The 115343-nt window shown below is 68.9% G+C and carries 113 protein-coding genes, 5 tRNA genes and 3 pseudogenes (1 of these 121 running past the window's edge); 41 read left to right on the top strand and 80 right to left on the bottom strand.

The window, feature by feature from the left end; genetic code table 11:
- The 14 genes and pseudogenes from rplL to HC028_RS09515 form a co-directional block, all read right to left on the bottom strand.
- Positions 1-148 carry the 5' end (the start) of a 50S ribosomal protein L7/L12 gene (gene rplL / locus HC028_RS09580; RefSeq protein ID WP_168075397.1) on the bottom strand. 242 nt of this gene lie to the left of the window's left edge, so the window shows 148 of its 390 coding nt (coding positions 1-148); the start codon lies at positions 146-148; its stop codon lies beyond the left edge, outside the window.
- Between the two features lie 37 nt (positions 149-185).
- Positions 186-764 carry a 50S ribosomal protein L10 gene (gene rplJ / locus HC028_RS09575; protein WP_168075395.1) on the bottom strand — a complete coding sequence of 193 codons (579 nt, stop codon included), beginning with the start codon at positions 762-764 and terminating at the stop codon, positions 186-188.
- A 357-nt stretch (positions 765-1121) separates the two neighbouring features.
- Positions 1122-1838, bottom strand: a complete 717-nt coding sequence (rplA, locus tag HC028_RS09570; protein ID WP_168075393.1) for a 50S ribosomal protein L1 — start codon at positions 1836-1838, stop codon at positions 1122-1124.
- 64 nt (positions 1839-1902) lie between these two features.
- Positions 1903-2334, bottom strand: coding sequence for a 50S ribosomal protein L11 (gene rplK, locus HC028_RS09565; protein ID WP_168075391.1), 432 nt, complete (start codon positions 2332-2334; stop codon positions 1903-1905).
- Positions 2335-2470: 136 nt separating this feature from the next.
- Positions 2471-3061 (bottom strand): annotated as a pseudogene (nusG, locus tag HC028_RS09560) (transcription termination/antitermination protein NusG); the annotation flags it as partial.
- Between the two features lie 282 nt (positions 3062-3343).
- Complete coding sequence (secE, locus tag HC028_RS09555) at positions 3344-3733, bottom strand: preprotein translocase subunit SecE (RefSeq protein WP_168075389.1); 390 nt, start codon at positions 3731-3733, stop codon at positions 3344-3346.
- 171 nt (positions 3734-3904) lie between these two features.
- Positions 3905-3977 (bottom strand) — tRNA-Trp (locus HC028_RS09550).
- A gap of 104 nt (positions 3978-4081) precedes the next feature.
- Positions 4082-4483 carry a MaoC family dehydratase gene (locus tag HC028_RS09545; protein WP_168075387.1) on the bottom strand — a complete coding sequence of 134 codons (402 nt, stop codon included), beginning with the start codon at positions 4481-4483 and terminating at the stop codon, positions 4082-4084.
- Position 4484: 1 nt separating this feature from the next.
- Positions 4485-4931 (bottom strand): MaoC family dehydratase N-terminal domain-containing protein, encoded by a 447-nt coding sequence (locus HC028_RS09540; protein WP_168075385.1) that lies wholly within the window; start codon positions 4929-4931, stop codon positions 4485-4487.
- 105 nt (positions 4932-5036) lie between these two features.
- Positions 5037-5204: a 50S ribosomal protein L33 gene (gene rpmG, locus HC028_RS09535; RefSeq protein WP_167925014.1), complete on the bottom strand. Its 168-nt coding sequence runs from the start codon at positions 5202-5204 to the stop codon at positions 5037-5039.
- 102 nt (positions 5205-5306) lie between these two features.
- Positions 5307-5379 (bottom strand) — tRNA-Met (locus HC028_RS09530).
- A 29-nt stretch (positions 5380-5408) separates the two neighbouring features.
- A tRNA-Thr gene (locus HC028_RS09525) sits at positions 5409-5484 on the bottom strand.
- A 103-nt stretch (positions 5485-5587) separates the two neighbouring features.
- A complete protein-coding gene (locus HC028_RS09520; protein WP_373313925.1) occupies positions 5588-8116 on the bottom strand; it encodes a putative bifunctional diguanylate cyclase/phosphodiesterase in 2529 nt (842 codons plus the stop codon).
- A gap of 449 nt (positions 8117-8565) precedes the next feature.
- Entirely contained in the window at positions 8566-8787 is a 222-nt protein-coding gene (locus HC028_RS09515; protein ID WP_168075382.1) for a hypothetical protein, read from the bottom strand.
- A gap of 153 nt (positions 8788-8940) precedes the next feature.
- Between HC028_RS09515 and HC028_RS09510 the strand changes: the two genes are divergently transcribed.
- Positions 8941-9297, top strand: coding sequence for a DUF6401 family natural product biosynthesis protein (locus tag HC028_RS09510; protein WP_239075468.1), 357 nt, complete (start codon positions 8941-8943; stop codon positions 9295-9297).
- Here the strand turns inward: HC028_RS09510 and HC028_RS09505 are convergent.
- On the bottom strand, positions 9294-9950 hold the full coding sequence (locus tag HC028_RS09505; RefSeq protein ID WP_168075380.1) for an adenylate kinase family protein: 657 nt from the start codon (positions 9948-9950) through the stop codon (positions 9294-9296). The two genes, HC028_RS09510 and HC028_RS09505, sit on opposite strands and share 4 nt — an antisense overlap.
- 185 nt (positions 9951-10135) lie before the next feature.
- Between HC028_RS09505 and HC028_RS09500 the strand changes: the two genes are divergently transcribed.
- Positions 10136-10900 carry a hypothetical protein gene (locus HC028_RS09500; protein ID WP_168075378.1) on the top strand — a complete coding sequence of 255 codons (765 nt, stop codon included), beginning with the start codon at positions 10136-10138 and terminating at the stop codon, positions 10898-10900.
- A gap of 55 nt (positions 10901-10955) precedes the next feature.
- Here the strand turns inward: HC028_RS09500 and HC028_RS09495 are convergent.
- Positions 10956-11036, bottom strand: a tRNA-Tyr gene (locus HC028_RS09495).
- A 200-nt stretch (positions 11037-11236) separates the two neighbouring features.
- Here HC028_RS09495 and HC028_RS09490 point away from each other — a divergent pair.
- Positions 11237-11731, top strand: a complete 495-nt coding sequence (locus HC028_RS09490) for a YajQ family cyclic di-GMP-binding protein (RefSeq protein WP_168075376.1) — start codon at positions 11237-11239, stop codon at positions 11729-11731.
- Positions 11732-11830: 99 nt separating this feature from the next.
- On the opposite strand, the gene HC028_RS09485 is transcribed toward HC028_RS09490, so the two are convergent.
- From HC028_RS09485 to HC028_RS09450, 8 genes are all read right to left on the bottom strand, one after another.
- Positions 11831-13123 (bottom strand): MFS transporter, encoded by a 1293-nt coding sequence (locus HC028_RS09485; protein ID WP_168075374.1) that lies wholly within the window; start codon positions 13121-13123, stop codon positions 11831-11833.
- Between the two features lie 188 nt (positions 13124-13311).
- Positions 13312-14199, bottom strand: coding sequence for a zinc metalloprotease HtpX (gene htpX / locus HC028_RS09480; RefSeq protein ID WP_203981324.1), 888 nt, complete (start codon positions 14197-14199; stop codon positions 13312-13314).
- Between the two features lie 103 nt (positions 14200-14302).
- Positions 14303-15793, bottom strand: a complete 1491-nt coding sequence (locus HC028_RS09475; protein WP_168075372.1) for an NADH-quinone oxidoreductase subunit N — start codon at positions 15791-15793, stop codon at positions 14303-14305.
- Positions 15790-17277, bottom strand: a complete 1488-nt coding sequence (locus HC028_RS09470; protein ID WP_168075370.1) for a complex I subunit 4 family protein — start codon at positions 17275-17277, stop codon at positions 15790-15792. The genes HC028_RS09475 and HC028_RS09470 overlap by 4 nt, the downstream gene beginning before the upstream one ends.
- The gene (locus HC028_RS09465) at positions 17274-19139 is read right to left on the bottom strand and encodes an NADH-quinone oxidoreductase subunit 5 family protein (RefSeq protein WP_168075368.1); all 1866 of its coding nucleotides are present in this window, start codon (positions 19137-19139) and stop codon (positions 17274-17276) included. The genes HC028_RS09470 and HC028_RS09465 overlap by 4 nt, the downstream gene beginning before the upstream one ends.
- Entirely contained in the window at positions 19136-19519 is a 384-nt protein-coding gene (gene nuoK, locus HC028_RS09460; protein WP_168075366.1) for an NADH-quinone oxidoreductase subunit NuoK, read from the bottom strand. The genes HC028_RS09465 and nuoK overlap by 4 nt, the downstream gene beginning before the upstream one ends.
- Positions 19520-20071 carry an NADH-quinone oxidoreductase subunit J family protein gene (locus HC028_RS09455; RefSeq protein WP_373313927.1) on the bottom strand — a complete coding sequence of 184 codons (552 nt, stop codon included), beginning with the start codon at positions 20069-20071 and terminating at the stop codon, positions 19520-19522.
- A 79-nt stretch (positions 20072-20150) separates the two neighbouring features.
- On the bottom strand, positions 20151-20696 hold the full coding sequence (locus HC028_RS09450; protein ID WP_239075469.1) for a NuoI/complex I 23 kDa subunit family protein: 546 nt from the start codon (positions 20694-20696) through the stop codon (positions 20151-20153).
- A gap of 152 nt (positions 20697-20848) precedes the next feature.
- Here HC028_RS09450 and HC028_RS09445 point away from each other — a divergent pair, with 152 nt between their 5' ends.
- Positions 20849-21403 carry a Uma2 family endonuclease gene (locus tag HC028_RS09445; RefSeq protein ID WP_168075362.1) on the top strand — a complete coding sequence of 185 codons (555 nt, stop codon included), beginning with the start codon at positions 20849-20851 and terminating at the stop codon, positions 21401-21403.
- 17 nt (positions 21404-21420) lie between these two features.
- On the opposite strand, the gene nuoH is transcribed toward HC028_RS09445, so the two are convergent.
- The 3 genes and pseudogenes from nuoH to HC028_RS09430 all read right to left on the bottom strand — a co-directional run bounded on the left by nuoH (position 21421) and on the right by HC028_RS09430 (position 23751).
- Positions 21421-22383, bottom strand: a complete 963-nt coding sequence (gene nuoH, locus HC028_RS09440) for an NADH-quinone oxidoreductase subunit NuoH (RefSeq protein WP_168075360.1) — start codon at positions 22381-22383, stop codon at positions 21421-21423.
- A gap of 196 nt (positions 22384-22579) precedes the next feature.
- A pseudogene (locus HC028_RS09435) lies at positions 22580-23164 on the bottom strand (NADH-quinone oxidoreductase subunit C); the annotation flags it as partial.
- Positions 23165-23196: 32 nt separating this feature from the next.
- A complete protein-coding gene (locus tag HC028_RS09430; protein ID WP_168075919.1) occupies positions 23197-23751 on the bottom strand; it encodes an NADH-quinone oxidoreductase subunit B in 555 nt (184 codons plus the stop codon).
- 177 nt (positions 23752-23928) lie between these two features.
- On the opposite strand from HC028_RS09430, the gene HC028_RS09425 reads away from it, so the two are divergent.
- Positions 23929-25338 (top strand): gamma-glutamyltransferase, encoded by a 1410-nt coding sequence (locus tag HC028_RS09425; RefSeq protein ID WP_239075470.1) that lies wholly within the window; start codon positions 23929-23931, stop codon positions 25336-25338.
- 36 nt (positions 25339-25374) lie between these two features.
- On the opposite strand, the gene HC028_RS09420 is transcribed toward HC028_RS09425, so the two are convergent.
- Complete coding sequence (locus tag HC028_RS09420) at positions 25375-25638, bottom strand: MGMT family protein (RefSeq protein WP_239075482.1); 264 nt, start codon at positions 25636-25638, stop codon at positions 25375-25377.
- A 122-nt stretch (positions 25639-25760) separates the two neighbouring features.
- Between HC028_RS09420 and proB the strand changes: the two genes are divergently transcribed.
- The gene (gene proB, locus HC028_RS09415) at positions 25761-26861 is read left to right on the top strand and encodes a glutamate 5-kinase (RefSeq protein WP_203981325.1); all 1101 of its coding nucleotides are present in this window, start codon (positions 25761-25763) and stop codon (positions 26859-26861) included.
- Between the two features lie 31 nt (positions 26862-26892).
- Entirely contained in the window at positions 26893-28146 is a 1254-nt protein-coding gene (locus HC028_RS09410) for a glutamate-5-semialdehyde dehydrogenase (protein ID WP_205861255.1), read from the top strand.
- On the opposite strand, the gene HC028_RS09405 is transcribed toward HC028_RS09410, so the two are convergent.
- The 6 genes from HC028_RS09405 to HC028_RS09380 all read right to left on the bottom strand — a co-directional run bounded on the left by HC028_RS09405 (position 28134) and on the right by HC028_RS09380 (position 35687).
- Positions 28134-28349 carry a DUF397 domain-containing protein gene (locus HC028_RS09405; protein ID WP_168075348.1) on the bottom strand — a complete coding sequence of 72 codons (216 nt, stop codon included), beginning with the start codon at positions 28347-28349 and terminating at the stop codon, positions 28134-28136. The genes HC028_RS09410 and HC028_RS09405 overlap by 13 nt on opposite strands.
- Positions 28350-28361: 12 nt before the next feature.
- Positions 28362-29201 carry a helix-turn-helix domain-containing protein gene (locus tag HC028_RS09400; RefSeq protein ID WP_168075346.1) on the bottom strand — a complete coding sequence of 280 codons (840 nt, stop codon included), beginning with the start codon at positions 29199-29201 and terminating at the stop codon, positions 28362-28364.
- Positions 29202-29503: 302 nt separating this feature from the next.
- Positions 29504-30682 (bottom strand): adenylyltransferase/sulfurtransferase MoeZ, encoded by a 1179-nt coding sequence (moeZ, locus tag HC028_RS09395; RefSeq protein ID WP_168075344.1) that lies wholly within the window; start codon positions 30680-30682, stop codon positions 29504-29506.
- Positions 30683-30790: 108 nt separating this feature from the next.
- The gene (locus HC028_RS09390) at positions 30791-31540 is read right to left on the bottom strand and encodes a DUF3152 domain-containing protein (RefSeq protein ID WP_168075342.1); all 750 of its coding nucleotides are present in this window, start codon (positions 31538-31540) and stop codon (positions 30791-30793) included.
- Positions 31541-32105: 565 nt separating this feature from the next.
- Positions 32106-33173 carry an alpha/beta fold hydrolase gene (locus HC028_RS09385; RefSeq protein WP_168075917.1) on the bottom strand — a complete coding sequence of 356 codons (1068 nt, stop codon included), beginning with the start codon at positions 33171-33173 and terminating at the stop codon, positions 32106-32108.
- A gap of 111 nt (positions 33174-33284) precedes the next feature.
- Positions 33285-35687 carry a hypothetical protein gene (locus HC028_RS09380; protein ID WP_168075340.1) on the bottom strand — a complete coding sequence of 801 codons (2403 nt, stop codon included), beginning with the start codon at positions 35685-35687 and terminating at the stop codon, positions 33285-33287.
- 90 nt (positions 35688-35777) lie between these two features.
- Here HC028_RS09380 and HC028_RS09375 point away from each other — a divergent pair, with 90 nt between their 5' ends.
- Both HC028_RS09375 and HC028_RS09370 read left to right on the top strand, forming a co-directional pair.
- Positions 35778-36416 (top strand): TetR/AcrR family transcriptional regulator, encoded by a 639-nt coding sequence (locus tag HC028_RS09375; protein WP_168075338.1) that lies wholly within the window; start codon positions 35778-35780, stop codon positions 36414-36416.
- A gap of 52 nt (positions 36417-36468) precedes the next feature.
- Positions 36469-36696 carry a DUF3107 domain-containing protein gene (locus HC028_RS09370; protein WP_168075336.1) on the top strand — a complete coding sequence of 76 codons (228 nt, stop codon included), beginning with the start codon at positions 36469-36471 and terminating at the stop codon, positions 36694-36696.
- 75 nt (positions 36697-36771) lie between these two features.
- Here HC028_RS09370 and HC028_RS09365 read toward each other — a convergent pair whose 3' ends face one another.
- Positions 36772-37428 carry a ferritin-like fold-containing protein gene (locus HC028_RS09365; RefSeq protein WP_239075472.1) on the bottom strand — a complete coding sequence of 219 codons (657 nt, stop codon included), beginning with the start codon at positions 37426-37428 and terminating at the stop codon, positions 36772-36774.
- Positions 37429-37746: 318 nt separating this feature from the next.
- Here HC028_RS09365 and HC028_RS09360 point away from each other — a divergent pair, with 318 nt between their 5' ends.
- Complete coding sequence (locus HC028_RS09360; protein WP_168075334.1) at positions 37747-39375, top strand: DEAD/DEAH box helicase; 1629 nt, start codon at positions 37747-37749, stop codon at positions 39373-39375.
- Between the two features lie 179 nt (positions 39376-39554).
- Here the strand turns inward: HC028_RS09360 and HC028_RS09355 are convergent, their stop codons facing one another.
- Entirely contained in the window at positions 39555-40724 is a 1170-nt protein-coding gene (locus tag HC028_RS09355) for an SAM-dependent methyltransferase (RefSeq protein ID WP_168075332.1), read from the bottom strand.
- Positions 40725-40875: 151 nt separating this feature from the next.
- Here HC028_RS09355 and HC028_RS09350 point away from each other — a divergent pair, with 151 nt between their 5' ends.
- Positions 40876-41844 (top strand): C40 family peptidase, encoded by a 969-nt coding sequence (locus tag HC028_RS09350; RefSeq protein WP_168075330.1) that lies wholly within the window; start codon positions 40876-40878, stop codon positions 41842-41844.
- A gap of 89 nt (positions 41845-41933) precedes the next feature.
- On the opposite strand, the gene HC028_RS09345 is transcribed toward HC028_RS09350, so the two are convergent.
- The 5 genes from HC028_RS09345 to HC028_RS09325 form a co-directional block, all read right to left on the bottom strand.
- Complete coding sequence (locus HC028_RS09345) at positions 41934-44051, bottom strand: DEAD/DEAH box helicase (RefSeq protein ID WP_239075473.1); 2118 nt, start codon at positions 44049-44051, stop codon at positions 41934-41936.
- Positions 44052-44127: 76 nt separating this feature from the next.
- A complete protein-coding gene (locus HC028_RS09340) occupies positions 44128-44610 on the bottom strand; it encodes a hypothetical protein (protein ID WP_168075328.1) in 483 nt (160 codons plus the stop codon).
- Between the two features lies 1 nt (position 44611).
- On the bottom strand, positions 44612-45895 hold the full coding sequence (locus tag HC028_RS09335) for an FHA domain-containing protein (protein ID WP_168075326.1): 1284 nt from the start codon (positions 45893-45895) through the stop codon (positions 44612-44614).
- Between the two features lie 80 nt (positions 45896-45975).
- On the bottom strand, positions 45976-47892 hold the full coding sequence (locus HC028_RS09330) for a serine/threonine-protein kinase (RefSeq protein WP_168075324.1): 1917 nt from the start codon (positions 47890-47892) through the stop codon (positions 45976-45978).
- Positions 47893-48086: 194 nt separating this feature from the next.
- On the bottom strand, positions 48087-48302 hold the full coding sequence (locus HC028_RS09325; RefSeq protein WP_168075202.1) for a hypothetical protein: 216 nt from the start codon (positions 48300-48302) through the stop codon (positions 48087-48089).
- A gap of 182 nt (positions 48303-48484) precedes the next feature.
- On the opposite strand from HC028_RS09325, the gene HC028_RS09320 reads away from it, so the two are divergent.
- The 7 genes from HC028_RS09320 to HC028_RS09290 all read left to right on the top strand — a co-directional run bounded on the left by HC028_RS09320 (position 48485) and on the right by HC028_RS09290 (position 53951).
- A complete protein-coding gene (locus HC028_RS09320; protein WP_239075474.1) occupies positions 48485-49162 on the top strand; it encodes an RNA polymerase sigma factor in 678 nt (225 codons plus the stop codon).
- Positions 49163-49215: 53 nt separating this feature from the next.
- Positions 49216-50124 carry a hypothetical protein gene (locus HC028_RS09315; RefSeq protein ID WP_168075314.1) on the top strand — a complete coding sequence of 303 codons (909 nt, stop codon included), beginning with the start codon at positions 49216-49218 and terminating at the stop codon, positions 50122-50124.
- 133 nt (positions 50125-50257) lie between these two features.
- Entirely contained in the window at positions 50258-50779 is a 522-nt protein-coding gene (locus HC028_RS28425) for a PH domain-containing protein (protein WP_168075312.1), read from the top strand.
- A gap of 36 nt (positions 50780-50815) precedes the next feature.
- A complete protein-coding gene (locus HC028_RS09305; RefSeq protein WP_168075310.1) occupies positions 50816-51508 on the top strand; it encodes a FadR/GntR family transcriptional regulator in 693 nt (230 codons plus the stop codon).
- A gap of 37 nt (positions 51509-51545) precedes the next feature.
- Positions 51546-52562 (top strand): protein kinase family protein, encoded by a 1017-nt coding sequence (locus tag HC028_RS09300; RefSeq protein WP_168075308.1) that lies wholly within the window; start codon positions 51546-51548, stop codon positions 52560-52562.
- 42 nt (positions 52563-52604) lie between these two features.
- Positions 52605-53021: a PPOX class F420-dependent oxidoreductase gene (locus HC028_RS09295; protein WP_168075306.1), complete on the top strand. Its 417-nt coding sequence runs from the start codon at positions 52605-52607 to the stop codon at positions 53019-53021.
- An 81-nt stretch (positions 53022-53102) separates the two neighbouring features.
- A complete protein-coding gene (locus HC028_RS09290; protein WP_168075304.1) occupies positions 53103-53951 on the top strand; it encodes a helix-turn-helix domain-containing protein in 849 nt (282 codons plus the stop codon).
- Positions 53952-53970: 19 nt separating this feature from the next.
- On the opposite strand, the gene HC028_RS09285 is transcribed toward HC028_RS09290, so the two are convergent.
- A complete protein-coding gene (locus tag HC028_RS09285) occupies positions 53971-55140 on the bottom strand; it encodes a helix-turn-helix domain-containing protein (RefSeq protein ID WP_168075302.1) in 1170 nt (389 codons plus the stop codon).
- Positions 55141-55311: 171 nt separating this feature from the next.
- Here HC028_RS09285 and HC028_RS09280 point away from each other — a divergent pair, with 171 nt between their 5' ends.
- Together HC028_RS09280 and HC028_RS28110 are read left to right on the top strand one after the other, a co-directional pair.
- On the top strand, positions 55312-55485 hold the full coding sequence (locus HC028_RS09280; protein WP_168075300.1) for a hypothetical protein: 174 nt from the start codon (positions 55312-55314) through the stop codon (positions 55483-55485).
- 150 nt (positions 55486-55635) lie between these two features.
- Complete coding sequence (locus HC028_RS28110; RefSeq protein ID WP_275408251.1) at positions 55636-55764, top strand: hypothetical protein; 129 nt, start codon at positions 55636-55638, stop codon at positions 55762-55764.
- Positions 55765-55783: 19 nt separating this feature from the next.
- On the opposite strand, the gene HC028_RS09275 is transcribed toward HC028_RS28110, so the two are convergent.
- Entirely contained in the window at positions 55784-56473 is a 690-nt protein-coding gene (locus HC028_RS09275) for a DsbA family oxidoreductase (protein WP_168075298.1), read from the bottom strand.
- Between the two features lie 108 nt (positions 56474-56581).
- Here HC028_RS09275 and HC028_RS09270 point away from each other — a divergent pair, with 108 nt between their 5' ends.
- A complete protein-coding gene (locus HC028_RS09270) occupies positions 56582-57076 on the top strand; it encodes a universal stress protein (protein ID WP_168075296.1) in 495 nt (164 codons plus the stop codon).
- Positions 57077-57657: 581 nt separating this feature from the next.
- Here the strand turns inward: HC028_RS09270 and HC028_RS27480 are convergent.
- Positions 57658-58353 carry a class F sortase gene (locus HC028_RS27480; protein ID WP_168075294.1) on the bottom strand — a complete coding sequence of 232 codons (696 nt, stop codon included), beginning with the start codon at positions 58351-58353 and terminating at the stop codon, positions 57658-57660.
- Positions 58354-58394: 41 nt separating this feature from the next.
- Between HC028_RS27480 and HC028_RS09260 the strand changes: the two genes are divergently transcribed.
- Entirely contained in the window at positions 58395-58799 is a 405-nt protein-coding gene (locus HC028_RS09260; RefSeq protein ID WP_168075292.1) for a hypothetical protein, read from the top strand.
- A gap of 96 nt (positions 58800-58895) precedes the next feature.
- Here HC028_RS09260 and HC028_RS09255 read toward each other — a convergent pair whose 3' ends face one another.
- The 7 genes from HC028_RS09255 to HC028_RS09225 all read right to left on the bottom strand — a co-directional run bounded on the left by HC028_RS09255 (position 58896) and on the right by HC028_RS09225 (position 68701).
- Entirely contained in the window at positions 58896-59411 is a 516-nt protein-coding gene (locus tag HC028_RS09255) for a hypothetical protein (protein ID WP_168075290.1), read from the bottom strand.
- Between the two features lie 251 nt (positions 59412-59662).
- Positions 59663-59893, bottom strand: a complete 231-nt coding sequence (locus HC028_RS09250) for a hypothetical protein (RefSeq protein WP_168075288.1) — start codon at positions 59891-59893, stop codon at positions 59663-59665.
- A 226-nt stretch (positions 59894-60119) separates the two neighbouring features.
- Positions 60120-62036 carry a recombinase family protein gene (locus HC028_RS09245; RefSeq protein WP_168075286.1) on the bottom strand — a complete coding sequence of 639 codons (1917 nt, stop codon included), beginning with the start codon at positions 62034-62036 and terminating at the stop codon, positions 60120-60122.
- Positions 62037-62130: 94 nt separating this feature from the next.
- Positions 62131-62316, bottom strand: coding sequence for a hypothetical protein (locus tag HC028_RS09240; RefSeq protein WP_168075284.1), 186 nt, complete (start codon positions 62314-62316; stop codon positions 62131-62133).
- A gap of 371 nt (positions 62317-62687) precedes the next feature.
- Positions 62688-66425, bottom strand: a complete 3738-nt coding sequence (locus tag HC028_RS09235; protein ID WP_168075282.1) for an NACHT domain-containing protein — start codon at positions 66423-66425, stop codon at positions 62688-62690.
- 377 nt (positions 66426-66802) lie between these two features.
- Positions 66803-67525: a 5-formyltetrahydrofolate cyclo-ligase gene (locus HC028_RS09230; RefSeq protein ID WP_203981328.1), complete on the bottom strand. Its 723-nt coding sequence runs from the start codon at positions 67523-67525 to the stop codon at positions 66803-66805.
- 9 nt (positions 67526-67534) lie between these two features.
- Positions 67535-68701: a helix-turn-helix transcriptional regulator gene (locus tag HC028_RS09225; RefSeq protein WP_168075280.1), complete on the bottom strand. Its 1167-nt coding sequence runs from the start codon at positions 68699-68701 to the stop codon at positions 67535-67537.
- A gap of 273 nt (positions 68702-68974) precedes the next feature.
- Here HC028_RS09225 and HC028_RS09220 point away from each other — a divergent pair, with 273 nt between their 5' ends.
- Both HC028_RS09220 and HC028_RS09215 read left to right on the top strand, forming a co-directional pair.
- Positions 68975-69217: a hypothetical protein gene (locus HC028_RS09220; protein ID WP_168075278.1), complete on the top strand. Its 243-nt coding sequence runs from the start codon at positions 68975-68977 to the stop codon at positions 69215-69217.
- A gap of 119 nt (positions 69218-69336) precedes the next feature.
- Positions 69337-69681 carry a hypothetical protein gene (locus HC028_RS09215; RefSeq protein WP_203981329.1) on the top strand — a complete coding sequence of 115 codons (345 nt, stop codon included), beginning with the start codon at positions 69337-69339 and terminating at the stop codon, positions 69679-69681.
- Between the two features lie 213 nt (positions 69682-69894).
- Here the strand turns inward: HC028_RS09215 and HC028_RS09210 are convergent, their stop codons facing one another.
- From HC028_RS09210 to HC028_RS09185, 6 genes are all read right to left on the bottom strand, one after another.
- Entirely contained in the window at positions 69895-71991 is a 2097-nt protein-coding gene (locus tag HC028_RS09210) for a hypothetical protein (RefSeq protein WP_168075276.1), read from the bottom strand.
- A 41-nt stretch (positions 71992-72032) separates the two neighbouring features.
- A complete protein-coding gene (locus tag HC028_RS09205; protein ID WP_168075274.1) occupies positions 72033-74075 on the bottom strand; it encodes a hypothetical protein in 2043 nt (680 codons plus the stop codon).
- Positions 74072-74686, bottom strand: coding sequence for a hypothetical protein (locus HC028_RS09200; protein ID WP_239075476.1), 615 nt, complete (start codon positions 74684-74686; stop codon positions 74072-74074). Before HC028_RS09200 ends, HC028_RS09205 begins: the two co-directional genes overlap by 4 nt.
- 390 nt (positions 74687-75076) lie before the next feature.
- The gene (locus HC028_RS09195) at positions 75077-76753 is read right to left on the bottom strand and encodes a replication-relaxation family protein (protein ID WP_168075272.1); all 1677 of its coding nucleotides are present in this window, start codon (positions 76751-76753) and stop codon (positions 75077-75079) included.
- A 338-nt stretch (positions 76754-77091) separates the two neighbouring features.
- The gene (locus tag HC028_RS09190; RefSeq protein WP_168075270.1) at positions 77092-77928 is read right to left on the bottom strand and encodes a DUF2637 domain-containing protein; all 837 of its coding nucleotides are present in this window, start codon (positions 77926-77928) and stop codon (positions 77092-77094) included.
- Positions 77929-78035: 107 nt separating this feature from the next.
- Positions 78036-78111, bottom strand: a tRNA-Arg gene (locus tag HC028_RS09185).
- A 367-nt stretch (positions 78112-78478) separates the two neighbouring features.
- Between HC028_RS09185 and HC028_RS09180 the strand changes: the two are divergent.
- Positions 78479-79600: pseudogene (locus tag HC028_RS09180) on the top strand (IS630 family transposase).
- Positions 79601-79662: 62 nt separating this feature from the next.
- Here HC028_RS09180 and secD read toward each other — a convergent pair.
- Positions 79663-82218: a protein translocase subunit SecD gene (secD, locus tag HC028_RS09175; RefSeq protein WP_168075268.1), complete on the bottom strand. Its 2556-nt coding sequence runs from the start codon at positions 82216-82218 to the stop codon at positions 79663-79665.
- A gap of 62 nt (positions 82219-82280) precedes the next feature.
- The gene (locus HC028_RS09170; RefSeq protein WP_168075266.1) at positions 82281-82676 is read right to left on the bottom strand and encodes a hypothetical protein; all 396 of its coding nucleotides are present in this window, start codon (positions 82674-82676) and stop codon (positions 82281-82283) included.
- A gap of 173 nt (positions 82677-82849) precedes the next feature.
- Between HC028_RS09170 and HC028_RS09165 the strand changes: the two genes are divergently transcribed.
- Positions 82850-83221, top strand: a complete 372-nt coding sequence (locus tag HC028_RS09165) for a hypothetical protein (protein WP_168075264.1) — start codon at positions 82850-82852, stop codon at positions 83219-83221.
- Between the two features lie 188 nt (positions 83222-83409).
- Positions 83410-85011 (top strand): cation:proton antiporter, encoded by a 1602-nt coding sequence (locus HC028_RS09160; RefSeq protein WP_168075262.1) that lies wholly within the window; start codon positions 83410-83412, stop codon positions 85009-85011.
- Between the two features lie 105 nt (positions 85012-85116).
- On the opposite strand, the gene HC028_RS09155 is transcribed toward HC028_RS09160, so the two are convergent.
- The gene (locus tag HC028_RS09155) at positions 85117-86100 is read right to left on the bottom strand and encodes an integrase core domain-containing protein (RefSeq protein WP_239075477.1); all 984 of its coding nucleotides are present in this window, start codon (positions 86098-86100) and stop codon (positions 85117-85119) included.
- Positions 86101-86180: 80 nt separating this feature from the next.
- On the opposite strand from HC028_RS09155, the gene HC028_RS09150 reads away from it, so the two are divergent.
- Positions 86181-86696 (top strand): hypothetical protein, encoded by a 516-nt coding sequence (locus tag HC028_RS09150; protein WP_168075260.1) that lies wholly within the window; start codon positions 86181-86183, stop codon positions 86694-86696.
- Here the strand turns inward: HC028_RS09150 and HC028_RS09145 are convergent.
- From HC028_RS09145 to HC028_RS09120, 6 genes are all read right to left on the bottom strand, one after another.
- Positions 86684-87529, bottom strand: a complete 846-nt coding sequence (locus HC028_RS09145; protein WP_203981330.1) for a phosphate/phosphite/phosphonate ABC transporter substrate-binding protein — start codon at positions 87527-87529, stop codon at positions 86684-86686. The two genes, HC028_RS09150 and HC028_RS09145, sit on opposite strands and share 13 nt — an antisense overlap.
- Complete coding sequence (locus HC028_RS09140) at positions 87526-88659, bottom strand: acyl-CoA dehydrogenase family protein (RefSeq protein WP_239075478.1); 1134 nt, start codon at positions 88657-88659, stop codon at positions 87526-87528. Before HC028_RS09140 ends, HC028_RS09145 begins: the two co-directional genes overlap by 4 nt.
- Positions 88660-89973: 1314 nt before the next feature.
- A complete protein-coding gene (locus HC028_RS09135; protein ID WP_168075256.1) occupies positions 89974-90708 on the bottom strand; it encodes an SMI1/KNR4 family protein in 735 nt (244 codons plus the stop codon).
- Between the two features lie 203 nt (positions 90709-90911).
- Positions 90912-92906, bottom strand: a complete 1995-nt coding sequence (locus HC028_RS09130; RefSeq protein WP_168075254.1) for an aconitate hydratase — start codon at positions 92904-92906, stop codon at positions 90912-90914.
- Positions 92907-93085: 179 nt separating this feature from the next.
- The gene (locus HC028_RS09125) at positions 93086-93418 is read right to left on the bottom strand and encodes a cupin domain-containing protein (RefSeq protein WP_168075252.1); all 333 of its coding nucleotides are present in this window, start codon (positions 93416-93418) and stop codon (positions 93086-93088) included.
- Between the two features lie 703 nt (positions 93419-94121).
- The gene (locus HC028_RS09120) at positions 94122-94769 is read right to left on the bottom strand and encodes a YceI family protein (protein ID WP_168075250.1); all 648 of its coding nucleotides are present in this window, start codon (positions 94767-94769) and stop codon (positions 94122-94124) included.
- 14 nt (positions 94770-94783) lie between these two features.
- Between HC028_RS09120 and HC028_RS09115 the strand changes: the two genes are divergently transcribed.
- Complete coding sequence (locus HC028_RS09115) at positions 94784-95017, top strand: hypothetical protein (protein ID WP_168075248.1); 234 nt, start codon at positions 94784-94786, stop codon at positions 95015-95017.
- Between the two features lie 251 nt (positions 95018-95268).
- Here HC028_RS09115 and HC028_RS09110 read toward each other — a convergent pair whose 3' ends face one another.
- On the bottom strand, positions 95269-95637 hold the full coding sequence (locus HC028_RS09110) for a helix-turn-helix domain-containing protein (protein ID WP_239075479.1): 369 nt from the start codon (positions 95635-95637) through the stop codon (positions 95269-95271).
- Positions 95638-96761: 1124 nt separating this feature from the next.
- On the opposite strand from HC028_RS09110, the gene HC028_RS09105 reads away from it, so the two are divergent.
- Entirely contained in the window at positions 96762-96980 is a 219-nt protein-coding gene (locus HC028_RS09105; protein ID WP_168075246.1) for a hypothetical protein, read from the top strand.
- A gap of 9 nt (positions 96981-96989) precedes the next feature.
- Here the strand turns inward: HC028_RS09105 and HC028_RS09100 are convergent, their stop codons facing one another.
- The 4 genes from HC028_RS09100 to HC028_RS09085 all read right to left on the bottom strand — a co-directional run bounded on the left by HC028_RS09100 (position 96990) and on the right by HC028_RS09085 (position 99359).
- On the bottom strand, positions 96990-97292 hold the full coding sequence (locus HC028_RS09100; protein WP_168075244.1) for a DUF4193 domain-containing protein: 303 nt from the start codon (positions 97290-97292) through the stop codon (positions 96990-96992).
- Positions 97293-97674: 382 nt separating this feature from the next.
- Positions 97675-98391, bottom strand: coding sequence for a polyamine aminopropyltransferase (locus HC028_RS09095; protein WP_168075242.1), 717 nt, complete (start codon positions 98389-98391; stop codon positions 97675-97677).
- A 198-nt stretch (positions 98392-98589) separates the two neighbouring features.
- Positions 98590-98793, bottom strand: a complete 204-nt coding sequence (locus HC028_RS09090) for an Lsr2 family DNA-binding protein (RefSeq protein WP_168075240.1) — start codon at positions 98791-98793, stop codon at positions 98590-98592.
- Between the two features lie 362 nt (positions 98794-99155).
- Positions 99156-99359: a cold-shock protein gene (locus tag HC028_RS09085; RefSeq protein WP_167925151.1), complete on the bottom strand. Its 204-nt coding sequence runs from the start codon at positions 99357-99359 to the stop codon at positions 99156-99158.
- A 484-nt stretch (positions 99360-99843) separates the two neighbouring features.
- On the opposite strand from HC028_RS09085, the gene HC028_RS09080 reads away from it, so the two are divergent.
- The 3 genes from HC028_RS09080 (at position 99844) to HC028_RS09070 (ending at position 104072) form a co-directional block, all read left to right on the top strand.
- On the top strand, positions 99844-101286 hold the full coding sequence (locus tag HC028_RS09080) for a DEAD/DEAH box helicase (RefSeq protein WP_168075238.1): 1443 nt from the start codon (positions 99844-99846) through the stop codon (positions 101284-101286).
- A gap of 120 nt (positions 101287-101406) precedes the next feature.
- Positions 101407-103086 (top strand): DEAD/DEAH box helicase, encoded by a 1680-nt coding sequence (locus HC028_RS09075; RefSeq protein ID WP_168075236.1) that lies wholly within the window; start codon positions 101407-101409, stop codon positions 103084-103086.
- Between the two features lie 149 nt (positions 103087-103235).
- On the top strand, positions 103236-104072 hold the full coding sequence (locus HC028_RS09070; protein ID WP_168075234.1) for a HEAT repeat domain-containing protein: 837 nt from the start codon (positions 103236-103238) through the stop codon (positions 104070-104072).
- Between the two features lie 306 nt (positions 104073-104378).
- Here the strand turns inward: HC028_RS09070 and HC028_RS09065 are convergent, their stop codons facing one another.
- The 3 genes from HC028_RS09065 to HC028_RS09055 form a co-directional block, all read right to left on the bottom strand.
- On the bottom strand, positions 104379-104618 hold the full coding sequence (locus HC028_RS09065; protein WP_168075232.1) for a hypothetical protein: 240 nt from the start codon (positions 104616-104618) through the stop codon (positions 104379-104381).
- Positions 104619-104938: 320 nt separating this feature from the next.
- Positions 104939-105616, bottom strand: coding sequence for a hydrolase (locus HC028_RS09060; protein WP_168075230.1), 678 nt, complete (start codon positions 105614-105616; stop codon positions 104939-104941).
- Positions 105617-105876: 260 nt separating this feature from the next.
- Entirely contained in the window at positions 105877-106614 is a 738-nt protein-coding gene (locus HC028_RS09055) for a pirin family protein (RefSeq protein ID WP_168075228.1), read from the bottom strand.
- Positions 106615-106754: 140 nt separating this feature from the next.
- On the opposite strand from HC028_RS09055, the gene HC028_RS09050 reads away from it, so the two are divergent.
- The 5 genes from HC028_RS09050 to HC028_RS28685 all read left to right on the top strand — a co-directional run bounded on the left by HC028_RS09050 (position 106755) and on the right by HC028_RS28685 (position 109819).
- On the top strand, positions 106755-106916 hold the full coding sequence (locus HC028_RS09050) for a hypothetical protein (RefSeq protein WP_168075200.1): 162 nt from the start codon (positions 106755-106757) through the stop codon (positions 106914-106916).
- Between the two features lie 81 nt (positions 106917-106997).
- On the top strand, positions 106998-107783 hold the full coding sequence (locus tag HC028_RS09045; RefSeq protein WP_239075480.1) for an SDR family NAD(P)-dependent oxidoreductase: 786 nt from the start codon (positions 106998-107000) through the stop codon (positions 107781-107783).
- A gap of 193 nt (positions 107784-107976) precedes the next feature.
- Entirely contained in the window at positions 107977-108954 is a 978-nt protein-coding gene (locus HC028_RS09040) for an Acg family FMN-binding oxidoreductase (RefSeq protein ID WP_168075226.1), read from the top strand.
- A 94-nt stretch (positions 108955-109048) separates the two neighbouring features.
- Positions 109049-109435 (top strand): VOC family protein, encoded by a 387-nt coding sequence (locus HC028_RS09035; protein WP_168075224.1) that lies wholly within the window; start codon positions 109049-109051, stop codon positions 109433-109435.
- Between the two features lie 102 nt (positions 109436-109537).
- Positions 109538-109819 carry an STAS domain-containing protein gene (locus HC028_RS28685; protein ID WP_420850179.1) on the top strand — a complete coding sequence of 94 codons (282 nt, stop codon included), beginning with the start codon at positions 109538-109540 and terminating at the stop codon, positions 109817-109819.
- Between the two features lie 34 nt (positions 109820-109853).
- Here the strand turns inward: HC028_RS28685 and HC028_RS09030 are convergent, their stop codons facing one another.
- From HC028_RS09030 to HC028_RS09015, 4 genes are all read right to left on the bottom strand, one after another.
- Entirely contained in the window at positions 109854-110210 is a 357-nt protein-coding gene (locus HC028_RS09030) for a DUF6401 family natural product biosynthesis protein (protein WP_240939954.1), read from the bottom strand.
- 255 nt (positions 110211-110465) lie between these two features.
- Positions 110466-110729: a hypothetical protein gene (locus HC028_RS09025; protein WP_168075222.1), complete on the bottom strand. Its 264-nt coding sequence runs from the start codon at positions 110727-110729 to the stop codon at positions 110466-110468.
- Between the two features lie 347 nt (positions 110730-111076).
- Positions 111077-111280 carry a cold-shock protein gene (locus tag HC028_RS09020; RefSeq protein ID WP_168075220.1) on the bottom strand — a complete coding sequence of 68 codons (204 nt, stop codon included), beginning with the start codon at positions 111278-111280 and terminating at the stop codon, positions 111077-111079.
- A gap of 295 nt (positions 111281-111575) precedes the next feature.
- A complete protein-coding gene (locus HC028_RS09015; RefSeq protein WP_168075897.1) occupies positions 111576-112055 on the bottom strand; it encodes a class I SAM-dependent methyltransferase in 480 nt (159 codons plus the stop codon).
- 401 nt (positions 112056-112456) lie between these two features.
- Between HC028_RS09015 and HC028_RS09010 the strand changes: the two genes are divergently transcribed.
- Entirely contained in the window at positions 112457-112660 is a 204-nt protein-coding gene (locus HC028_RS09010; protein ID WP_168075218.1) for a cold-shock protein, read from the top strand.
- 150 nt (positions 112661-112810) lie between these two features.
- On the top strand, positions 112811-113203 hold the full coding sequence (locus HC028_RS09005) for a DUF5994 family protein (RefSeq protein WP_168075216.1): 393 nt from the start codon (positions 112811-112813) through the stop codon (positions 113201-113203).
- On the opposite strand, the gene HC028_RS09000 is transcribed toward HC028_RS09005, so the two are convergent.
- Complete coding sequence (locus HC028_RS09000; protein ID WP_338091274.1) at positions 113178-113408, bottom strand: hypothetical protein; 231 nt, start codon at positions 113406-113408, stop codon at positions 113178-113180. The two genes, HC028_RS09005 and HC028_RS09000, sit on opposite strands and share 26 nt — an antisense overlap.
- A 15-nt stretch (positions 113409-113423) precedes the next feature.
- Complete coding sequence (locus HC028_RS08995) at positions 113424-113567, bottom strand: hypothetical protein (protein ID WP_168075212.1); 144 nt, start codon at positions 113565-113567, stop codon at positions 113424-113426.
- A 565-nt stretch (positions 113568-114132) separates the two neighbouring features.
- Here HC028_RS08995 and HC028_RS08990 point away from each other — a divergent pair.
- A complete protein-coding gene (locus tag HC028_RS08990; protein WP_168075210.1) occupies positions 114133-114951 on the top strand; it encodes an alpha/beta fold hydrolase in 819 nt (272 codons plus the stop codon).
- Positions 114952-115343 lie beyond the last annotated feature (392 nt).

Below are 115343 nucleotides of genomic sequence, written 5' to 3'. Positions count from 1 at the left end.
CGGCGGCCGGGCCGGCAGCGGCGACCGCGACGGGAGCGGCGGCCTTGACGTCGAAGACCTCTTCGAACTGCTTGACGAACTCGGACAGCTCGATCAGCGTCATCTCCTTGAACGCGTCGAGCAGCTCGTCGGTGCTGAGCTTAGCCATGAGCAGGCTTTCCTTTCCTAGCTACGAAAAATCAAGATCAGGCTTCGGCCGGGGCCTCGGCCTCGGCCGGGGCGGCTTCGGCGCCGCCTTCGGCTGAGCGCTTGTCCTGCAGGGCCGCGGCCAGGCGCACGGCCTGGGCGAGCGGAGCCTGGAAGGTAGCAGCGGCCTTGCTCATGCTTGCCTTCATGCCGCCGGCCAGCTTGGCCAGCAGCACCTCGCGGGGCTCGACGTCGGCGAGCTTCTTGACGTCGTCCGCAGACATCGGACGACCCTCGAAGACACCGCCCTTGATGACGAGGAGCGGGTGAGCCTTCGCGAAGTCACGCAGGCTCTTGGCCGCTTCGACGGGGTCACCGCCGACGAAGGCGAGCGCGGTAGGACCGGTGAACAAATCGTCGAGGCCGCTGACACCCGCGTCGGTCGCCGCGCGCTTCGCCAGCGTGTTCTTCGCGACCTCGTACGTGGTCTCACGCCCGAGTGCGCGCCGAAGCTCCTTGAGCTGCGCGACCGTAAGGCCGCGGTACTCGGTGAGCACCGTCGCCGACGAGTCACGGAACGCTTCGGTCAGCTCAGCAACCGCGGTGGCCTTGTCGGCCCGAACCGGCTTGTCCGCCATGTCCCTCCTCTCTCGTTGCTTCAGGCTGGTCGGCCCGGAAAACGAGAGACGCCCCGGCGCAGGGCGCACGGGGCGGGATCGGCCGCACAGGCCGTCACACTGACCGTCCTTCGAACATCCGGGCTCGGACGGCTTCACCGGCCGGTCCTGAATGCTCGCCCTGCGCGGGTCGCCCGCGGATGCGGGGCCTTCGACCGTGCGAGCACGGCGACCAGCGGTCTTTGGGTGGAACTACGCAGGCTAGGTTACGCGAGGATCGGCCGGTCACCAAATCGGGGTGCACCCATGGGACCGGAAAGAACAATCGGGCGCCCTCCGAGTTCTCGGAGGGCGCCCGATGACGTGAAGCGAGCGGCCTTACTCGGCCGACTCCTCCTCGGTCAGACCACGCGTGCGGTTGGGGTCGACCGGAACGCCGGGCCCCATGGTGGTGCTCATCGTGACCTTCTTCAGGTACTTGCCCTTGGCCGCCGAGGGCTTCGCGCGCAGGATCTCGTCGAGGACCGCGGCGTAGTTCTCAACCAGCTGCGTCTCGCTGAAGCTGGCCTTGCCGATGATCAGGTGCAGGTTGGCGTGCTTGTCCACCCGGAACGTGATCTTTCCGCCCTTGATGTCCGACACCGCCTTGGTGACGTCCATCGTGACCGTTCCGGTCTTCGGGTTCGGCATGAGACCGCGCGGGCCCAGGATCCGCGCGATCCGGCCGATCTTGGCCATCTGGTCGGGGGTCGCGATCGCCGCGTCGAAGTCGAGCCAGCCCTCCTGGATGCGGGCGACCAGCTCGTCAGAGCCGACCGCGTCCGCACCGGCGGCCTCCGCCTCGGCGGCCTTCTCGCCAGCCGCGAAAACGATCACGCGGACGGTCTTGCCCGTGCCGTGCGGCAGGTTGACCACGCCACGCACCATCTGGTCGGCCTTGCGCGGGTCAACGCCCAGGCGCATGGCCACCTCCACGGTGGCGTCGAACTTCGTCGGGCTGGTCTGCTTGGCCAGCTTGACGGCCTCCGCCGGGCTGTACAACGCGTCGCGGTCGATCAGATCGGCCGCCTTGCGGTAGTTCTTGCCGTGCTGCATAAGTCTTTGCTCCTGTGGTCGTTGGCGGACCGGCTATGCGGCCCTCCCACGGGTTGTCTGAGGTCTACTCGGCGACGTTGATGCCCATCGACCGGGCGGTACCGGCGATGATCTTCTCGGCCTGCTCGAGGTCGTTCGCGTTGAGGTCCGCCATCTTCTTCTCGGCGATCTCACGCAGCTGGGCGCGGCTGATCGAGCCGACCTTCTCCTGGTGCGGCACGCCAGAGCCCTTCTGGATGCCAGCAGCCTTGATCAGCAGGCGCGCGGCAGGCGGCGTCTTGAGCACGAAGGTGAAGGAGCGGTCCTCGTAGACGCTGATCTGCGCCGGGACGATGTCACCGCGAGACGACTCGGTGGCGGCGTTGTACGCCTTGACGAACTCCATGATGTTCACGCCATGCTGACCGAGCGCGGGGCCGACCGGCGGCGCCGGGGTCGCCTGGCCCGCCGGTAGCTGAAGCGTGAACGTCTTGACGAGCTTCTTCTTCGGAGGCATGTCTGTCTTCCTGGGCGTGGTGCTCACCCGGCGCGTTGCCGGGCGAGGCGGGTCTGCTTGAGACTCGATCGCCGGAAACGCGCGCACGCTGACGCGCCGGCGATCGGGCCGGACGGTCTAGGTTACCCCAGCCAGGCTAGAGCTTCGCCACCTGGTTGAAGTTGAGCTCGACCGGCGTCTCCCGACCGAAGATCGACACCAGCACCTTGAGCTTCTGCTGGTCTGCGTTGATCTCGCTGATCGTCGCGGGCAGCGAGGCGAAGGCGCCGTCGGTGACGGTGACCGAGTCGCCCACCTCGAAGTCGAGGACCTTGATCTCGGGCCGGCCGGCCTTCTTCTCCTCCTGCTGCACGGCTGGGGCCAGCCACTTGACGACCTCGTCGAGCGACAGCGGCGCGGGCCGGTCAGCGCGGTCGGTGGCGCCGACGAAGCCGGTCACCCCGGGGGTGTTGCGCACGCAGGAGTAGGACTCCGGGGTCAACTCCATGCGGACCAGGATGTAGCCCGGGAAGACCTTGTTCTGCACGTTCAGGCGCTTGCCGTTCTTGACCTCGATCTCTTCGCGGGTCGGGACCTCGACCTGGTAGATGAAGTCCTCCATGTCGAGGCTCGTGATACGGGTCTCGAGGTTGGTCTTCACCTTGTTCTCGTAGCCGGCGTACGAGTGGACCACGAACCAGTCGCCGGGTGCGAAGCGCAGCGCGGCGCGCAGTTCGGCAACCGGGTCCGCGACGTCGCCGCCCTCGGCTCCACCGGGCAACTGCTCAGCGGCACCGACCAGCTCCACTGAGCCGGCGTCAGTGGGGGCAGTGTCCTCGGCCGGGGCATCGGCTTCCGCGCGTGCAGCGTCGGCGCTCGCGGTCCCGCCGACCTCGTGGGCCGCCGTCGCGACGGTCGAGTCGGCACCGAACTCGGCGGCCTCGACCTCGTCGTACTCAGGCACGTTGCTCACTTCCATTGCTTCTGCGGCTCCCGCCGCACGGGTATCGGCCAATTGCCGGACCGACTCTTACTTGCCCTTGCTGCCGAACACATAGATGACGGCCTTCGCGAAGCCAAAATCGAGCACTCCGACAATCGTCATCATGATCGCAACGAACACCACCACGACCGTGGTGTAGGTCAGCAGCTCCTTGCGGGTCGGCCAGATGACCTTACCCAGCTCGCTGATGATCTCACGGAGAAAATTGCGGAACCGAGCAAAAACCCCGGGCCGCTCCCCGGCCTTGGTCTTGGCCGGCGTCCGGGTCGACTTGTCGACCCCGCTCGCCCGCTCGGGCTTGGACGCAGTCTTGTCGAGTCGCTCATCGAGGGCGTCGTCGCGGGGGGCGTCTCCGTCAAGCCCCTCGTCGAGGCGCTCGTCCACGGCGTCTTCGCCGCGGCGCTTGCTCTCGGCCACTTCCGCCCTCTTCCGTGATGTCCCGATGGTCTTCCCATGTATACGGTCCAGCCCGGCACTGGCCGGGAGTCTGTTCCGACGACTGGGCGCCACGGTCGCGACATCACCGGATGGCAATGCCAACCACCGAACGCCCGAGTCGGTCTGATCCGGCTGCCAGGCCCTTCGGCGCAGGGGCGACAGGACTCGAACCTGCAACCTGCGGTTTTGGAGACCGCTGCGCTGCCAATTGCGCCACACCCCTTTGCAGGGTTCTGAACTCCTGACCCGGGCGCGCCGAGACAGGGGTACACACCCCTACGGGCGACCAGTGTACGGGTAACTGCCCCGCTTTCCCAACCGCCCCGGTCAACCGACCCGGACGACCGCCCTGGCCTGGCCCAGTACCTTGTCGCCGCCGCACATCGCCGTGATGTCCAACTGGGCGTGACCGGAGTCGGTGAACCCCTTGACCACGGCGCTCACGGTCACCTCCGTGCCCTCGTCGTCATCGGGAACGACGACCGGCTTGGTGAAACGCACCCCGTACTCGACGACGGCCGCCGGATCGCCGGCCCAGTCGAGCACCGCCTGCGCGGCCAGGGCCATCGTGTACATCCCGTGCGCGATCACCCCGGGCAGGCCCACCTTTGTGGCGACCCGGTCGCTCCAGTGGATCGGGTTGAAGTCACCGGACGCTCCCGCGTACCGGACCAGGTCGGCCCGGGTCACCCGGAACGTGTGCGGCGCCAGCCGCTCGCCGATCTCCATGTCAGCCCTCCCCCCGTACGACCAGCTTCGACCAGACCGTCACGACGGCCTCGCCGTCCACGGTCGCCACCTCCGTGCGAGTGGTGACGAAGTCGTGGCCGCCCCGCGAACTGATGTCCTCGACCGAGCACACACAGGTGAGGCGGTCCCCCGCGTACACGGGTCGGGTGTAGCTGAAGCGCTGGTCACCGTGGACCACGCGGCTGTAGTCGATGCCCAGCGCCGGATCGTCGATGATCTGGGCGCCCGCCTCCATCGTGAGCACGATCGGGAAGGTCGGCGGCGCGACGACGTCCGGATGGCCGAGCGCACGGGCCGCATCCGGGTCGGTGTGCGCCGGATGGACGGCTCCGACAGCGGCGGCGAACTCGCGGATCTTCTCGCGGCCAACCTCGTAGCTCGGCGTCGGCGGATAGGTACGGCCGACGAAGGAAGGGTCCAAGGACATGGGCAGAACCTACCTGTTCACCCCGGCGATCGCGGCGGGACGGCCCGCATACGCAGCAGTGGCGGCCCCGAATCGGGGCCGCCACTGCTGCGTATGCGGATCAGGTCAGCGCGTCTCGCGGTGCGCCGTGTGCTTGCCGCAGCGGGGGCAGAACTTCTTCAGCTCAATGCGGTCCGGGTCGTTGCGGCGGTTCTTACGCGTGATGTAGTTGCGCTCCTTGCACTCCACACACGCCATAGTGATCTTCGGACGTACGTCGGTCGCCTTAGCCACGGCGGAGTGCCTTCCTCGAAAATGGGTCAACTACCGGCGTACGAGAGTAGCGCGCCGGGACAGGTCTGCAAAGCGGGTGCTCTGCGGACCTGGGGTTCACCGTAGCGGTGGCCGGACTTGAACCGGCGACACAGCGATTATGAGCCGCTTGCTCTGCCATCTGAGCTACACCGCCGCGTCGGGCCCCGCCTATGGCTGAACCCGTGGAGCCCCCTTACGGAATCGAACCGTAGACCTTCTCCTTACCATGGAGACGCTCTGCCGACTGAGCTAAGGGGGCGGGCTTACACCCGTGGCGCACGCTCGCCGCGCGCGCACCGGGTAAAGAGTACACGGCAGTCGCACAGCGACGAAATCGAGTACCCACATCGGCGCGCCGCGTGTCATGGAACGGCACGCAACCAGCGGATTTCGCCGGCGGGCGTCGGCTCGGCCTGCGTCTGCGCCGCGTACCAGGCGCACAGCCGCTCGTAGGTCAGCGGCCGGCTGAACAGGAATCCCTGCCCGATGTCGCAGCCGATCTCCTCGAGCAGCCCCAGCGTGAGCTCGCTCTCCACACCTTCGGCCACGACGCTGAGCCCGAAGTGTCGCGCCATGTCGACCACGGTCCGCACGATGGCGAGGTCTCCAGGGTCGGTCGCCATCCCCTGCACGAACGGAAGGTCGATCTTGACCTCCTGCACCGGCAGCTGCCGCAGATAACCCAGCGACGAGTGCCCGGTGCCGAAGTCGTCGAGGGACAGCCGTATGCCAAGGTCACGCAGTGTGTGGAGGGCCGCGAGCGGGCGGTCCGGGTCACCAGCCAGGCCGCCCTCGGTGATTTCGAGGGTCAGCCAGGAGGGATCCACCGCGTATTCCCGCAGCAGCCCGGCCACCTGGGCGACGAACGCGGGATCAATGAGCGTGCACGACGAAATGTTGACCGCGATCCGCAACTCGCGGCCGACATCCGCCCACTCGCGCGCCCGACGCATCCCCTCGCGCAGCACCACCTCGGTCAAGCGGCCGAGCTGGCCGATGTTCGCGGCAACCTCGACGAAGTCCTCGGGCGCCACCATGCCGTGCACCGGATGCTCCCACCGCGCCAGGCACTCGACCCCGACCAGACGGCGGTCGCGCAGGCCGACCTTGGGCTGGAAGTACACCCGCAGCTCACCCGCTTCAAGGGCACGCCGCAGGTCTCCCGCGAGGCCGGCCTGGCGAACCGAGCGGGACTCCAGCCCGGCGGAGAACAGCTGGACCGTGGAGTGCCGGGCTTTGGCGGCGCGGGTGGCCACGTCGGCATGCTGCAGCAAAGTCGCGGAGTCGGCGCCGTGATCGGGGTGTACCGCCACGCCGACCACACAGTCAACATCGATCGCGAGGGCGCCGAAGGCCATCGGGCCGCGCAGCGGCTCATGGATCTTGACAGCGAGCACGACGGCCGCTTCGGCATTGGTGGCGCGAACGGTCAGCGCGAACTCGTTACCCCCGATCCGACCGACGAGGGCGGCGGGCGGCGCAAGGTCACGCAGCCGCCGCCCGAATTCGACGAGCAACTCGTCGCCGGCGCCATGGCCAAGTGAGTTGTTGACATGTCGCAGCCTCGCGACATCGAACAGCAGGACCGCGACTACGTCGTCGGGGGCCTGGACCTTGATGCCCTCGTCGATGGCGTTGAGCATCCGGCGCCGATTGGGCAGGCCGGTGAGCGCGTCGTGCTGCGCGTCGAAGCGGAGCCGGTCGACCAGCCGGGAGTTCTCCACCGCGACGCCGGCGTGCACGGCGACCGTCTCCAGCAGCCGGACGTCATCGGGGCCGAAGGAGGCCTGGTCCCCCAGGCGGCCCGACACTTCCAGGGTCCCGATCACCGCCTCACCGGAGCGCAGCGGAACAACGATCGCGTCCTTGCCGCCACCCGCGCGCAGTTGGCGGAGCAACTGCTCGCTCCCTAATCGGGGCGCCACCACGAGGGTCTCGTTCTGACGGACAGCGAGCTGTCGGAAATTGTCCGGGGTTCCAGCGGAGTCGAGCAGGCCGCGATAGTCGATCCGGGCGGAGAGGAGCACCTCGCGATGCCGCCCGGACGCCGTCAACCAGAGGGTGGCGTACTCGGCGCGCAGAAGTTCGCGGGTGCGCGTCAGCAGCACGTCGACGACGGTGCCGTCGCGCCCCGCCTCTTCCACGGCCCGGGTCAGGTCGTAAAGCTCGGTGACGCTGCGGTGCTGCCGCACGAACCTCGCGTACGCCCGGTACACCCGGACGAGCACGATCGTCATCACGGCGAGCAACACCAGCGACCACATGCTCCGCTGGAGCACCAACAGAATGATCAAGCTGACGGTGACGCTGATCGTCGGGACAACCAGGCCCGGAGTGGCCGTACGAGCCAGCTCCCGAGCTGAAGTGCCACCCTGAACGACGCTGATCACCCCCATGACCGCGGCCAGGCTCACCAGAAGGTTCGCCGTCGCCGCGGCGAACAGAATCGCCCAGCTTTGGGGTTGATCAGGGTCCATGGGACTGTTGACGAACACGACCGCGGCTGCGACCGAGGTGCTCGCCAGCTTGGCCGCCAGGTTGAAACACAGCTTGACGGTGTGCGTTCGCCAGTAGAAGTAGTGAACGAGGAGAGCGCCCAGGAACCGCACCAGGACGACGGTCAGCGGATCCAGGTAGGCGAGCCCCAGAACGAGCGGGAACTCGGCGAGCGAGACGCTGATCGCCTGACGCCGAAAGTCGAACTCCAGCACGATCGCTTCGGCGGCCAGGAAGAGCCCGAAGAAGACGATCGCCACGGGCCATCTGTCTTCTGGATGCCATCCAGCGACGCCCATCGGCATCGCGATGACGGATGCCAGTAACAGGAGTGCTGCAGTGACGTACCAGGCGAGGTGCGGCGAACGGCGAAGCGGAACGCGGGGCCTGGGCACCACTACTCCCTTGGCTTCACGTCAGGCCCGACCAGGGCCCTGTCACCACCAGTTGGTATCGGCTGCTTGGAAGACCGTGGGCGCCGCTGCGGCGGCAGCTACCGCCAACGCAAGGCCGACGCTGACCAACCGGGACACCCACCGACCAAGAGTTTTCTTGCGCATCTGATCGTGCTCCTGTCCTCACATGCGGAGTCCATCGGCGGTAGGGGTAAACAAGATGCTGCCACAGCTCCCAGGACAGGGAAAAGCTAATCCCTATAGAGGCCACCGAGCGGCGACACGTTTCGTCCTTTCGGCCATTTCTAACCAGACGAACGGCAACGCCGACCGTTGAGCAACAGAATCGGCCGGCCACGATCAGTGACGCCAGCCCACCAGATGACCTCTTTCGGCACACGCGGCAGCGTTAGCCGACCACCCAACGCCACCGCGCGGATCAGCCAAGATCAGATTGACACCTCGCGCCAGCCATCACCCTGACTCCCCGTCAGGACATCGACCATTGTGAGCGCCGCCATCTCGTTGTCGAACACAAATGCGCGACAATGCCTCGCCAGACTGCCCCGGCTCGCCTCGACGCGCCAACAGCCGTTGTCGTCCCACAAAAAGACATCCCGACGGGCCGGATTGGCGAACCGGCCGTTCCACCAGTGCTTCCGTCGCTCCATGCGGAGATTAGAACATACGTTCGAACACCTCGCTAGCGCCTATTTTTGACGGATCACCCGATCGACGGAAGCGACACCGGGGCGGGAGTGCGATAGGGGTGCCGGTTGGTTTTCCTACCCACGTACCTGGGGCGGCGTCCCTACATTGAGGTGATGACGAGCGAACTTCCGGCAGCGGCCCTGCTCACAGCGGCCACCGAACCTGGCGCCACCCTGAAGACGATCATGCTCCGGACCGGCGCCGACGGGCTCGCCGCGGCGGCGCAGATCCCCAGCCTGATGGCCGCCGTCGATCAGCACGCCGCAGCGGTACGCGAGAGTCTCGCTTCGAGGGGCCTGCCCGTCACGGCGGTCCCGCTCGCCAGCTACGGGTCCGCCGTCCTCGCCGCCGCCGCTCGGATGGGCTGGCAACCGCCGGACGCGGCAGACCTGGACTGGTCGCGGGCCACCTGGTTCCACCTGCGGCTGACGGCCGTGTGCGCGCTCGCGATCGCGTACGACTACCTCTAGTCGTCCTTCGCCACGTACTCCGGCAGCCCCAACTGACGCCGGATCTCCTGCTGGACGGTGACCTCGTCCGGCCGGGCGTCGATGACGACGACGCACTCCTTTCGGCGAAATATCTCCAGTACCGGGTCGGTCTTGTCGTGGTACTCCCGAAGCCGTACGACCAGCGCCTCTTCGGTGTCGTCCGCGCGCGGCACGAGGTCACCCCCACACACGTCACAGCGACCTTCCACCGTCGGCCGGTCGGCGATCAGGTTGTAGTCCATGCCGCAGCGGGCGCACAGCCGGCGCGCGAGCACCCGGCGCCGGACGTCGGAGTCGGGTAGGTCCAGGTAGATGACGGCATCGATGTCATAGCTCTCCAGGAAGAACTCCGCCTGATCACGACTGCGCGGGAAGCCGTCGATGATGAATCCGTAGTTCCAGTCGTGCAGCTGCAGCCGCTCCTGCACGATCGACTCGACCAGGTCGTCGTCGACCAGCTTGCCCGCGGCCATGGTCCGGCGCACGTGCGCACCGATCTTGGTGCGCTGCTGCACGTGCCACCGGAAGATGTCACCCACCGTGATCCGGACGAGGTCCAGGTCGCGAGCCAGCATCGCGGCCTGCGTACTCTTTCCGCTGCCCGGCACGCCCATGATCACGTATTTGCGCACAATGCGACTTTTCCACCGTGCGTTGCGCCCGGCAACTCGTCTTCCGCCGTCCGCCCTGTTTGCCCCACCTGCTGCGGGTAGAAATTAGGTCGCTCCCGCAACCACCACCGGCCTCCGCCCCGGCCCAGCGGGGGCAGTCCGCCTACAGATCCATGCCACGAACCTCGGCGAGGGGATGGTGCGACGTGGAGGCGAGCGCGCTCGAGCTGGCGATTGTCGGCGGCGCTGGCATCGTGACCGGCTCGGTTCTGATCCTTCTCGGCGGGGCGGTCCAGGCCCACCACGCGACCGTCACGCGCCGCGCCCAGCAAGCACACGATCAGCGATTAGCTTCCTACCGCGAACGGGTGGACGCGTACGACGAAGTTCTGACTTTCTTCTCGCGTATCCGCGATGAAATCGACAACGTGATCCTGGAAGACAAACCCTGGGGTGAAGATGTCTCTGGACCACAGGAGCGGGCCAGGCTCGACGCACTGATGCAGGTACACGGCAGCGACGCGTTCCGCCAAATAACAAGAGAGTGGCGGCAGGTATTCGATCAGACGCTCTATACGCTCGCACGTTGGCGCTGGCTGGACGACCCCGCGCGCAACAATGCCGACGAGACCGCGAGCGTGCGCGCCCAACTGGAAAAGGACCAGGCCAAGCTCCTGGGCATCGTGGATCGATTGCAGGAGCAGGCGCGCCGGGATGTGCACAGTACGGCGTTCGAACCGACATCCGGAGCAATGCCGACCGCCAGACCGATGCGGCTACTCGGCACTTTCATGATCACGGCGGCCGTCCTACTGATCACCGCCCCGGCCTGGCGCGGTCTCCTGCCAGCGATCACGCAGGTCGCCGCCGCTCACCGCGACCCCGTCGCATTCGGCCTGCTGGTCGCGGGGTTCGTCATCGTCCTCGGCGAAGGCCTGCTGGGCCGGCGCCGGGCCCGGCAGAACGAGTAGGCGCACAGCACAACGGCCCCTGCCTGTTTTCCAGATCAAGGGCCGTTACCAGCGGTGGCGGGTAGAGGATTCGAACCTCTGTAGCTTTCGCGACGGATTTACAGTCCGCTCCCATTGGCCGCTCGGGCAACCCGCCTTGCCGCCACGCAGTACGCGGCAGCGCACGTAAGAATAGCGGTACACCCCGGGGTACCTGCAAATGGGTGGGGCCGAACGGGCTCAACTCGTACAGGTGCCACCCCCAGCCCCGCGCGGCGTTGCGCGATCGGGCAGGCTGAGACCGGACCACAATGAGGACGGCAACACCACCGAACGCACCCTGACACAGGAGCACCAATGGCTGCGGCACCCTCGTTCGACATCGTCAGCAAGGTCGACCGGCAGGAGGTCGACAACGCGCTCAACCAGGCCGAAAAGGAGCTTGGTACCCGGTTCGACTTCCGGGGTACGGGCGCCGAGATCAAGTGGGCCGGCGAGAACGCGGTCACGTTGCAGGCCGAGACCGAGGAGCGCGCCCGCGCGGCTCTGGAGGTCTTCAAGGAGAAGTTGGTCAAGCGCAACATCTCGCTCAAGTCCCTCGACTGCGGCGAACCCAAGCAGTCGGGCAAGGCGTACCGGATCGAGTGCAAGATCGTCCAGGGCATCGAGTCGGAGAAGGCCAAGGCGATCAGCAAGAAGATCCGCGACGAGGGCCCGAAGGGCGTACAGGCGCAGATCCAGGGCGACCAGCTCCGGGTGACCGGCAAGAAGAAGGACGACCTGCAGGCCGTGATCTCCCTGCTCAAGCAGGAGGACTTCGGCATCGCCCTGCAGTTCACCAACTACCGCTGAGTGAACCATGATCGTGGAAACTTTTCCGTGCCGGAACCCGGAAAAGTTTCCACGATCATGAGAAGCAGCGGGCGCTGATTCGAGAGCCGACGCCAGTGCCTAGGCGGCCCTGGTGAGAATGTCCTCCACCCGAAGCGCCGCGTGGGCGTCGGCCCGGCCGAGCGCGCCACGCCGGCGGCCGGCGATGACCGCGCTGCCCGCGACCGCCGCGGACGCCAGGAGGAACGCCCAGGGCACGCCGCCCGGCCGGTCGACGATCACACCGCTGAGCGAACTGCCCACCGAACTCGCGGCCACCGAGGTGGTCACCACCCAGGTGTACGCCTCGTTCATCATCCCGTTCGGAACGATCCTGCCGACCAGCGAGTTCTCGACCGTAAGCGCGGGCGCGACGGTCGCACCGCCGACGACGAGCGCCACGCCGAGCCAGACCGGGGTGGGCATGACCGAGTACACGGCCAGGCTCGCCGCCACGGCGGCGAGCAGCCAAGCCAACTGGCGGCTGAGAGCCGCGGAGACCTGACGGGTGCCGAACCAGACGCCGCCGAGGGCGCTGCCCACACCCCAGACGGCGAGCAGCACCCCGCCGAGGGTGTCGGCGTGCGCCGACCCGTATCCATTGGCGGCGTTGACCGCCGCGTGGGCGGTGGCGTACGCCGGCACCACGACACCGGCCGCGCCGAACGCCATACCCAGGCCGAACACGCACGCCAGCAGCGACGGGAAGCCAGGCACCCGAAGCGGCCCCAGCCCGGTCGTACGGTCGTGCCCCGGCTCGCGCTGCCATCCCCGCATGGCGGGACCGCGCGCTACGGCGAGCGTGCCGATGAGCGTGACCGCTGCAGCGGCGACGATCGCGGCGGCGGGGGTGGACACCATCACGAAGACGGCGACCAGCAGCGGTCCCAGTACGAAAACGACCTCGAACAACGAGGTCTCGGCCGCCAGCGCCGCGTTGCGCAGGTGGAACCGGCCGCTGCGAGGGTCGGTGAGCGAGTTCCAGGCGTCCCGGATGGCGGCGGTCATGGGCGGGTATGTGGCACCGGCGGCAGCGGCGGCCACGACGATCCAGAACAGCGGCGCGTGGGTGGTCGCTGTGCCGAGCAGGGCCAGCAGCGCGAGCGGGTGGGCGATCGCGGTGACGATCAGCACCGGCGCCGGTCCGACCCGGTCGGCGAGGCGTCCCGCGACGGGGCTGAGCGCGGCGCCGGCGAGGGCGTATGCGCTGCCGGCGATCGCCGCGGAGGTGTACCGACCGGTCGCGGCGTGTACGAGCAGCAGCAGTGCGAGCGGGGTCATGCCGATCCCGAGGCGGGACAGCACACCGCCGATCAACAGGAGGGGCGCTCCGGGCAGCCGCCAAACCGCCAGATACTGGCGAAACGCGGCCACCCAACCTCCCGTGTAATGCGCAGAACCCGCCAGCGACCCTAACGGCAGGCGTGCGTACGCCAAAGCGAATTTGAGCGGCGTCACTGGGCGGCGCGGGAAACCGCCCCTGTTGTTGAGGAGGGCGCCCCTCTTCCGGTCTATGCCGTGAGCGGGGCGCCCTCCTCAGGAAGTGGGCAGGCAGAGGGGGATCAGCGCATGTACTGGATCGGACCGGTCGAGCCGGCCATCGCCTCCAGCCGGGCTATCCGCTGCTCCATCGGCGGGTGGGTGGAGAAGAGCTTCGCGATGGCCGACCCCGTGCCCTTGAACGGGTTGTCGATCATCAGGTGGGCCGTGCTGGTCAGCTGACCCTCCGGCGGCAGCGGCAGGGCCTGCGTACCGTGGTGAATCTTGCGCAGCGCGCTGGCCAGCGCAAGCGGGTCCTGGGTGAGCCGGGCCCCCGACGCGTCGGCCTGGAACTCCCGGGCGCGGCTGATCGCGAGCTGGATGATCGACGCGGCGATCGGCCCCAGGATCAGCATGAACAGGTACCCGAGGATGCCCGGCCCCTCCTCGTCCTCATCACGGCCCAGCGGGATGAAAAGGGCGAGGTTGGCGAGCATGGTGATGATCCCGGCGAGCGCGGCGGCGACGCTGGCGATCAGAATGTCCCGGTTGTACACGTGGGACAGCTCGTGCCCGATGACGCCGCGCAGCTCACGCGGGGTGAGCATGCCGAGGATGCCCTCGGTGACGGCGACTGCGGCGTTGTGCGGGTTGCGACCGGTGGCGAACGCGTTCGGCTGGGCGGTCGGGCTCACGTACAGCCGGGGCATCGGCTGGCCTGCGCTCGTGGCCAGGTCACGGACCATGGCGTACAACTCCGGCGCTTCGCGCTCCGACACCGGGCGCGCGTGCATGGCACGCAGGGCGAGCTTGTCGGAGAAGAAGTACGAGAACGCGTTCATGGCCAGCGAGATAACGAGCGCGATCATGAGCCCGCCACGGCCACCGAACCAGTACCCGACGACAAGGATCAGCGAGGTGAGCAGCCCTAGGAGGGCCGCGGTCTTGAGGCCGTTGTAATGCCGGCGCACGGTGACTCCTTTGATAAGGAAGGTGACCGATTCAACGCCCGGGTTGGATATCTACTTCCCCACATCAGCTGTGAATCACCTGGGAGCCGGTGCGGGTTTGGTGTCAGCGGCCCGCGGCCAGGTCGGCGGCGCCGAGCACCACCTGCGGCGCAAACCCGACCACGAGGCCCACGAGCGTGACCACCGCGAGGCCGACCGCCACCGACCACGGCAGTCGCGGTCTCGACTGCGTCCCGCCGTTGGCGTCAGCGGGCGCGAGGACGAACAGCGTCGTGGCCACCCGCACGTAGTACGCCAGCCCGATCACCGCGTTGAGCGCGACGACCACGGCGAGCCAGGCGGCGCCACCGGCGAGCAGCGCGCGCACGACGGTGACCTTCGCGAACAGCCCGGCGAGCCCCGGCGGCAGGCCGGCCAGACCGGCGAGCGCGAGGGTGAGCGCGCCGGCGATCCAGGGCGCCCGGCGACCGACGCTCCGGTAGTCGGCGATCTCGCCGCCGTCGCGGTCACCGCGCAGGGCGATCACCGCGCCGAACGCCGCCAACTCCAGGACCGCGAAGAAGATCGCGTACGCGACCGACGCGGCGACCAGCACGCGAAGCGCGGCGTCCGAGCGCCCGGACGCGAACGCGAACGCCCCCAGCGGCGCCAGGATGTAGCCGGCCTGCGCGACCGAGGACCAGGCGAGCAGTCGCACCATCCGGCGCTGCCGCAGCGCGACCAGGTTGCCCACGGTCATCGTCGCCGCCGCGAGTACGGCGAGCAACGGACCCGTCACGTCCAGCCATGGCCGCAGTGCCTGGACGGTGACCAGCAGGATCGCCACCACCCCGCCCAGCTTGGAGGCGGTGGACAGGTACGCGGTGACCGGCAGCGGCGCACCGTCGTACGTGGGCGGCGCCCAGGCGTGCAGCGGCACGGCGGCGACCTTGAAGCCCAACCCGACGAGCACGAGGACGACGCCGACGGTGACCAGCGGCAGCGACACCAGGCGGTCCCGCGCGGCCAACGCTTCCGCCAGGGCACGGAAATGGACCGCGCCGGTCGACGCGTACAGCAGCGCCGCGCCGAGCAGGGTGACGGCGGTGGACACGACGCTCACCACGAAGAAGATGACGGCAGCCTCGGCCGAGGCGATGACCCGCCGGCGCAGCCCGACCAGCGCGTACAGCGGCAGCGTCAGCGTCTCGACCGCGACCACCAGCGTGATGAGGTCGCGGGCCGCGCCCAGGACCACGCCGCCGGTCAGTGAGGCAGCGAGCAGGAAGCAGTACTCCCCCGACGGGATCCCGCCGCGCAGCGCCGGCGTCGAGAACGCGAGCGCTCCGAGCGTCAGTAGGGCGAACACCACCGCGACGACGGCCGCAGTGCGGTCGAAGACGTACGAGCAGCCGGCCGGCGAGCAGAACGTCTGGCGCGACGGGCCGGCCGCGCCGACGACCCAGGCGGCTACGGCGGTCGCCGCCGACCCGAGCGCCGAGACGGCCAGTACCGGCCCGCGCCGCCCCGGCGCGACGAGGTCGACCACCAGCGCCACGATCGCGGTGAGCGCGGCGGCGTACGCCGGCAACAGCGCAAACTGGTCAATTTTCACCGGACCACCTCCGCCAGCGCCCGGGCCGCGTCGGCCGACAGGTTCAACACGACCGCCGGTACCAGCCCCAACGCGAGGGCGAGCACCACCAGCGGCCCCCACGACAGCAGTTCGGCCCGCGAGAGGCCGGGGCGGCTGAGCTTCCCGACCGCCGGGCCGTGCGTGACCTGACGCAACAGCCGCAGGAAGTACGCCGCGGCCAGCGCCGCCCCGGCCGCGGCCACCACCGCGAGCGCCATCCAGCCGCGCTGCACAGCGGCCACCACGGCGAACGCCTCACCCCAGAAGCCGGCGAGGCCGGGCAGTCCGAGGGAGGCGATCGCGGCGTACCCGAGCAGGCCGGCCAGGCCGGGCGCGGTCTCACGCAGGCCGCCCAACTCCATGAGACGGCCGGTGTGCGCGCGGTCCTTGATCGCCCCGGCGAGGAAGAACAGCAGGCCGGTGATCACGCCGTGCGCGACGTTGCCGATGAGGGCGGCCTGCGTGCCGGTCGCCGTCAGCGTCGCAATGCCCAGCAGCACGAAACCCATATGACCGACCGACGAGTACGCGATGAGCCGCTTCAACTCGACCTGAGCGAGGCAGACCAGTCCGGCGATGACGATCGCGGCGACGGCGAGCGCCCCGAGCACCGGCGCAGCCCAGCGGGCCCCCTCCGGCGCCACGCCGACCCCAACGCGCAGCAGGCCGTACGTGCCCATCTTCAGCAGTACCCCGGCCAGGATCACCGAGCCGACCGTCGGCGCCTCGGTGTGCGCGTCGGGCAGCCAGGTGTGCAGCGGCCACAGCGGGCTCTTCACCGCGAACGCGAGCGCCAGCAGGGTGAACGCGAGCAGCTGGGTACCGCGCGCCAGCCCGCCACCGCCGGTCAGGCGGATCAGGTCGGCGGTGCCGGCTTTCGAGACGACGACGAACACGCCGACCAGCAGCAGTACCGAGCCGAAGAGCGTGTACAGCACGAACTTGCGGGCCGCGGGTCGCCGGCGCTCGCCGCCCCAGATCGCGATCACGGCGTACATCGGCAGCAGCACGATCTCGAAGAAGACGAAGAAGAGCACGAGGTCGAGAGACACGAAGACGCCGAGGATGCCCACTTCGATCGCGAGCAGCAGGGCGACCAGCAGCCGGCCGTGCCCCGGCTCCGGCACCCGCCACAGCGTGTACCCGCAGCACAGCAACGTGAGCAGCGCCGTCAGCACGACCAACGGGTACGAGACACCGTCGACGCCGAGGTGGAACCGCAGGTCGAGACCGGGCACCCAGGGCAGGTCTATCTCGTGCCAGGGCCGGATCGGGGCGCCCTGGGGTACCCGGGGCTCGCCGTGCGGCAGCAGCAGAAGGCTCGCGACGAACGTCGCCGCGGCGGCGACGAGGCCGGCCAGCCGCCCCACCCGGTCGAGCCGCGCGGGGGCGGCGGCCGCGGCCACCACCCCCGCCGCGGGGAACACGAGGGTCGCCACCAGCAGCCCCTGACCCGCGCTCATCGCATACCTCCAAAGATCAGCGCGGCGACGAGGCCGAACAGGACCGCGCCGGCAAGCACGGCGGTGGCCGCCCGCGGCAGCGCGGCCCGGTGTGCGCGCCCGAGCAGCGCGCCGAGGTCGCTCGTGCCCCGCCCGGTCGCCTCGACCGCGCCGTCCACCACCGTCTCGTCGGTGCGGCGTACCGCCCGAGCGAGCGCGGCCATCGGCCGGACGACGAGGGCCTCCTGCACGGCGTCGAGGTAGAACGCCTCGGCCAGCACCGGCCGCGCGGGGCCGAGGACGCGGGCCGGGTCGGCGGCCGGGTCGCGCCGCCACATCAGCCAGGCGGCCACGATGCCGACCGCGACGAAGGCCAGCGGTACGAACAGCGCCCCGGTCAGGTGCACCGGCCCCGCGAAACCCAGGCGGCGCATGAAGCCGGGCGCCAGGCCGGCGAAGCCGAGCAGCGCGCTGGGCACCGCGAGGAGCAGGACGGGTACGGTCATCGCCGCCGGCGGCTCGTGCGGGTGCGCGTCCGCGAGGCCCCGCGGCGCGCCGAAGAACGTGCGCAGCCACAGCCGGGTGGCGTACCAGGCGGTGACCGCGACGGTTCCGATCGCGGACACCCAGACGAGCCACGCCGCCCAGGTCGGCGCCGGGCCGTCCAGCCGGCCCGCCCACGCGACCGAGATGATCTCATCCTTGCTCCAGAACCCCCCCAGCGGCGGCACCCCGACCAGCGCGGCCAGGCCGATCGTCATGGACCAGAAGGTGACCGGCATGCTCCGGCGCAGCCCGCCCATCGCCGCCATCAGGTTGGTGCCGACCGCGTGGATGATCGCGCCGGCCGTGAGGAACAGCAGCGCCTTGAACGCGGCGTGAGTGAGCAGGTGGAACAGGGCTGCGGGCGGCGCGCCGACCGCGAGCGCGCCGGTCATGTACCCGATCTGGCTGACCGTCGACCAGGCCAGGACCCGTTTGATGTCGCCCTGCGCGCAGGCGGCCAGAGCACCGAGCAGCATCGTGATCGACGCGACTACGGCGAGCGTGGCGAGCGTGGCCGGGGCGCGGTGGAAGAGCGGGAACAGCCGGGCCACGACGTACACACCGGCGGCAACCATCGTGGCCGCGTGGATCAGGGCCGAGATCGGGGTGGGGCCGGCCATCGCGTCGGGTAGCCACGTGTGCAGCGGGAACTGCGCGCTCTTGCCGGCAACCCCGGCGAGCAGCAGCAGCGTGATCACGGTGATCTCGCCGCTGGACAGCTTGTGCGCGTTGGCGAGGACGTCGGTGATCCGGAACGTGCCGAGCTTCACGCCGAGCAGCGCGATGCCGAGCAGGAAGCCGACGTCGCCGACCCGGGTCACCAGGAACGCTTTCACCGCCGCCCGGGGCGCCTCGGGCAGCCGCCGGTCGTGGCCGATCAGCAGGTACGAGCAGATGCCCATGACCTCCCAGCCGACCAGCAGCTCGATCAGGTCACCGGCGACGACGACCAGCAGCATCGCGGCGGTGAACAGGCTGACCTGGGCGGCGTACGGGCCGTACCGGTCGTCGTCTTTGAGGTAGGCCGTCGAGTACACCTGCACGGCGAGGGCCACGGCGGCGACTGCCACCGCGACGAGCACGGCGACCGGATCGAGCCGGACGCCGATGGTGACGCTTATGTCGCCGAAATCCGCCCAGCGCCGGGACGCTTCCACCGGTCCGTTGACGTTGGCCGCCAGGACGACCGCGACGGCGAGCGCGACCGCGGCGCCGCCGATCCCGAGCGCCGCGGCTACCGGGCGCGGGGCCCGGGGCAGCAGCAATCCCATGAGGGCGACGAGGAACGGTACGGCCGGCAGCAGCGCACCCGCGGCCGTCAGGGTGGCGGCGCTCATCGGGCGGCCCCGGTGGGACCGGGTGCGGCGTGCCGGGCGGTCTCGTCGTTGTCGAGACCAGCGACGTCGTCAATTTTCTCGTCGAGCAGCACCTCGTCGACGACGACGCTTCGGCGCAGGCGGTACAGCTGGAGGACGATCGCCAGCCCGACCCCGACCTCGGCGGCGGCCAGCACGATGACGAACAGCGCGAAGACCTGCCCGCTGTGGGGTAAGGCCGCGCGGACGGTCGTGTCGGCAGTGACGAAGACCAGGTTGACAGCGTTGAGCATCAGCTCGACGGCCATCAGCAGCAGGACGGCGTTTCGGCGTACGAGCACGCCGTAGCAGCCCAGGCCGAACAGGCCGGCGGCGACGACGTACGGAATGACCGGATGCATTCAGCTCTCCCGCCGGCTCTCCTGCCGGCCGATCTCGGAGCGGTTGTCGGGGCGGGATCCAATATCCGGGCGGGATATGACAATCGCGCCGATCAAGGCCGCGAGCAACAGCACGGACAGCACCTCGAACGGCAGCACCCAGGTCCGGAACACCTCCGCGCCGATCTGCTCGGCGCCCGTACCCGTTCTCGGCGACTCCACCCGGCTCCACCGGTACGCGTCGACCAGGAGCGCGGCCAGCCCCAGCCCCGCACCGCCGCCGATGAGCAGGCCGGCCCAGCGGGGCCGGTCCAGGTCGTCGCTGGCGCCGATCGGGGCCCGGGTGAGCATCACCGCGAACAGCAGCAGCACCACGACCGCGCCGACGTAGAGCAGCACCTGGACCCAGGCGACCAGTTCAGCGGTGAGGACGAGGTAGAGCCCGGCCGTCGCGCCGAGCGTCACGACCAGCCACAGACCGGCTCGGACGATGTGGCGGGTAGAGACGACCAGAACGCCGGCGCCGAGCGCGATCGCGCCCAGCCCGGCCAGGAGTACGTCCACGGGCTCGATACCCATGGCGACATCCTGCCATCAATCGGTGAGCGGCCGTTGTGCGGTGATCTCTAGTTCGTTGCCGCTGTGGCCATGATCATCCCGTGGGCGGGGGCGACGCGGGCGGGGGCGACGCTGCTGCGGCCTTCTTCGCCGCGGAGGTCTCCTCCTTGGCCGGCTCACCGTTGGGATCGTGCGCGGGCGGGGCGGGGACGGTGGCCACCCACTCGCCCAGCCGCTCCTTCTCGTGCAGCAGGTCGCGGATGTCGTACTCGGCGTACTCGAACTCCGGGGACCAGTACAGCGCGTCGAACGGGCAGGCCTCGATGCAGATTCCGCAGTACATGCACAACGAGAAGTCGATCGCGAACCGGTCCAGCACGTTCCGCTGGCGCGGCCGGGCCGCACCCGGGACGATGACCTCCTCCTTGTGGGAGTCGATGTAGATGCACCAGTCCGGGCACTCCCGGGCACACAACATGCAGACGGTGCAGTTCTCCTCCAGGAGCGCGATGACACCACGGGAGCGCGGCGGTAGATCGGGCTCCACATCCGGGTACTGGTGGGTGTGTGCCCGCTTGGTCATCGTCTTCAACGTGACCGCCAGCCCCTTGGCCAGCCCGCTTCCTGGTATCGCGCTCACGCCGCCGCCTCGCTCCGCTCGGCGCCGGCATGCGACACCACGGCACTGTGCCAGCCGATTCGCTCGCTCATACCACCCATCCTGCCTGGTCGAGGTGGGCGGATGCGAGTCGCTCCCGTCGCCGGCCCGTCCCGGAGTAGCCTGCCTGACTGATGACCTCACCGTCCGACTGGGCCGATCCACCCCACGACGGGTGGACCGTCAGCGATCTCGACCGGCTGCCCGGCTACGGGCACCGGCGGGAGTTGATCGACGGTGTGATGCTGGTCGGGCCTCCCCCGGGGCCACGGCACGAGGCCGTCGCGGCGCTGCTCGCCGCGAAGATCAGCCCGCTCTGCCCGCCGGGGCACGCGGTACGCCAGGGCGTGGCGGTCCGCTTCAACGAACGGCGCTGCTTCACTCCGGACCTGGTGGTGATCATCGGTGGCAGCAGCCGGGAGTGGCTGGCGCCCCGGGAGGTCCTGATCGCCATCGAGATCGTCGCGCCGACGTCACTGCTGATGGATCGCATCACCAAACCGGCTCTGTACGCGGCCGCGGGCATCCCGTACTTCTGGCGCGTCGAGACCGACGGCGGCATCGAAGTCTCCACCTACCGGCTCGACCTGGTCGAGGAGGTCTACCGGCAGACCGGGGAGTTCCGGAACACCATCGACATCCCCGTACCGTGGCCGATCAGGATTCCGATCCGGGAGATAACCCCCTGACGGTCAGACCGTGCCCCTCAGAGCGCGAGCTTGACCGCGGCGGTCAGCAGTAGCTGCGCCAGCGCCAGCGGTACGAGCACCAGCCAGCAGAGCCGCTGGAGCTGGTCTTCGCGCAGCCGCGGGTACGAGACCCGGATCCAGATGATCACGAAGGCGACGGCGAAGATCTTCAGCAGCGTCCACAGCCAGCCGAGGTGGGCATCGTCGAACGGGCCCCGCCAGCCACCGAGGAACAGCACGGTGGTCAGCGCGGCGATGACCAGAATCCCGACGTACTCGGCGAGCAGAAAGAACGCGAAGCGCAGCCCGGTGTACTCGGTCATGTACCCGAAGACCAGTTCCGATTCGGCGATCGGCATGTCGAACGGCGGCCGGCGGATCTCCGCCAACCCGGCAGTGAAGAAGATCAGCATGGCCGGGAGCTGCCACAACAGCCACCACGGCTGCCAAGCTCGGACAATTTCGGACAAACTCAGACTACCGGCGGCCATCGCCACCGACGCCGCCGCGAGGACGAACGGCAGCTCGTACCCGAGGAGCTGCGCCGCCGCGCGTAACCCACCCAGCAGTGCGTACTTGTTGGCCGATGACCACGCGGCCATCAGCACCGAGACGACGCCGATGCCGACGACCGCCAGGACGAAGAACAGCCCGATGTCCAGCGGCTGGGCCACGAGGCCGTGCGGTCCGAGCGGGATGACCAGAAGCACCAGGAGGTACGGCAGCAGCGACACGATCGGAGCCAGCCGGAACACCGCCCGGTCCGCCTCGCGGGGCGTGACGTCCTCCTTCTGCACGAACTTGATCCCGTCCGCGACGAGCTGGGCCCAGCCGTGGAAGGCACCGGCGTACATCGGGCCGAGCCGGCCCTGCATGTGCGCCATCACCTTGTGCTCGGCCTGCCCGATGATCAGCGGCAGGGTGAGGAACGCGACGAGCACCGCGACCACGCGGATCAGCAGCTCCGCCCACACCGGCATGTCAGGCCTCCCCGTCGTCGGCGGTGCGGTCGCCGCGCTCGGTGGCCGGCCCCGGCGACCCAGCGGCAGGCCCGGACGGCTCGGCGGCAGGCCCGGACGGCTCGGCGGCAGGCCCGGACGGCTCGGCGGCAGGCCGGCGCGTCGGCCGTTCTCGGACAGCCCGGGCTGGTCGGGCCGGCGGTAGCTGGCCCGCCTGTGGCCCCCACTCGTTGGGATCGGGTACGCCCATCGGCCGCATCGGCTGACGCTTGGCGGCGGTGGTGTCGTGGCTCTCACCCGGCTCCTTCGCGCCCGGCCAGGGCTTCGCGACCCGCGTGGCCAGCACGAACTCCTTGCGCAGCGGGTGGCCCTCGAACTCCGGCGGCAGCAGCAGCGGCGCGAGGTTCGGGTTACCCGGGAAGTCGATGCCGAACATCTCGCGGGTCTCCCGCTCGTGCCAGGCCGCTCCCGGGTAGAGGTCCACCACCGATTCGATCGCCGGCGCGTCACGGCCGATCATCGCCCGCACCAGTACGCCGTGCCGCAGCGTGGTCGACCAGAGGTGAGCCACCAGCCGGAAGCCCTCGTCCAGCTCGTCGACGGCCGACAGCCAGTCGAAGAAGTCGCAGCGCAGCTCGGCATCGTCACGGGCCGCGCGCAGGGCGTCGCGCCAACGGGCGGGTGCCACGTCGACCGTGGCCCGCGCCCACCCGTTTCCGCCCGAGAGCGAGACGGCAGGGGATGGAGCATCGTCTCCCCCCAGCAGCCCCGCGAGCCGGGCGCCCACTTCTTCCGGCGTCATGAGCCGATCCTATGGGCAGCCTCGATCGTCACTCACGGCTGCGGTGGGCGTACCGGCGGGGCGGACAGCGCCGCCACGTCGCGCTGGGCCCGGCGCTCGGCGGCCACGCCCAGGTCCGGGCGGGCCACCCCGCCGACGCCGGCCTGCTCACCGGCGATCTTCTCCTGTAGGCGGAGGATGCCGTGCAGCAGCGCCTCAGGGCGCGGCGGGCAGCCGGGCACGTAGACGTCGACCGGGATGAGCTGGTCGACGCCCTTGGTCACCGAGTACGAGTCCCAGTACGGGCCGCCGCAGTTGCTGCACGCGCCGAAGCTGATCACGTACTTCGGCTCGGGCATCTGGTCGTAGAGCCGCTTGATCGCCGGTGCCATCTTGTCGGTGACGGTGCCGGAGACCACCATGAGGTCGGCCTGGCGCGGCCCGTGGGCGAACGGGATGACGCCGAGGCGCATGAAGTCGTGGCGCCCCATCGAGGTGGCGATGAATTCGATCGCGCAGCAGGCCAACCCGAAGTTGAAGACCCACAGCGAGTATCGGCGGCCCCAGTTGAGCACGAACCGGATCGGCTCTCCGAGAACACCAGGCAATGCGGTCACAAGGCCCAGTTAATCACGGCCGGCACTGCCCGAATGGTCACGGCCGGTTGCCTCACCATCCCAGCTTTGTGGTCAACCCCTCCCGAATCGCCGTGGGATGGTTTTACGCTGCCCGCCGTGAGCACTAGTGCACTGGCACCCCACCTTGCCCGAAAGGAGGCGAGGCCCGTGCCCGCCGGTGTCGCGGCCGGTCACCCGGCTACCGCCGAGGTCGGCCTGCGCGTACTGCACGCGGGCGGGTCCGCAGCCGACGCCGCGGTCGCGGCGGCGCTGGCCGGCTGTGTCGCCGAGACCCTGCTCACCGGCATCAGCGGCGGCGGCTTCGCGACCTACTACGACGCCGCCTCCGGTGCCGTGACCTGCCTGGACTTCTTCTGTGCGGTGCCCGGCCTCGACGGCGACGTCTCGCCGGGGCTAATGGCACCGATCGAGGTGGTGTTCGGCGGCGTCCCGATGAGCTACTCGATCGGTGCGGCGACCGTCGCGGTCCCCGGACTGCCGGCCGGCATGGGCGAGGTGCACCGCCGCTGGGGCCGGCTGCCCTGGCACCGGATCGTCGCTCCGGCGGTCAACCTCGCCCGCAGCGGCGTCGTGCTGCCCGCCGCTCAGGCCCGTACCTTGATCACGATCGCGCCCGCGATGGTCCCCGGCTTCGGCGCGGACGTGTACTCCCCCGGCGGCAAGCTCCTCGAGGGCGGAGACCTGCTCTTCCACCCCGGCCTCGACGTCGCGCTGGCCGCGCTCGGCGCGGACGGGCCGGACGTCTACTACACCGGCTGGATCGGCGAGCAACTCGTCAAGACCGTCCGCACCGGCGGTGGCGCGATCGGCCCGGCCGATCTGGCCGCGTACCGGGTCCTCGAACTTCCCGTGGAACACGCACCGCTGGCGGGGGCCGGCGTGTTCGGCCGCCGGGACCTCAACAACACCATCCCCACGATCGCCACGCTGCCGAACGACCTGGCCGCCGCCTCGGCCCCCGAGCGGGCCCTCGCGCTCGCCGACGCGCTGCTCAACCACGGCCGGCAGCGGGTGGGTGACACCACCAACATCTCGGTGGTCGACTTCGACGGCAACGCCTGTGTGATCACCATGACACTCGGCCTCGGCTCCGGCGTCTGGCTGCCGGGCCTGGGTGTGCACCTCAACTCGATGCTCGGCGAAGGCGAGTTGATGACCTCGGAGCTGGCGCCCGGCGAGCGCATGCCGTCAATGATGTGCCCCCTGGTCGTGATCGACGACGACGGGGAACTGCTGATCGCCGCCGGCTCAGCCGGGGCGTCGCGCATCCGCACGGCCCTCGTACACACGCTCGTCAACGTACTGGTCAAGAACTCCGACATGACGGCAGCGATCAAACAGCCACGGTTCCACGTGGTCGCCGACCCGGACGGCGGGCCGCCGGTGGCCCATCTCGAGCCCGGCTACCCGACCGACGAGGTCGCCGCGCTCGCCGCTGCCGGGTACCAACTGCGCTGGTGGGAGCGCATGGATCACTACTTCGGCGGCGCGAGCGCGGTCGGCCACGCCGGCGCCGCGGGCGATCCCCGCCGCGGCGGAATGGGCCGCCTGGCTTGACGGCCACTCCTCGTCAATCTTGGAAGATTTGACACGCTATTGGATGTCGAACCTTCCAAGATCCGGCGGAGAGTGCGGAGGAACCCAGGCCGCCAGGCGCATGTCGACGCGGTCGCCGCGCATCGGGGTACCCTCCGCCGCGTATCGTCGCAGCGACTCGGCCTCGTGGCCCGGCACCAGCCGGCCGTTCGCCGCGACCACGCGGTGCCAGGGCACCGGACCGCCGTAGCGGGCCAGCACGGCACCCACCTGACGTGGTCCTCCCCGGCCCAACCACTCGGCGATCGCCCCATAGGACATCACCCGTCCGGGCGGGATGCGCTCCACCAGGACAAGGACATCCTCGACGTAGTCGTCCACGGCCGGCCACGATATGGGATCCCGGCGCGGATCGAAACGAGCCAAGAGCAACAATGGGCTCCGTGCGCGTACAGGTCACCGCTGCAAGTCGGATCGTGGTCAAGGTCGGCTCGTCGTCGCTGACCACGGCCACCGGTGGGCTCGACCGGCAGCGCGTCGACGCCCTGGTCGACGCGCTCGCCGGCCACCCCGCCGAGACGGTCCTGGTCTCCAGCGGCGCGATCGCCGCCGGGCTCGCGCCGCTCGGGCTGCCGCGCCGCCCCCGCGACCTGGCCACGCAGCAGGCGGCGGCCAGCGTCGGGCAGGGCCTGCTCATGCAGGCGTACACCGAGTCGTTCGCGCGGCACTCCAAGACCGTCGGGCAGGTGCTGCTCACGGTCGACGACGTGACCCGGCGGGTGCACTACCGCAACGCGTACCGGACGCTGCGACGCCTCCTCGACCTGAACACGATGCCGATCGTCAACGAGAACGACACGGTTGCCACCGAGGAGATCCGGTTCGGCGACAACGACCGGTTGGCCGCGCTGGTGGCCGCCCTCGTCCGCGCCGACCTGCTCGTACTGTTGTCGGACGTGGATGCGCTCTACACCGGGGACCCGGCGAAACCCGGCACCCGACGCATCGCCGAGGTCCGTGACGACGAAGATCTGGCGGGCATCTCGATCGGCAAGGCCGGCCGCGCCGGCGTGGGCACCGGTGGGATGCTGACGAAGGTCGAGGCGGCCCGCATCGCCACCCACTCCGGCATTCCGGTCATCCTGACCTCCGCGCCGCTCGCGGCCGCGGCCCTGTCCGGCGAGGAGGTGGGCACGCTCTTCCACCAGGTCGGGCACCGACCGACGGCGCGCCTCTTCTGGCTGGCCCACGCCACGAGCCCGCGGGGCAGGCTGCACCTGGACCCGGGTGCGGTACGGGCGGTGGTCGACCGCCGGGCCTCCCTGCTGCCGGCCGGCATCACGGCCGTCGACGGGCGGTTCGCCGCGGGGGACCCGGTCGACCTGGTCGACGCCGGCGGCCGGCCGGTGGCCCGCGGGCTGGTCAACTACGACGCCACCGAACTGCCCGGCCTGCTCGGCCGCTCCACCCCGGAGTTGGCGGCGGAGCTGGGTCCGGGATACGAACGAGAGGTCGTCCACCGCGACGACCTCGTACTGCTGTGAGGTTTGCACTTCTGTGAACGAGGAGCGATACATGTCCGTGCAGGAGCAGGGACGACGGGCGAAGGCCGCGGCCGGAGTGCTCGCCACTGCCACCCGCGCCGCCAAGGACGCCGCGCTGCGGACGATGGCCGACGCGCTGGTCCGGCGTACGCCCGAGATCTTGGCCGCGAACGAAGCGGACGTCGAGGCTGGCCGCGCCGCCGGCCTGACCCCGGCGCTGCTCGACCGCCTCGCCCTCAACGACTACCGCCTGGAGGGCATGGCCTCCGGCCTGCACCAGGTCGCCGGCCTGCCCGACCCGGTCGGCGAGGTCATACGCGGCTCGACGCTCCCCAACGGTCTCGAACTGCGGCAGGTACGGGTGCCGCTCGGCGTGCTCGGCATCGTCTACGAGGCCCGCCCCAACGTCACCGCCGACGCGGCCGGCCTGTGTCTGAAGGCCGGCAACGCGGTGCTGCTGCGTGGCTCCTCCTCCGCGGCCCACTCCAACGCGGCGATCGTGGCCGTCCTGCGCGACGCGCTACAGACCGCCGGCCTTCCCGAGGACGCCGTGCAGCTGGTCGACGCGTCCAGTCGCGAGACGGTCAAACAGCTCATGCGCGCCCGGGGCCTGGTCGACGTCCTCATCCCACGGGGCGGCGCGTCGCTGATCCGGTCGGTGGTCGAGGAGTCGACCGTGCCGGTCATCGAGACCGGGGTCGGCAACTGCCACGTGTACGTGGACGCGGCCGCCGACCTCGACATGGCGCTGGAGATCCTGCTCAACGCGAAGACCTCCCGCCCGTCGGTGTGCAACGCGGCCGAGTCGCTGCTGGTGCACCGGGCGATCGCCGAGCCGTTCCTGGCTCGTGCGCTGCCGGCGCTGCGCGACGCCGGGGTGACCGTGCACGGCGACGTCGACGTGGTGGAGGCGGGTCACCGCCGGGGGGTCGACGTCTTCGAGGCGACCGACGACGACTTCGGCGCCGAGTACCTCTCGCTGGACCTGTCGGCGGCGGTGGTCGGCTCGCTGGACGAGGCGGTCGCGCACATCGCGCGGTTCGGCTCCGGGCACACCGAGGCGATCGTGACCGGATCCCTCGACGCGGCGCGCGAATTCACCGCGCGGGTGGACGCGGCAGCGGTCATGGTGAACGCATCGACCCGGTTCACCGACGGCGAGGAGTTCGGCTTCGGCGCCGAGATCGGCATCTCGACGCAGAAGCTGCACGCCCGGGGACCCATGGGCCTGCCGGAGTTGACGTCGACGAAGTACGTCGTAACGGGCACCGGTCAGGTCCGCTGAGCGCGAGCGAGGTCGCCGGACTTCACCTCGTTCAGGAATGCCCGCCAGGCCGCCGGGGTGAAGACCAGAACCGGACCTGACGGGTCCTTGGAGTCGCGCACCCCCACGGCGGTCGGGGTGCCGGCGACCTCCACACAGTTGCCCTGCCCGCCGCTGCGGCTGCTCTTGCGCCAGGTAGCGCGGGTCGGGTCGAGCGTCGGCATCCGGCGCTCCCCTCACATCGTCTTCGCGGATTCGCGGATCAGATTGACCGACGCCTCATGGGACAGGGCGGCAGCCTGGACCGTACGGAAAATCCGCACGTACGCCTGTGCGCCGTCACCTTCGACGTACAGGCTGCCGGCGCGGCTTTCCAGATAGACGACCGGCGGGTCGACCTCGTCGGGGAACACCAGGATCGAGAATGAGCCGATCATCGACGGGTGCGCACCGGCGCCGAACGGCACGATCTGCAGGGTCAGCCCGGGCGCCTCGGCGTCGGCGACGAGGCGTTCGAGCTGGGCGCGCATGGTGGCGGGGCCGCCGACGACCCGCCGGATCACGGCCTCGTCGAGCACGACCGACAGTTCGGGCCGCGCCTCGTCGCGCTGGCGCTTCATGCGCAGTTCGGTACGGCGGTCGACCTCGGTGCGCGACGCGTCGGGAAGCTCCGCGGAGATGACGGCGCGGGCATAGTCGGCCGTCTGCAGCAGGCCCGGCACGAGCGCCACCTCGAACGTGGAGATCTCTGAAGCGGCGTGCTCCAGGCCCACGTACACCTCGAACCAGGACGGCAGCACGTCCGAGTACGCCTGCCACCAGCCACGCTGGCGCGCATCCCGGGCGACCTGCACCAGGGCCGCCACGTCGTCCGAGTGCACGCCGTACAGCTCCAACAACGTCCGCACGTCACCCGGACGCACCGAAACCTGCGCGTTCTCGATACGGGACATTGTGGACCGGGCAAGGCCCAACTCCCTCGCCGCGTGGTCGAGGGTCAACCCGCGCTCCTCGCGCAGTCGTTTCAGTTCGGCAGCGATACGTCGACGCCGAACAGTAGGGCTTGACCGGGACATGACCTCAGTCTGCCCCAGAAATGGCATCGACGCATATCACGATGCAAGAACTCGGAAATTGCAGGCTGCCAAAATGGCATAGAGGATTGCGGTACGCCCACGCCAGGCTTGACGGAGGTGTGACACCAGGTGGCGACCGATCCGGGTCCTCCCCAGGCGCTGTACCGCCGGGTGTGGACGTTGGCCCTGCGAGGCCTTCCTGGACGCGGTGTCCCGGCTTGCCAGGTGCGCCAATCGGCACTCCATATAGCGTTCGACCGCCCCACCGGGCGGCGGGGCGGTCGAAAGCTTTGCGAAAACGATCAGTACGAAGGCAGCGAGGGGTCGACGGTCTTCACCCAGGACGAGACCCCGCCCTGCACGTGTACGGCATCCTTGAACCCGGCCGCCTTCACCGCGGCGAGCGCCTCGGCGGAGCGGGTGCCGGCCTTGCAGTACAGGACGATCTGCTTGTCCTGGGGCAGGTCGGCGAGCGCGCTGCCGTTGAGGATCTCACCCTTGGGTACGAGCACCGCGCCCGGAATGCGCACGATCTCCCACTCGGCGGGCTCCCGGACGTCGACCAGGTGGATGGCCTTGCCGGAGTCGATCCACTCCTTCAACTCGGGCGCCGTGATCGTCGAGCCGAGGGTCGCCGCGCTCGCCTCGTCGGAGATGCCGCCGCAGAAGTCCTCGTAGTCGATCAGTTCCGTCACGGTCGGGTTCTCGCCGCAGACCGCGCAGTTGGGGTCCTTGCGGATGCGCACCGAGCGGTAGGTCATCTCGAGGGCGTCGTAGACCATCAGCCGACCGAGCAGCGGCTCACCGATGCCGGCGAGCAGCTTGATCGCCTCGTTGACCTGGATCGAGCCGATCGACGCGCACAGCACGCCGAGCACGCCACCTTCGGCGCAGGACGGCACCATGCCGGGCGGCGGGGGCTCCGGGTAGAGGCAGCGGTAGCAGGGGCCGTGCTCGGCCCAGAACACGCTGGCCTGACCGTCGAAGCGGTAGATCGAGCCCCAGACGTAGGGCTTCTTCAGGAACACGGCCGCGTCGTTGACCATGTACCGGGTCGCGAAGTTGTCGGTGCCGTCGACGATCAGGTCATACTGGGCGAAGATCTCCAGCACGTTGTCGTTGCTGAGCGCCTCGTTGTGGACGATCACGTTCACGTACGGGTTGATCTCGCGTACGGAATCGCGCGCCGACTCCGCCTTCGGCCGGCCGATGTCGGACTGGCCGTGGATGATCTGCCGCTGAAGGTTGGACTCGTCGACGGTGTCGAACTCGACGATGCCCAACGTGCCGACACCAGCCGCGGCGAGGTACATCAGCGCGGGAGAGCCGAGGCCACCGGCGCCGACACACAGGACCTTGGCGTTCTTGAGCCGCTTCTGGCCGGCCATCCCCACGTCGGGAATGATCAGGTGGCGCGAGTAGCGCCGCACTTCGTCGATCGTCAGCTCGGCAGCTGGCTCGACGAGCGGTGGCAGTGACACGGGCGTGCCTTTCCGTCTATGGACTCCTGTCCGTCAACCATTCTGCCGCGAGATCACGTATTGCCCACGTGAGCCTCATTACCCAGTCCGAACTGCGGGATTCCAGGCCTACGGAATCGGTGCGCCGGCGTAGCGCTGGCCGTTCACGAACGGCCACGGATTGGCGACGCAGCCCTTCAGCCCGTACGTCTGCTGCTGCATGACCGGCGCCAGCTGCCCCGGCCCCGGACACGCCTCGTGCCCGTGCCCCAGCTGGTGACCGACCTCGTGGTTGATCGCGTACGTCCGGTAGACGTCCAGCGGTGCCCCGTAGTCCGGAATGGCGGTCAGCCAGCGCGCGTCGTTGATGATCACCTGGCCCTGCAGCCGGCAGGAGGTGAACTTGTCGGTGTGCAGACCGCCCCGCGCACACATCGACTCGGACGTCGACGGGCTCGCCAGGTAGATGGTGAACTCCGCCGGCGACGAGGCGGGCACCCGCTGCAACCGGAACTGGCCGCTCGCTACCCAACTGCGCGGGTCCCCGAGCACCTGGTCGACGGCTGCCGCGAAGGCGTTCGGGTCCTCGTTGATGCCGTTCTCGACCGCGATCCGGAACCGGCGCAGCGTCCCGGAGGTACCGAGAATCGGGCCCGCGGCGTTGAGCTGGACGAACGTCCCTGTTCCCTTGTCCACGACGGCTGGCGGGGCGGCCGCCGCGGACGGGGTCACCTGTGGCGGGGCCGCGACAGCCGACGCGGACGGGCGGGGAACGGTCGTCGCCGACCCTAGCGCAGCCTGCTCGGCAGGCGACTCGGTCAGCCAACCGCTGCGCCACATGGCGCCACCGAGAGCCGCCGTGACCAGGACGAACACCATCCCGGCGAGAAGGATGGTACGCCGGGAGCCGCGGCGGGCGGGCCGGGTCGGCGGGGTGCCCCGCCCCGAGCGGGCCCCTCGGCCACGCGACGCGACGCGCTGTCCGGACGCGGCGCGCCGTCCGGACGCGGCGCGCCGTACGGATGCGGATGCGGATGCGGCACGCTGCCTGGACTCGCGTCGTGGTGGGCGCGGATGGGTCGAATGCGTCTGCGACCACCCGGTCGCATCGGGATCACGAGTGGGATAGCGGATGCCGGGATCGTGCCCGACCCGTGGGTTCGCCTCACCCTCGTACCCACGCGGATCGGGCCAGGGCCACGTGCCGTCCGCCCAATCAGAGCCAGGTCGCGAGCCGGGTGACCCATCGGCACGCTCGCCGAAGACACGGTCGTTCCCGGCCGACCGCGCGCTACGCGTACTTTCGGCCTGGCGCGCGCTACGCGCATGGTCGGCCTGGCGCGCGCTACGCGCGCGTTGTCCGCGGGGCTCGCTCGTGGCACCGTACGTCATCGATTAGCCAGCTTGCCACGTGCGAGGTCTCTTCGGTGGAGATACCCCACCATCATCCCGCAGCCTCACCCGCAGCAGTTATGCCACCACCAAAAGTGATGTCCCGCTGAGCGGAACCCTTGCGTCGAGCCCGCCGCGCCCGCTCGTTCTTACCGGCCGGCAGCACCTTGATCGAGCAGGCCTCCTCGATCAGGCCGAGGAACGCGCGGGCGACCACCCTGGGCGCCTCCATCTGCGCCACGTGGCCGATGTCCTGCAAGGTGAGCAGGCGGCTGTTCGGAATCGTCCGGGCAACCTGCGCGGCGACCCGAACGTCGACGAGCAGATCGCGCTGCCCGCCGATGACGAGCGTCGGTGTGGTGATCCTCCGGGCCACCTGCCACAGCGACGCCGAGCCGGGCAGATACGCCCGGACGAAGCTCAGAATCAGGCTGCGCAGCGTACGCACGTAGGCGCTGGTGTACTCCGGGACGGTGTAGCGCAGCCGGGCCTCCTCGACGGCCTCCGCGAAACGCTGCTCCGGAAAGCGGGTGGGATCGGCGAAACAGCTCTCGATCACCATCCGTGCCAGGTCGGCAGGGTCGATCGCGGCCAACCGGCGGGCCGCGAGCCAGTCCGCCCGTGGGATGAGCAGCAACGGCAGAAGCCGGCCGTGGAAAGACCTCCGCGGGTCCAGAAACGGCATCGCCGGCGACACCAGCGTGAGCGAACGCAGGAGCTCAGGCCGGGTACCGGCGACGCACACCGCGACGGCACCGCCCAGCGAGTTGCCGAAGAGGTGGACCGGGCCACGGCCGGAGTGCTCAATCCAGCGGATGATCCGGTCGGCGAACGCGGTGACGGAGTAGCTGCGGGCCGGGTCGCTGCGCCCGAAGCCGGGTAGGTCGATCGCCTGACCTTCGAGGTAGTCCGCCAGCAGACCGGCCAGGTCCGTCCAGTTCAGCGAGGAGCCGCCGAGTCCGTGCACGTAGACCGCCGGTTCCGTGTGTGCGGACCGGCCGGGAGTATCCCTGACATGGATGCTCGCACCGTCCACCACCACGGAACGCCCTGGCCAAGCCGGCGTGATCCCCTCAGGTACCGGGAGGGCATCCTCCGGCACAAGTCGGGCGGCCTCCATGAAACCCATACTGCCTCGCCCGAAACTGACTTGCCGTTAACTTTCCCTTATGCCGTAGGCCGGCTTTAACGAAGCAACGGCTTGACTCTTCCCGGGAAAAGGCCGGTCTACCTACGAGAGCAGCGCCTCAAGTCGACGGTTCACCGCGGCGAGCGTCGCCCGTACCACCGCCTGCCGCTGGTCCCCGTTGACCACGGCGGAGCCGGACAGCTCCTCCACCCAGCCGCTATGCGCGAGCAGGAGCACCACCACCGCCACCTCACAGTTGCCCATCGGTACGACGGTGGCGTTCTCGATGAAGCAGCGCGCGCGGGGGGAGCCGTCCGCACCCGCCAGCAACTCGTCGACCGCGTTCGCCGTGGCGACCGCCGCCAGCCGCAGCACATAGCCGTCGAACATGGGCCCGCGGGCGGATCCGACAGCCGGACTGGCGTCGGCGGACAACCGCACCTCGACCACCGCCTCGGCGCCCTGCGTACTCACCTCGACCTGGTCGAGGAGCACCCGGACCGCACCCGGGCCGCCGGGGAGCGGGCGGTGCGCCGGCGCCGACTCCCGGGCCGGGTCGGCGAGCGGAACAGAGTCCCCGCCCCGCCGGTACGACCGGCTGCCAGACGCCTCGACGCCCCGACTCCGGGCGCCCCTGCCCCCGAGGGCTCGGGCCTCGGTCACCCCACGGCGGAACTCGCGCGCCTCGGTCACCCCACAGCCGAGCTCCCGGCTCGTCGTGACCCCGGGGCCGGGCTCCGGCAGCCCGGTCCCGCCCGGCTGGTCCGCCTGCGGGCGGGCGGCCTCGCCCTCGGCCGTCGGCTCGGGCACCGAGGTGCCGCCGGCAGCCTCGGACACCGAAGTGCCGCCGGCAGCCTCGGCCCGCCGGTCGACGTCGTCCGCGTACGCCGACTCGTCGCGAAGGCGGCCCACGGTCTCCTCATCGTCGTCAGGGGCGCGGCGGTGCGCGGGGACGGCAGGCGCCGACTGCGCCGCGCGCAAACGCTCGTCGTTCGGCTCGGCGGCCAACCCCATCCGTTCGTTGAGCAGCCGGGTGACCGCACGGCTGACCTCGCCCGGATCGGCGTCTTCGGCCAACTCCAGGCGCAGTGTCTGAGCGCCGCTCGCGTTGGCACGCAGCTGGGCGTCACGTACGCCGGGCACCCCCCGCACCGCCGCCAGCACGGCGGAAAACTCGAATCCGTCGGGGTGCGCCGCCGCGCCGTCGTCGTCCTCGTCGCGCAGGTAGGTCGCGATTCGCGCGAGTTCGGGAGCGGCGGCCGGCAGGCCGCCCGGCTCCTGTTCGGGCTCTGGCAGGCCCGGCACGTCGGGCACATCCGGCGCTGACGGCACCCGCTGCGGCAGACCCGAGTACCGCGGCCCGCCGGACGGCCGCTCGGGCCAGCCCGGAACGCTGCCGGCCGGCTCCGACAGCGAAGGCTGCGGCCAGCGCGGCTCATGCCACGGCGAGTCGGTCTGGGCGATCGGCTCCGGCGGGGCAACCGGATCGGAGATTGCCGAGTACGGGCTGGTGGAGGCCGCAGACTCGCGGTAGACCGGTGTCTCCTCGTACTCCGGGGGTGGCGAAGTCCGCGCGATGGGGATCCGTTCGTAGCCCGGGGGCAGCGACGCCGGCGCCCACGGCGAACGTTCCGTCGACTCCTCGCCGACGTGCCGGCCACCCGGTGCGGCCGACTGGGGCACCTGCTGTTCGGGCTCGTCGGAGTACTGCCCCCCGACCGGCTCGGAGTGACGCCCGGCGTCGGCAGCGGGCGCGTCCGACAGCGGCGGATAGCTGTAAGCGGCTGGCAGCGGGTGCGCGGCGGGCTCCGGAAGTGTGTCTACCGGGGCCGCACCGACCGGTCGCCCGGCAAACGGCGGAACGGGCGGCTGAGGCTGCCGGGTGGTGGCCGGTTGCGGCAGGTCGACCGCTGGCGGCGCCGTCGGCTCGGCGAGCGGCGGGACGAGCGACAGGGGCGGCCGCGGGGTGGTCCCGGCGCGGTCACCGGGCGGTTCGGGGGAAGATGGCGCAGCCGGCAACGAGGGAGCAGCCGGCATCGGCACCTCCGGGGCGTGCCCGGCGGCTGTCGGATCGTTGTCGGCGGCCGGCGAGTACGGCGTGCGGTAGTCGACCGAGGCCCGACCCACGCGGCGGTCCCCGTACGGGAAGTCGTCGGCCGGCTCCGCCCGCTCGGGGAGGTTCAGCGGCGGGAACGTGAGGTTGTTCGGGTGCTCCTCGGCGCCCGGGCCGCTCGCGACGCCGTCCGTCGGCCGGGCCGGTGGCGAGATCGGTGCGATCAGGTCGCTGTAAGGAGTTCGCAGGTCAGCACGGGGCCGGATGGAAGTATTGTCAGCCCGGACACGGGCAGTGCCGACAGGCGGCCAACGGCTGTCAGCGCCATACTGACCCCATCCGGGTAGGGCGTCTTCGGAGGAGTTGTTGGCAGGCCAGGGCGTACCGTCGTGCGTCCCGTCGCGTTCGCCCGCACCGTTCGCGTCCGCGCCTGGCTGTCCCGTGTCGTCCACCGTGCGCTCCTCCGTCGCCTGACGTGAGGCTACCGTGAACGGGTAGGAGCGGTAAGTTGCATCCGGCGGCGTGATTGGAGAGGGTTGAAGATGACCTCGGCGACGAGCGGCATGCAGCAAACCGGCCGGCCGGTGCGACTACCGCGCTCGGCGCGGCGTAAACAGCTGCTCGCCGCCGCACAGCAGGTCTTTGTGGCCCAGGGCTACCACGCCGCGGCGATGGATGACATCGCGGAGCGCGCCGGCGTCTCCAAGCCAGTGCTCTACCAGCACTTCCCGGGCAAGCTCGAGCTTTATCTCGCGCTGCTCGACACCCACTGCGACGCGCTCGTCGACCGGGTCCGCCGGGCCATGGGTGCCACCCCCGACAACAAAGAGCGGGTGGACGGCGCGATGCAGGCGTACTTCGACTTCGTCGACCATGAGAGCGAGGCGTTCCGGCTCGTGTTCGAGTCGGACCTGCGCAACGACCCAGCCGTTCGCGAGCGGGTCGAGCGGCTCGAGCAGAGCTGCATCGCCGCGCTCACCGACACGATCATGAGCGACACCGGCGTGAGCCGGGCCCGGGCGGAGCTGCTGGCGGCCGGCCTGGTCGGGGCCGCCGAGACCGCGGCCCGGTTCTGGCTGGCGGGCGGCCGCCAGGTGCGAAAGGCTGAAGCGGTGCAGTTGCTTGCCACCCTGGGGTGGCGCGGAATCGCGAGCTTCCCGCTGCAAGGCGAGCAGTCCTGATCGCGTTACCCTTCGGAGGCGGCGAACCGGCCGCCTGATCAAGGAGGAAGACGTGGAGGTCAAGATCGGCGTACAGTTCGCACCCCGCGAGCTCGTGCTCGAGAGTGCCCAGTCGCCGACCGAAGTCGAGCAGGCCGTGGCTCAGGCCCTCTCCGGCCGAGACGGTGTTCTCACGCTCTTCGACGAGAAGGGCCGCCGGGTCATCGTGCCGGTCGACAAGCTCGCATACATCGAAATTGCCGAGTCCTCCCCGCGCGCGGTGGGGTTCACTGCGGCCTGAGCGGGGTCATCTCGCGGTCTTGGACACCCAGACCGGCCATTCCGCGGGCCTGGGTGTCCAAGATCACGAATGCGATCAGTTGTTGAGGCCCACTGCGGCCATGCGAGCGGTGTGAGCACTCGTCAGCCGCTTGAACAACGCCTGCACGTCCGACAGGTCCCCGCCGCCGGATGCGATCAGCCCCGCGAGCGCCACCCGCTCGCCGGCGACCCGCTGCGCCTGTGACAGCGCCTCGCCAACCAGTCGGCGGGACCACATCGACAGCCGGTTGGCCACCTTCGGGTCGGCCGCTATCGCCGCCCTCAGCTCGGCCGCGGCGAAGTCGGCATGCCGGGAATCGTGCAGCACGTCCAGCACGAGGTCACGATCCTCCGGTTCGAGGTACGCGGCGATTTCCCGGTAGAAGTCGTCCGCCACGCCGTCACCCACGTACGCCTTGGCCAGCGCCTCCAGCCAGTCTTTCGGCTTGGTCTGGTCGTGGTAGTCGCGCAGCGCCCCCACGTACGGCCGCATCGCCGCTTCGGCCTCGACGCCGAGTTCGAGCAGACGATTCGCCAGCCGGCAGTAGTTGTCGATCTCGCGGGCGGCCATTTCACTGAGCACGGCCCGCCGACGCAGATCGGGAGCGAGCCGCGCGTCCGCCGCCATCTGATCGAAGGCGACCAGTTCGGCGTACGCGAGCAGTCCCAACAGCTCAGCGACGGGCGGCATAGGCGCGGAATACTCAGACACGACGGAAGGTTACTCCTTATACAGACCGCAGTATGTGCCGATCAGTAAGTAGTTGCGGTAACGAGCAGGTCCCTCACCAGCAGCGGCCCCAGGGCCGCCGGGTCGGGATCGCAAGCGGCACAGCTGAGCAGGCATATAGCGAGTGATAACATTGTTCTCAATTTCGCCGACGCCTGCTGCGTCCGGCGAGCGCGCGGCCCGCGATTTCCAGTCGCCCCGGGGTTCAGACCCAGGCCATTCGCCCGTGGCGCGCGCCATACATCCGAGCGCACCCGTCAAGTCGGGGCGCTCCCGCGAGAGAGACACCCCGAAAACTTGATGAACATCGAGGAAGCCAATACGGCCGCAAACGCGGCCGCATCTGAACTCACCCCGACCGAATCCACCGAGGCTGAAGCCGCTCCCCGCGTACCGGGCCGTCCCGACAGCCCCACCTTCGCCGACCTGGGCGTTCGCCCCGAGACCGTCGCCGCGCTCGAAGCCGTCGGCATCACCCACGCCTTCAAAATCCAGGAGCACGCGCTCCCCATCGGGCTGCGCGGGGCCGACATCATCGGCCAGGCGCCGACCGGCACCGGCAAGACGCTGGGCTTCGGCCTGCCACTGCTTCAGCGGACCAGGTCCGCTGAAGAGGGCGCCGACGGCCTTCCGCAGGCGCTCGTCGTCCTACCCACGCGCGAGCTGGGCCTCCAGGTCGCCCGCGACCTCGACATCGCCGGCCGCACCCGCGGTATCCGCGTCCTGCCGGTCTACGGCGGCGTGGCCTACGAGCCGCAGACGGAGGCGCTCACCAGGGGCGTCGACATCGTCGTCGGCACCCCTGGCCGCCTGCTCGACCTGGCGAAGAGCAAGCAGCTACGCCTGGACCGGGTCCGGGCGCTCGTCATCGACGAGGCCGACCGCATGCTCGACCTGGGCTTCCTGGACGACATCGAGAAGATCCTGTCGATGCTGCCCGACGACCGGCAAACGATGCTGTTCTCCGCCACCATGCCCGACCCGATCGTCACGCTGGCCCGGCGGTTCATGCGCCAGCCGGTGACGATCCACGCCCAGCACGACGACCTGACCGGCCCGTCGCCCCTCACCCGGCAGGTGGTCTACCGCGCCCACCCGCTCAACAAGGTCGAGGTGGTCGCCCGGATCCTGCAGGCCGAGGGGCGTGGCCTGTCGATGATCTTCACCCGTACCAAGCGCGCCGCCGACAAGGTTTCCGAAGAGCTGGACTTTCGTGGCTTCGCGGTCGCGGCCGTCCACGGTGACCTGGGTCAGGGCGCACGGGAGCGGGCACTGCGCGCGTTCCGCGCCGGGAAGATCGACGTACTGGTCGCCACCGATGTCGCCGCGCGCGGTCTCGACGTCACCGGCGTCACGCACGTCATCAACTACGACTGCCCCGAAGACGCCGACACGTACACGCACCGCATCGGTCGTACCGGCCGTGCCGGCGCGACCGGCGTGGCGGTGACGTTCGTGGACTGGGAGGACATGCCTCGCTGGCGGCTGATCGACAAGTCTCTCGACCTGGACCTGCCGGAGCCGCCCGAGACGTACCACACGTCCGAGCACCTCTACACCGACCTCGACATTCCCAAGGAGGTAAAGGGCACCCTGCCGACTGCCGACCGCACCCGCGCCGGCCTGTCGGCCGAGCGCCTGGAGGATGTCGAGGGCAAGCGCGGCCACCGTCGTGGTCGCCGTGACGACTCCTCGGGTACGCCCGCGGCAGCGCCCAGCGCCCGGGACGGCGAGGGCACCTCGGCGGGCTCGCACCGGCGACGTCGTCGGCGCATGGAGCCGGGCAGCACGGCTACGGCATCGGCCGAGACGTCCATCGTGGAGGCTCCACGGCCCACAGGCGAGGATGAGGCCACCAAGCGGCCACGGCGGCGCCGTCGTCGCGGTGGCCGGGGCGCTGCGGGAGCGGCGTCGACCGACAGCGAGTGATCTGACTAAAGAGAAGGGGCGGTCCCGACCGGGGCCGCCCCTTCGTCGTATCTGCCCTACGGTCGGCCCACCCATCCGCTCCGCGAGGTCGACCTCCGTCACGGTGCTCTGCGGCGAGAAGCCCGTTCAGGTGCGCCCGCTACCGGACATCGAGCGCGAGCACGGCGACGCGCGGCGGCTCATGCGGCGGGTACGGGTCCGAGCAGCCGCTCCAGCGCTGGCGTGATGCCCCACTGCCCGATGAGCGAGTCGTACTCCGCCCGCAACTCCGGAGTGGCGGGGGCACCCGTGTGCCGGGCCCGCAGCAGCACGTTGCGCGGCGTGTGCACCGAGTCGACGAACTCGACGACGTCCACCCGGTACCCGTGCAGCCGCAGCAGGGCCGCGCGCACCGCGTCGGTGAGAACGTCGGAGAAGCGCTCGCGCAGAATCCCGTGGCGGATGAGCGGCTGGTACGGGTCGGGCGCGGTCCCTGCACGCAACTGGGCGGCGATGTCATGGTGGCAGCACGGAGCGGCTAGCACCCAGCGCGCGTTCCAGCCGACGGCGCGGGCGAGAGCCTCGTCGGTCGCCGTGTCGCAGGCGTGCAGCGCGAGCACTACGTCAGCGCCGTCCACATCGGCCTCCAGGATGGTCCCGGCGACGAAATCGACCCGGTCCGACCAGCCGAGCCGTTCGGCCAGCGCGGCGTTGCGGGCCCGCTGGTCGGAGCGGACGTCCACGCCGGTCAGCCGGACGTCGACCCCCTGCGCGGTCAGGTACCGGTACGCCGCGAACGTCAGGTAGGCGTTTCCGGCGCCGAGGTCGACCACCCGCAGGGGCTGCGGCAACTGGTCAGTGCCGAGCGTCGCGGCGAGGGCCCGCAGGAAGGCGTCGACCTGACGGCGCTTGGCCGCGCTCCCACCGATCACCTGGAACAGCGGGTCGCCCGGATCGAGGAGGTGGGTCGAGGTCCGGTCATGCGCGTCGGCAGCCGCGCCCGCCGGAGCTGTACCGGCGACCGGCGCGGCCCGGTGCACCTGCGCCTCCCCGCGCTTGGTGACCCGCAACTGCAACACGCCGTCGGCGCTCTCCACGTACCAGTTGCCGAACGGCTCCGCCAGCAACCGGTCGACCATCTCCTCGGCCTCCCGGCCCCAGGCGACGTTGCGGGTGTACGGGCGCACGCCGTCGTCGGAGATGACCTGAAGTTGACGGCCGGCCTTCAACGACACGGGCCGTAGCTCCACCCGCTGCCAGCGCGGCTGCGCGCCCCTGCGGCGGCCGGAGGCGACGGCGCGGACCAGCCGGTCCGGGTCCAGGAGCAGGTTGCGCACTTCGGTCAGGGCGACGTCGAGAGGTTCCGGCACCTCTTCAGCCTGCCATCACGCCGATCGGCCCGGCGAAGTAGTCACCACCACGGTCACCGCTCGCCACAGGTTCGAGCGTACAAATGTACTATTTAGGTGAAACGTCGCTTTTACAATTTTCGGTCGTTATGGGGACGTGAGTTCTCATCGCATGATTGGCACCGCCGCGCGCGCCGCCACAGCCTTCGTCGCGGCGGCCGCCATCGTCGCCGTACTCGGGCCCGCCCGCGCAGCTGCCGACCCGAGCCCGGCGGAGATGGACAGCCAGGTGGCGACGGCATGGCAGCAGTTGGAGGGCGTCGTCGAGCACTACAACACGACCCGGGTGAGCCTGAGCGACACCCGTACCCGGCTCGCCGCGACCGATGCGGAACTCGCGCCACTCCAGCAGAAAATCGAGGACCTGCAGCGCAAGGTCGGCACGATCGCGGCCGGCGTGTACAAGAGCAACGGCGACGGGCCGGCCACCGCACTGCTCGGTGCCCACTCGCCGAGCATGCTGCTGGACCAACTCACGATGCTGGATCACGTCGCACGCACCCACAACCAGGACCTCAAAGGGCTGAACGCCGCCACCGCCCGGTACGAGTCGCAGCGACGCAACCTCAAGGACCTGGAGCGGAAGCAGGCCGCCCAGGACCGGGAGCTGACGGTGACGAAGGCGGTCATCGAGAGCAACCTGAACGAGCTGCAGACGCTGCGCACCAAGGTCTACGGAGCGCGGGCCAGCCGCGACGCCACCCGGGACGCGTACGTGCCGATTTTCCCGGCGAACGCGGGCGGCACCGCGCTGCGCTACGCGTACGAGCAGATCGGCAAGTGGTACCAGTGGGGCGCGGCCGGGCCGAGCACGTTCGACTGCTCGGGGCTGACCCTCGCCGGATGGCGCCAGGCCGGCGTGGACCTGCCGCACAGCGCGGCACTGCAGTTCCAGCAGACCAAGCGCATCAAGCGCGAGGAACTGCGCCCCGGCGACTTGGTCTTCTACTACCGGGACCTCCACCACGTCGCGATGTACGCGGGCGACGGGCGCGTCGTCAACGCTCCCCAGACCGGTGAGCGGATCTCGATCCGGCAGATGGACTTCGCCCCGATCGTCGGCTACGGCCGCGTGAGTTAAGACAACCGAACGCTGAGTCAACCGAACAACGCGCAAGAGGGTCCCCCGCCTGGCGGGGGACCCTCTTGTCACAGGTGGCAGCCGATGGATCAGCCGGCGAGCCCCAACGCGAGCGGCAGCACGCCCGGTGCCCCGGCGCGCCGCAGCAGCCGGGCCACCAGCGCCGTAGTCCAACCCGTGTCGACCAGGTCGTCGACCAGCAGCACGGGACCGTCCAGGCCGGCCAGCCGGTTCGCCAACTCGTCGGGCACGGCGAACGCGTCATGAAGAGCGCGGACCCGCTGGGCGCTGTTGCCCCGCGCTCCCCCGCCTCGCTCATCGCCCACCCGAGCGACCGAGCCGAGCAGCGTGAGCCGGCCGGTCGCGGCGATGCGGGCGCCGAGGTCGCGGACGAGGACCGGGTGGCGCCGGGACGCGACGGTCACCACGCCGACCGGCCGGGCCGGCCACGGATCGTCGCCGCGCGCCCAGTCGGCGAGCGCGCGTACGACCCCGGCGAAGACGTCGTCGGGCACCGGCCCGTCCGGGGCGTCCTCGGCAAGCAGGCGTCGCAGCCGCTCACCCCAGCCGAGGTCCGACAGGCGCGCCAGCGCGCGGCCCGGCCCGGCCTGCTCGCCCGCCGGGATCCGTCCGGACAGCGGCACCCCGACAGCTGCCAGCCCGGTCGGCCACAACTGCCGGGGCGCGACGGTGACACCGACCCGCCCGAGGTGCGCCTGCGCCGCGGCGAGCGCCTCGCCGGCGACGGCCGGCGGGTACCACGGACCGGCGCAGTTGTCGCAGCGGCCGCAGGCGCTCGCTGCGGGGTCGTCGAGGCAGCGGCGGAGGTACTCCATCCGGCACACGCCGGTCGTCGCGTACTCTCGCATGGCGGCCTGCTCGTCCCGGCGGGCGGCGGCGACCCGTTCGTAGCGAGCGGTGTCGTGCTGCCACGGCGCCCCGGTGGCTACCCACCCGCCGCGCACCCGCCGCACCGCACCGTCGACGTCGAGCACCTTCAGCATCAGTTCGAGGCGGTTGCGCCGCAGGTCGACGCGCGCCTCCAGGGCCTGGGTGGACAACGGCCGATCAGAGCTTTCCAAGGCGTCGAGCGTGGCGCGGACCTGCTCCTCCGGTGGGAACCCGAGCGCGGCGAAGTACCGCCAGATCGCCTCGTCTTCGCGGCCTGGCAACAGCAGCACGTCGGCGTTGCGCACCGCCCGGCCGGCCCGGCCCACCTGCTGGTAGTACGCGATGGGAGACGACGGCGCGCCGAGGTGCACGACGAATCCGAGGTCGGGCTTGTCGAAGCCCATCCCGAGCGCTGAGGTGGCGACGAGGGCCTTGATCCGGTTGTCGAGCAGGTCCGCCTCGGCGGCTCGGCGGTCGGCATCCTCAGCCTGCCCGGTGTAGGACGCGACGGGGTATCCCCGCGCCCGCAGGAACGCGGTCGTCTCCTGCGCTGCCGCTACCGTGAGGGTGTAGACGATGCCGGAGCCGGGGAGATCGGCCAGGTGCTCGGCCAGCCAGGCCAGCCGGTGTGCGGCGTCCGGGAGGCTGAGCACGCCCAGCCGGAGCGACTCCCGGTCAAGGGTGCCGCGCAGGACCAGCGCGTCGCCCAACTGCTCGGCCACGTCGGTGGTGACGCGGGCGTTGGCGGTGGCCGTCGTCGCGAGCACCGGCGTACCCGAGGAGAGTTCGTCCAGCAACGTGCGCAGGCGCCGGTAATCGGGGCGGAAGTCGTGCCCCCAGTCGGAGACGCAGTGCGCCTCGTCGACGACGAGCAGGCCGGTCGTTGCCGCGAGCTTGGGGAGCACCCCGTCCCGGAAGTCCGGGTTGTTCAGCCGCTCCGGGCTGATCAACAACACGTCCACCTCGCCGGCGTGCACCTCGGCGTTGATCTGCTCCCACTCTTCGAGGTTGGCCGAGTTGATCGTGCGAGCCACGATCCCGGCCCGGGCCGCCGCGTCGACCTGGTTACGCATCAGCGCCAGCAACGGCGAGACGATGACGGTCGGGCCGGCGCCCGCACCGCGCAGGAGAGCCGTGGCGACGAAGTAGACCGCGGACTTGCCCCAGCCGGTGCGCTGCACGCACAGCACCCGCCGCCGGTCGATCACCAGCGCCTCGATCGCGCGCCACTGGTCGGGCCGGAGCGTCGCCTCCGGCCCCGCGAGCGCCCGCAGCACCTCCTCGGCGCGCGCCCTCGTCGCTTCCCGTTCGTCCACCCGACCACCATTCACCAGGCCTTTGTACCAGCAGCCGGTGACACTTCGCCCGGGCGCGCAGTACCAGGGGCGGCGGTCAGCGCCGCCGGTATCGAAGACGCCAGCGGGTCCCCCGGGCGGCCCGGCGCTCCAACTGCGCCAACCGCCGGGCGATGAGCCGGTCCACCTGTAGCGCTATCCACAGGCACAGGACGGTCAGCGGCAACTCGCCGCACAGAGCGGTCGCCACCGCCACGATCAGCTCGTCACCGCCCGGCGACGTCACCATGTCGAACCAGGCGTCGATCACCAGCGCCGTCGCGGTGGCGGTGGCCGTCATCACCATGTGCCGCTGCCCGCGGTAGGCCAGGATCGCGGTGAGTAGAAGCAGCACCATCAGACCTATGTCGAAGCCGACCCACGCGATCCGGTAGTTCCGGGTCCGGATGTCTTGCGGAAGGGTCACCGCCAGGTAGACCGTCCACGGAGCGGTCACCAGGGCGAGGAGCGCGAAGACCGGAGCGATCCACCACGGCACCGGTCGGATCCGGGGCAGGACAGGCGATGTCTCCTCGCCCACCTCAACCATTGGACGACAGCTGGCGCATCACGGACGTGGGCGCGTCGGTGAGCACCGACGGCGGCTCGTCGCGTGACTCGTCGACACCCCGCGGACGCCGGTCAGCACGGCAAAGCTCGATGCCGGTGTACATCTCGACGCTGTCCCACTCCCCCAGCGGGTAGGACTTGCCCCGGGTCAGCCGGAACGTGTCCGGCCGGTCACCCGGGTTGGCACGCACCCAGACCAGAGTGCCGTTCGTACTGACGTCCGTCGCCACCAGCCGGTCGTCGCGGATCTCCAACTTCAGGTGGGTACGGCTGATCCACCTCGACGCGGCCTCGTGCAGCCATTCGTTGACTCCGACGGAGTCCGGCTCCTCCGGAGCCCGACCGACGAACACCGGGCGGTCGGCCATCACCACGAAGTGCCGGCGCCGCAGCCCGTCGACGATCAGAGTCATCGGTACGGCCGGCCGCCGCGTCCCGATGTCGCGCAGCGGCTCGTCGTGGCGGGGACAGACCGGCTTACCGTCACGCAACCGCGGCACGGGCTGGCCGAGGCTGCGGTCCGCACCGAAGCTCGGGCAGCCGAACTCGTCACAACGCCAGGCGCGCGCGATCAGAGCGGTGCCGGTCGGGCTGGACGCGGGCAGGTAATCGGGCGGCTCCGGCAGCGGCTCGTACACCGGCTCGGTCGGGTCGGGCCAGATCCGTACCTGCCTCCGGTCCTCCTCTCCGACCTCCTCCGCCTTCGGTACCGGCGTCATCTTCGGCACCGGATCGCCGGCCTCTCCACCACGCCGGGACAGCACCACTCCGCCGGTGCCACCCGTGCCGTCGGTCAGCAGCGCGCCGCCGCCGCGCGGGCTCACCGCCAGCACCCGGAGCGGGGCGTCCCGCAGCCACTCGCACTCCTTCGCCACCTCGGCGTGGTCCCGCAGACCGATGACGGGCAGACCGGTCAGCTCGGCGATCTCGAGAACCCGCGCGGCGGCGTCCCGCACCGTCTCGATCAGTCCTTCGTCGGTCCACCGACCCAGCACCATCCGCTCCTTGGCGGTCAGCGCGGCCTCGGAGAGCAGTTGACGCGACGCGACGGGGTAGATCATCGCTCCGCCGTCACGCAGGTAGCGCCCGAAGGCGTCGACGACCATGCCGACGCGAATCAGGTTGACCGATCGGCCGTCGTCCAGATCGGTGCACCGGACGATCTCACCGATATCGACGACCGCCTGCGCCATCACGACGTCGGTGGTGAGACGCCGTTCGATGGTGTCCATCGCATGGCTGACTTCGAAGCGCACGGCCACCTCCAGCTCGCATGCTTGCAGCAGTCACCCTAGAGGACCGATCACCGCTGGCGATGATCGGCGGTGATTACCGGCTAGGAGTGATTCGGCTCGGGCGACGTGCCGCCCTGGGACAGTTCGGGGCCGGGCGTCGGTGACGGCGGACCCGTGGAGCTCGGCTGCGCGCTTGGAGTCGAGGGGACCTCAGCCGGTGCGCTGGGTGAAGCGCCTCCGCCGGTCGGGGACGGCTGGACGCTCGGGTGCCCGGGATCGGCACCGCCTCCGGTCGAACCGCCACCGGTCGAGCCGCCACCGGCGGTGGCGGCGGGAACCGCGTTCAGACCGTCGACGGGTGGACCGCCGACCGGCGCCCCTGCGCCGGCCCCGTTGCGCCGCGCGCCGCCGGCGGCGTCACCGACGGCCGCCGGGTCAGCACCGGCAGCCTCCACATCGGATGCCGTGTTCGGACTCGCGCCCGGCCCACCCGTTCTGGTCTCGCCCGCGGCGCCAACCAGGACGTACGAGCATGCCGCGCCATTGAGAGCGAACTCCGTCGGCAGCGGGTTGGCCGCGTGGTACCCGGCGGAGAAGCTCAGCGTTCTGGTGGCACCGACGGCGAGCGACGGCTCGGACGCCGGGCCGCGTACGGTGACCACGCCTGTCGGGGACTGGCTCCACTCGCCGGCCGACCCTTCCCGCAACGTCTGGTCACCGGTGAAGGTGAACTGCAACGCCCACCGGTCCAGCCGGCTGGCACCGCTGTTGGTCACGGTGACCTCGACGTTGAACGTGCTGGCATCGTCGGAGCGGGTCACGTACCGGACGACACAGGGCGCGCGGCTGACGCCGGACTGCCCGGCGATCGCGAGCGGCGTCCCCTGTCCGTGTGGCAGATCGGCACAGGTGGTCAGCATGAGACCCGCGGTCGCGAGACCCGCCGTCGCTCCCACCACCTGGAACGCGCGCCGGCGCCGGAACCGGCCCAGGCTACGGATCGCAGCGCTGCCGATGATCGAGGCTGGCAGGATGGAGGTGTCGGCGCTGGCGTCCACGCCCGAACCGAACAGGGCGGCGACGGCGAGGCGCAGCCGCCCCGGTGGCCGTCCGGCGAGCGGGCTGTGCGCGAACAGCATCGGATCGAGCCCGAGGTAGTCCGGGTCGTCCTTGCCGATCGGCAATGGCACCCGGGTACCGGCGGCCGCGGCGAGCGCCTGTGTGACTTCCCGACTCGTCGGCCGGTCGGCCGGGTCCTTCGCCAGGCACCGCGCGCACAGCTCGGCAATTCCCTCGGGCAGGCCGGTGATGGGCGGCAACGGCCCGGGCTCGGCGTACACGTGCGCGTTGATCATCTGCGTCGTGGTCTCGGCCGCCCAGGGCAGTTCGCCCGTCAACATCCGGTAGAGCAGCAGGCCAAGACCGTACACATCGGTGGCCGGCTGGACCGGACCGCCAGCGAGCCGCTCGGGTGCAAGGTAGGCGGGCGTGCCGAGCACGATGCCCTCGGGGCCCGGTTCGCCGGTCTCACCGGCGATTGCGGCGATCCCGAAGTCGACGACCTTCACCCCGGACGAGGTCAACATGACGTTGCCGGGTTTGACGTCGCGATGGACGAGCCCCCGGGCGTGTGCCGCGGCGAGCGCCGCCGCGACCTCCGCGCCGACCCGCAGCGCCGCTCGCCAGGGCAGCGGTCCGCCGATCAAGCGCTCGGAGAGGGTACGCCCGGAGATGAGCTCCATGACGACGTACGGAACAGTGTCCCCGTCTCGCGTGGTGGACTCGCCGTAGTCGTAGACGTTCGTGATGTGTGGGTGGGACAGCCGGGCCGCAGCCTGGGCCTCCGCCCGGATCATCTCTCGTGAGTGCTGGTCCGCCGCCAGCTTGGCGGCGAGAACCTTGATAGCCACCGGCCTGTTGAGCACCTCGTCGTAGGCGCGCCACACGACGGACATCCCGCCCGTGCCGAGGCGCTCCACGAGCCGGTAGCGATCCCCCAGTACCTCGACCGCCTCCACCTGACTAACCCCGCCCCGATCAACGACCGTCTCAACCAATTCGGCTTGAAGGTGTTACGTGACAACGCGCAATGCGTTGCGGCTCGGATCGACGCACGTTCTAGTCCGGACTCTACAGTCGGGTACGCATGATTATCCGATGATCCGTGAAAGAGCGCCGGCATAGGCGAGGTGCGGCGCCGGCAACCACACCGCTACGGCACGGTCTTCTCGATCGCGGCCGGCCCCCAGGTCTGGAGCTCCCGGCGCGCGTCCTCCAGATGGTCCGGCGTCACGTCCTTGCCCTGGGCGTGGACCAGGTCCTCCGGCTCCCAGGGCTGCTCCGCCCCGGTGCGAGGCTGGAGCTTGGCGAACAGGTCGGGATGATCGTGCTTACGGTGCCACTCGTCATCGCGTTCCGGTGCGGTCATGCCAATCCTCTTACCCGCGGTCAGCACCGTCACACGCACCGAGACGAAACAAAGCACGTATCCCACAAAACGGACACTGCACCTCGACCGTTCGTCGCTACCACACCACCGCCCACCGAAATTTCCCTACCGAGGAACTCAACAACTTCCCACCCGACCAGAACTACCCCATCATGTTCCGGGTGGGTCGGGGCGAACATGGGCAGTCCCTCAGCGTTGTCCTATATGGACCGTCGAACGTCGGGTCCAGCCGGGGGAGCCAGCCGGAGAACGCGGATCTGATAGCCGCCGCACAGCGCGGTGACGAAGACGCGTTCCGGCTGCTGTACCGCGAGGTGCAGCCGCGTCTGCTGCGCTACCTGCGCACGCTCGTGCCCGGTGAGGCCGAGGACGTGGCCGCCGACGTCTGGTTGGAGATTGCCCGGGGGCTGCGCGGATTCCGCGGCGACGTCGACGCGTTCCGCGGTTGGGCCGCGACGATCGCCCGGCACCGCGCCCTGGACCAACTGCGACGGCTACGCCGGCGACCAGCCGCCGACATACCGATCGAAGAGCTCGCCCAACTCGCGTCTGCTGACGACACGGCCGGCGGCGCACTGGACGCGCTCTCGACCGACGTCGCGATCTCGCTCATCGCCACACTGCCCCGCGACCAGGCCGAGGCGGTGATGCTGCGAGTCGTGCTCGGACTCTCCGCCGAAGCCGCCGGCCGGGTTCTGGGCAAGCGGCCGGGCACGGTGCGAACTGCCGCACACCGCGGGTTACGCCGCCTCGCCCAACATCTCGCGCCGGCGGGCAAGCCGGTGGGCGAGCCGGATGAGCGACATCGACAGGCCACCGACACGCTGCGAAAACGATGAATTTCGAGAAGGGAGTAACGCCAGCGGGACCGCGAACGCTGAAAGGACGTGGGATGGGGAGAGACGGAGTTCCCGGATTGGACCGCGGCTTCGAAGAGTCGCCGCTGGCCGCTGAGTCCCTGCTGCGAGGAGAGCGACACCGCGCCGCTAGCGGCGCGCTCGGCCGCCTGCTCGCCGCAGCGACCGCTCCGGCGCGACCACACGAACTGGTCGGGGAAGAGACGGCCGTCGCCGCATTCCGGCAGGCCGGCCGCGCCCCGGTTCCCTCGCCCGGACGCCGGGCACTACTCACCCGGATTTTCACGGTGAAGGCGGCCGCCGTGTTCGCGGTGACCGCCGCCGGCGGTGCGGCCGTGGCTGCCGCCGGTGGCCTCACCACGCTTCCGGGCACGTCCGGATTCGCCCCCGGCCCCGTCGCCTCGTCCGAGGTCCTCGCACCCTCACCGGCCGCGACCGCCGCACTCACCAGCGCACCGCCGGCCGTGGCCCGGACGCCTACGGCCGCACTGACGCGATCGCCACACCCGTCACCGGAAAAGCTCTGCCTCGCCTTTCTCGCCGATCCGCGAAACAGGCAGGCGGGAAGTGAGATCAAAGGACTGGACAGTCAAACCCTGGCCGCGCTGATCGCCCTGGCCGGCGGCAAGGCCGACTGGGTCTGGTCCTTCTGCGCGCACGTACTGGGTACGGCGGGCGACGCGGGGCCCACCGGACCGGGGACGCCGCCCACCGGCCAACCCTGGGACCGGTACCGCGACTGGTGGTCGCAGCACCCGCAACCGCCGCAGTCCGCGGGCCAGAACCAGCCCGAACAGAACCAGCCCAGCCAGCCCGGACAGAACCAGCCCAGCCAGCCCAGCCAGCCCGGCCAGCCCAGCCAGCCCGGCACCGAGACCGCGGACCGTGACACGTCCCCCAGCCCCAGTTCACGGTCGGCGCAAGCGTCCTCCTCCCCCGAGTAGGACGCCGGTTAGCACCGCCACGCCCACCGTCCCCCCCACGGTGGGCGTGGCGGGCACCGAATTCGAGCCTGTTTCTTTATCTACTGACCGAATGTCGAGCACACCGGCGCGCGGCGTTTGCCACACTCGTCCGGTGACGACACGATGGCACCGGCCCTACTCGCCCGGCCCAGGCCGGTGGCTGGTGGTGGCCTGGGAGCTTTTCGGGCTGGCCTTCTTCGGCTGGACCACGCAGCAGATGCTTCAACCGGCGATCGGGTGGACGACTCCCGGTACGGTCCTACTCGTCCTGGCCCTCTTCGCCGTCTGGGTCGTGGCCTCCTACCGGATCCTGCGCATGGGCGTGTACGTGAGCGACCACGGTGTGCGGGTGGTCGGCCTGCTCGGCAGCCGCACGGTGCCCTGGTCGGAGGTCGAGCGGATCACCGTCCGCGAGACTCGGCACTCGGTCGGTCGGCTGCAGGTTGCCGGTGGGATGAGCGTCCACCTCGACCCGCGCGAGGGCGCTCCGATCGAGACGACCCTGTGGGCACAGGGAATCGACTTCGCGTTTCGCCGGCACGCCTTCCACGCGGCTTACCAGGAGTTGCGCCAGCACCTGAACGCGTACCGGCAACACACTCGCAACATTGCGGCAGGTCCCCGAAACATCTGATGCCTACAGTCCCTTCCGGAGTAAGGGAGGGGCGGCATGAGGGTGACGGACGAGGCGATCACGCGGATCAAGGGCATGATCGCCTCCGGTGAACTCGGTCCGGGCAGTCGACTTCCCAGCCAGGACGACCTCGCGTACGAGTTCGGGCTGTCGCGCAGTGCCCTGCGCGAGGCGGTCCGCTCACTGACGGCGATGAACATCCTCGTCAGCCGGCAGGGCGACGGGACGTACGTTTCCAGCCTGCGCCCGCCACTGCTGTTGCAGCCACTAGCCGCAGCCTGCGACATCCTGCCCGACGAGGCGCTCGTCCAACTGCTCGATCTGCGGATGGCTCTCGAGCCGCACGCCGCGGCGCTCGCCACCGCGCGGGTCACCGCCGACGACGTCGAGGCCCTCTCGGCCATCGCCGAGAAGGGCGCTCCGGGCGCCTCGGCGGCCGATTGCCTCGACGCGGATCTGGCCTTCCGCCGCCGGCTTCTCGAACTGTCCGGCAGTGAGCCGATCGCGACCCTGGTCGAGGCGATCTCCCCGCCGGCCCTGCACGCCCGCATCCTCGCCGGCGGGGCCGATGCGGACGTACGCGCGGACGTGTACCACGACCACAGCCGCATCGTCGCGGCCCTCGTCGACCGTGACGCCGACGCGGCCCGTGCGGCCACCGCCGCGCACGTCGCCCGCCTGCACCACCGGTTACGCGCCACGCTTGTCCGCGTTGATCTCCCCCAATAACGCCACGAGACAGGCAAATCACAGCTACCGTCACACCGTGCGAACGGCCGACGCCATGCGGGCCTACCTGGGTGACAACGACCCGTTGCTGGAGCGGCGCGCCCTCGGCACCGGCAATATCGACGCGGCAGCAGCGCTGATCGAGGAGTGCTGCGCCCGTACCCTCGCCCGGGTCGAAGACTGCCTGTTCTACCGCTCGAACGTCGGGATGGTGGCCGGCCTGGTACTCGCCGACGGCCGGCGGGTCGCGGCCAAGGTGCACCAGCCCACCCAGACCCGCGCCCGGCTCACCACGACCCAGCGGGTGCAGGCCCACCTCGCCGACGCGGCGTACCCCTGCCCGCGTCCGCTCGCCATGGCGCACTGCGGGCACGCCTTCGTGACGTTCGAGGAGCTACGCGAGGACGGCGTCTACCGCGATGGACACGATTCATCGGTACGCGCGGCGATGGCCGCCGCGCTCGCCGACCAGGTCCGCCTCGCCGGCGAGGTGCCGGAGGTGCTGGCGCTCACCCGCGCACCGCTCCGCGACCAACGGGCGCTCTGGCACCATAGCCCGCACCCCCACTTCGACTTCGACGCCACCCGTACCGGTGCCGAGTGGATCGACGAACTGGCCCGCCGGGCGCTGGAGATCCTGCGCGACGACCCCGGCCGGCCGGTCGTGGGCCACACCGACTGGCGGGTCGAACAGATGCGGTTCGCCGACGGCCGGGTCAGCGTCGCGTATGACTGGGACAGCCTGGTGTGGGACTGCGAGACGACGATCGTCGGGTACGCGGCCCGCGTCTTTCCCTTGGCGTGGGAGTGGGGCGGGACGCGGCTGTGGCCGACGCCGGAGGAGCAGGCGGCGTTCGTCGCCGAGTACGAGTCGGCGCGGGAGCGCCGGTTCAGCTCCGCCGAACGCCGGGCCATCGCCGCAGCGGCGGTCTTCCAGTCCGCGTACGGGGCCCGCTGCGAGCACGCCGTCGCCGATTCCGACGAGATACCCGCCTCCAGCCAGCGGGCCGGCCTCGCAGCGTACGGGCCCGCTCTGTTCGACGTGCTCAACTGAGGGACTTGACCTCAACTCAGCTTCAGGTTGAACGCTTGCGGCATGCCATTCTCCGAAGCTGAACGCCGGTACCTGTCAACCCAGCGCCTGGGGCGCCTGGCCACCGTCGGGCCGGACGGAGTGCCGCAGAACAACCCGGTCGGGTTCAGGTACAACCCGGAGACCGACACGATCGACATCGGCGGCTACAACATGGGCGCCAGCCGGAAGTTCCGCAACGTGGCGGCGAACGGCCGGGTCGCCTTCGTCGTCGACGACGTGGCGTCGGTCGACCCCTGGCGGGTACGCGGCATCGAGATCCGCGGGCACGCGGAGGCGGTGCGGGGCGCGCCCGCCACGCCGCCCGCCAGCAACGACATCATCCGAATCCACCCGCGCCGCGTCCTCTCCTGGGGGATCGACCCGGACCAACCCGGCATGCTGCGGCGCGACGTCGAGGTCAGCGCCCAGCCGCGCTGAGTCGTAGCGAATTGCACCTTTTTTTGGACTTCATACTGCTAACCTGAGGCGGTTTCATGCATGCATAAGTAAGGGGTCGCGGTGCCGCCGGAGGCGAGTGCTCAACGCGTACGGGTCGGCGGCGAACTCCGCCGACTGCGGCTCGCCGCCGGTCTGCCCGGCGAGCACGTGGCCCGCGCGCTCGGCTGGTCGCAGTCGAAGGTTTCGCGGATCGAAGGCGGCTTGCACGCCATCACCGTCAAGGACATCGCCGGGCTGCTCGAACTCTACGGCGTGAGCGACGACCTCCGGGCCGAGTTGCTCGGCGTCACGGCGGCCGACAACGGCGACGGGGCCTGGATCGTACGCGGGAGCCGGGGCCCGGCCTCCGCCGTGGAGCCCGTGACGGCCAGGATCCGCCAGTACCAACCGGCCGCCCTGTCCGATCTTCTGCAGACCCGCGAGTACGCCCGATCGGTCAGCGAGGCGATGGGCGACGGCGATCCCGACGCTTCGGCGGAGGCTCGGATGCGCCACCAGGAGGCCCTGACGGCGACCAACGGTCCGCAGTATGACGTTGTTCTCGACGCCCGGGCGCTCCTGCTCGCCGTCGCGCCGGTGGACCTGGTCCGCAACCAGATCCTGTCGTTGGCCGTACGGGCGCACCGGCTGACACGGCTGGACCTGCGCGTCATCCCCCTGGGGCGGCCGGCGGCCGCATTCTCGGCGACCGGCTTCACGCTGTACGATTTCCGCGCCGCCGACAGCCCGCCCGTGGCGCGCGTCGAATCCCCGACCGGCGACGCCTACTTCTCGACCCCTGACGACATCCAGCGGTACGTGGTTTTGTTCGAGTCGCTGCAGAGCGTCGCGCTGGAGAGCGCCGAATCGGTTCGGTACCTCCGATCGCTCGCCAAGGAGCTCGAGCGGTACTTATGCACCAGCGCATAGGCTATTCATGCACGCATAGCTAGCGCAGCGCGCGGAGGGCGTCGCGGAATTCGGCCGTGGCGGGCTCGCCCGGGAAGCGCCGGCCCAGTTCACTGTCGAGTTCTCCCGCCACCATCAACAGGGACGGCAGCGACTGGCGTGGCACCGCCAGCGCGGACAGCCCGGCGGCCACCGCCAACTCCAGTTCGCCCTTCCGCGCGGCGACGACGCCGAGTGTGAGCTGAGCTTCGGCTATTCGCATCGGGGACAGTTCAACTCCATCTGAACCGGTTCCCTGCGCGATCACCTCGCGGGCATGCCGTTCAGCTCGATCGTCATCTCCTGCCAACCGGTAGGTGTCCATCGCGTAGAAGTCCCATTTGGCTGGGTCGACAATGAAGTGATGCTCTGTCCGGCTCGGCTCGGGAAACTGGTCAAGAATCCGCCGGCCGCGATCCAGAGTCGACCGGAGGTCGGCGATGCTCCCCATGCGGGCGAGCGCCTTCGCCTCCTGCCCGATCAGTTGCACCACCACCGAGCGGTCCGAAACAGCCGCCTGTCCCGCCCGCGCGTTCGCGATCACGTCCGGGTACCGCCCCTGGGTGAGCGCGAACCAGGCCGACATCTCGCAGGTCCACCCGACGATCTCCGAGTGGTCGGCCTCCTCGCCAAGCTGCCGTGCGGCAACCCTCGTCGCCTCGGCTGACGCCCGCATACCCAGGTCGTACTCAAGGCATCCGATCAGAAGCGCCAGCCAGCCCGCTGATACGAGCAGACTGCGGTGAGCCCGTAACCCGGTGGGTCTTCGCAGGAGCGCCGCGACGTGCTGCAACCAGTCCTGCGCCTCGGCCCGCAACTCGGCGGGATTCCGGCAGACGTACTGGCAGCACAGCTCGAACACCGTCGCCTCAAGGCTCGCCAAGGTGCCCGGTGCGGCGTCGTACGCGTGGAGACGCCGCAGCAACTCCGCGGTTTGCCACGGGTTCGTGTCACGAGCCGCCGCCACGTCGAGGTGGCAGGCGGCGATCAATTCACCACGGGCGCGCAGGACACCGTCACACGCGCGGGCGAGTTCCGCGGTCGGCGCCTTACGTCCATTCTCGACATTCGACAGGTAACCCTTGCTGTAGTGCACGGCATCCGAGAGTCGAGAGAGGGACATCCCAGCCCGCACTCGGTACTCACGTAGCGACTGGCCGAAAGCCGACATCGTCATCACCTCGGGTCTCCCGTATCCCAATGGCGTTGGGCGACAGGTAAACCATTTACTCAAGCCGATACCGAGTAGCACCGTATTTCTACGACCATGATGCGACGTAGACAACAGCCCAGCGGTGACCCTGTACTCCCCCGAACGGCTTCCAACGTGAGAGAAGGGCTGATGATGTACACGCTCCTCGGGGCGACGGCGGGGACGGCCGTCCTCGGTTTCCTGGCCGGCCTGTTCTCGTTCAAGGTCAAAACGAAGTGGTGTCCTGACTGCGGCCACCGCCTGCAGTGCGTCGACTGCCTGCACCGTGCCGGCGCGGTCGCGCCGCACGCAGCCGACCGCTGACCCCGGCGCCAGAATCAAGCGTCAGGCGCTGATCGGCGCCTGACCGCGGCTACCGGCGTCGGCATACGCGACCGGCGTCATCCCGATGGCTCGCGTGAAGTCACGGATGAAGTGTGACTGGTCAGGTGGGCCGCGACGGGGACCCGGTCAGTGGCCGACGCCTTCTCCGGCGATCGGATGGGCGTTGTGCGCTGCCCGTTCGGCATCCGCTGGTGCGTCGCCCGGCACGACCGGGACGTCCCGGCCGAGGAGATCGAGCCGCGGCCCGGGCGTGGATGACGCCTCCGGAGGGTTGAGTTCAAACCGCGCAGTTGTCGTCCTCGCACACGTGGCCCTCAGCGTGGGGAGCGTCCACGGCGGACGCTTCCCGCGCCGCTTCGAGCGCCCGAGTGAACACCTCCGTGGGCTGCGCGCCGGAGACCGCGAACCGTCGATTGAAGACGAAAAACGGCACGCCGCTGATCCCGAACGACCGCGCGGTCTCGAAATCGGCTAGTACGTCGTCGGCGTGCGCTCCGTCGTCCAGCGCGCGCCGGGCGGCGGCCTCGTCGAGGCCGACCTCACCCGCGAGCCGCGCCAGCACCTCCGGATGGTCGATCTGCTCACCCTCGGTGAAGTACGCGCGCAGCAGCCGCTCCTTGAGCTCACCCTGCCGGCCGTGGGCCGCCGCGAAGTGCAGCAGCCGGTGCGCGTCCAGGGTGTTCGCGGGACGGACGCGGTCGAAGTCGTACTCCAGCCCCTCACCGGCGGCAACGTCGGTGACCTGGGCGAACATCGAGCGGACCTGGCTCTCCCCCAGCCCCTTGCGGGCCGCGAACGACTCGACCATCCCCCGCTGCTCGCCCACCGGCGTTTCGGGGTCTAGCTGGTAGCTGCGCCACACGATCTCGACCACGGGCTCGAACTCGGCGAGGGCCCGCTCGAGCCGGCGCTTGCCGATGTAGCACCACGGGCAGACGACATCGGACCAGATCTCGACAGTGATCATGCTCAGCGCTCCCAGTTGTTGAAGACTCAACCATAGCCCGGCTGCCCTGCGCACTGCTCGCCGCGCCAAGTGGAGCGCCGAAGAATCAGGCGTAACGTGACAACTGCCATGAGCTCTCGCCCTGTCATCGTCGGCTACGACGGGACGCCGGCCTCCGATCGCGCCCTGCGCGCATCAGCGCCGCTGCTAGCCGCGCACCGGGTGCTGGTGGTCGTGGTGTGGGCGGCCGGGGCCGCCCTCGACCTGGCCACCCTTCCCGTCCGGGGCTTCGAGCCGCCGCCGACCGTCGTCGACCTGGACCAGGGCTTCAAGCTCGACCAGGCGATGTACGAGGGCGCGCAGCGGACCGCACGGCACGGCGAGGCGCTGGCCAGAGCCGCCGGCCTCGATGCGGAGAACCTGGTCGTCGCGATCGACGTCACGGTGGCCGGCACGTTGATCCGCGTGGCCCGGGAGCACGACAGCCCGGCCATCGTCGTCGGCGCGCACGGCCATCACGCCCTCCACGAACTGCTGCTGGGCAGCACTTCGCGCGATCTGATCGAGAAGGCACCGTGCCCCGTGGTGGTGGTCGGCGGCCAGAAGTCGGCGGAGAACGAGTGACCGGCGGGGCTACCCGTTCGAGTGGGGATCCTGAGGCACAGGCGGTTCATAGAGACCGTCATCCTGGTGCACACCCGGGTCCACGGTAGGCGACGCCTCGGTCAGGCCCCGATCGCTGGGGCTCGCGTAGGGGTCCGAACTCGGGGCCGTCCCGGCCTGGTCCGTCACCGGTGGCAGGATCCCGTCTGGCGACGAGGCGCCGGTGGGGGCCTGCGGCTGCGGTGGAACCGGAGGCGCGGCCGGCGTCACGAAGATGCTCTCCGCCTGCCGGGTCGACGCCGCATGGGCCAGCGCGACGGTACCCCCGACGGCCGCCACCCCGATGACCGCACCAACCAGCAGCCTGCCCGCCAGCCCGAACTTTGACCGTCGCGTGTCCGGGCGTCGACGCCCGGCCCCTGACGTCGCGTGCCCCACAACCATCAGGGCATCCAGCCCCACAGCGTCCTCCACTGCCCCAACCCCTCCGACAGATGCGGCTCATGCTCTATGTCGGCCGTCGGCGCCAGGAGCTGAAAGGAATCCACCTTCACTCGGCGCAAAGATTCACGAACGTTGTTCACAACTCGACCCGTCGCAGCTCAGTTAGGCCCGGCGAAGACGGCGAAGACGAGCACGTTGTCCCGGTAGTTTCCCGACTGCGAGTCAAAGCTTCCGCCACACGTGATAAGGCGAAGCTCCGGGCGGGCGGCGGCGCGGTAGACCTTCTCGGTCGGGAAGTCGTCCTTGGGCACCTGCTCGGTGCGGTAGACCATGAATCGCACTGTCGTGCCGTCCTCCCTGGTGACGAGAATCCGGTCCCCGGGCCGCACGTCGCGCAGCCGGAAGAAGATGCCCGGCTCGCTGTAGCCGTCCACATGCCCAAGAATCACGCTGGCCCCGACCTCCCCCGGGGTCGGACCGAGCGAGTACCAGCCGGCCTGCATCGGGTCCGACAACGGCGGCACCTGGACGGTCCTGTCCGGGTTCAGCCCGAGCGGCATCAACGAGGACGCCGCGTCGATTGCGGGAATCGACACTCGCACCGGTTTGGAACGCGGCAGCGCCGTCAGCGTCGGGCGGGGCGACGCGGTCCGGGTCGCGCGAGGAAACACGGGCTGGGCGGGTTGCCCCACCGACGCACGGGGAACGGTCGGCGGGACAACCCATGCTGACTGGTACGGGTCAGGTGTGACCGGCAATCTCGCGGGCCGCCCGACATTCGCCAGCGCAGCCAAAGCGAGCAGGACCGCGGTCACGCCCGCGCCCCGCGCCAGACGGGGCAGGTGATCAGTCATTCGTAGCCCGACGTCGCCTCAGCAGAGCGATGCCGACCGGGGTGAGCATGATCCCCGCCAGCGCCATCAGGAAGACAGCACTGGACCCGGCCGTACCGCCCCCACCGGTGCTGGGTGCGCCACTGGGCGTCGGGCTCGCCGAGGAAGGTGATGCCGTCGGACAACCGGTCGGAGACGCCGACGCCGTCGGACACTGGGTCGGAGACGCCGTCGCCGTCGCCAACGCCGTCGCTGTCGGAGACTGGGTGGCTTGGGCGGTCGCTGACGGCGAGCCCGTCGGAGCCTGGGACTCGGACGGCGAAGGCGATGGAGGATCCTCGGCCATCGCCGCCTCGCTGCTCACGCCCACCACCATCGCCGCAAGCGACGCCGTCGCCAGCAGACGCAGCCAAACTCCGCCGCGTCGACGAACAGGGTCTCTCGCTTCCCGCTGGAAGCCGTACTGAATCAGCTTTTGCACCACTACCCCCTTGAGACCGCAAAGTCGGATTGCTGACCTTGAACTGCTGGGGTTCGCTTTGTGCGACCACGCGTGGTGCGGGCTACGCCGACGGTATGAGGTATCTGGTCAGGTGAGCTACTCCGTCGGTCTTAGGCCGGCGTGGTGTGAGGTACCCGGGCAGGGGCGGGCTATCCGCCGGGGCACGGATTAAATCGAGGCGACCCGTGTACGGCAGGTCGACGCGCTCTTCAGTCGCCGACCGGCCCGGTTGGCTGGTTGGCTTCCTCAGTTGGCGGATCGACGTCGTCACGGGGACGGCAGCAGCCAGGGCGACCAGGAGCCCCGCCGGCCTGTGCGCGATACCGGCGGCGATCGGCAGAACCAGCAGGAGAAGGCCGTATGGCCACCCCCGCCGAATATCGCCACCGAACAACACGGGCTTCACCAGCGCGATGGCGGCGACAAGGGCGACCACGATGGCGCTCTGAACCACCAGGAAAGCGGCACCACGTCGAACCGACGGACCGGCGGTGCCGACGTCACCGAGGCCGAGCCAAACGGCGACCAACGCCCACACTTCGCGGCTGGCGGCCCTGTTCCGGTCGCTACGCTTCATGCCACCTCACCTGATCGACCCCGACGTACACCGAGACGCGGAACGTCCACAGTGCACTGGGACACTTCAACCAGTTCGGTGAGATGGTGATCTCCGGAACGACGCGAGCCTGCCCGGCGCTACTCCATTTAGGACGGTAGGCCGGCGTGAGCGTTCGGCGCGGTCGCCAGAAGCACGTCGGTCCCGTCAGAGCCTAAGGTCGGGTTGTGACAGCCGGTGATCGGCAGCGGCGGCTGGCCGTCGCAGACGGACTACCGCAGGAACATCGCGAGGGCACGGCCCCTGTTGGTGGTGAACGCGCCACCGGTCGCAGTCGGCACGATCGCGTACGCGTAGCTCGACAGCGGGTACGCCCGCGAATCAGTACTGGTGTACACGCCGATCAGCTCCTGGGCCTGGCCGGCATTGGCCCTGGCGCCGGTGAGCGCCACGGACACCTTGGACGCGGTCGGAGCGACGTAGAACCCGGCCCGGTTGAGCACCTTCGCGACTGGAAGACCGGCGCATGGCGTACGAGTACTCGAGATACGTGATCGCGCCGTCCCGGTAGGACTGAGCGACGTATCCGGCCGCAGTACGCGTCCCAGATCGACCGGTGCTGGCTGCACAGTCAGGCGCTACGGCCCCGTTTGGTATCTGCGGTGTGACCACGCTCAACACAGCCAAGATCCATTGCCGTATTTTGCAGGACCCCCGACAAACAGGGAGCTACGGACGGCCTAAGGTTGCCCATGGGAGCAGATCGACTCTCACGCTTATTACCTGCTCAACCCAGGTTTTCACTGATCTGAGAGGTGCCCCCGGCGGGGCGGCAGTCAAATGGGCATCCGGTTGCGGTTCGTTGGCTGGGGTGCCGGTGATCGCCTCAGTCAGCATCTCGACGGTGTCGTCAGTGAGAGCGATGCGGAAGCGGGCCTGGTCGGGCCGGTCATAGTGGATCTGCAGTTGGAGGGCGTCGTAGAGCTTGCGCTGGGTCCGCTCGGGGGCTTCGGTGATGTTGAGGTGCGGCAGGAGCGGCAGGCCGTCGAGGAGCTTGATGTCCTGCTCGGGCTCGACGTGACTCGCCGCCTCCAGCGCTTCGAGTTGGGCGGTCTTGTCGGCGCGTTCGGCTTCCAGGGCGTCGAAGCGGCCGCGGAGCCGGTCGCGGAAGGCGCGATCGGCAGGGTTGGTGGTTTCCAGTTCGACGATGAGCCGGTCCTGGCGGGCGGCGAGGTCGGCGATCTGCTCGCGCAGCGCATCGGCGCGGGCCGCATCGGCGAGCCGCTGTTTGCCAGGTCGGTCGGCGAGCTCGCGACGGAGGAGGGCGTGCCGGTCGGGCCCGAAGATTCTCGTGGCGATGACGTGGTCGAGGGCCTCGGTGAGGGCGTCCTCCCGCACATAGATCGCCTTGGGGTGGTCGGCCGGGTAGCGGTCGAGGCGGTCAGCGTTGTTGCCCGCCGGGTAGCAGCAGTAGTAGGCGTGGCCCCGGCGGGTCTTGCCAAACATCCGATGGTCACACAGCCAGCAGCGGACGTAGGAGCGCAGCAAGTAGCCGCGCTTGGTCTGACGGTGGGCGGCGTTCGGGCCGGCCGCGTTGCGGGAACCCTCTCTCAGACGGGCGACCTGCGCGGCGGCCTCGAACGTCTCACGGGTCACGAGCGGTTCGTGGGTCGGCTGCTCGGACCACACCCACGCCTCAGGCGGGTTGATCCGGCCACCGGACTTGGTGGCGCGACGGTTCCACACCATGTATCCGGTGTACTTGGGGTTGGTGACGATGTCGCGTACCGCCGAGCCGGACCAGGTGCCGCGTCGCCGGTGCGGGCTGGTTGGTTCCGGGACCGGGTAGCGGTCGTGGTCTCTGTTGAGGCGGGCAGCGATCGCGTCGAAGCCGAGCCGCTCCACGACGCGCAGGCGGAAGATGTGCGCCACGACCGGCGCGCGCTGCGGGTCCGGGACGAGGCGGGTCTTGGTCAGGCCCTCGGCGGCCTTGGCCGGGACCGGGTGCTCGATCTTCTGGGCGGCGTAGCCGTACGGCGGTTTGCCAATGTTCCAGCCCTGCCCGGTGTGCACCTTGAAACCATCCCAGGACCGTTCGAGCATGTCGAGCACGTACCACTCGGCCACACCCTGCTTGACCCGCCGGGTGAGCAGGCCGGTGGAGCGCTTGCCGCGCGGGTCGATCGGCTCGTCGGCGGCGTACAGACGCACGCCGGCCTGTTCGAGCTGGTGCTCGATGCCGGTGCCGACGTAGGTGCGGCGGGCGAGCCGGTCGATCGACTCGCAGATGACGACGTTGAAGCGCCGGCCGGGGTGCTCGGCCTCGGCGAGCAGGTCGAGCAGGCCGCCGTCGCGGGGCAGCGGCACGGCGATATGCTCGTGCGCCCGGCTGCGGCCGCGCCGTTCCAGGGAGGTCCGGCCGGACTCGATGTCCCAGAACCAGGCGACGATCTCCCAGCCCTCCGGCAGTGCCGCCTGGCAGTTGGCCAGCTGGCGCGGCAACGAGAGGGTCGGGTCTTGCTGGTCGTCGGTGGAGACCCGGGCCAGGAACGCGACCGCGACGCGCGGAGTGGCCGGTCGGCCTGGTGGGCTCGGGCGTTGGTAGATGGACGATGGATGGCTGCTGATCGAGGGGTGCGTGGTCACGCAGGGCTCCTTGGTCAAGGTGGTACCGCCGGTGGCGGTGGGCTGGTAGGCAGGCCGGGCGGCCTAGTCCCGTACCGGCGATCCGGTCCGGTGTTCATGCCGCCCGGTCCTCGTCCTCGATGTGGCTGGCCATGTCGTGCTGAGTTAACGCCCATGCGAGTACCTCCCTGATCGCTTCAAGCTGGACCTCGGCGAGATGCGCCGCGTCCGGACCATGGACCCGGACGATCTCCACCGAGCTGGACAGCCGGCGGATCGCGGCCCGAGACGAGCGGGCCACGTTTTCGTTCCCTGCCGGCGGCGCCTGTTCATCCCTGGCTACCGCGATGCGCCTCCAAGCGACTCGACGAACTCCTCGGTCACGGCAGCGCAGCCCCGGAATCGGGGCTGGTCACGACCGGTTGACCGGCCGCCACCGGATCGCTGCCGCCTGTCGATGAACGCTCCGCTCGCGGCGTTTGTCAAGGCGTCGATAGAGCCTCGGCGATGTCACACTGGATCTAGACCAACCCGAATCGCCTGCTGGTACTGGAATTGATGAGAGCAGCAACAACCAGTGTCATGCTCCTCGAACGGCCGGTCGGGGACTAGTGAAGGTGGATGTGCAACAGCCGACTGCCACACGGGCGCACAGTACTTGAGAAGTCTGGATTACGGCCTTGAGATATCGAGAATGAACGCCTGTATTTCGAAGTCTGGCCTTACGGAATCCGCTTGTTGCTTCAACCTGTTGAGGAGTTCACTCCGATCAGTGGGTCCTTTTCGTGCCCAACTCGCTGGTCGTTGATCTGCATTCACCCAGTACACGAGGTAGATGCCATGCTGAAGGCCGGCGGGCTTTAGGTACTTCTGCACGAGTTGCTCGTGCAGCGCGCTCTCAAGTTCCTGATTGTTGACTAGCTTTGCTTCCGCGATCACTCTCGCGGTACTTGCTGGATATGTAGGGGTCCCTTTGGTGGCGGTTAGATCCATACGAGTGCCGAAACCCTTGGATTTGGTGCGTTCGACCTGTATTTCGCGATCGATCACGCTGCCGTTGCCAAGCCGGGCTTCCAGTTGACGGCGGACCCAATCGGAGATGTCGTCTTCACTGTTCGGTCTAGGTTCATGGCCGTCGATGATGTTCCAGATGTCCCGGAAGCCGCCGCCGTGTGTCAAATGGTGCTGTATCTCTTGCAGTTGCTCGATGAGCACGTACGTCAGATCGCTGCTGCTACGGACGAGCCGCGCGTCTGCCTGGCCGAGAAGAGTAAGCAGACTGTGCGGTGTGGGATGGGTGTAAGCGAGATCCGCCGCCTTGGCCCGCGCGGTACGCAGGTAGTAGCGAATCATTAGTTGTTCAGCCTCGGGCCGTTCGTTGGCGAGTTCCTCAAGTGTGCGTACTTGCCCACGTTCGGCAAGCAGGCTCACCGTGCGGTTGCGCACTTGGCGCGTCTCGTACACGTCGCTGCCGAACATTGCCGGCTCATCAGGAGGATCGTTGGCGACGGGGAACCGGTCAAGAAGTAGGCGGCAGAGCGCGGCAAGGCGCCCGTCATCGAGTTCCCCAATCTTGACGCGAGGGGCGACGGTAGAGAGTTCGTCAGCGAGGGTCTTGTAAGACACAAGATCGTCGACCGTGCCGGCTGGATCTAACTCGGCCAGCTTTCGGCAGGCCGTTGTAGATAGCGGCGAAGTATTGTCCTGACACAGCCTTCGGCAGACGGGGAGTGCCACGTGCGGCGAGTGCTTGACGAGCAGGTCTAGGAGCGACCCGCCGAGTTGGTCACCGTAGCGGTTCTCAGCTATGCGTTCGGCTACCACTGGTGCGAGTTCGGCACACAGGTGGTCAAAGAGTGGAAACGGCGTGAGATGCTGATCGTTTGCCGCGAGTGCGTCAAGGTGGTCGAGCGACGCATCGACGATGTGTGCGCGCACCTCGGAAGGTGCGAGGTCGACCAAGTCGCACCTCAGTTGCGCGTCCTCACCGCCTTCGTAGTTCCATGCCCCAACGATGGCGGGAGCCCACCGTTGCCAGATGGGTTTCTTCAGTTGCCTTACCCGCGAGGGGGCGTGGCGGGCGAGCGTCGTAAGCAGGTAAACGCCAGACCAATCGGGAAGCGCCTTATCTGTGGTGATCGTCTGTCGACCTGCCCAGTTCGTGGGCTGGGGCGCGTGCGCGTCGAGATATCGTAGGCCCAGCTCGACGACGAGTTGCTGTTCGTCGTCGCTAAGCAAGGCCCAACCTGGGCGCATCTTCAAGTCGTGTGTGAATAGGGATTCACTAGCCTCATCACCATTGGCCAGCCAGTATGCGATACGCCACCAGGTAGAGATATCGGTTACGGCGTTGGCAAGCGCCATGGACAGTTGTTCCGAACGTCGGGCCAACGTGTCCGCAAATTCGGCTTCATCCTGTTTCTCATATGAGTGGAACTCGCGTAGCCGATCTGCGGTCTCTGATTGGACAGGCACAGGATCGCGCCACCATCTGGTGGGTTCGTAGGCAGGATGCGACGACGTTAGAGACAGGATCATGTCGGCCTGCGACGCTGTCGGATGGTCAAGCAGAGGTGAGACACAGTTGGCTAAGGGGGACTGCGCCAGAATCGGCAAACCGGGCAGCTCTTCGATTAGCCATTCTATGTCGGTGGAGGTTATCAACCCGAACCTCAGAAGCTGATACCACCGCTGTTCATCGAGGCGTTCGGCCACAGCAACCGCCAACTTCTGCCGGCGTTCAACGTGCGAACCCTCTGCCCAGGGAAGACCATTGCGACGTAGGCCCCATGTCGGCGGCCGAAGAAGCTGTGCGATGAGATCTGTGAGGGGCTCACGTACGGTTGCGGTGTCCGCGCTCGCCCACCCACGCATGATGAGCTGGCCGATGAGTCGTCCGTAGTCTTTCTCGTAGTTCTCATCACGGACGCGTTGAACCGCCCAAGCGAGAACAGTCGGTAGGTCCTCTGGCGGGATACGGTCGGCTAGAGTCCCCAGCAAGACTAGGTAGCCGCCGACTAGGTTGCCGTTTCGGCGCGGACGTAGTACATCCAGCAGCGTTGTGGTACTCATCAGCTCCGGGTAGAGAGCGTCGATCGCCCCGGCAAGCAGCTCGTCGTCAGGATCGGTGACACCGTCGAGACAAAGCAGTGCCTGCAGCTCACGCCGGTCGTCGTCGCCGCCTAGAACGCTAACAGCGGAGATGGCGGCGCGGCGCGCCCAGGCCTGCCATCCTGGATCAAGAGCCAAGGAGCGCAGTATCTTGACCAGACCTGTGCACCTGCCGCTCTCTGCGAGCCGAGAGACCCACCAAACCTGTGCTGGTTGCTCGATTCCGGTTTCAACGTGTCCGGCAAGGTGCTGCTCGAGTCCTGGATGCACAAGGCCGGACAGATCCAGTCCCCATTCGGGATCGATATCCCCGGCTTTCGCCGCTGCAAGTAGTCCGTCAATAACCTTTACGCAAGCGGCTTCCGGTAGTTCGACGCCTGCCTGGGTTAACGCTAGAGCATTGACGGAAATTAGATCCTGGGTGAGGCTGGGAATCAATGCGGTCAACCAGGCTGCCACTCCCATCACGGGTCCAGGAAGTAGGCCGTTTCTTGTGCCCAGTAGCGCAGGTAGCTGGGCATGGGCGACCGGTCGTCGGCTGATGTAGTCCGCAGCTAGGTACTCTGCGTACTGCTGGTGCCTGAACGCCACCGTGCCATGCGGGGCTGCGTCGAATAGCGCGGTCCTGAGCACCTCGTCGAAGTGATTGGGTTCGATCGGCGTGCCCGGCTCGTCGGCTTCTGGGTTAGACGGAATATCGGCGATGGCTAAGGTGCCCGGCGCTTGCGTAGCGGCTCTAGCGAAGCCCGTGACGCCACTTAGGACAGCGATCGCACCCAGCCGCCCAGCCAGGCGATACTGCCGGTCGGTGGCTAGTGCGGGCGGCGGAAGCGCAGCATTGGTCTCAGACAGTAGGCGCTGGATCTCGAATCTAATCGAGTCAGCCTGACTCGCGGGCAGCCGACCGGTTGCCTGCCACTGCCTTGCAGTCGCAGCAAGCTGCATAGGCGAAGCGCTTAGCCGACCAAGGTTAGCTTCAACCAGAGCGTCGAGAAATTGCTGAGCGTCAGCAACTACCGTGGCGACGAGTTTATGCGCCGCCGGACGGTCCAATGGCAAGAGTCGCCACTCACTGAACCCCTGCGATCTAAGTGAGTCGGCGAGCGCCGGATTCCATGCCGCTGGCCTACACGCGAGCCGCCAAGCGACACCCTGCGCGGCCGAGGTGGTGAGGACATGCTGGAGTATGCGAAAAATAGTGGGCTCGTACAACGCAATCTCGTCAATTGCGTCAACATAGATCGGTCCGCCAGTATCGATTGCTTTTGCGAGCGTCTCCCGGACTTCGCTCTTGCTCAACCCAAGCAGGTCGACTCTACGTGTGTTAGGCTCACGGATTTCAAGGTTATTCAGGGTGGTTGTCTTGCCGACACCCCCTGGGGCCAGCAGGATGAAACTTGAACCGCCTAGAAGGTCGCTGATCGGTCGGATCCCGACTTGTGGCCTCGTCCACCAGTCGTCCGCTGAGGGGAGCGCAAGGAATCCGTGCCGATCGAGCGGTATTGTCTGTCCGGGTGGCAGGACATAGCGGTCCGGTTGATCGATTGGGGGCGCGACGACCAATCCCTGTCCTTTCTGTTCGAACCGCATCAAATTTTCTTCGGTCAGACGTTGTGGATACGCCTATCTCGCCGTATGTGACTTGCCTCGCCCGATCGCTAAACGCGCATATTCCACTACCTGTCTGCATATGGCTTGAGGACGGGAATGTCGCGGACCTTCTGGGCGTTAAGGTGCCCTGCCATGATGCCGTTGGGTCGCATCGGCGAACCGCATTCGATGACATCGTCGGGTGTGACGATGACGTCGACGCGGAAATCGTGTTCGGTTTCGGGTAGCTCATCCTCGACGACCTGAAGTTGGTGCACTGTCGTGACGATTGTAGTTTCCGGTCCGATCAGCCCGGCTTCGGTTAGCAGCGCTACCTCGATGTCGGAGTAGCCGGCTCCCTTGCCGACCCGTACGCCGTTGCGGTTGACGACAACGCTGCCGCAGACGATGAGGTCAACTGGACGCATCTCGTCAACCCCGATAGTCCGCGCAGTCTTGGCCGCGCCGCCACTGCTGGCCGCTGTTTCGAGTGGCATCGTCAGCGTGGCCGGGTCGAGTAGGTAGAAGGGTGCCGGTGTGGCGAGCTTCGGCACCGCCATATAGAGCAGTTTGCCCTTATGGAGCGCGCGGACACGTACGGGAAGTTGGGCCTTGTCCGGGTTGGACTTGATGACGGTTGCCGCCCGCCAGATGGGGAGCTCGGCGAGTCGTGCGGCGGCCTGGTCGGCTCCCGCGAAGTCCGGGATGTGGCCGTGGACGCCGGGCGGTGCGGCGCCTGCGCGTTCCAGGAGGTTCCAGACGCGCTCGCGGGCGGCCTGCTTGGCACGGTCGATCTCGGTGTCCGTCACGGCGGGCTCCTACCCGGCAATCATTAACGTGAAGAGCCTATCGTTGACCTCTTGCACGGCCCGTTCGTTGCGCCAGGGCCGCAGCTCCTGGGCGGCGGCGAAGACGACGTTGAGGCCACCCCCGCCGCGGGTCTGCTCGACCACGTCGATCGCCTCGTGCAGGCGGGCGGCGGCGGTGTCGATGTTGCGTTGCCGGATGCTGGCCAGTGCCAGGTTGCCAAGGACAATCGCGGTGGACTTCCGTCGGACGGTGAGGAGTTGGCGCGTCGCGTCGAGGATGGGTTCGGCCTTTCCGGGCTTGCCGAGGAACAGCCAGCAGGAGCCGGCGAGTCGGCCGTGTTGGCTGGGGCAGAACAGGACGCCGGCCGGGTCGTGCGGCTCGATTTGGGCGAAGTGCCTCTCTGCCGCACCGAGGGCTTCGTCGCAGCTTCGCGTGTCGCCGAGCATGGCGTGAGCCTCGCCGACGTGGAGCAAGGCCAGCCCAGCGATGACGTGGCTGTCGTGCTGGCTAGTGACGGCTGCGTGGTGGGCGAGCGCCAGCCCGGCGGCCGGTTTGCCGGTGCCGTAGAGGGCGACGTAGCTCTTGCGTAGTTGGGCGTGGGCCTCGGCGACGACGTCGCGTGTCTGCTGCGCGGCGGTGATCGCCTGGTCGAAGTAGCCGATGGCGGCTGAGTGGTCTCGTCGTTGCGAGGCGTCCCAGACGAGCTGACCTATCAGTGTCGCCGATTCGACCACGGCGGCCGCCAGTTCGCGCCGCACCGGGCCGATTGTGGCGTGCTCTCGCAGGAAGACGGTCTGTCCGTGGAGTTGGCCGGTCTCGGCGAGCAGTTGCGTCGATGGGACGCGTTCGTACTGCTCGTCGAGGCGTTGCACCTGTTCACGGAGGTAGGCAACGGCTATGAGATCAACCCTGCCGGGGCGCTTGAGGACGTAGTCGAGGCGTTCGTTCGGTCGTGATGGCGGCTCGCCCACGTCGGCCAGCAGCTCGGCCAGTTCTTCGACGGAAACCCGCAGTGCGGTGGCGAGTCGGGGCCGGTGCCAGGGTTGCGGGTCGGTTTCGGCTCGCTCCCACCGGACGACGGTCGAACGATCGACGCCGACCACCTCGGCCAGCCGTTCCTGGCTCAGCCCGACAGCCTTGCGGCGCTGCGCTAGGCGGTACCGCCTGTACGACATGATCTCCCTCCCTTCGTCGCTCCGGTGGTGACGGATCCATTCATCCAGGCCACCGGATACGGCGCAACGGGGATGCGCCAGTTCTGCGCAGTTCCCGCAATGGAGTGCGAGAGTCCGGGCCGGTTGTGTGGACGCATGGCCCGGGACGGGTGCCGGGCGGTCAACGGAAAACGCCGGTTCGGCAGCCGGCCACGTAGTCCGAAACCCCGCCCGTCTCGGTGCCAACCCATCCGCCGTAACGGGCGAGATGCCATCAGCAGCGGGGAGCACCATGTGAGCTTCTTCGAAGACAGCAAGGGCGAATCGTCGCACGCGACGTCCCCAGAGCAGGTGGCCCACCTCCGCAGGATTCTCGACACCCACGCCAATGAGCCGTCGAACGGGAAGTGCCCCATCTGCGGCATACGCGCCTGCCCGGATTGGCGGTACGCCTACGACCAACTCGCCGCCGCCGGCCAGCTCATGGCCGAGCCCGAACGCTGGTTACGGCCAACCGGCAGGGAAGGACGCCGGTGAGACGGCCGTATGCGCCGCCGATCAAGGCAGACGACACGGTGAGTCTTAGAGGCGACTCCTAGGAGTCATTTCTTGAATAAGGCTCTTGACGCTGTTCCTAGGACGTCTACCTTGGGTACGTGACTGACGTGAACTCTGAACGTCTACTCCCAACAGGGAACTGCTGGTGCGGCTGCGGCAAGCAGACAGGCCTCGGCTCGTTCTTCGCGCAAGGCCACGACAAGATCGCCGAGGCTGCGCTGGTCGCAGCCGAATACGGCGCATCCGTCGCGCAACTCCTAACCGCCTACGGCTACGCCCCACACCGTGGGCGCCCCGTCATCCGTGCGGCCGTCGATGCCGGCCACTGGGAAGCCTGCGGACACGACGACGGGCAAAATCCCCCTTGCTGGTACTGCGGCACTCCAGAGAGCGTCCGCAATCATCGTCGCAAGTACAACCACACGTCCTCATCACAGGCGTAGGCCGAGACCAGCGAACGGCCCGGACACGCAGGTCCGGGCCGTTGCCCTACTTGCCGGCGTCACCGCCGCGATTGGCGACCAGTGGCTGGGGGGCTGGCGGTGTGATAATGGGCTCGTGCGCGCTGCCCGCGGTCTGCATGGACGTGCAATGGGGCGACGTCGTCGGCGAGGGCTTTCGCGCGCGCGGTCAGGCACTTTGGAGTCTCCTCCAGTTCACTGCGGTACGCCGGCGGCGTCACTGATTCGCGCAGGTGTCCGGGTCGCGGATGGGTCCGGACGGTTACCGGGAACCCGGACGACAACGATCTGTCGTGGAGTCTCCTCGGCGTTCACCTGGACAGACTCGAGCCAGACGCTGGAAAACAGATCGGGTACCCCGGTCCGGTGCTTGGTCAGATCGAGGACCAGCAGGATGCCGAAGGCGACGTTGGTGACGCTGTACGCCCTTGCCTGTCCGGCGTAGCGATGCAAGCCGTCGCGGGAGGCGTTTGTCTCTTCGCGCTTGCACTCGACGTAGAAACTCATGCCCGGGAGTTCCACAACGACATCGGCGCGGCCACCCGCGATGTCGTGAACCTCCGCACGTATCGCGTTGTAGAACGCGTCGTCTTTGAGCCAGTCGAGGTAGTCGGACTGTAGCGCGCATTCTTTGGGGATATCGCCGGTCGCGGCGACGTGCAGGTACGCGGTGCGCGCACCGCCCGTACGGGCAGTGATGTTGTAGCAGCGCATGAGGAACCGCACGGTCTGCCGGACGAGGACCATGAAGGGACCGCCGGCCAGAGACCAATCGGGTGATGTGGCGAGGTGACGCTCGAGGCCGTCGAGCAGCGCCTCGACCTTCGGGTTGCCGGTCTCGGCGCGGGCGATCTTTGCGTCGTACAGCTTGTTCTCCAGCTCCTGCACAAGCTCGGGCGAAAGGCGATCGAGAAGAGCGAGAGCGTGGTCAGCGCGAAAGTGACGAAGGATCGCCGGCACCCGGCGCAAATCTTTTCCCAGGACATCACCACGGGGTGCGCCTGTTGGGGGCCCGTGGGCGGTGGCAACGGCGGCGTGCACCGCCTCGCTGAGCTGCCGTGCAACGGCGTCCTGTCGGAAGCGTGGATCTTCGGCCAGCGCCCGGTCGAGTAGGGAAAGATTACGTGCATTGTCGGCGAAGGTGGCTTCGATAACCGGCGCGATCAGTTCCTCCACTCCCGCGCTGGAAATGTCGTCACCGCCAAAGCGGCGGGGGAAGGTCCGGCTCGCCCTGTACGCGTCGAGTAGCGCACCGATCGCCTCGTCCACGCGATACCACGCGTCGTCGCTGAGCGGCTCTGCTGCCGCGGCGAGGAACACTGACAGCCGCTGCCAGGCGTGCTCTTCCTCGCGGCGATTGGTCATCCAAGGCGGGCTGTAGCAGCCGGCCAACCATGCCGCGTGCTGGGAGACTGCTTGGCCGAGTCGTGTCGACGCCTCCTGAACCGGGGCGACGTCACCGCGGTTGAACGCCACGATCGCGTCGATGGCGGCTGCGTACGCCTCAGCATCATGCCGCTGCTCCTGAGCGGTGGTGAGGGCGGCGAAGCCACGGCGCGCCCTGGTCAAGCCATCAAAGACGGTCGGGAAGTCCTCGGCATCCAGCGTGAGACGAAGGTCGGCCAGGGCGAGTTCGAATCCGGCGTCGTGATCGGCGGCAGGGTCTCGGGCCAGCTGCTGCAGCAGTGTGATCAGGTCGTTCTCGGCAAAGTGCTCATGCAGGATGCCCACCAGGCGAGGCAGCCGTCGTTTGAACTCGCCGGGGGCAGTGTCGATCGTTTCGAGCAGGTCACCGAAGAACGTCAGAAGGCGGTGCTGCTTGTACACCCGGGTAGTGATGAGATGAACCAGGGCTTCCAGTGCGCTGGCGCCGATTGCTACGGCTCGGGCAGGTGCCGCCGGCGCAAATGCATCCTCAGCGCGCGCGAACAGGGCCCGCTCGAGTCGGCGGTCTAGGCGTTTGGCAAGCCGGGGGTAGTGCAGGAGTCGCCCGACAGCGCTGGCGTATGACGTTGGACGTTCGTGGGTCTTAAAGCCGTCGGCGATGGCGGTGTCGATGCGTTGCAGGTCATCGCCTGCCGTGGAGTCGCTCGGGTCCCCTGCCTTGCCAGCTGCGTCGATGAGATAGAGAAACCAAGGGCTGGCGGCGATGGCTGCCGAGGATTCGGCGACGGTGGTCGTACCGCCGAGGTCGGCGAGGGTGGGGCCATCAGTGAACCGGCGCTCATCCGCGTTCGCGGCCCAGGTTTGGATGGCAGCGGCGATCTCCTCCGGTATCGCCGCCTGCTGCATCTGCCACTCCTATCAGCCCGTGCGGGACCTGTCCACAAGCGTCAGAACAGGTGCTTGTCGTTTGCCCCAACGATCAACTGGCTTCTGGGGAAGACGTCCCAGACAGCGTCGTGACCGGTGGTGAGGATCAGTTGCAGGCCTTCGGTGTCTCGGCCGAGTGCGAGCAGCCGCTCAAGCATGATCTTGACATCCCCGGGGATGATCTCGACATCCGCCGGTGAGTCGATCAATAACAGGCCGGGGTGCGAGTTGATGCCGTGACGGCGCCCGACCGTCATCAGACTGATGATGATTGCGATTCGGAGGCGCACCCGCTCGCCCGGGCTGAACTTCTTGAACGGAGTGGTGCCCTCCTCGCCGGACTTGCGGGCGTTGAGCTTCCCGGACAGGTCGAGTCTGACCGAGTCGAGGTTGGCCACCCCCAGCTCGCGGGCAACGGTGACGATCTCGCTGTTCAGCTCGGCGAACAGATCGGTGGTCGCTGTGGACGCCACCCGCTTGAGGATCTTGGCCGCCACCGCCAGCACGCGCTGGGCATCGTCGTCTTCGACTGGCTCCGGTTCGCCGAGCTCATCGAGGATTTGTACGGCGCCGGCGAGCCGGGCTACCTCGTACTCCGCGGCGCTAATCTGCGTCTGCACGTCCGTATCACGCATCGCCGCATCCAGTGCGGCGTTGGCCTGTTGCTCGTGTTGTCGGGCGTCGGCCAGGGTGGTCTCGGCCTTCGCTACCGCTTCGCTGGTTCGGCGCTCGGCAGCCCGTGAGGCCGCCGCCTGCTCGCGAAGCCGCTTCAGGACTTCCTGTCGGTCCTCCTCATTTGCCTCCGGCAGGTGGAGCGGGGTCGTGCATACCGCACACACCTGCTCGGCGTTCTCTCGCCTTTTGCGGTCACCGTCGATTGCGGTCTCGCAGCGCGGGCACGCATGCGGACTCAGCGCGGCGAACAACGCCCTCGCAGCTGCAGTCTCTGATGCCTCCCGATGGCGGCGTTCGTCGTCGATACGTGCTCGCCGGGCCTGCTCATGCAGGGCGCGTACCTGGGACAATCGACGCTCCGCCTGCACTACCGCAGTGCCTGCGGCCCTCGCCGCGGCGCGCAGCGGTTCGAGGTCGGGCACCGAGCGGCGAAGGCGGCTCAGGTGAGCGCGTGCGTCGCGCAGCTGGCCATCCAGGTCACCGAAGCGCTCGACGCGGGCCCGCGCGTCCTGCCTGGCCCGCCGCTCGGCATGCCGCGTGTTCTGTTTGGAGACCTGTTCACTGGCGTCGGCGGCCATCGTGTCGGCCACGAACGGCACGTCGAGGAAGACCTGCATGAGTCGGGTGGGTAGCTGGCCCACGGCGGTCTTGCCGAACAGGAACGAATCGCTGGCCGAACTCAACGCGATCATCGGGAAATACGAGGGCCATGCGTGCGGCTGCACCGCCCCGTCGCGCTCGCCGTCATCCTCAGTCGGTGCCCCCTTGGAGGCGGCGAACGTCTCCAGAGGGCGTAGTCCAAGCCGCTCCATCATGAACCGACCCACCAGGTCAGCAACGGGGCCCGGACCCACCGCGCGGTCCACGACCCTGACCCCTGGACCCGCATCCTCTCGACCGTCAAGGGCTAGGAGCTGATCTATTGATTCGGCGGTTAGCAGCGTCGCACTGTACGAGCGTCCGTTCTGCACCTGCAGCCGGATCGACACCGCGACGCCGGAGACCTCCGCGTCGACGCGGATGTAGTCGAACCACCTGAACGACTCAGACCTCTCGTACATTTCGTCCGATTCGCCGCGTAAGGCGAACACCAGGGCCCACAGCATGCTCGTCTTGCCAGCGGAGTTCTTGTCGCGGCTCGCGATCACCCACGTGCCCGGGTCGAGGTTGACGTCCTTCTTGAACGGGCCGTCGGTGCCGTTGTGGGTGCCGGACTTGACGCCGGCGACGTAGAGCCGCCGGATGGTGATGTGCCGCTGGGCAGGCATGGGCGGTCGAAGGCTGATTCCGAAATCGTGAAGGATCTGCCGTGCCCGCTCTGGCTCTACTCGGGCGTCGGCGGCGATCTCGGACAGCAATTCGTCCTCGCCGGGTATCGCGTCAGTCATGCGTCCACTCCCGCCTGCGCGCGTAACGTCGCCAGCCGCTTTCGGGCTCGCTCCGCGATCGATCCGATCTCCTCGTTCAATCCGGTACCGGCGTAGTCGCGCTGTAGGTACTGCCGCCTGCGTAATGCGGTGCCCGTCAGGCCTGAACCGTCCGCGAGCGCTACGACGACTCGGACACGGTTGCCGTACCAGCTCAGGACCGGGAACTCGTCGACGGCAGACCGGGCGACGTCGCGGCCGAGTGCGGTCAGGTAGTAGTTGTTGCGCAGAATGCGCCGACCCCCGATGAGCGGGTCGCGCGCCACCAAGCCTTCGGAAACCAGGATCGACAGCGCCATGTCCAGGGGCTCGTACGCGCCAAACTTGTACCGCAGCATCGGGATGGACCGCAGCTCAGGTTCCTCGGAGTCCAGAATCTCTCCGGCCAGATCAAGCAGGAACGTCTCGCGGCTTGTCGCGTAGTCGTTTAGCAGTTCGTCTGCAAGGTAGTCGGGATACCGCAGCCAAAAGTCGAGCTTCTGCAGTCGGCCTTCTCCGCTGAGCACCGCAACGGCATCCGCCGGCACGTCTGCCGCCTGCTCCACTGGCCGAGCTGCCGCGTCAAGCAGCAACAAGATCCGTACTGCGTCGAAGTACGGGTCGCCATCACTTCCTGTGGCTGGCATGGATCAGAACGTAGTTAGTTATAGCTGTCGGGCATAGACCCATGTCATGCGATCGTCCGGTCGGCGCAATCCTCGATACACTCAGCGCGCTTGACGAACTACACGGCCAAGTGTCGACGTGTAACGGTAAGCCTCCTTTCCGTCGGCGAGGGTGTGGTGGGCCGGGAAGAGATGGCGTTGGTTCGCCTGGGCATCGGCCTGTGCCTGGACGCTGGGGCCGAACGCTGCCATGTGCGAGCACGGGGCGCTTCCGTGCGCCGTCCGGCGCCTCCCACGGCCCCTTGAGCTGGCACTTGAGCAGCTGCCGCGACGGCGATCCGTACGTCCCCGCCCGCCTCACCTGTCGGTCCTCGTCGGCACCGCACACGGGGCACAACGCCGTCGGCTCACTGCTTGGAGGTGCTCGCGGATGTCGTCGAGTCGCCGCGTTAGGGAGACGATCGAGGCGCGGTCGGCCCAGTCGAGCAGGGTGCCGTCGCAGTACGGGCACCGGTCGAACAACGTCTCGTCCTGTTCGGGCTTGGGATAGATGAGTTCGCAGGTGTCGCAGATGAGCAGGTGCTCCTTGTCAAAGTTCGCGGCGAGCTTCTCCTGGCTGGTGTGCCGGCGCGCTCGTCGTCCCATCGCCTGCCAGAGGCTGTCGACGGCGGCGGCCCGCCGGGCGGGGTAGTCGTCGTACGCCTGGTGCTGAAGCCGCCTGCGGGTGCCGGTAGGCGGCACGCCCAGCATGCTGATCTCGGCGCTGGTAGCGAGGTTCCCTGCGGCCAGCGTCGCGGCGAGCCGGCACAGGGGTGGATGGGCCGCGACAAGATGGTCCTCTGCGACGAGCAGTCGGCGGGCCTGCTCGGTCCACAGCGCGGCATACCGGTCCTCCAGCACGGCGACTAGCGGCCGGGCTAGGTCGCGTGCCTCGAAGCGGCCGATCTTGCGCCGGACCCGGCTCCAGTCGATGATCTGGTTGGCGAGGTTGGGTTCGGTGTCGAGGAACTTCGCCGGGTCATCGCCGACCACTGCCCGCATTGCCGCCGCGGCGCATTCGCTGCCCAGCCAGTCGGCGAGCCCGCTGACAGAGCGTAGATCGCCCAGGGCGTCGAGGTCGGCCCGGCGACGCACGACGGTGTCCTGGTAGGTGTGCCATGCCTCGGACTCGGCTTGGGCGTCGAGCCGCTCGGTGAGAATCTCGGCCAGGGTGAGTTCGCCGGCGGCGGCCTCGTGCAGCATCCAGCACGGTTCGACGATCGCGCGGGCCGGGTCGCAGACATGGCCACACGCCGCGACAACGGGCGCCTCGGCGCGGTCGCCGGTGGCGTAGGCGCGTTCGTGTTGGTCGAGCAGTGGCTGGGCGGCGCGGACGAAGGTCGCGGCCCGCGTCGCGGTGGTGGTGAGCAGCAGCAGAGGCGGGCAGTGCGGGTGTACCCCAAGCCAGGCCCGGTCGGCGGCGTAGGCCAGATAGCGGACCACCTTCTGCTTGAGCAGGGTCTGCGTCATCGACGCCAGGTCTACCTCGACGAAAATAACCGCACTCCCGGCACTGGCCAGCAGTACCTGGGTGACCGCGTCGGGCGTCAACCGGTACCGGCGGGACCAGGTCCCGGTGCCGTCCCACTCCTGCCAGCCGGCCCGGTCGGTCAGCCACTCCTCGGGTTCGACGCCGATGGCGGGACCGTGTTCGGTGAGGGCGAGCCACACTTCGGTGATCGCGGCGGCGTGCGTGGCGAACATCGCTGACGGGCGGCCCTCGGCCGCGGCGGTCCCAGTCACCAGCCGGGCGCCGGCGGGCCGCAGCCACCAGTGCCGGGGAGCCGAGCCGCTCTCCCGACCGGGGCGGGCACACTCGACCAGGTTCGCCGCGCGCAGCCGCTCCATCCGGTACCGCACGGTCCGTTCCGGCGCCCCCGTCGCGCGGGCGAGTTGGCCAGTGGTCATCACCCGGTGCCGGTCGAGCAGGACCAGCAACAGATGCGACGGACCACCCGAGGCCCGCAGCTGGGTCAGGAAGGAGCGGTCAGCCACGGCAGCACCGCCGATCCGTCCCGACTCTCCATGGGCTGCTTCCGGTGACACCACAGGTGTCAGTCGCCGGTCGGCCCGAAAGCCCGAAAGCGGTCCCGACCAGCACTGACAGCGCCGCAGGGCTCGCCGTTCGGAGCAAGAGCAACCGGCAACCCCCGCGCTGACGAAACAAGAACGAGGACGTCACCGCGTGCCGCTGCGCATCTGTCGGACGCCGCACCGTACCTGTCACGCCCCGACGACCGCCGAAGGCTGACGATGGTCTTGCGACTGACAGATTCGGCGCACCGCCGGGCAGCAGCGCTGACAGAGCCGCCAGCATCTTTCGCGTCCTGAGATCAACCACGGTCACCACCCCCGAACGGGGCCGACGCGTATTCTCTGGCGCCGTTACCGGTAGCAGTGAACGGTTCCGGACCGTCGGCAGTAACGACAACGCGCAGCAGGTGGCTGAGCCGGTCGTTGCGGACCCGGTGGCCGGCCGCGCGGAGTCCCGTCGCGAGGTTGCGCCGGTTCACCGGAGTCCCGGCGGCGGCCAGCTGGTCTCGGACCACGCGGGCAGCGGTCTCCAACTCGGCCAGGCCGGTCCGGCTCGTTGGCTCATCCGGAGGCAAACCGGTCCCCAGCGTTTCGGTCAACCGTGGAGCATCGCGTCCCGCCTGCGGCCCATCCGGTCCCGCGTCGGGACCAACGGGACCGCGGGGACCATGGGGACCATCGGAACCGGCCGCATCCTCGCAACCCGGAGCATCGGCCATCGCCACCCGATCACCACCGGAGCCGACATCAGCCGGCGCGGAGTCGAGCAGCCCGGCCAGCAGCTTGATCGACACCAACAGCGCCACCGCCGGCCACCCGGCCACCAGCCGCCCGACCGGATCCGAACCCCCGACCGCCACGTTCGCCGCGACGCTCGCCGCCGTCCCGGCCGCCAGCGCCGCCCACGGCAGCCAGCCCGCCCGCGTCCCAGCCCGGCGATGCGCCAGCAACACCAGCGACGCCACGATCTCGATCCCGTCGACCGACACCGGGAACGCGTGCGCCCGCCATCCGACCTCGCCGTGCAGCCGCGCCAACTCGGCCATGTGCGAATAAGAGATAGCCCCGGCGACCCCAGCAAGCCCGACCACCGTCGTTCCGGCCGCACCGACGATCACGCGATTCGTGGCGCTCATCGCGCACCGCCCGACCGGCGCCGACCAGCGGCCTCAGGATTGACAGAAAGCGAAACGGCCGCCTCGATCACCAATGTCCGTGATCTCGACGACCGTGCCCATGTCCTTGGTGCCCCCGGCAGGATTCGAACCTGCGACACACGGTTTAGGAAACCGATGCTCTATCCCCTGAGCTACGAGGGCGACGGGCACTAGGGTACCTGCCAGCGACGATCAGCGTGCGTCAGGGACGCTCACCGCCGATCAGCAGCGACAGCGCCGACCGGCGATCGCACACCGATCACACGCACCGCCGTGATCTTGCTCGACAATCACGGACACGCACCGTCGCTCAGGGCCGCGCACCGTAGCTCACCGACTATTGCTGACACATCGCTCGCACGCACGAAGATCATCGATGTATTGGAACCACGAGACGGCCGGTGGGCGTTGGTCCAATGGCGGCGACCAGCCGCCAGTGCTAGTGCTCTGACCACAGACGTTCACGGTGTTGGATGACACGCCGCCCGGCCTCCCAGGCGGGCAGCGTGCGGGGTTGCAGGCTGTGCGGGTGGCAGAACCCGTGCGTGTACGGCGGCTGACTGACCAGGAAGGGCAGCAGCTGTTGCGTATCACTCGACGAGGGACCGGCTCGGCGATCAAGCTGCGTCGGGCGATGGTCGTGCTGGCCTCGGCCGGCGGCAACAGCGTGCCGGTGATCGCCAGGCTGGTACAGGCCGACGAGGACTCGGTGCGGCAAGTCATCCACGGGTTCAACGAGATCGGCATGGCCAGCCTGGACCCTCAGTGGGCGGGTGGCCGTCCCCGCCTGATCAGTGAAGACGACGACGCGGTCATCGCCGCGACGGCCACTACCCGCCCCGAAGCGTTGGGCAGCCGTTCACCCTGTGGAGCGTGCGTAAACTCGCTGACTACCTCGCGCACAACCACGGCACCCGCCGGGTGCGGGTGGGCCGGGAACGACTGCGGCAGTTGCTGCGCAAGCACGGCCTCACGTTCCAGAGCACCAAGACGTGGAAGGAGTCCAACGACCCCGACCGCGACATCAAGCTCGCCCGCATCGAGCAGGTCATGACCGAGGTTCCTGACCGGGTGTTCGCCTTCGACGAGTTCGGGCCCCTCGCGGCCCGGCCGCACGCCGGGGCGGGCTGGGCGCCGGCCGGGCATCCGGACCGACTGCCGGCGAACTACCACAAGCTGCACGGCGTGCGGCAGTTCCACGGCTGCTACAGCGTCGGCGACGACACGCTGTGGGGCGTGGTCCACCGCCGAAAGTCCGCGGCGAACACCCTCGCCGCGCTCAAGTCGATCCGACGGGCACGCCCGGACGGGGCGCCGATCTACGTCATCCTGGACAACCTGTCCGCCCACCGCGGCGCGGCGATCCGCCAGTGGGCCGCCCGGAACAAGGTCGAGCTGTGCTTCACCCCGACCTACTCCTCGTGGGCCAACCCGATCGAGGCCCACTTCGGGCCCCTGCATGTTCACCATCGCAGGATCGAACCGGGCCAACCACCCGGCGTCCATCAAGGCCATCCACGCCTATCTGCGCTGGCGCAACGCAAACGCCCGCCACCCCGACGTCCTGGCCGCACAACGCCGCGAACGCACCCGCATCCGCTCTGAACGCCAACGACGATGGGGCCAGCCCTCGACCCGGACCGCAGCCTGACCCATACCACCAACGTTTGTGGTCAGAGCACTAGCTGAGCCGCTGTTCGACCGTGTCGTGGCTCATCGTCTGGGCCTCTTTCGCTTGACCGCCGTCGCCTTGCCGGTGGTGCGGCCGGCCGCCCCGGTCGGACTCTCCACCACCGTCGCCGCGGTCTCCGCCGTCTCCGCCGCCGCAGGCTCGGAGGTCGCGTCCGGCGTCCGCGTCAACGTCCGCCCTCTCGTGGTGCCGGGGCGGCCCAGGACTGCACCGAGACCGCCGGGGCGGTTTTCGAACGTGACGGCCAGCGGGGTGGCCACGAACACCGACGAGTAGGTACCAGCGATCACGCCGATCAGCAGGGCGAGGGCGAAGTCGAGCAGCGACTCGCCGCCGAGGACGGCCAGCGCGATCAGGATGAACAGCGCACCCATGCCGGTGTTCACCGTACGGGGCACGGTCTGCAGGCAGGCGGTGTTGGCCAGCTGCGCGAACGTCGGTCGCCGGTCGCGCCGCTCCTTTTTCGCCGCGCCGACGAGTTCGCGGACCCGGTCGAAGACGACCACCGAGTCGTTGACCGAGTACCCGATCACGGTGAGCAGCGCGGCCAGGAAGACCCCGTCGACGGGTTTGCCGAGCCAGGCGAAGATGCCGACGAGGATCAGCACGTCGTGGGCCATGCCCAGGACGGCTGCCGCGCTCCACTGCCACCGGAACCGGAACGCGAGGTAGGCCAGCTGGGCCGCCAACGCGATGGTCAGTGCGATCAACGCCTTGCGGCGCAGTTCGTCGCCGAGGCTGGGGCCGACCTGCTCGTCGCGGAGCCGCTCCACCGTGCCGGCCCCCGCGTTGGCGAGCGCGTCGCGCACCTTCTGCTCGCCTGTGTCGTCGAAGCCGCCCGCGCGCACCGAGATGTTGCCGTCGCCGGATTCGTTGACCACCGCCTGGGACAGACCGGCGCCGGTGACCGCGGTGCGGGCCTGGTCGACCGAGATCCGCTGGCTGGTGCTGTACTCCACCAGCCGACCGCCGGTGAACTCCACCCCGAAGTTCAGTCCCCGTACCGCGATGCCGGCCACCGCCAGCACCACCGCGACCGCGGCGACGGCGATCCACAGCCGGCCGCGGCCCATCAGGTCGGGGTTCTTCCGCTCGAGGGTGCGGCGTACCCAGCCGACGTTGCCCAGCCCGCTCCAACCGGGCCGCTTGGCGAGCCAGCCCTGCTTCAGCGTCACTTCGGCGAGCACGCGGGTGAGGACCAGCGCGGTGAACATCGACACGACCACGCCGATGCTCAGCGTGACTCCGAAGCCGCGTACCGGACCGGAAGCCAGGAAGAACAGCAGGCCGGCGGCGAGCAGGGTGGTGATGTTGGAGTCGATGATCGCCGACCAGGCGTTGGCGAACCCGCCCCGGATCGCGGTGCGCAGGGTGCGTTTGCCGCCGGCGTACTCCTCCCTGGCTCGTTCGAACACCAGCACGTTGGCGTCGACGGCCATGCCGATCGCGAGGACGAACCCGGCCAGGCCGGGCAGTGTCAGCGTGGCGCCGAGCGCCAGCAGCGCGGCGTAGGAGATCAGCCCGTACGCGACCAGTGCCACCGCGGCGAGCCCGCCGACGATGCGGTACACCGCGACGATGAACAGGATCGTGGCGATCAGGCCGATGACGGCGGCCTGCGCGGAGGCCTCGATGGCCGCCTTGCCCAGCGTCGGGCCGACGGTGCGCTGTTCGATGACCTCCACGGGGACCGGGAGCGCCCCGGCGCGGACCAGCAGGGCGAGGTCCTTGGCCTCCTCCTTGCCGAACGATCCGGTGATGACCGTCGAGCCGCCGGTGATCCCGACGTCGCAGGCGACGGTCTGCTCGACCTGCGGTGAGGAGATCACCTTGTCGTCGAGGACGATGGCGACGCGGCGGGTCGGGTCGCCGGCCGGGGCGCAGGCTGCCTTGCCGGTCAGTTGCTGCCAGGCGCGCTCCCCCGCGCCGGCAAAGTTGATCGTCACCTGCCAGCCGCCGAACTGACCGGGCTGGCCTTCGGCGCCCTTGATCTGCTGGCCGGACAGGGCCGCCGGGCCCAGCCGGAGCCGCTGCCCGCTCTCGTCCGGAAGCACCAGTTCGCCGCCGCTGGACCCCGGTGCGGTGCCCGGACTCGTCGAGGTGTCCGGTGCTGGCGTGCCGGCGGGGGCCGGCGTCGGGGTCCCGTTCGGGGCCGGTGTCGGGCTCTCACTCGGGGCCGGCGTCGGGGTACCGCTGGGTGCGGGGGTCGGGTCGGGCTGCTGCGGCGCGATCCCGAGCACGGGCCGGAACGTTAATTGGGCGGTACGACCGATGACGTCGACGGCCTCTTTGGGGTCGGTGACGCCGGGGAGCTCGACGATGATGCGACGCTCGCCGGAGCGCGCGAGGGTCGGCTCGGCCACGCCGAGCTCGTCGACGCGCCGGCGCAGCACCTCCAGGGCGTCATCGGTGGTTTTCGCGGTGGCCTTGGCCAGCTCACCGTCACGGGTTTCCAACACGATCTGAGTTCCGCCACGCAGATCCAGCCCCAGCCGCGCCGGTCTGGCGGCGACCAGCCACCCGGACACGGCGAGTATGACAAGGGCGAGAAATGCGCGCACGGCAGTAGCGCGCGACACGAAAATGGTCTCCTCGAAGAGAGCAGGCGGGCGCCGCCCCGCGCGTCGGGAAGGTGCCCGGATCAGGTCAGGACGCGGGAGTCACCCACCGCGGGCGGGCCCCGACCCCGGTACGTGTCGCTTCGGCCGGCATTGCACTGGTGATGTTCGGTGGCTGGGGCGGACCACCGGCCCTTGGGCGGCGACGGCTGGTAGGCGACCACGCATCCGGCGGCCGCGAAGGCCACCGAGATCCAGGTACCGCCGCGCTTGGCCACCAGCCGGACGTCCGGTCGGCCGCCGGTCGCGATGGGCTGGACGGGAGCCACCACGCCGCTGAGCGCAACACCCGCCGGGGCGGCGGACTGCGCGTCCACCACCTCGGGGTTGACGGTCGCGGACACCATCGCGAGCAGCAGAGCCAACAGAATCGGCAGACAACCCGCCCGCCGACGCTGCCGCGCCACCCGCTCCGCCACCGTCCCCACCTCCACCTCGAACCCCAAACGGTACTGGACCCGGCTGCCGGTACACACCCGATGCGCCCCTGGCACGGCGGTCGCAGCCGACACGATCGGTGGTGACGCCATCGATCCCGTCAACGACTCGGTAGGGTTGGAAACAACAGCGACATAGACGAAGGGAGCCGTTGGTGCGGCGCACGCAGGTACGGTGGAGGCTGTCCGCCGTACTGTTGGTGCTGCTGCTGGCCTTCGTCACCGCCGTATGCCGCCCGACTGGCGGCGGCCGAACCGGGCCCGGTGACACCTCTCGGTCGCTGTCAGCCGTCATGCTCGCCGATACGGTCAGCGCCTCCCCGGGCGCCGGCATGGGAGACGGTCAACCGCGGCTGACGACGAGCCGCGACAACGGCCCGGTACTGCTGTTCATGGCCGTCCTGTCGGCGCTGTTGGCCGCGTTGCTCTCCCGGGTCTGGCCAAAGACGGCGTCATCGCCGTGGCTGCTGCCCGCCGCGTCGTGGGCGGCGGCAGCGCGCGGGCGCGCCCCGCCGCGTCTGGTCTGAACATCTTCGCCGGCTCACCGCTGCGAGCGGTGGGCAGAGCCACGTGCGCTCTCACGCCGGCCCGGGCGAGCGCACGGAGCGCGGCCGGCGCCTGCCGTGCCTCATGGACGCAGAACCCGACCCCCGCAGCACGCCGACGCGCCAGTTCGGTGCATGCCAGTGCTGAAGTTCGATCGGAAGGATGTTTGATGGTCGAGACGATAGCGCTGGTACTCGGCGGGCTGGTCGTGGTGATGGCGGCCAACGCCGTGGCGCAGCGCAGCGGCCTACCGGCTTCGGTACTGCTGGTCGTCGCCGGCATCGCCTACGGCTTCCTCCCGGGTATGAATCTCCCGCTCGACCCGCACGTCGTGCTCTACGTCGTCATTCCCCCGCTGCTGTACGCCGCTGCCCTGGAGTCGAGCCTGACCGCACTGCGCAACAACGCGCGCACGGTCATCGGCCTGTCGGTGGGCCTGGTGCTGGCCACCGCGCTCATTGTCGGAGCCGGGCTCAACGCGGTCGTGGCCACCATTCCGTTGGCGGTGGGGATCGCGATCGGCGCTGCGGTCGCCCCACCGGACCCGGTGGCGGCGCTGTCGATCGGCCGGCGCGCTGGCCTGTCCCCACGGCTGATAACCCTGGTGGAAGGGGAAGGGCTGCTCAATGACGCCACCGCCCTGACCATCCTGCAGGTCGCGGTTGCCGCGGCAGTGAGTGGTTCCTTCTCCGTGGGCCATGCGGTCGGCCAGTTCCTGCTCGTCGCGGCCGGCGGGCTGGCCTGTGGCGCGATCGCGGCGCTCCTCATCGCCCGCGTCCGGGCCCTGATCACGGATCCACTGATCGACAACGTGCTGTCCCTGGCCACCCCGTTCGCCGTCTACCTGGTGGCCGAGGAGCTGCACACCTCGGGCGTACTGGCCGTCGTCGTGGCTGGCCTGTGGCTTGGCCACCGTAGCCCGTCACTGCAGTCCAGCCGCGCCCGACTGCAGACGCGCGCCGTCTGGCACCTGGTGGAGTTCCTGCTCGAGGGCTACGTGTTCGTGCTCATCGGCCAGCAACTGCCAGCGGTGATTCGCGGCCTGAGCGCCTACTCCACCGGCACCATCGTCTCCGCGGCCGCCGTGACCGTCGGCATCGTGCTGCTCGTACGACCGCTGTGGCTGCTGGTCAGCGCACACCTGCCCGCCAGGATGCACGCCCGACTCGGTGGCGATCCACAAGGCGGCAACCCACCGCTGTCCGGACGTGAACTGCTCGCGCTGAGCTGGGCCGGTACCCGAGGTGTGATCACCCTGGCCGCGGCGTTCACGCTGCCCGCCACCACCCCTGCCCGCGACCTGCTGCTGTTCTGCGCCTACCTGGTCGTTCTGGTCACCCTGATCGGCCAGGGCCTGACCTTCGCTCCGCTGGTACGCCGCCTGAACCTGCCCGGAACCCAGGTGACCCGGGCGCTGACACGCAACCAGGCCCGAGCAGCCGCGGTGCGAGCTGCCCTGGAGCGGCTGACGGAGCTGTCCGACGCCGACCCCGAGCTGCAACCGGTGATCACGCCACTGCGCCGCGCCGCGGAGGCCCGCCACAAGCGATACACCGACCGGGTGACACTGTTGTCCTCGATCGAGGACGAGACCCTACCCGTGAACGGCCACTACCACGCCGCGCTCCACGCACGACGCGAGATGATCGCCGCCGAGCGGGAGGAACTGCTCGCCTGGCGCGACGCGGGCCGGCTCTCCGACGCTGACATGCGCATTCTGGAACGCGAACTTGACCACGAGGAGAGCATTCTTCCTGCCCCGCAGGCGTAGATCGCCCGGGCACGGGCGGGCGCCAGCCGTGCGCGACGAACCCCACATACTGGTGGCGGAGGCGGACGGGAATCGAACCCTGTGGGGCTCGTAAGTCGGTTCGGGCTACGCTGCCTGTGAATACTCGTTGATCAGCCCGCCCAGGATCGGTCGCCGTTGAACGCGGGCGGCGTCCAAGTCAACGACTTCTAGCTGCGGGTTGGGTGGCTGCTGGTCGAGCGAGCGATGTGGACGGTGGCCGTTGTAGTGGGCCAGGTACTCCCTGAGGACCGCCGCCAGATGACGCTCGCCGACGATGAGCATCCGGTCGGTGCACTCCCGGCGTACGGTGCCCACCCAGCGCTCGGCGAATGAGTTCGCCCTGGGCGCCCGCGGCAGGGTCTTGATCACGTCGATGCCCTCGGCGGTGAACACCGCGTCGAAGACCGCCGTGAATTTCGTGTCCCGGTCGCGCAGCAGGAACCGCAGATCCGCTACCCGTTGCTCGAGGTCCATCAGGAGGTTCCGCGCCTGCTGGGCCACCCAGGCACCGGTCGGATACGCCGTCACCCCGACGACGTGGACCCGGCGGGTGGCGATCTCCACGAAGAACAGGACGTAGATCCGCTGGAGGAACACGGTGTCGATGGTGAAAAAGTCGCACGCCAGGATCGTGTGCGCCTGGGTAGAGAGGAACTGTTTCCAGGTCGGCCCGGACCGCCGCGGCGCCGGGTCGACCCCAGCGTCGTGAAGAATCTTCCACACCGTGCTCGCCGCGACCCGGTAGCCCAGGCCGGCCAGTTCACCCTGGATACGCCGATGCCACCACGAGGGATTCTCGGCGGCCGGCCGCAGGACCAGTTCACGGACCTGCTTATCAACCGGTGGCCGGCCGGGCCGCGCATGCGGGTACGTCCACCGCCGGGCGACCAGCTCACGATGCCAACGAAGCAGCGTCGCCGGGGTCACGAAGAACACCGACCAGCGAGGCCGAGGCAGCAGCCGCGACAACACGGCCAGCACCACCCGGTCGGCGGGTTCGAGATCGGGGGCGGTGTACCTGGCGGCGCAGCACCGCCAGCTGATGGCGGAGCACCAGGATCTCCACATCCTTGGCCCCGCCATCTCGGGTGAGCTGCGTCAACATCTGCAGAACCTGCCGCAGCAGCAGGTACACCAAGGACGCGCTCATGGCCTCCATAGTGTCGGCCACGCCAGCGCCGAGCATGCACAAATCCGCACTTCACGCAGCCGAACGGAGTATTCGAGCCGCACACGTACAGCCGGGGCACGACATCGGCCCACACGAGGTCCCTGTCATCGAGGTCGAAGTTCGGCTTCGGGCCGCCATCCTCGACGAGCACCCCGCGCGGGGCGAGTCCCCAATGGGCCGGTGGATGCGTCACGACCGCGCCGGCCACGCTGCTGCCCGCTCGCACGGCGCCGCTCCATCGGGCGTCCTGGCGATCGCCGCGCACCACAACCGCGACGCTGGACCGGTGGGTACCGGCGATCGGGTCTTCCATCCGGTGACCTTCGGATCGACACCATGCTCGCAAGTGGACGGTGAGCGCGGGGTCACGCCCGTCCACGGTCAGGTACGCACCGGGTGGCAGCGGCGCCAACGCTCTGCGCAGCAGCAGGTGCGCGCCGCGGTCGAAGCCCAGGTCACCGAGGTCGACCCGGTGTTCCATTACGGCCGGTAACCCTGTGCAGTCAGCTCCCCACAGGCTCCGTAGAAACCGATCCGGTCAACGGCCACCGACAGCGCGTCGTACCCTCGGGTGCGCCCAGGCTCCCACGAGGTGAGCCCTTCAAGCTCGAGCAGCGGTCGAAGCGCCGGGTCGGCGAACGACATGCTCCGCAGCAGCGCGTCGAACCGGTCCACCAGCGCGGTCGGGGCGGTGTCGATGACAGTCATGTTGCAGTGGTCGTAGGGCGGGGTCTGGCCGGCGATGCGGGTGACCCCTGGCGGCAGCACGCCTTCCCTCGTCAACAGTAGATGGGTGGCGTCCAGCAGGCAGGCGGCGTCGACCTCGCCGGCCATGAGCGCGCGGGCGGCGTCCCGCTCCCCACCGACATGGTCGCCGTGCAGGCCGACGCCGATGTCGAAGCGACGCGCGGTCACGCTGACCCCCAGTTCGGCCAGATGCTGCAGCGGGATGAGGGTCGCCTGCGGCGAGTCGACCGCCCCGGTGGCGACCGTTGCGCCATCCAGATCATCGAGCTTGTCGATGGCGGAGTCGGCGCGTACGACGAACACCGACGTGAGATCCCGGTCGCTGTCGCGCATGACCAGCGGCCGCACGTGCCGACCGCGCGCGGATGCGTATCGATGGGCGCGTACCCAGGCCAGCGGTGAGTTCCAGGCGGCGTGGATGTGTCCGGCGACCAGATCCTCGACCTGGCGCTCGTAGTTGGAGTAGAGCGCAAAATCGAACGGCAGGTCATGTTCGCGTAGCCAGTGCCGAAAGCCGGTCCAGATGGTGACGACCTTGGCGTCGTAGCAGACCGCGCCCATGACCAGTTCCGCACTCATGAGCCACCGTCCAGCAACGGCATACCCAGACAGACCCGTGCGACGAAGTCCGTCAGCTGGTCGGTGGTGGGCGCCATGACGCGAGCAGCTCGGGCGTCACGGAACCGCCGTTCGATCCCGAGTTCCTTGCGGAACGCGGACCCACCACATGTCTTCATCGCAAGGTCGGTGACCTCGATCGCGGCTTCGGCGGCGACGGCCTTGGCCTCCAGCAGCCGGAGCATCTGGTCGGCGCGCGAGGTCGTCAGCGCTGTCAGCGTGTCGGCAAGGAGTGCGTGCGCGGTGTCCGTCCTCATGCGCATCCGGCCGATGTCACCGCGGATACCCGGCTGGTCGGCCAGCATCTGATCGAGATGCTCCAGGCGTGCGCCCGTCAGGTGCCCGACCGCCTCACGAACCGTAGCCTCGGCCAGACCGACACTGAACGCGGCGTTGAGCACAAGGAACCAGGGCAGGATCAACGTCATCGCAAGATCCAAGCCCGTCCCGTCGGCACCGAGCATCGCCGAGCGAGGAAGCCGAGCCGCCTCCGCCCGAACCGGGCGGGAGCCGTTACCCCGAAGGCCCAGCCCGTCGAATGGACCGGCCACCGATAGACCTGCGGTGCCCGATGGGGCGAGCCACAGCGTCATCGGGCCTTCGGCCGCTAATGGGCGGCTGGACCAAACATAGCTGTCGGCCTGGCCGGCAGAGGTCACCCAACTCTTGCGAGCCGACATTGTCACGTCCTGGCCTGCGGCGACGGCCGTGCCCAATGGAGCCCAGAAATGACTGCGCGACCCGGCCTCGGAGAACGCCAGCGTGGTTAGATGCCGCCCGGCGGCGATCTGCGCCAGCACCTCCCTCGATCCGTGCGCAGCGATGACCGGCACCGCCGCGAAATGCATCATCACCACCATCGCCGTCGAGCCGCACACCTCGGCAAGCCGCTCCACGATGTCGACGGCATCCTCCAGCCCACGACCACCACCTCCGGCTGCCGTGGGTACGGTCACCCCGAGAACGCCCGCGGCGCCGAGCGCGTCGATCGCCTTGGTAGGAAACTGACCGTCGCGGTCCACGCAGGTGGCCAGCGGCACCACGACGTCGGCGATGACCTCGTCGAGCGCCTGGCGCAACCGATCAATCACCACGTACTCCCTTCCTGGTGCGGACCAGTGTCAACAAACACGGACGGCAACACCAGGTCCCCTGCACGGCGACCTATGGGATCGGTGCTGCGGTGGGGCGACGTGAAGCGAAACGGATCCCGACCATGGAATCGCGCCGATGGCGATTGGCGAGTTTGACGGCGTGGGCGCTAGCCGCTAGCTGACTGGTGCCGGCAAGGGTCTGGTTTGTACGGTCCTTCACCGGGGACGGCGGAACAGCCAACCTGGTCCCCACTCGGCGGTCAGCCTAACGCCGAAGGCAGCCAGGTGCATCTGGACGACCTTCTCCTTGAAGATCCTCGGCTTCTTCACCGGATAGGGCGCCGCCCCACATAGGGCATCCGACTGATCTTCAACTAGGGAGCGCACGTGCGGCCAATTGCGACCCCAGAATCGGGCCCCAGAAACGAGAAACCGCAGGCCACCGGCCTGCGGTCACGTTTGGCGCTGCTCATTAGGAAACCGTTGCTCTATCCCCTGAGCTACGAGGGCGACGGGCACTAGGGTACCTGCCAGCGACGATCAGCGGGCGGCAGGGACGGTCACCGCCGATCAGCAGCGACGGGACCGACCAGCGATCGCACACCGATCACACGGACCGCCGTGATCTTGCTCGACGATCACGGGCACGCATCGTCGCCGAGGGGCGCGCACCGTAGCTCACCGACTATTGCTGACACATCGCTCGCACGCACGTAGATCATCGATGTATTGGTGTGGTGGGGAACGGCCAGTCGGAGTTGACCTGCTGGCAGCCGACCAGCCGTCGGTGCCGGTCGTCGACGGCGGCCAGGCGACAAGCCGACGCAATCTCGATCGAGGCAGGCACATGATCAAGGTCGAGAGCACGATTGGTCCACAGAGATGATCTACCAACTAGATCGTGGGTGGCCCGGCAGTTCTCCTGGCGTTGGGACCATCTGATCCGTAGTCGGAACCGGACATACCGCTCATATAGTGCGTAACGAGTCGGTTCGTGCGTACCGTTTCGCGCTTGTCGGTGCTGCGACGCGTCTTCGCGTATCCGCTGGTCCGGGGCGTGGCGCTGCCGCGAACGCTCGGTCGCGGATCCGGCCGGGGGCAACGTCGGCGTCCGCCTGCTGGCTTGGCACCGGTTGTGCTGGTCAGGTGCCGAACATCCGAGCACCATCGAGCACCACGAGATCGACGGTACGGAGCGCAGTTCGGGTTGGTGGCTGCGCGACGCGGTCATCTGGGCCATGACCAGCCGATGCCGGTGGCGCCTTTCTGCCGGGCGCCAAGGATGAGCACCGGCACATGCGGGTCGCGCTGCTAGCCGGGGTCGGCCGTCTCCCAGTAGCCGGGAAGGTTGCGGCGCATCCGTTCGAGGGCCGCAGCGGTGCGGGCGCGGGCCCACAGGCAGCCCTGCTGGTCGTCACGCAGCACCACGTCGGGGCCGGTGAACCAGCGCACCGCCGCGCCACCGACCGGCGGGGTCGGGTAGTCGGGCAGCGCGAGCTGCTCGTAGCGCTGCTCGAGCTGTTCGGCCTCGGCGTCGTCCTGTGCCTTGGCGTCGCCGAGCTTCCCCCGGGCGTAGATCGATTCCGACAGCACCATCTCGATGCACGCCGCGGAGAACGTGCCCAGCCAGGCGTCCCAGGACTCGGCCTGCTCGTCGCGCAGGTTGAGCTTGACCATGACCGGGGGGTCGGGCTGATTCAGGTCGGCGGCCAGTACGCCCCAGTGTGCGAAGCCCTGGCTCTCCGCGCGGAAGATCAGCGCCTCGCCGGTCGGCTCCAGGTAGAGCTCGGCCGGGTCCAGCAGCGTGTCCTGGTTGCTGGTGAGATCGCGGCGCCGCCCGAACAGCCCGTACGCCTCCCGCAGCGCCGCCGGCAGCCGCACCCCCAGCCGGCGCTCGGCGGCATCCAGCTCGGCGTCGCTCCAGCCGTCGCCGTCGGCCAACGGGGTCAGCCAGCTGGCGGCGAAGTCCCGGATGAAGCGCCACGCCGCCTGCCGGTCGGTCAGGCCGGCGGCCAGTTCCCGGGCGAGGTCGAATCCGCCCCGCATCCTGCCGACTCTACCCGCGCGGCCGGGTGAGCATGCGGTGCGCCGTGCGTATGCGTCAACGGCAGGGCGAGCGGTTGCGGGTGACCAGGGCGACGCGACCTGCAGCAGGTCGAGCGGGTCCGCGGCGAGTTGTAGCCGCCACGCTCGTCAGCTCGTGCATGACAGTGCCGGCCAGCCGCCCACATGATGGCGTGATCATCGGGTCACGCAGTGAGCGCCGGCGTTTCGTCGTTGTCGCGGGTTTTCGTCGAGCGGGCCAGCAGCGGGATCTGGCCGCCGGCGAGCACCATCTCCACCTGGCGCGGCGAGAGCCCGTGGCGCACCGGGTACTGCTCGTGCGTTCGAGAGTTGGTCACGGCGAGCTGTCGAGTGTCCGCAAGCGCGTCCCGTAGCCCGTCGATCACCAGCGTGTCACCCGGGTCGATGCGGTCGTAATCGCGTTCGTCGGCGAACTCGAGCGCGAGGACGCCGAAGTTGGCCAGGTTCTGCCAGTGGATGCGGGCGAACGACTTGGCCAGGACGGCGTGCAGGCCCAGGTAGCGCGGGGTGATCGCGGCGTGCTCGCGGGAGGAGCCCTGGCCGTAGTTGTGCCCGCCGACGATCAGGTGCCCGCTGCCGCCTTTGCACCCCTGCGCCCTGCGTGGGTAGTCCGCGTCGACGTGGGTGAAGGTGAACTCGGCGAGCTTGGGGATGTTCGAGCGCAGCGGCAGCGCCCGGGTACCGGCGGGAGAGATTTCGTCGGTGGACACGTTGTCGCCCACCTTAAGCAGTACCGGCGCTGCTATCCGGTCGGGCAGTTCGGGGAAGTCCGGCAGCGAGCAGATGTTGGGCCCTTTTACCAGGTCCTCCATGCTGGCCTGCTCGGGCGGCAGGGGCGCGACCAGCATCGCGGTGTTCACTGACGCTTTCTGCGGCAACGCAAGCTGCGGGTAGGCCAGGCCGAGCTTCGCGGCCAGGTCACGCGGGTCGGTGATCACTCCGGTGAGCGCGGACGCCGCCGCGGTCTCCGGTGAGCACAGCCAGACCGCGTCTTCCTTGGTGCCGGAGCGGCCAGGGAAGTTGCGCGGGAAGGTGCGCAGCGAGTTGTGCCCGGGCGCGGGGGCCTGGCCCATTCCGATGCAGCCCATGCATCCGGCCTGGTGGATACGGGCACCGGCCGCGATGAGGTCGAACGTGGCGCCCATGCGGGTCAGGTCGGCGAAGATCTGCCGAGACGACGGGTTGACGTCGAAGCTGACCGCGTCGCTGGTCTGACGCCCTTTGAGCATCGCGGCGGCGATCGCGTAGTCGCGTAGCCCGGGGTTCGCCGAGGAGCCGATCACGACCTGGCTGACCTCGCACCCGGCGACCTCGCGCACCGCCACCACGTTGCCGGGCGAGGACGGCCTGGCGATGAGCGGCTCAAGCGTGGACAGGTCGATGTCGTCGGTGACGTCGTAGCCGGCGTCGGCGGCGGCGGTCACTTCGGTGAAGTCGTCATCTCGGTCCTCGCAGTGGAGGAAGGCGCGCACCGCGTCGTCGGCGGGGAACACTGTCGTGGTCGCGCCGAGTTCGGCCCCCATGTTGGCGATGACGTGCCGGTCCATCGCCGACAGGTGGGCCAGTCCCGGGCCGTGGTACTCGATGATCCGGTCCAGGCCGCCCGTGACGCCGTGGCGGCGCAGCAGCTCCAGGATCACGTCCTTGGCTGAGCACCACGGCGGCAGCTCACCGGTGAGCCGGATGCCCCAGATGTGTGGCATCCGGATGTGCAGTGGCTGGCCGGCGATGGCCAGCGCCACTTCCAGTCCGCCGACGCCGATGGCCAGCATGCCCAGTGAGCCGGCGGCGCAGGTGTGTGAGTCCGACCCGGCCATGGTTTTGCCGGGCTTGCCGAAGCGCTGCATGTGGGTGGGGTGGGAGACGCCGTTGCCCGGCTTGGAAAACCACAGGCCGAAGCGGCGGGCCGCGGACCGGAGGAACAGGTGGTCCTCGGCGTTCTTCTCGTCGGCTTGGAGCAGGTTGTGGTCGACGTACTGCACGCTGACCTCGGTGCGGGCCCGGTCCAGGCCCAGCGCCTCCAACTCCAGCATGACCAGGGTGCCGGTGGCGTCCTGGGTCAGGGTCTGGTCGACCCGGATGCCGATCTCCTGGCCGGCGACCATCTCGCCGCTGACCAGATGTGCCGCGATGAGCTGTTGAGCAACGCTGCGTCCCATCCCGCTGCCCTCCTCCGGACGACGCGGTCTGTCACTATCCATGCTCGATGCGTAACGCGCTCAGTGCCACCGCAAGCGCGCCTCCTCGGTACCCTCAGCGCCTACCGGCGTTACCTGGATCTCTGCCGGCAGTCCTGGGGAGTGCGGGGAAATGGACGGTGTGCGACGCGCGACCGCCGTCAGCGGTGTTTAGCCACCGTGAGTAGCACCGCGGCGTCTTCCAACGCCTCCAGGGTGTGCCGGGCGGCCGGCACGACGATGAGGTCTCCCGGCGAGCCCTCCCAGGAGGCGTCAGCCGTGGCCAGGCGCACCCGGCCGTGTAGCACGTGCACGGTGGCCTCTCCCGGGTTCTCGTGCTCATCGAGCCTGCGACCCGCGGTGAACGCCATGACGGTCTGGCGCAGCACGTGTTCGTGGCCGCCGTACACGGTGTGGGCACTGCGGCCGCTGGATTCCTGCCTGGCAGTTTCGAGGTGCTGGCGAGCGAGAGCGGTCAGTGACAACTTCTCCATGGTTGAACCTTTCCGCAAGCCGCAGTCCGGGTTACGAGGTGGCGCCGCCCAGGTTCAAATGGCGATGAAGTTGTGGAACTGCTGGTTGTCCTCGCACCAGCCGCAGCCGCTTCACCATCTTGAAGCTGTCCAGCGTAGGCGCAGCGGGGACACCGTGCACGATCGGCAGCGAACTGCCGCATCGCGTCGGCCAGCAGCGCATCGCCGTGGTGCGGCGTTCGGCGGTGACATGGCATGGCCCGAGCGGACCTGTCAAAACGGCTCCGAATTTGGTCCGTACCGGGACCGGTCGAATATGGGCGCACCCGCCGAGCAGTGCACTCGAAGGGACCGACACATCGGGATCCCGCCACGAACCAACCATTGCCCGACCACGGTGCCTGCTACAGGGCCGAACGTCCCGCTCCTGAACATTCGGCATCCCCGCCGGGCACGGCGTTCCCGCCGCGCAGGTCATATGTGCCCACCAAGGCGTAGCGCATCCGGCTGTTGCGGCCGGGCCGGCTGCGGAGGTGCCATCGCCTTCCGGTCCCGATGTCGGCCGGCGCCGACGTCATCTGGTTGGCGCCCCGTAGCCTGACCAGTCCGACCCCACGACCCTGACCGGGATGTACGGCGGGCAGGCGGCTGAGGGGGCCAGCGCCGAGTCGATTTGGCCCAGGCGCCGTGATGGGCTGAGAGGCTGCCAGTGCTGGGTTGGGCTTCAGTTGCGGGTGGCAGTGACGTCGAGGATGACATTGAGGTAGCGGCTGGTGATGGCTCTGGCTTTGGTGAGACCGAATGCGTAGCGGTCGATGAGGGCGGTGGCCTGCGCGCGCAGCTCGCCGTCTCGGGTCTGGATGTGCTCGATGGTGAGTTCGACCGGGTGGGTGGTGGCGCGGACGGTGAGGTCGCCGTGCAGTACCCATTCGCTGCCATAGCGGCGCAGACCGTGCGAGGTGAAGGTGATGTCGGGGTGGTGGGCGGTGTCGAGGAACTTCGCCGAGCGCACGGCCGCGTCGCGTCGACGGTTGAGGGTGCTGAAGCTCGCCGCGTCGATGGTCGCGGTCGCGCGCGACGCGGTTACCGGTGAGGCGATGACGATGTGGCCGCAGCGGACAGCGAACGTGCCGGCCACGTTGGTGAGGCCGAAGAGGTGGTTGGTCTGGAACCCGACCGTGGAGCGGGCAGCCGCGATGCGGTAGGTGCCTGTTGCGGGGGTGGGCGGCGTTGACCGGATCATGGTCGTCTCCGGATAGGTGCCACAGCGGTAGGAGTGGGCACGTCCGTTGGTCCCGTCGAGGATGGCGCGAGCGGGTGACCACGCCGTCGGTATCTCGCCTCCGTCGGTACCCGGAACACGCACCAACATGGGACAGTCTGCACGTGATCCGGCTTATGGCAGAAGACCAGCAACTCACGCTCACCGACCAGCAGGCAGATCGAATCAGGTTGTGGCTCCTGGCGCTCATCCCCGCAACCGGATGCAAGATCACGGCAGGGCCCAGGGCGGAAATCGTCATCCCTGATCACGAGCCGGAGGAGCTGACGCCCAGCCTCTTGAGACGTGTCGAAGAGATCGCGGGCGGCAGGTTCCGGTCGACCGACACGACCACATGATCGTCCGGTCGGACCGACGCGCGGGCTACTACGCCCCGGCCGGGCGGCATGCGGAGCAGCCGCGATTTCCTGTCATCGGGGTGCGGGTGAGAAACGTGGCGGCGCGGCCGAGAATGCTTCCCCGCCGAACGAGATCAGCGCAGGACAGTGTTAGCCAGGGCGTTGCGCCTGTACCGCGTCACGGCGGGTCCGTGCTGCAGGTCGCCGCAGCCCGGCTCCCGCTCCAGTGGCACGCGGCCGGCTCGCACGTGTCACCGGACGCCCGGCTCGGCGTGGTCGCCGGCCGAGGGTTGCGCAACCTTCCGGGCGGCGTCCTCGAGTTGGGTGATGCGCCGGCGGGCCACGTCGAGCTGATCTTCGGCGCGTACCACCCGGCAGGCCGCAGCGAGGGCCATGCCTTCGTCAACCAGCTCGCGGGCCCGGCCCGCCAGCTCCAACTGGTGACGGGAGTAGCGCCGGTGCCCACCGCCGGAGCGGTGCGGCGTGAGCAGTCCCGCCTCGCCGAGACCGCGCAGAAAGCTGGGCGTGACACCGAGTATCTCGGCGGCGGCACCCATGCTGTAGGCGGGGTGGTGCACGTCATCGAACTTGCCGGCCGACGCCGGCTTGGTGTCAGCCAAGTATCACCTTCCTCAACGCGATCAGGGGCCCCGGCGCGAGATGAACAGCGCCGGGGCCCAACGGAGGTAAAACACCATCTATTGACTTCACAATGCGCTCACGACACGCCTCACTACAGAAGTGACGGTGAAGCGGAGCGCCTGCGGGCGCCTCCCGCACGATCAAGGACGCGGGTACCGAATACACAGTCGCGCCGACCGCAACGGTCGAGGCCGCACCGCTGCAATATCGATGTCTGACCTCCTTCCTCAAACCCATCCGATGCCCAAACTCGGCAGTGCTCATCTGAGGCGGTCCGGCCCCGACGATCAGGCCTTTCCGCCACCGGGCCAGCGACCCCATCACATCGATGCGACAAAGCCAACGCTGCCGACCCGACGGGCCAACCGGCGCACCGCTCGCGCGACCGGCTTCCCGTTCGGCGTTCACCGTCGAACCCCTTCATCAACTCTAGATAAGTTAGCCGACCCGAGACCTGATTTCTAGTCCCGTCAGGACATATTTTCTGGGACGGCGGATGGAGCAGGCCCCCACTGCCTCGCCGGTACCCGAATGGGTGACGACCGGCCCGTACTCGGCACCGACACCGCAGCCACCCGGCCGGCTGGATCGCCGACGCGACCGCGACCTGGGCGCGGCCAGAGGTGCCCGTCGACACCAGCCGGGTACCCACACCGGCGCAGTGCGCCGCCCGGTAGGGCCCCAACGTCGGCGCACGCGACAAGACGCGGTGGCGACTGCCGTACGGGAACTGTCACCCGACCCGAGGAACCTCGCCCTCGACGCGCTCGACCGCGACCTGATCGGGCACGTATCGACCGAGCCCGCCGACATGCTGATCGCGACCAGCATGTCGGTCGGGCAGGTGCGCGCCACGCCGGGACGACATCACATGCTTCGGCCGTGGTACGACGGCACCGGGGACACTGGCCGTGCGGCACATCCACCCGGACAGGCATGCGCGCGGCGTCGCGGACAAGGCGGTCTGCCCGAATGCGTTCAACGCCGGCCCAGTCAGGCGTCTGCCTCTCGTTCATGATCCATGGTTGCCCGATCACTACCGACCACGTTTCCAAGATCCTTGTGGTTAGCCTGTTCACACCCAGTGCTATACGGTCAACCAGTGAGAATCGAGCGCCACTGGTGGAACGGAAACCGGAGTTCGCGGGGGCGTCGTGACGTCTACATCCGCACTGACGGCCAGCGATGGGAAGTCGAGGCGCAGACCGGCGGCGCCGCGGGCCGGTCGAAGGTACACCCCTGTCCGAGTCGGTCGTCGGCGGAGATCCTCGCCGACGCATGGCTGGGTGGTCGTCCGGAGTGGCGGGAACTGGTGCCCTGACGGCGAACGTCAGGAGCATTCCCGGCACACCTCCTGACCGTCTGGCTGGGCGGCGAGCTGACTGCGGTGGTGGATCAGGAAGCAGCGGGTGCATCGGAACTCGTCTGGCTGCATCGGCACGACCGTCACGGTCAGTTCCTCGCCGGACAGGTCGGCGCCGGGCAACTCGAAGGTCTCGGCCGCCTCGGCCTCGTCGAGGTCGACTCTCGGTGACCGCTCCGCAGTGCTGCGCGCCTTGAGTTCCTCGAGTCCGTCGTCGTCAACCTCAACAGCGGGTCGGCGCGGTGCGTCGTAGTCGATGGGCTTGCTCATTGTGGTGGCCTCTCGCCTTGGTCCGTGGTGTATCGCGGCCGATCGGTCACCGCGCTGGAAGGGTAGCGCCGGCCGTCGGAGGGGAGTACGCCGCTCGCAGTGATCGCCGTCTCGACGGAGAAGGAATCGACACTCCTCCGGCCGTGCCCGGTTCCGAAGCCACCAGGAGACGGCCACCCGGATCGGTCGTTGCCATCCGGCGCCCTCCGGTAAAGCGGCAAACCGTCAGCGGTCAAAGTTGAGGCTCAGCGGATGGCGGATATTCGCCGCGCACCCGGACGACCCCCAGGCCCGTTCCAGCCGGTAGATCGTCAACCTGTCCAAGACGGCGCGCCGCCGTCGACCGGCGTGGCGGCACCGCTGGTGGATGACGATGCGGTGGTTACGCCATCCTGGCGACGTAGACCGTGTTGGTTGCCCGGCGCTGCTGCAGCGGGTTGTGGAAGCTGACGACGTGTGCTTGTGGGGCGGCGAATACCTCCGCGAGCACGGCGGTGAAGTCCTCATCGGGCGGATCATTCGACCAGAGAGCGAAGACTCCACCGGGATGCAGGTGGTCGGTGAGACCACACAGGCCCTGCGGTGTGTAGAACGCGGCGTGGCTCGGGTGCAGGAGGTGGCGCGGGGTGTGGTCGATGTCCACCAGGACGACGTGGAATCGCCGCCCCGGCTCGTCGCGGTCGAATCCCTCAGCGCTGTCGGCCATGGCGAAGAAGTCGCCCTGGATGAGGCGGGTTCGCGGATCCGAGGTCAGATCGGCGGCGAACGGCAGCAGCCCCTGTCGGTGCCACTCGATCACCTCGTCGAGGGCTTCCACCACGGCCAGCGAGCGCACGCGCCGGTCCGCCAGCACCGTCCGGGCGGTGTAGCCGAGGCCAAGGCCACCGACGACGACATCGAGGTCAGCTCCTGCCGCGTCGGCCAGGCCAAGTCGGGCGAGCTCGACCTCGGCCACGGTGAACAGACTGGACATGAGGAACTCATCGTCGAGCTTGGCCTCGTACACCTCGACCTTGAGCGATGGATCGAGTCTTCGCCGCAGACTGATGGCGCCCATCGGCGTTTCGCGCCAGGCAAGCTCCACGAAGCGCGAGGTCATCCGGCACATCCTTTCCATACTGTGAGGCAGGCGGCGCGCAGGAAGCGCGGACCCGCCACGGACACGGCAGAGCGCCGCATGCGGACGCCACTTCGGCTCCGCGAACCCGCAGAATAAGAGCTCTGCAGCCGGCGCCGCCGATACAGGACCGGCCCATCGGGCACCGGTTCGGCGGCGGACGGGCCGAGGCCCGGTCGGTCAGCGGCCCGCCTCGGCCTGGTACCGGTCGACGATCTCCTGCTTGATGCGTCCCCGGTCGGACACCACGATTCCCTTACCCTGTGCCCATTCGCGGATGGCCCGACTCTGGTAACGGTCCACAAGGGCGGCATATGCAACGGTCTCGTCCGCTTCGCCGCCGTCGATGTCATCGACCAGCACATGGATCGTCTGCTTAACCATCAAAGTCGTTCGTTCCCACAATTGCATTGACCGTCGAGCAACATTAGCCGGCAGTCGTAAGCACGCAAAAATATGGCGAACACAGTCTGCGGTGCAGGCAACCCCGGATTGCTCTTTCCAATGAGCTCATCAGCATTTTCTGGCGCCCTCGTAACCGGCAAAGGCGCGTCAACCGCATCGCAGCCGAACCATGAGCAACTCAAAATGCTCCGGATAGCATCGATCCCCGCACCAAAAAGGGTGCGGGGATCGAGCACCGCCCGATACTGCCAGGTCGACCGCCCCGGCACTCCGGTCGCTCACCGGTGCCGCTCGACCATCCCGGCGAACACGCCGGGACCCTGCGGCAGCCCGATCTTAAGTCAGATGACGCGGACGTTCTCCGCCTGCGGGCCCTTCTGGCCCTGCGTGACGTCGAACTCGACCCGCTGGTTCTCCTCCAGCGAACGGAAACCGCCGGACTGAATAGCAGAGAAGTGAACGAACACGTCGTCACCGCCCCCGTCCTGGGCGATGAAGCCGAAACCCTTGTCGCCGTTGAACCACTTCACAGTGCCCTGAGCCACTACAACTCCTTGATAAGGCGCGAAAATCTGCGAACGCAGATCCGCCGCCATCTTGGTCACGCGGGCCCCATCACCTGACCCCACTGACGGCATCAATAAACCATGCGACCCGTCAAGCGGTTCAGATACAGCGACCCACCGACCCCCAAAAAACAAACTTCACTCACCCTAGCAATAACTCGACGACTTTCATAGCGAAGCCGTACCCCACCGCCACCAACAACCACTCACCGCCCGCCACGCTCGACCTTCCAGTCGCGCCCCAGACAGCCTGTAGGACTCCAGAACCCGCTGTGCGCAGCGGCCGAGCAGACACTGAGACCAAGGCGACCGAAGTACCCGTACGGGTATTCAGCCGGCTCGGGTACACTTTGATCTACGGCTCGCACAGTTCTGCCTCGAGCCGTTTCGTTGTCGACCACCACGCGCCGCGACCGTTCGGGTCTGCGCCGGGCAGGACGACCCTTCCACGTTCGGAGACTTCATGGCGGCCCGCCGCCCTCACCACACATCCTCAGCTGAATCCATGACCTTCGCCGACCTCGGCGTGCCCGCCACGCTCACCCGGGTGCTCGCCGCCGACGGCGTTACCAAACCGTTCCCCATCCAGGCGGCGACCCTGCCCGACGCCCTAGCAGGGCGCGACGTGCTCGGCCGGGGCCGAACCGGCTCGGGCAAGACCTACGCGTTCGTCCTCCCCGTGCTGACCAGACTGGCGGCCAGCGGCTCGCCGCGACGGCCCGGCCGCCCGCGGGCGCTGATCCTCGCACCCACCCGCGAGCTGGCCACCCAGATCTCGGCGTCGATCGCGCCACTGGCCCAAGCCCTGTCACTGCGGACGCTGACCATCTTCGGCGGGGTCGGCGCCAACCCGCAGATCGCCGGCCTGCGCCAGGGCGTGGACGTTCTCGTGGCCTGTCCCGGCCGGCTCGCCGACCACGTCAAGTCCGGCCACGCGCATCTCGACGCCGTCGAGATCACCGTGCTCGACGAGGCCGACCACATGGCCGACCTCGGCTTCCTTCCCGTCGTCCGGCGGCTGCTCGAGCAGACTCCACGCTCCGGGCAGCGGCTGCTGTTCTCGGCGACACTGGATGCCGGGGTCGACGTCCTGGTGCGACGGTTCCTCACCGACCCGGTCACCCACAGCGTCGACTCGGCGCAGTCACCGGTCGCGGCGATGTCGCATCACGTGCTGCACGTACACGACGACGACCGGTTCCCCGTGCTGGTCGACCTCGCCTCGGCGCCGGGTCGCACGGTGGTGTTCACCCGTACCAAACGGGGCGCGAAGACCCTGACGCGCCGGCTGATCGCCGCCGGGGTACCGGCTGTCGAACTGCACGGCAACCTCGCCCAGAACGCGCGTACCCGCAATCTGCTCGCCTTCTCCGACGGTTCCGCGAACACGCTGGTGGCCACCGACATCGCCGCCCGCGGCATCCACGTCGACGATGTGAGCCTCGTCATCCACGCCGATCCCCCCGTCGAACACAAGGCGTACCTGCACCGCTCCGGTCGAACGGCCCGCGCCGGCGCCGAGGGCACGGTGGTCACGCTCATGACCGACGACCAGGTTCCCGAGGTACGCGACCTGATCCGGAAAGCGGGCATCGTGGCGACCACCACGCGTCTGCGACCCGGGAACCCGCTGCTGACCGAACTCGCCCCCGGCGAGCGCTCGTTCGTCAAGCCGCCGGCGGGCGCACCGGTTGCGACCGACACCGCAGGGCCCGGCCGTACGGATCGGCACGCCGCGCGGCGCCGGTCGTCGACCCACACCGCGTCCGGGTCGGTCCCGCGGGCGTCGTCATCGCGGTCGGGTTCCCGAGATGGCGCCGTCACGGCGGCGGCACCGGCCGGGCCGGGTGGCGCGGCGGCCTTCTCCGCTCGGACGCGCGCCGGCAGCCGCCGGGGCGGACGCTGATGTGGAGACCCGCTCCGCTGTCCGGGGGTGTGAGCGATGTCGGCGCGGCAGGCCGCGTCACGGTAGGAGGGTCATCGACAGGAGTCCGGCGAGCGTCGGTCCGAAACCAGGAGGACGACCATGACGCCGAACGCTGCTGACGCCTCGACCACCTTCGCCGATCTGGCGCTGCGCCCTGAGCTCCTGCGCGCCCTCTCCGGTCTCGGCTATGAAGAACCCACGCCGATCCAGCGCGAAGCGATCCCCCCGCTACTCGGCGGACGCGACCTGCTCGGGCAGGCCGCGACGGGGACGGGAAAGACGGCGGCTTTCGCCCTGCCGGTACTCCAGCGGATGACCGGCCTCGGCGAGAACGCGCAGCCGACGGCGCTGATCCTCGTACCCACCCGTGAGCTCGCCGTCCAGGTCTCGGAAGCGTTCCACCGCTACGGCCGTGATCTGGGCGTACGTGTCCTGCCGATCTACGGCGGGCAGCCGATCGGCCGGCAACTGCGGGCGCTCGAGGGCGGGGTCGACGTCGTGGTGGCCACGCCCGGGCGAGCGCTCGACCACATCGCCCGCGGGACACTCCGGTTGCAGAGCCTCAAGACCGTCGTGCTCGACGAGGCGGACGAGATGCTCGACATGGGGTTCAGCGAGGACATCGAGGCGATCCTGCAGGAGACCCCCGAGGATCGTCAGACGGTCCTGTTCTCGGCGACGATGCCGAAGCGCATCGACGGGCTGGCCCGCCGCCACCTGCAGGACCCGGTCCGGATCCAGATCGGGCGGGAAATGCCCGCTCCGGGCGAGGCGCCGTTGGTGCGTCAGAGCGCCTACCTGGTTCCGCGGTCGCACAAGCCGGCGGCGCTCGGGCGGGTTCTGGACATTGAGGCGCCTACCGCGGCGATCGTGTTCTGCCGTACGCGTGAGGAGGTCGACCGGCTCGCGGAGACGATGAACGGACGCGGGTACCGCGCCGAGGCTCTGCACGGCGGGATGAGCCAGGAGCAGCGAGACCGGGTGATGAGCCGGCTGCGCGGCGGAACGGCAGATCTGCTCGTCGCCACCGATGTGGCCGCCCGCGGGCTGGACATCGAGCAGCTCACCCACGTGGTCAACTACGACGTCCCGTCCGCGCCCGAGTCGTACGTGCACCGGATCGGCCGAGTCGGCAGGGCCGGCCGCGAGGGTGTGGCGATCACCCTCGCGGAGCCACGAGAGCACCGCATGCTCAAGACCATCGAGCGGGTGACCAAACAGCGGATCACCGTCGAGAAGGTACCCACCATCGCCGACATGCGTGCCCGGAAGCTGGAATTGACCCGTGCGGCGCTGCAGGAAAGCCTCCTGGAGGATGGCCTCGAGCGCTTCCGGGTCGTGGTGGAGAGTCTCGCCGACGAGTTCGATCTCATGGAGATCGCACTGGCCGCGGTGAAACTCGCGCACGAGGCCACCGGCGGGGCGGCCGACGAGGACGAGATTCCGGAGGTCGGTTCGGCCACCAGTCGGGAGATGCGGGGTGGCCGGGATTCCGGTAACCGCGACGACCGGCGGGGACGTGCGTCCGCGGAAGGGATGACCCGTCTGTTCGTCGGCGTCGGACGCCGGGCCGGAATCCGGCCGCAGGATCTGGTCGGCGCGATCATCGGTGAGGCCCGCCTGAGCACACGCGAGATCGGGCTGATCGAGATCGCCGACCGCTTCTCGCTCGTGGAGGTCCCCGAGTCCGCAGCCAACGACGTGATCGCCGCCCTGCGTGCAAGCACGATCAAGGGAAAGAGAGCGACGGTACGTCGGGAGCGCGGCGGGGCTCGCTAGCCGTTGGGCATTTCCCCACTCCGGTCGACGACCCAGCCACTCACCGGTGCGTCACCGACCGGACTCCGCCGGGTCGTGGCTGCCGTCCAGCCCGGCGTGTGCGCGGGCCGGCGCGCTGCGGACACCATCGGGCCTTGTACCGTAGGTGTGTGGACCTTGAGGACGTACGTTCCCTGAAGGAAGGCGACCTTGAGAGCCGGGAGGAGAACCTTCACCTCCTCCTGAAGCGCGCCGAGCGCGACGACGCCTCGGCGACCGCTGCGCTTCGCACGGTCGTCCGGGACTACCGCGACTTCCACCGGTCCATCTACTGCCGCGCGCTCAACCGGATCGAGGTCTTCGGCGACGCCGACCTGGAAGCGCCGCTGCTCACCGCGCTCGCCGACACCCGGTACAACTGCCAGGCGTGGGCGGCCACCGGCTGCACCGACCTTGGCATCCGCGCCGCGGTGCCCGCCCTGCTCGACCTCGTCGATCATCCCCAATGGATCGTACGGGAGCGCGTCATCGTCGGCCTGGGTGTGCTCGGCGACGAGACGGTGGTCGGAGTGCTGGCGCCGTTGCTGCAGGATCCGGCCGAGTGGGTGCGACACCGCGCCGCTGACGCGCTCGCCGCGATCGGTGGCGAGGAGGCCCTCGCCGCACTGTGGGCCGAGTTCACCCATCGCCGCTACGCGCGGATCGGCTACATCGCCAGTGCATTGGCGCAGTTCGCGCCCGACGTCATCCCGCGGCTGATCGACGCGGCCACGTCGACCGACTCGGACCAGCGTTACTGGGCCGCGACCGCGCTGGGCTCCACCGGCGACGAACGGGCCGTCCCGAGCTTGACCCGCCTGGCTGCGGAGGACCGCGGCACAACCGTCTTCGACGGCCGGGTGAGCGTGTCGGCTAAGAAGGGCCTGCGGACCCTGCGCCGCATTCAGGCCGCCATCGCCGCACGTGCCGAGCCGACACGTCAAGCCCGGCCCCGAACCTCAAGGTGACGATCCTGCGCCACGGCGGTCCCTGGCGCAGCACTGCACATCCAGAACGAGCCCATGTCGGTACGCATCTTGCGCTGCGTTTGCCCTTGGAGAACCCGAACCGGGGTACATGCGCGTCGTCGACGGGTGCCGCCTGCTGGGCCCGTGACCTGCAGTAACAAGAGGAATCGCAGGTCACGACACGACGCCGCGAACAGCGCAGCGGGGTTCAGCGCCATTCAACGCGCCCCGCTGCGCTCTCTAATCCCCCGCCACCATCACCGCGGACACCGGCAGCCGTGTGCCGACGACGACACCGTCGACGGATCAGCCGCTTCGACGGTTACCCCACTGGCGCGGGCTCTGGACCGAGGGCCGGCCGCCGGGGCGCTGACCCTTTCCATACGGTTGCGGCGAGGACACCTTGCCCTTCGCGCGTCGGGCAGCCCGATTTGCGTAACCGGCAGGCTCGTCGGTCTCGGTCTCGGTCTCGGTCTCGGTCTCGGCGGTGGCTGGCGTGTCGGCATCCTCGGCGTGGGCGTCTTGAGCGGGCTCAGGCTCCGGCATCGGTATCTCCCTGATTCGTCGGGTGCCCTACGGACCATCGCCAGCCGGCGGACGCGGACTGCTCGACGTCCGGTGCGGGCGCCTCTTGACGGTATCGCAGGGCCGAGCCCGTCCGGTCGACGGTCCGTGTGCCCAGCGCGGGGTGGCGACCGCCAGGCCGGCGTCCTTGGCACCGAGCGCCATGGTCCACCACCCGTCCTGCGAGCCGGTCAGGACGCCCTCGGTTACGGAAGGTGAGACGCTGCGATGTCCGCACGTAGCGGACTGGTCTTCTTTGACCGCCGTCGAGCAGGCGGTGCCGGGCACGGGCGTGCCTGCGGCTACCTGGCACCAACCGGGACGGGGGCCTCCTGCCGCTTGCCAGCGCCCCGGAGTTCCTCGTACCAGCCCCAGTCCAGGTTCTGGTCGATGACGGTCTGCAGGAAGCCCGGCACCGTCTCCTTGCGCGCCCAGTCCCGCTGGAGCATGCACGCCACCGAGTTCCAGGTCGTGAGTTTCGCGCCAGCCTGATTCATCGTCTGGAGCGCGGTCCGGTGCGACTCGACCGTCGTGCCGCCGACCGCATCGGTCACGGGCCAGACGTCGTAGCCCTCGTTGAGCGCATCCAGGGTGGGGAACAACAGGCACGCTTCGGTCCACAGCGCGCACATGATCAGCTTGCGGCGGCCGGTGCCCTTCACCGCCTCCACGAATTCCCGGTCTTCCCAGGCGTTGATCTGCGTGCGGTCGTAGGAGCGCACATTGGGGATTTCGTCTTTAAGCTGCTTGATGGTGTCCGGGTTCACGCCGTTGGTGACGTTGACCGTGGAAAGAATGATCGGCACACCGAACACCTTCGCCAGCCTCGTCAGTGCGATCATGTTGTTGATCATCCTGCCCGGTTCCGTCGAATGGACGGTGTACATCTGCAGCGGCTGGTAGTCGATGATCACCAAGGCTGCGTTCTTCGGGGTCAACAGGTGGTCTTTCACGGGATCGCGTATAGGCAGGCTTACCATGACTTCCTCCTGGTTGAGGGGTTCACCGCGGAGGCCGGCTCGTTGTCGCCAGCCAGGGTCTCCGTCACGGAGGCCAGAGGTCCGACGTCGCGGCAGGGATGCGCCGGGCGCCCGACCACGCCACCCCGCGTGACGATCACCGCATCGTGTCGGATGGTGAGCACGGGCACCTCTCCGCCGCTGGCCAACTGACGCTCCCCCGCCCCGTGGGATCTGGCCTAACGTTCCCCGCCGGCCGACCGCTCCCGGCCGGGGCTCGCTCAGCGGTGGCCGGCCCACACCCCGACCGGCTCGTACGCCAACGGCACATCAATGTTGATCAGCTCGGTGTCGGCCGCGGCCTGAACCACGACCTCGTGCGGGCCGTGGACCTTCGCCGCGTCGCCGGTGGCGACCTTCTGCCCGTCAAGGCTGGCGTCACCGCCGATCACGTACAGGTAGCCGCCCCGCCCGTCACCCCACGCATGGGTGAGCTGACGCCCGGCGGTCAGCCGCGCCACCCGTACCCGGGCGTCCTGACGCAGATCCAGGCCCTCCTCACCAGCCGGGCCCATGATCTGCAACCACCGGTCGGTACGCTCGTCGGCGGTGTGCTGGCGCTGCTGGACGCCCGACTCGGCGCTCTCCGCCGCGGGCAGAATCCAGAACTGCAGGAACCGCAGCGGCTCGGTCCGCGACGCGTTGCGCTCCGAGTGCATCGCCCCACGGTGGCTGAACGACATGCCCTGCGTACCCCCCGGTTCGAGGCGGCCGTCGTTGCCGAGGGAATCCGCGTGCTCAAAGTGCCCCTCGACCACGTAGGTCAGCGACTCGATGTCGCGGTGGGGATGCATCGGCCACTCCGCGCCAGCGACGATCCGGTCGTCGTTGAACACGCGTAGCGGACCGACTCCCATCTGCTGCGGGTCGTGATAGCGGTCGAAGGAGAAGTGCCAGCAAGCGTGGAACCACCCGCCGTCGGTCTCGAAGATCTCCGCGTCGCGCCGGATGGTGAGCATGACGACCTCACCGCCTCTGGTCTACTCAACGTTTCTGCCCGCCGGGAGACCGATCTAACGTCCCCGGACGGCGTCGCGCCCGGCCGCCGGCCAGCGGACGACGGGTTCATCAGCGCGGAAAGTGGGGCACCTGCGGACCTATGAAGACTGCCCTGCGCAACGTCCGCGTATTGCCCGCCGAACACTTCGGCCTCACCGACCGCGGCGTCGTCGCGCCGGGCCGGCGGGCCGACCTGGTACTCGTCGACGGCGAACAGCGAGATGGCGAGATGGCCGTATTGGTTGGCGTGGCGGAGATGTGATCGATGCGCGTCCGGGTAGCTCCACCGTTGGCGGTGACTCGATGATCGCAAGCCGCCGCCGACACAGGGCCCAGGCGCTACATGGACCTGTCGGCCATGAGCATTTCGAGTCAGGGAGTAGTCATGGCAGATCAGCGGGGCGACGTCGACATTCAACCCTCGAAAGCGCTGGTGACCGGAGCGACGTCCGGCATCGGCCGCGCGGTCGCCGAACAGCTGGCCGAGGACGATTTCGAGGTCATCGTGCACGGACGCGACGCCGAGCGGGGAGGCCAGGTTGTCGAAGAGATCGAACACGACGGCGGCCGCGCCCGCTTCGTCGCAGCCGACCTCAGCAATCCAGCCGACGTTGAGCGCCTGGCCGAAGAGACCGGCGACATTGACGTCCTGGTCAACAACGCCGGATTCTCCTGGTTCGGCGCGAGCGCGGACCTCGACGTCGAGACATTCGACGCCATGTTCGCCAGCGACGTCCGTGCACCCTACTTCCTCGTCGGCGCGTTCGCGCCGGGGATGGCGGCCAGGGGCACCGGCAACATCATCAACATCGGCAGTATGGCCGGCGAGATCGGACTCGCGGGTGGTGCGGCCTACGGGGCTACGAAGGCCAGCCTCTCGTCGATGACGCGCGCCTGGGCCGCGGAGTTCAGCCCCAGCGGTGTGCGGGTGAACGCCGTCGCCCCCGGCCCGGTCTACACCAGTGGTGCGGCACCTGAGCGCATCGAAGCGCTCGGTACCACTACCCTGCTCAACCGTGCCGCACGACCCGAGGAGATCGCCGAGGTCGTCGCATTCCTCGCATCGCCCCGCGCGAGCTACGTCACCGGCGCGACCGTTGCCGCAGACGGCGGACGCACCGCGATCTAGCGCCAAGCTCCTGGGGGTGGGTGGCAGGCCGAACGCCGCCGGGGCAGGCAGGATCCGAGCCCCGCGGCGGGCCGGAACCCCTCCGGCACGGTGCCGCGCCGCTCGAAGGATCGTGAGACGGGGACCTTTGGCCCTCAACGGCGTGTCCGGTGTGCCGGTAGGATGAAAAGGATCGCGCCGAGGAGGCCGTGCGATGGCGCCTACTGAGACCGACGTGCTGAGGATGGCCGCAGAGGTCGCGTTGCGCGCACCATCGATCTTCAATACCCAGCCGTGGCACTGGCATGTCGGCCGGGGCGTCCTCGAACTGTGGTCCGACCCCGGGCGCCAACTGCCGGTCGTCGACCCCGACCACCGGCTCACCACGCTCAGCTGCGGAATCGCGCTGCACCACGCCACAATCGCGCTCGCCGCCGAAGGCCGCGCCGCCGCTGTCGATCTGCTGCCCGACCCGGCCCGCTCCGACCTACTCGCGCGGATCAGGGTCATCGGCGAGCAGCCACCCCAGCCTGTCGACATCCGTTGCTACCAAGCCGCCCTCATCCGCCACACCGACCGGCGATTGTTCACCGACCAACCCGTCCAACCCGACGCGCTCGAGCGGCTCCGCGACGCCGCTGAAGGCCACGGGATCCACCTGTACCTGCTCGAACTCGAGGACATGAACGCGTTGGCGACCGTGGTCTTCAACGCTCAGCGTCTGGAACTGCACAATCCGGCCTACCGCGCTGAACTCGCCGGCTGGACTCACGCGGCGGAAGAAGCCGGCAGCGAGGGCATCCCGGCTGACACCGTCACGGTACCCACGTGGCGCATGAATCAGGTACGCGATTTCGGCTTTGAGGGCGGCGGTGATCTCGCCTCAGATACCGGGCCCGACCAGCAGACCCGGTACATGGTGCTCGGCGGCGACACCGACGCGCCGGCCACCTGGCTGCGAGCCGGTGAGGCGCTGTCGGCGGTTCTGCTGGCCGCGATCGAGGAAGGTCTGGGGGTGTCGCCGATGAGCGACCTGACTGAGGTGGTGTCGACCCGCGCAGACCTGAGCGCGAAGCTCGGCGGATTGGAAAATCCGTTCCTGGTGTTGCGGGTCGGCGTAGCCGAGCCGGCCACAAGCCCGCAGGCAAGCCCCCGACGCGATCCCGGCGATGCGATCGACTTCGACACGTAACGGCAAGCCCGGCACCGGACAGTGAACCGCCAGAGGCATCTTCCGCGGCGCCCGCCAACCCAAAACCGTCCTGTCGCAGGAGGAGGCGAACACGATGACGATTTCCCTCAACCACGCCATCGTGCCGGCCACCGACAAGCAAGCTTCAGCGGGCTTCCTGCCCGCGATCCTCGGGCTTGAGGCATCGGCTCAGTGGGGCCCGTTCGTCCCGGTACGTGTCGGCGACGTCTCCTTGGACTTCGCTGACGTCAATCTGCTCGGCACCCAGCAGGTCACCCCGCACCACTACGCCTTCCTGGTCAGCGAGACGGACTTCGACCAGATCTTCGCCCGCATCCGCGATGCGGATCTGAGCTTCTACGCCAACCGGCACGAGCCGAAGCGACCAGGTGAGATCAACTACGACCGGGGAGGGCGGACCGTCTATTTCGACGACCCCGACGGGCACATCATGGAAGTTCTCACGCAGTCCCCCATATGACTCTGCCGAGCACGTTCGCCGTCGGCTTCCGGCGAGCGCCGCCCACACCCGCGCAGGGCCGCGAACCTGACAGCGGCCGGCTCCGCTGGGTACAGCCGACGTATGCGGTTGAGCTGGTCGACGTACGAGGTACACGGGGCGTGCGTGCTCGCCCTGGCCGGTGGGTTGTGTGCGGAAGCGGTGCTGATGGTTGATCCCGAGGTGGCCCGCCTGCTGGCCGGCGACCGGTCGGTTCTGGTGATAGATCTTGCCGAGGTCCAGGCATGCGACTCAGCCGGGGTGGAAATGCCCGTCGGCGCTGCCCGCGCTGGACAACGTCACGTATGGGGACGGCGGGAACGGCCAGGAACCACCGACCGCTCCGCTGCAACGCACGCCCGATGATGACGAAGAGCTACGTCACCGGGCGGAGATCACGTCAGAGGCGGTCGGCGGTGCCGGCCAGTGCGCACACCGCCACCAGGCGCAGCAGGTACGCCGAAGCGTTTGCCCAGTCCACGCGGCCCGGGCCCGGCATCCGGTGCCCCGCAGCCATCGCCGCGGCGTGCACCTGCCGGGCGTACTCGGCCAGCGCCCGCGCCTCGGTGACCCCCTCACCGAGCACGTCGCGTACCACCGCCGCGTGCTGATCGATCGTCGCCAGCAGTCCGGGGTCGCGGATCGCGGCCACCAGCCCGTCGACGCCCACCCAGCCCATCAGGGCGTCCAGGCACGCGCGGGCGGCCTCCTCGACCATCATCGTGCTCGTCGTGCTGCCGTACTCGCCGCTCGTCATGGCCCAGACACTATTGAGCAAAAAGGGCAGGTAGCGGCACGGAAACCGATCCGCACCCACCTGCCACCCGAACCCACACCGTTGGACCAAAAACGTGCTGTCAGGCCGGCAATCGCGTCACCAGACGTACTCCGAGCAGATGCCCTGGCAGTTCCGGCCTATCCGCCGCGCAGCGCGTAGCAGCAGCCAGGGCCGAGATCAGTTCAGCAAGGAGCGCCGAGCCGGAACCTACGCATGAAGCCATCGCTGCACGAGTCAGTGCAGCTTCCACGCACGGTCGGAGGGATGATCCTGGTTGGGATGGTCCTGGGCTTCCCGCAACTCCGCTGGAATGGCATCGGATCCGGCGGTCGCACGAATATGTGCCACTATCTCCCGCTGCGTGGCGTCCAATTCAGCCCGCGCCTGCTGCCACCGCGTGTACAACGCTTCCGGAAGCTCCACGCCCCGCCCATCATCGACCGGCCGAAGGTGGAGCACCGGGAACTCCTCGTACCCGCCAACCACATACCGTGTCATGGTGTCCGTCGCTCCATCCACGGCCTAGACAGGTCGCTCACAGCAGCGTACCGGGCGGCATCACACCGTTACACCGTGGCGTGCCGCCCAGGCAGACGTGTGATGGAAGGCGGTGTCCACCCATTAGCGAGGGCGCGGAAGCTCGCCCTAACGACATGGGCATGCGAGGGTACTCGTCCAGCCGCGGTGAGAGCCGCAAGGCGGGCAAGCCTCAATAGCATCGATCCCCGCCTCGTCTGTGAGACAGAGGCGGGGATCGGTGCCGGTCGGTTACGTCGGGCCGACCACCCCGTCGTTCATTGGTGCAACCGCTCGAGTCCGAGTTGCCGGCCGCACGCGAGCTTCAATCAGAGCGGGCGAACGTTCTCGGCCTGCGGGCCCTTCTGGCCCTGCGTGATCTCGAACTCGACCCGCTGGTTCTCCTCAAGCGACCGGTAACCGCCGGACTGGATGGCGGAGAAGTGGACGAATACGTCGTCGCCGCCGCCGTCCTGGCTGATGAAACCGAAACCCTTGTCGGCGTTGAACCACTTCACGGTGCCCTGTGCCATTGCCATTCTCCCTTGTTTAGGCGAGGACCTGCACCATGCAGATCCGGAAGCCGTTGGTCTAGCGGCCCCACATCGCCCAACCCGCTGGCTACGCATCTGCGATCTACCAACTGGCCGGGATAAGGCGAACCACCTATCCAAAAACTTCGTTCACTCTAACAGGGATCCCGGCGGGTCGCAGCAGTAGTGTCACTCCCCCGGGCTCGGACACTGGCGACCACTGGGTCCGCGCCGCCGACCAGGCGGTGCTGGAGAGCAGTGTGGGACGCCGCCCCGCCATTGCCGAGCGGTACGGTCAGCGGCGCAACTCAAGCACGTAGACCTGGCTGATCTGCGCGTCCTCGGGGGCTCCCATCATGGAAACCTGGTAACTCGCGGCAACCTCCAGGCTGTCGTTTGGCAGGTCGGCCCGTCCGGGATCGCCGACCAGGACCCGGGCGCCGCGCGTGGCGGCGCGGTGCAGGAACGGCAACATCCGCTGAGCCATGGACTGGCTGTAGAAGACGTCTCCGGCGAGCACCACCTCAGCGTCATCACCGTCACCGTCGAGCAGATCGCCGCGGCTTACCTCGACAGCCACATCATTGGCCTGCGCGTTCAGCGCTATCGCGGCGAGAGCGTAGGGGTCGATGTCGTTGGCGGTGACGGCTGCCGCACCGGCCACCGCCGCGGCAATGGCCACCAGACCCGACCCGGAGGCCACATCGAACACCCGCAGACCGGCAACGACGTCGGGCCGGTCGTCGTTGGTCAGGGGATGTGCCGTCCGATTCATCACTTACCCAGCATGCCGCACAAACGGGGGAACTCATCGATTTGTTGACGGGCGTCGGGCTTCTCGCGCCCGGGGTGCCCAGCCCACGCCGCCGGCACGCGACGACTGGAACAGCGCCGACAGGTGAGTTCGGCTCCGTGGCGCAGCCGTCGGCTGCGGCATACATGATCGGCGTACTTCATCCCGTCACGGCCGGAACGACCTTGCGCGCGGCCATTGCCGCCCAGGCGTTACCCGCAGAGCGTGTACAGTCAGCAAAGCATTCTCTTGTTTTGTGGTTGCCTTCTGCCCGGCTACGGCCCGGATCGGTCTGCTTTCGGATTCGCCGTGGGTTCGCCGCTGCTTGAGACGGCCCACCCGGGTCTCGCAGCGCGAGGGTCGTGACCGCGAAGGAGACATCCGTGTCCGCTGGCACCGTGAAGTGGTTCAACGCCGACAAGGGTTTTGGCTTTATCAGCGTCGACGGCGACGGTCCCGACGTTTTCGTGCACCACACCGCGATCCAGGCTGACGGCTTCCGCGAACTCCAGGAAGGCCAGCGGGTCGAGTTCGACATCGTTCAGGGCACCAAGGGCCCGCAGGCGGAGGCCGTCCGCCGGATCTGAGTCATGCTCCCGGGCCCACTGTGGTCCGGGCGGCGCCGCACGGCGCCACGGTGCTCGGGCCCCGCATTGCTGCCCTGTGCTGCGGGGCCCGACCTCACCACCCTCAATCCCAGTTCGTTCTTGCCAATATTCCGCTGGCCGTTGTCGTCGGTGCCCCCCACTCGAGCCGACTATGCCGTCCTCGACGGCGGGTGGTGGCCCCGCTGCTGGGACCCGGTCGCCGAAGTTCCCGGCCTCGTCCTAGCCCTCGCCGCCCGCTACGGGCCAATCCGTTCTGTGATGCTCAATGACGCCAGCTGGGACAGCCGCTTCCGCAAACTCGCGGTCGGTACGGCAGTAATCCGGATCGGCTGGTTCTCCAGCCTCGACCCCACCCTGTTCATCGCCACTACCCACCGGGGCGACCAGCTCGACCTGCTCGTGGTACCACCCCAGACGGCCGCCCCGGCAGCCGAGCGGGCGATGACCATGGCAGCCGACCCGACCAACTTCATGCGCGCACCGGACATCCTCACTGCTACCCCGCCCCGTCAGTCGCGGTAGCAGGCAACTGCCCGGACCCGAACGCGATATGGGAAAACGAGGGCGGCAGCACCGTCGGGCCGAGCAGCCGGTCGTCCGACGGCGGTGCGTTCGGCGAGGTCGGAGGAGGAGTACCGCCCGCAGTCAGGAACGCCGCACGCGCGGTGAGCGCGCGGAACAGCTCGGTGAGCTCAGCGCGGTTGGCTGCGGTCACGTCGAGGGACAGGAAAGCGGCGGCTGTCTACGGAGGAGTGGCGATACCCGCCTGGTGCTGGCCGTAGAACGGGAAGCTCCGCGTCCCTTCCCGAGCCGCCTCCAGGTTGTAGTCGTCCTGCCGGTCGGCGGCGAGGGCCACACCGGAGGCGACCGATTTTCCGGCGACCACTCCGGCCGCACCACCGACAATGCCCCGCAGGAAGGACCGCCGTCCGACCGTGCACCCGCCGACGCTGACGTACCGAGCGATGCGCAGCGAGTACCTCGTGTACTACCGGTGGCTCGTGGGCCCCCCCTTGAGTGACACTCGGCTTTCCCGCTCGCCGCCGCAAGGTGTTTTGCACCGTCGCCGCTGCCGCAGGGACGTTCGTATGAACCGTCCCCGGCGAACCAGGTCTCCTACCCGCCATAGCCCGGATACACATTCAGCGGGGAAACCGACCTGGTGTACCACCATTCCCGCCGGGTCTTCTGGTTCGGCAGCTTGCAGGGCCGAAACCGAAGGCTCACCGCAGAGGAGTTTTCTCGGTTGATTCAAGCCGCCGCGGGCTGATCCGATCGTGACCGTTTGGGACAGGGCTGGGCCACACCGCCGTAAGTGCTGGGCTGACGCAAAGGGGTATGCCGGGCTGCGGGGGGTACCCGGTGGCTGTGGGACCTGCGCTCGAACGGGATGCATCATGAAAATGTTGCGTGGCGGTCGGCGTCCGGCTTGGATCGCTGTGCTGATGGCGATGGCCCTGGTCGTCCTCGGGGTGGTTGACGGCCCGGCTGCCGGATCTTCACCCGCCACGCCCGCGGTTACCGCCCCCGCGACGAGCTGCGCCGCGAAACCGACCATGGTCCTAGTGCATGGTGCCTGGGCCGACGCATCCAGTTGGAGCGGGGAGGTCACCCGGCTGCAGCGCGACGGGTACGTGGTCCGCGCTATCGCCAACCCGCTGCGCGGCCTGACCAGCGACGCAGCGGACGTCGCCGCCTTCCTGAAAACCATCTCCGGACCGATCGTGCTCGTCGGTCACTCCTACGGCGGTTCGGTCATCACCAACGCCGCCGCCGGCAACCCCAATGTCAAGGAACTGGTCTACGTCAACGCTGCCGCGCCTGCGGTGGGCGAGACCACCGCGCAACTGAGCGGGAAAACCTCCGCACTCAACGCGGCACCGGAGACGCTCTACGACCGGGTGCCCTACTCCGGCGCCCCCGCTGGCGACATCGAGCTTTACCTGAAGGAGAAGGTCTTTCTCCAGTCTTTCGCCCCAGCTCTGCCGACACGGACCGCGGAAACGCTCTGGGCCAGCCAGCGCCCGGCCACGACAAGCGCGTTCATGACCCGCTCCGCCGCCGCAGCGTGGCAGAAAATCCCGTCCTGGTACGTCATTGGTACCGCCGACAAGATCATTACACCGGAGTCGCAGACGTTCATGGCCAACCGCGCACACGCGCGAATCAAATCGGTACCGGGCGGCTCGCACCTCACGCTCATCTCCCACCCAGGGCCGGTCACTGATCAGATCCTTGCCGCCGCGCACGCAGTGTGCTCAAGCAGTTGAGAACCCGCAGAGGAAGTTTCTAGCTTGACTCAAACCGCTACGCCGACGGCAGCGGCACCCACCAACCCCCAGCGCCGTCGCATCCGCTGCAAGCAGTGGCGGCACGAAGGGTTTCTGCACCGTCCCGTTGGCCGCAACCGGCAACGCCGGGACGACGTACCCGGTGATCCGCGAACCACCGTCGGACAGCGGGGCCAGCCACGGCGCGCTGGCGCCGATCCGTTCCGAGCGATGACTTTGAATGTATAGCTGCCGCCCTTGGCCAGAACGGTCACCCTGGCGGGTGGGTTGAGCTTGATATCAACGTTGGGAAACGCCTTAGCCGGTTAGGCGGTGTGGGCGATCGGCGCACCGAACTGGGTGGTCATCTCCAGGCGCGTGCGCAGGTCGCC

Origin of the sequence: Planosporangium flavigriseum, assembly GCF_011947225.1 — a bacterium.
GTDB lineage: Bacteria > Actinomycetota > Actinomycetes > Mycobacteriales > Micromonosporaceae > Planosporangium > Planosporangium flavigriseum.
The sequence above is the reverse complement of the archived record's forward strand: the minus strand, read 5'-3'. Positions and strand labels throughout refer to the sequence as shown.

Bases quoted from the DNA above. Each gene is read 5' to 3' on its own strand.
- rplJ (WP_168075395.1), bottom strand. From the start codon at position 764: ATGGCGGACAAGCCGGTTCGGGCCGACAAGGCCACCGCGGTTGCTGAG.
- rplA (WP_168075393.1), bottom strand. From the start codon at position 1,838: ATGCAGCACGGCAAGAACTACCGCAAGGCGGCCGATCTGATCGACCGC.
- rplK (WP_168075391.1), bottom strand. From the start codon at position 2,334: ATGCCTCCGAAGAAGAAGCTCGTCAAGACGTTCACGCTTCAGCTACCG.
- HC028_RS09545 (WP_168075387.1), bottom strand. From the start codon at position 4,483: ATGGAGATCGGCGAGCGGCTGGCGCCGCACACGTTCCGGGTGACCCGG.
- HC028_RS09540 (WP_168075385.1), bottom strand. From the start codon at position 4,931: ATGTCCTTGGACCCTTCCTTCGTCGGCCGTACCTATCCGCCGACGCCG.
- HC028_RS09515 (WP_168075382.1), bottom strand. From the start codon at position 8,787: ATGGAGCGACGGAAGCACTGGTGGAACGGCCGGTTCGCCAATCCGGCC.
- HC028_RS09510 (WP_239075468.1), top strand. From the start codon at position 8,941: ATGACGAGCGAACTTCCGGCAGCGGCCCTGCTCACAGCGGCCACCGAA.
- HC028_RS09490 (WP_168075376.1), top strand. From the start codon at position 11,237: ATGGCTGCGGCACCCTCGTTCGACATCGTCAGCAAGGTCGACCGGCAG.
- HC028_RS09470 (WP_168075370.1), bottom strand. From the start codon at position 17,277: ATGAGCGCGGGTCAGGGGCTGCTGGTGGCGACCCTCGTGTTCCCCGCG.
- HC028_RS09465 (WP_168075368.1), bottom strand. From the start codon at position 19,139: ATGAGCGCCGCCACCCTGACGGCCGCGGGTGCGCTGCTGCCGGCCGTA.
- nuoK (WP_168075366.1), bottom strand. From the start codon at position 19,519: ATGCATCCGGTCATTCCGTACGTCGTCGCCGCCGGCCTGTTCGGCCTG.
- HC028_RS09445 (WP_168075362.1), top strand. From the start codon at position 20,849: ATGACCTCACCGTCCGACTGGGCCGATCCACCCCACGACGGGTGGACC.
- nuoH (WP_168075360.1), bottom strand. From the start codon at position 22,383: ATGCCGGTGTGGGCGGAGCTGCTGATCCGCGTGGTCGCGGTGCTCGTC.
- HC028_RS09420 (WP_239075482.1), bottom strand. From the start codon at position 25,638: ATGTCCTATGGGGCGATCGCCGAGTGGTTGGGCCGGGGAGGACCACGT.
- HC028_RS09410 (WP_205861255.1), top strand. From the start codon at position 26,893: ATGTCCGTGCAGGAGCAGGGACGACGGGCGAAGGCCGCGGCCGGAGTG.
- HC028_RS09405 (WP_168075348.1), bottom strand. From the start codon at position 28,349: ATGCCGACGCTCGACCCGACCCGCGCTACCTGGCGCAAGAGCAGCCGC.
- HC028_RS09400 (WP_168075346.1), bottom strand. From the start codon at position 29,201: ATGTCCCGGTCAAGCCCTACTGTTCGGCGTCGACGTATCGCTGCCGAA.
- HC028_RS09390 (WP_168075342.1), bottom strand. From the start codon at position 31,540: ATGGTGTTCGTCCTGGTCACGGCGGCTCTCGGTGGCGCCATGTGGCGC.
- HC028_RS09385 (WP_168075917.1), bottom strand. From the start codon at position 33,173: ATGGAGGCCGCCCGACTTGTGCCGGAGGATGCCCTCCCGGTACCTGAG.
- HC028_RS09375 (WP_168075338.1), top strand. From the start codon at position 35,778: ATGACCTCGGCGACGAGCGGCATGCAGCAAACCGGCCGGCCGGTGCGA.
- HC028_RS09360 (WP_168075334.1), top strand. From the start codon at position 37,747: ATGAACATCGAGGAAGCCAATACGGCCGCAAACGCGGCCGCATCTGAA.
- HC028_RS09350 (WP_168075330.1), top strand. From the start codon at position 40,876: ATGATTGGCACCGCCGCGCGCGCCGCCACAGCCTTCGTCGCGGCGGCC.
- HC028_RS09325 (WP_168075202.1), bottom strand. From the start codon at position 48,302: ATGACCGCACCGGAACGCGATGACGAGTGGCACCGTAAGCACGATCAT.
- HC028_RS09315 (WP_168075314.1), top strand. From the start codon at position 49,216: ATGGGGAGAGACGGAGTTCCCGGATTGGACCGCGGCTTCGAAGAGTCG.
- HC028_RS09305 (WP_168075310.1), top strand. From the start codon at position 50,816: ATGAGGGTGACGGACGAGGCGATCACGCGGATCAAGGGCATGATCGCC.
- HC028_RS09295 (WP_168075306.1), top strand. From the start codon at position 52,605: ATGCCATTCTCCGAAGCTGAACGCCGGTACCTGTCAACCCAGCGCCTG.
- HC028_RS09285 (WP_168075302.1), bottom strand. From the start codon at position 55,140: ATGTCGGCTTTCGGCCAGTCGCTACGTGAGTACCGAGTGCGGGCTGGG.
- HC028_RS09280 (WP_168075300.1), top strand. From the start codon at position 55,312: ATGATGTACACGCTCCTCGGGGCGACGGCGGGGACGGCCGTCCTCGGT.
- HC028_RS09275 (WP_168075298.1), bottom strand. From the start codon at position 56,473: ATGATCACTGTCGAGATCTGGTCCGATGTCGTCTGCCCGTGGTGCTAC.
- HC028_RS09270 (WP_168075296.1), top strand. From the start codon at position 56,582: ATGAGCTCTCGCCCTGTCATCGTCGGCTACGACGGGACGCCGGCCTCC.
- HC028_RS27480 (WP_168075294.1), bottom strand. From the start codon at position 58,353: ATGACTGATCACCTGCCCCGTCTGGCGCGGGGCGCGGGCGTGACCGCG.
- HC028_RS09255 (WP_168075290.1), bottom strand. From the start codon at position 59,411: ATGAAGCGTAGCGACCGGAACAGGGCCGCCAGCCGCGAAGTGTGGGCG.
- HC028_RS09225 (WP_168075280.1), bottom strand. From the start codon at position 68,701: ATGTCGTACAGGCGGTACCGCCTAGCGCAGCGCCGCAAGGCTGTCGGG.
- HC028_RS09210 (WP_168075276.1), bottom strand. From the start codon at position 71,991: ATGCAGCAGGCGGCGATACCGGAGGAGATCGCCGCTGCCATCCAAACC.
- HC028_RS09205 (WP_168075274.1), bottom strand. From the start codon at position 74,075: ATGACTGACGCGATACCCGGCGAGGACGAATTGCTGTCCGAGATCGCC.
- HC028_RS09190 (WP_168075270.1), bottom strand. From the start codon at position 77,928: ATGAGCGCCACGAATCGCGTGATCGTCGGTGCGGCCGGAACGACGGTG.
- HC028_RS09160 (WP_168075262.1), top strand. From the start codon at position 83,410: ATGGTCGAGACGATAGCGCTGGTACTCGGCGGGCTGGTCGTGGTGATG.
- HC028_RS09155 (WP_239075477.1), bottom strand. From the start codon at position 86,100: ATGTGGAGATCCTGGTGCTCCGCCATCAGCTGGCGGTGCTGCGCCGCC.
- HC028_RS09150 (WP_168075260.1), top strand. From the start codon at position 86,181: ATGGCCTCCATAGTGTCGGCCACGCCAGCGCCGAGCATGCACAAATCC.
- HC028_RS09145 (WP_203981330.1), bottom strand. From the start codon at position 87,529: ATGAGTGCGGAACTGGTCATGGGCGCGGTCTGCTACGACGCCAAGGTC.
- HC028_RS09135 (WP_168075256.1), bottom strand. From the start codon at position 90,708: ATGCGGGGCGGATTCGACCTCGCCCGGGAACTGGCCGCCGGCCTGACC.
- HC028_RS09130 (WP_168075254.1), bottom strand. From the start codon at position 92,906: ATGGGACGCAGCGTTGCTCAACAGCTCATCGCGGCACATCTGGTCAGC.
- HC028_RS09125 (WP_168075252.1), bottom strand. From the start codon at position 93,418: ATGGAGAAGTTGTCACTGACCGCTCTCGCTCGCCAGCACCTCGAAACT.
- HC028_RS09120 (WP_168075250.1), bottom strand. From the start codon at position 94,769: ATGTTGGTGCGTGTTCCGGGTACCGACGGAGGCGAGATACCGACGGCG.
- HC028_RS09100 (WP_168075244.1), bottom strand. From the start codon at position 97,292: ATGAGCAAGCCCATCGACTACGACGCACCGCGCCGACCCGCTGTTGAG.
- HC028_RS09095 (WP_168075242.1), bottom strand. From the start codon at position 98,391: ATGACCTCGCGCTTCGTGGAGCTTGCCTGGCGCGAAACGCCGATGGGC.
- HC028_RS09090 (WP_168075240.1), bottom strand. From the start codon at position 98,793: ATGGTTAAGCAGACGATCCATGTGCTGGTCGATGACATCGACGGCGGC.
- HC028_RS09080 (WP_168075238.1), top strand. From the start codon at position 99,844: ATGGCGGCCCGCCGCCCTCACCACACATCCTCAGCTGAATCCATGACC.
- HC028_RS09075 (WP_168075236.1), top strand. From the start codon at position 101,407: ATGACGCCGAACGCTGCTGACGCCTCGACCACCTTCGCCGATCTGGCG.
- HC028_RS09065 (WP_168075232.1), bottom strand. From the start codon at position 104,618: ATGCCGGAGCCTGAGCCCGCTCAAGACGCCCACGCCGAGGATGCCGAC.
- HC028_RS09060 (WP_168075230.1), bottom strand. From the start codon at position 105,616: ATGGTAAGCCTGCCTATACGCGATCCCGTGAAAGACCACCTGTTGACC.
- HC028_RS09055 (WP_168075228.1), bottom strand. From the start codon at position 106,614: ATGCTCACCATCCGGCGCGACGCGGAGATCTTCGAGACCGACGGCGGG.
- HC028_RS09050 (WP_168075200.1), top strand. From the start codon at position 106,755: ATGAAGACTGCCCTGCGCAACGTCCGCGTATTGCCCGCCGAACACTTC.
- HC028_RS09045 (WP_239075480.1), top strand. From the start codon at position 106,998: ATGGACCTGTCGGCCATGAGCATTTCGAGTCAGGGAGTAGTCATGGCA.
- HC028_RS09040 (WP_168075226.1), top strand. From the start codon at position 107,977: ATGGCGCCTACTGAGACCGACGTGCTGAGGATGGCCGCAGAGGTCGCG.
- HC028_RS09035 (WP_168075224.1), top strand. From the start codon at position 109,049: ATGACGATTTCCCTCAACCACGCCATCGTGCCGGCCACCGACAAGCAA.
- HC028_RS28685 (WP_420850179.1), top strand. From the start codon at position 109,538: ATGCGGTTGAGCTGGTCGACGTACGAGGTACACGGGGCGTGCGTGCTC.
- HC028_RS09030 (WP_240939954.1), bottom strand. From the start codon at position 110,210: ATGACGAGCGGCGAGTACGGCAGCACGACGAGCACGATGATGGTCGAG.
- HC028_RS09025 (WP_168075222.1), bottom strand. From the start codon at position 110,729: ATGACACGGTATGTGGTTGGCGGGTACGAGGAGTTCCCGGTGCTCCAC.
- HC028_RS09020 (WP_168075220.1), bottom strand. From the start codon at position 111,280: ATGGCACAGGGCACCGTGAAGTGGTTCAACGCCGACAAGGGTTTCGGT.
- HC028_RS09015 (WP_168075897.1), bottom strand. From the start codon at position 112,055: ATGAATCGGACGGCACATCCCCTGACCAACGACGACCGGCCCGACGTC.
- HC028_RS08990 (WP_168075210.1), top strand. From the start codon at position 114,133: ATGGCCCTGGTCGTCCTCGGGGTGGTTGACGGCCCGGCTGCCGGATCT.